Source organism: Curtobacterium sp. MCJR17_020 (assembly GCF_003234365.2).
Classification (GTDB): Bacteria; Actinomycetota; Actinomycetes; order Actinomycetales; family Microbacteriaceae; genus Curtobacterium.
In genome coordinates this window covers 2793592-2902121 of sequence record NZ_CP126260.1, presented here as the reverse complement: position 1 = coordinate 2902121, position 108530 = coordinate 2793592, and the positions used below count along the sequence as shown (strand labels likewise).

Annotated in this window: 120 protein-coding genes and 1 riboswitch (3 of these 121 cut by a window edge); of the genes, 66 read left to right on the top strand and 54 right to left on the bottom strand. The window is 72.0% G+C overall.

Annotated features, from left to right (window positions below):
* On the top strand, positions 1 to 938 hold the 3' portion of the coding sequence (locus DEJ14_RS13730; RefSeq protein ID WP_111084407.1) for an FGGY-family carbohydrate kinase. The gene continues 532 nt to the left of window position 1, outside the view; 938 of the gene's 1470 nt are visible here — the last part of the coding sequence; its start codon lies off the left edge, out of view; the stop codon is at positions 936 to 938.
* Positions 939 to 1028: 90 nt separating this feature from the next.
* On the opposite strand, the gene DEJ14_RS13725 is transcribed toward DEJ14_RS13730, so the two are convergent.
* The 4 genes from DEJ14_RS13725 to DEJ14_RS13710 are packed head-to-tail and all read right to left on the bottom strand — an operon-like array spanning position 1029 to position 5736.
* Complete coding sequence (locus tag DEJ14_RS13725; RefSeq protein ID WP_111084406.1) at positions 1029 to 1511, bottom strand: ribose-5-phosphate isomerase; 483 nt, start codon at positions 1509 to 1511, stop codon at positions 1029 to 1031.
* Complete coding sequence (locus DEJ14_RS13720; RefSeq protein WP_111084405.1) at positions 1508 to 3250, bottom strand: dihydroxyacetone kinase family protein; 1743 nt, start codon at positions 3248 to 3250, stop codon at positions 1508 to 1510. Before DEJ14_RS13720 ends, DEJ14_RS13725 begins: the two co-directional genes overlap by 4 nt.
* Before the next feature lie 11 nt (positions 3251 to 3261).
* Complete coding sequence (locus DEJ14_RS13715; RefSeq protein ID WP_207895492.1) at positions 3262 to 4578, bottom strand: MFS transporter; 1317 nt, start codon at positions 4576 to 4578, stop codon at positions 3262 to 3264.
* Positions 4579 to 4605: 27 nt separating this feature from the next.
* Positions 4606 to 5736 (bottom strand): zinc-binding dehydrogenase, encoded by a 1131-nt coding sequence (locus DEJ14_RS13710; protein WP_111084403.1) that lies wholly within the window; start codon positions 5734 to 5736, stop codon positions 4606 to 4608.
* 105 nt (positions 5737 to 5841) lie between these two features.
* On the opposite strand from DEJ14_RS13710, the gene DEJ14_RS13705 reads away from it, so the two are divergent.
* Together DEJ14_RS13705 and DEJ14_RS13700 are read left to right on the top strand one after the other, a co-directional pair.
* Positions 5842 to 6678, top strand: coding sequence for a GolD/DthD family dehydrogenase (locus tag DEJ14_RS13705; RefSeq protein WP_111084402.1), 837 nt, complete (start codon positions 5842 to 5844; stop codon positions 6676 to 6678).
* Between the two features lie 25 nt (positions 6679 to 6703).
* Positions 6704 to 7666 (top strand): sugar-binding transcriptional regulator, encoded by a 963-nt coding sequence (locus DEJ14_RS13700; protein ID WP_111084401.1) that lies wholly within the window; start codon positions 6704 to 6706, stop codon positions 7664 to 7666.
* Positions 7667 to 7745: 79 nt separating this feature from the next.
* Here DEJ14_RS13700 and DEJ14_RS13695 read toward each other — a convergent pair whose 3' ends face one another.
* Positions 7746 to 8270 (bottom strand): DinB family protein, encoded by a 525-nt coding sequence (locus tag DEJ14_RS13695; RefSeq protein WP_111084400.1) that lies wholly within the window; start codon positions 8268 to 8270, stop codon positions 7746 to 7748.
* A 210-nt stretch (positions 8271 to 8480) separates the two neighbouring features.
* Between DEJ14_RS13695 and DEJ14_RS13690 the strand changes: the two genes are divergently transcribed.
* Positions 8481 to 10013: an MFS transporter gene (locus tag DEJ14_RS13690; protein WP_111084399.1), complete on the top strand. Its 1533-nt coding sequence runs from the start codon at positions 8481 to 8483 to the stop codon at positions 10011 to 10013.
* 173 nt (positions 10014 to 10186) lie between these two features.
* Here the strand turns inward: DEJ14_RS13690 and DEJ14_RS13685 are convergent, their stop codons facing one another.
* On the bottom strand, positions 10187 to 11215 hold the full coding sequence (locus tag DEJ14_RS13685; RefSeq protein WP_111084398.1) for a CobW C-terminal domain-containing protein: 1029 nt from the start codon (positions 11213 to 11215) through the stop codon (positions 10187 to 10189).
* 57 nt (positions 11216 to 11272) lie between these two features.
* On the opposite strand from DEJ14_RS13685, the gene ykgO reads away from it, so the two are divergent.
* Both ykgO and DEJ14_RS13675 read left to right on the top strand, forming a co-directional pair.
* Entirely contained in the window at positions 11273 to 11395 is a 123-nt protein-coding gene (gene ykgO, locus DEJ14_RS13680; protein ID WP_022905672.1) for a type B 50S ribosomal protein L36, read from the top strand.
* A 28-nt stretch (positions 11396 to 11423) separates the two neighbouring features.
* Complete coding sequence (locus tag DEJ14_RS13675; RefSeq protein ID WP_111084397.1) at positions 11424 to 12080, top strand: histidine phosphatase family protein; 657 nt, start codon at positions 11424 to 11426, stop codon at positions 12078 to 12080.
* A gap of 169 nt (positions 12081 to 12249) precedes the next feature.
* Here the strand turns inward: DEJ14_RS13675 and DEJ14_RS13670 are convergent, their stop codons facing one another.
* Positions 12250 to 14010 (bottom strand): glycerol-3-phosphate dehydrogenase/oxidase, encoded by a 1761-nt coding sequence (locus DEJ14_RS13670; RefSeq protein ID WP_111084396.1) that lies wholly within the window; start codon positions 14008 to 14010, stop codon positions 12250 to 12252.
* A gap of 191 nt (positions 14011 to 14201) precedes the next feature.
* Here DEJ14_RS13670 and DEJ14_RS13665 point away from each other — a divergent pair, with 191 nt between their 5' ends.
* The 4 genes from DEJ14_RS13665 to ald all read left to right on the top strand — a co-directional run bounded on the left by DEJ14_RS13665 (position 14202) and on the right by ald (position 18845).
* Positions 14202 to 15164 (top strand): sugar-binding transcriptional regulator, encoded by a 963-nt coding sequence (locus tag DEJ14_RS13665; RefSeq protein WP_258373190.1) that lies wholly within the window; start codon positions 14202 to 14204, stop codon positions 15162 to 15164.
* 49 nt (positions 15165 to 15213) lie between these two features.
* The gene (locus DEJ14_RS13660; protein ID WP_111084394.1) at positions 15214 to 16173 is read left to right on the top strand and encodes a helix-turn-helix transcriptional regulator; all 960 of its coding nucleotides are present in this window, start codon (positions 15214 to 15216) and stop codon (positions 16171 to 16173) included.
* A 54-nt stretch (positions 16174 to 16227) separates the two neighbouring features.
* The gene (locus DEJ14_RS13655) at positions 16228 to 17616 is read left to right on the top strand and encodes an FAD-binding oxidoreductase (RefSeq protein ID WP_111084393.1); all 1389 of its coding nucleotides are present in this window, start codon (positions 16228 to 16230) and stop codon (positions 17614 to 17616) included.
* A 128-nt stretch (positions 17617 to 17744) separates the two neighbouring features.
* Entirely contained in the window at positions 17745 to 18845 is a 1101-nt protein-coding gene (ald, locus tag DEJ14_RS13650; RefSeq protein ID WP_111084392.1) for an alanine dehydrogenase, read from the top strand.
* 64 nt (positions 18846 to 18909) lie between these two features.
* Here ald and DEJ14_RS13645 read toward each other — a convergent pair whose 3' ends face one another.
* Complete coding sequence (locus DEJ14_RS13645; RefSeq protein WP_111084491.1) at positions 18910 to 19710, bottom strand: TspO-related membrane protein; 801 nt, start codon at positions 19708 to 19710, stop codon at positions 18910 to 18912.
* A 164-nt stretch (positions 19711 to 19874) separates the two neighbouring features.
* On the opposite strand from DEJ14_RS13645, the gene DEJ14_RS13640 reads away from it, so the two are divergent.
* The 7 genes from DEJ14_RS13640 to DEJ14_RS13610 all read left to right on the top strand — a co-directional run bounded on the left by DEJ14_RS13640 (position 19875) and on the right by DEJ14_RS13610 (position 27116).
* The gene (locus DEJ14_RS13640; protein ID WP_258373189.1) at positions 19875 to 20858 is read left to right on the top strand and encodes a magnesium and cobalt transport protein CorA; all 984 of its coding nucleotides are present in this window, start codon (positions 19875 to 19877) and stop codon (positions 20856 to 20858) included.
* 14 nt (positions 20859 to 20872) lie between these two features.
* Complete coding sequence (locus tag DEJ14_RS13635) at positions 20873 to 22987, top strand: alpha-galactosidase (RefSeq protein WP_111084391.1); 2115 nt, start codon at positions 20873 to 20875, stop codon at positions 22985 to 22987.
* Between the two features lie 60 nt (positions 22988 to 23047).
* Entirely contained in the window at positions 23048 to 24331 is a 1284-nt protein-coding gene (locus DEJ14_RS13630) for a chloride channel protein (RefSeq protein WP_111084390.1), read from the top strand.
* A gap of 54 nt (positions 24332 to 24385) precedes the next feature.
* Positions 24386 to 24640: an antitoxin gene (locus tag DEJ14_RS13625; RefSeq protein ID WP_502868763.1), complete on the top strand. Its 255-nt coding sequence runs from the start codon at positions 24386 to 24388 to the stop codon at positions 24638 to 24640.
* A gap of 134 nt (positions 24641 to 24774) precedes the next feature.
* Positions 24775 to 26067: an aminotransferase class V-fold PLP-dependent enzyme gene (locus DEJ14_RS13620; protein ID WP_111084388.1), complete on the top strand. Its 1293-nt coding sequence runs from the start codon at positions 24775 to 24777 to the stop codon at positions 26065 to 26067.
* Entirely contained in the window at positions 26064 to 26513 is a 450-nt protein-coding gene (sufU, locus tag DEJ14_RS13615) for a Fe-S cluster assembly sulfur transfer protein SufU (RefSeq protein WP_111084387.1), read from the top strand. The genes DEJ14_RS13620 and sufU overlap by 4 nt, the downstream gene beginning before the upstream one ends.
* Before the next feature lie 135 nt (positions 26514 to 26648).
* Positions 26649 to 27116, top strand: coding sequence for a GNAT family N-acetyltransferase (locus DEJ14_RS13610; protein WP_111084386.1), 468 nt, complete (start codon positions 26649 to 26651; stop codon positions 27114 to 27116).
* Between the two features lie 29 nt (positions 27117 to 27145).
* Here DEJ14_RS13610 and DEJ14_RS13605 read toward each other — a convergent pair whose 3' ends face one another.
* A complete protein-coding gene (locus tag DEJ14_RS13605; protein WP_181437430.1) occupies positions 27146 to 27577 on the bottom strand; it encodes a GNAT family N-acetyltransferase in 432 nt (143 codons plus the stop codon).
* Positions 27578 to 27640: 63 nt separating this feature from the next.
* On the opposite strand from DEJ14_RS13605, the gene DEJ14_RS13600 reads away from it, so the two are divergent.
* Positions 27641 to 28210 carry a uridine kinase family protein gene (locus tag DEJ14_RS13600; protein WP_111084488.1) on the top strand — a complete coding sequence of 190 codons (570 nt, stop codon included), beginning with the start codon at positions 27641 to 27643 and terminating at the stop codon, positions 28208 to 28210.
* Between the two features lie 24 nt (positions 28211 to 28234).
* On the opposite strand, the gene DEJ14_RS13595 is transcribed toward DEJ14_RS13600, so the two are convergent.
* From DEJ14_RS13595 to DEJ14_RS13585, 3 genes are read right to left on the bottom strand one after another with little or no spacing between them, the layout of a single operon-like run.
* Positions 28235 to 28810 (bottom strand): HdeD family acid-resistance protein, encoded by a 576-nt coding sequence (locus DEJ14_RS13595; protein ID WP_181437429.1) that lies wholly within the window; start codon positions 28808 to 28810, stop codon positions 28235 to 28237.
* Positions 28811 to 28862: 52 nt separating this feature from the next.
* Positions 28863 to 29105 carry a hypothetical protein gene (locus DEJ14_RS13590; protein ID WP_111084384.1) on the bottom strand — a complete coding sequence of 81 codons (243 nt, stop codon included), beginning with the start codon at positions 29103 to 29105 and terminating at the stop codon, positions 28863 to 28865.
* A 52-nt stretch (positions 29106 to 29157) separates the two neighbouring features.
* Entirely contained in the window at positions 29158 to 29622 is a 465-nt protein-coding gene (locus DEJ14_RS13585; RefSeq protein ID WP_111084383.1) for a MarR family winged helix-turn-helix transcriptional regulator, read from the bottom strand.
* 62 nt (positions 29623 to 29684) lie between these two features.
* Here DEJ14_RS13585 and DEJ14_RS13580 point away from each other — a divergent pair, with 62 nt between their 5' ends.
* The 3 genes from DEJ14_RS13580 (at position 29685) to DEJ14_RS13570 (ending at position 32031) form a co-directional block, all read left to right on the top strand.
* Positions 29685 to 30053, top strand: coding sequence for a VOC family protein (locus DEJ14_RS13580; protein WP_111084382.1), 369 nt, complete (start codon positions 29685 to 29687; stop codon positions 30051 to 30053).
* A 66-nt stretch (positions 30054 to 30119) separates the two neighbouring features.
* Entirely contained in the window at positions 30120 to 31523 is a 1404-nt protein-coding gene (locus DEJ14_RS13575) for an LLM class flavin-dependent oxidoreductase (protein WP_220036386.1), read from the top strand.
* Between the two features lie 4 nt (positions 31524 to 31527).
* Positions 31528 to 32031: a GNAT family N-acetyltransferase gene (locus DEJ14_RS13570; protein WP_111084381.1), complete on the top strand. Its 504-nt coding sequence runs from the start codon at positions 31528 to 31530 to the stop codon at positions 32029 to 32031.
* A 4-nt stretch (positions 32032 to 32035) separates the two neighbouring features.
* Here DEJ14_RS13570 and DEJ14_RS13565 read toward each other — a convergent pair whose 3' ends face one another.
* Together DEJ14_RS13565 and DEJ14_RS13560 are read right to left on the bottom strand one after the other, a co-directional pair.
* Positions 32036 to 32623: a VOC family protein gene (locus DEJ14_RS13565; protein ID WP_111084486.1), complete on the bottom strand. Its 588-nt coding sequence runs from the start codon at positions 32621 to 32623 to the stop codon at positions 32036 to 32038.
* A gap of 117 nt (positions 32624 to 32740) precedes the next feature.
* Positions 32741 to 33496: an SGNH/GDSL hydrolase family protein gene (locus DEJ14_RS13560; RefSeq protein ID WP_111084380.1), complete on the bottom strand. Its 756-nt coding sequence runs from the start codon at positions 33494 to 33496 to the stop codon at positions 32741 to 32743.
* Positions 33497 to 33671: 175 nt separating this feature from the next.
* Between DEJ14_RS13560 and DEJ14_RS13555 the strand changes: the two genes are divergently transcribed.
* The 6 genes from DEJ14_RS13555 (at position 33672) to DEJ14_RS13530 (ending at position 40844) form a co-directional block, all read left to right on the top strand.
* Positions 33672 to 35231: an NCS1 family nucleobase:cation symporter-1 gene (locus DEJ14_RS13555; protein ID WP_111084379.1), complete on the top strand. Its 1560-nt coding sequence runs from the start codon at positions 33672 to 33674 to the stop codon at positions 35229 to 35231.
* Between the two features lie 65 nt (positions 35232 to 35296).
* A complete protein-coding gene (locus tag DEJ14_RS13550; RefSeq protein ID WP_111084378.1) occupies positions 35297 to 36061 on the top strand; it encodes an aspartate/glutamate racemase family protein in 765 nt (254 codons plus the stop codon).
* On the top strand, positions 36058 to 37482 hold the full coding sequence (allB, locus tag DEJ14_RS13545; RefSeq protein WP_111084377.1) for an allantoinase AllB: 1425 nt from the start codon (positions 36058 to 36060) through the stop codon (positions 37480 to 37482). The genes DEJ14_RS13550 and allB overlap by 4 nt, the downstream gene beginning before the upstream one ends.
* 43 nt (positions 37483 to 37525) lie before the next feature.
* Positions 37526 to 38758 carry a pyridoxal-phosphate-dependent aminotransferase family protein gene (locus DEJ14_RS13540; RefSeq protein ID WP_111084376.1) on the top strand — a complete coding sequence of 411 codons (1233 nt, stop codon included), beginning with the start codon at positions 37526 to 37528 and terminating at the stop codon, positions 38756 to 38758.
* The gene (locus tag DEJ14_RS13535; RefSeq protein WP_111084375.1) at positions 38755 to 40014 is read left to right on the top strand and encodes an allantoate amidohydrolase; all 1260 of its coding nucleotides are present in this window, start codon (positions 38755 to 38757) and stop codon (positions 40012 to 40014) included. Before DEJ14_RS13540 ends, DEJ14_RS13535 begins: the two co-directional genes overlap by 4 nt.
* A complete protein-coding gene (locus DEJ14_RS13530) occupies positions 40011 to 40844 on the top strand; it encodes a MurR/RpiR family transcriptional regulator (RefSeq protein WP_111084374.1) in 834 nt (277 codons plus the stop codon). Before DEJ14_RS13535 ends, DEJ14_RS13530 begins: the two co-directional genes overlap by 4 nt.
* Here DEJ14_RS13530 and DEJ14_RS13525 read toward each other — a convergent pair.
* Both DEJ14_RS13525 and DEJ14_RS13520 read right to left on the bottom strand, forming a co-directional pair.
* Positions 40811 to 41317 (bottom strand): SRPBCC family protein, encoded by a 507-nt coding sequence (locus DEJ14_RS13525; RefSeq protein ID WP_111084373.1) that lies wholly within the window; start codon positions 41315 to 41317, stop codon positions 40811 to 40813. The genes DEJ14_RS13530 and DEJ14_RS13525 overlap by 34 nt on opposite strands.
* A complete protein-coding gene (locus DEJ14_RS13520; RefSeq protein ID WP_111084372.1) occupies positions 41314 to 41889 on the bottom strand; it encodes a GNAT family N-acetyltransferase in 576 nt (191 codons plus the stop codon). The genes DEJ14_RS13525 and DEJ14_RS13520 overlap by 4 nt, the downstream gene beginning before the upstream one ends.
* Positions 41890 to 41933: 44 nt before the next feature.
* Here DEJ14_RS13520 and DEJ14_RS13515 point away from each other — a divergent pair, with 44 nt between their 5' ends.
* Positions 41934 to 42971 (top strand): dipeptidase, encoded by a 1038-nt coding sequence (locus DEJ14_RS13515; protein WP_111084371.1) that lies wholly within the window; start codon positions 41934 to 41936, stop codon positions 42969 to 42971.
* Between the two features lie 53 nt (positions 42972 to 43024).
* Here the strand turns inward: DEJ14_RS13515 and DEJ14_RS13510 are convergent, their stop codons facing one another.
* Positions 43025 to 43696 (bottom strand): DUF899 family protein, encoded by a 672-nt coding sequence (locus DEJ14_RS13510; protein WP_111084485.1) that lies wholly within the window; start codon positions 43694 to 43696, stop codon positions 43025 to 43027.
* Between the two features lie 166 nt (positions 43697 to 43862).
* Between DEJ14_RS13510 and cysK the strand changes: the two genes are divergently transcribed.
* Together cysK and epsC are read left to right on the top strand one after the other, a co-directional pair.
* The gene (cysK, locus tag DEJ14_RS13505; protein WP_111084370.1) at positions 43863 to 44801 is read left to right on the top strand and encodes a cysteine synthase A; all 939 of its coding nucleotides are present in this window, start codon (positions 43863 to 43865) and stop codon (positions 44799 to 44801) included.
* Positions 44798 to 45382: a serine O-acetyltransferase EpsC gene (gene epsC / locus DEJ14_RS13500; protein ID WP_235035942.1), complete on the top strand. Its 585-nt coding sequence runs from the start codon at positions 44798 to 44800 to the stop codon at positions 45380 to 45382. Before cysK ends, epsC begins: the two co-directional genes overlap by 4 nt.
* A 56-nt stretch (positions 45383 to 45438) precedes the next feature.
* On the opposite strand, the gene DEJ14_RS13495 is transcribed toward epsC, so the two are convergent.
* Complete coding sequence (locus DEJ14_RS13495) at positions 45439 to 45738, bottom strand: excalibur calcium-binding domain-containing protein (RefSeq protein ID WP_258373188.1); 300 nt, start codon at positions 45736 to 45738, stop codon at positions 45439 to 45441.
* Positions 45739 to 45893: 155 nt separating this feature from the next.
* Here DEJ14_RS13495 and DEJ14_RS13490 point away from each other — a divergent pair, with 155 nt between their 5' ends.
* A complete protein-coding gene (locus DEJ14_RS13490) occupies positions 45894 to 46268 on the top strand; it encodes an MmcQ/YjbR family DNA-binding protein (protein WP_111084367.1) in 375 nt (124 codons plus the stop codon).
* A gap of 16 nt (positions 46269 to 46284) precedes the next feature.
* On the opposite strand, the gene DEJ14_RS13485 is transcribed toward DEJ14_RS13490, so the two are convergent.
* On the bottom strand, positions 46285 to 46914 hold the full coding sequence (locus DEJ14_RS13485; protein WP_111084366.1) for an MOSC domain-containing protein: 630 nt from the start codon (positions 46912 to 46914) through the stop codon (positions 46285 to 46287).
* Positions 46915 to 47017: 103 nt separating this feature from the next.
* On the opposite strand from DEJ14_RS13485, the gene DEJ14_RS13480 reads away from it, so the two are divergent.
* From DEJ14_RS13480 to DEJ14_RS13465, 4 genes are read left to right on the top strand one after another with little or no spacing between them, the layout of a single operon-like run.
* On the top strand, positions 47018 to 47188 hold the full coding sequence (locus DEJ14_RS13480; protein ID WP_181437428.1) for a hypothetical protein: 171 nt from the start codon (positions 47018 to 47020) through the stop codon (positions 47186 to 47188).
* A 9-nt stretch (positions 47189 to 47197) separates the two neighbouring features.
* Positions 47198 to 47752: an RNA polymerase sigma factor gene (locus DEJ14_RS13475; protein WP_111084365.1), complete on the top strand. Its 555-nt coding sequence runs from the start codon at positions 47198 to 47200 to the stop codon at positions 47750 to 47752.
* Complete coding sequence (locus DEJ14_RS13470; RefSeq protein ID WP_146249691.1) at positions 47749 to 48381, top strand: hypothetical protein; 633 nt, start codon at positions 47749 to 47751, stop codon at positions 48379 to 48381. Before DEJ14_RS13475 ends, DEJ14_RS13470 begins: the two co-directional genes overlap by 4 nt.
* Positions 48378 to 48686 carry a hypothetical protein gene (locus tag DEJ14_RS13465; protein ID WP_111084363.1) on the top strand — a complete coding sequence of 103 codons (309 nt, stop codon included), beginning with the start codon at positions 48378 to 48380 and terminating at the stop codon, positions 48684 to 48686. The genes DEJ14_RS13470 and DEJ14_RS13465 overlap by 4 nt, the downstream gene beginning before the upstream one ends.
* 54 nt (positions 48687 to 48740) lie before the next feature.
* On the opposite strand, the gene DEJ14_RS13460 is transcribed toward DEJ14_RS13465, so the two are convergent.
* The 8 genes from DEJ14_RS13460 to DEJ14_RS13425 form a co-directional block, all read right to left on the bottom strand.
* Positions 48741 to 49907, bottom strand: coding sequence for a low temperature requirement protein A (locus DEJ14_RS13460; RefSeq protein WP_258373187.1), 1167 nt, complete (start codon positions 49905 to 49907; stop codon positions 48741 to 48743).
* Between the two features lie 92 nt (positions 49908 to 49999).
* The gene (locus tag DEJ14_RS13455; protein WP_146249690.1) at positions 50000 to 50890 is read right to left on the bottom strand and encodes an aggregation-promoting factor C-terminal-like domain-containing protein; all 891 of its coding nucleotides are present in this window, start codon (positions 50888 to 50890) and stop codon (positions 50000 to 50002) included.
* 290 nt (positions 50891 to 51180) lie between these two features.
* Positions 51181 to 51636: a MarR family winged helix-turn-helix transcriptional regulator gene (locus DEJ14_RS13450; protein ID WP_111084361.1), complete on the bottom strand. Its 456-nt coding sequence runs from the start codon at positions 51634 to 51636 to the stop codon at positions 51181 to 51183.
* A gap of 186 nt (positions 51637 to 51822) precedes the next feature.
* Positions 51823 to 52473: a GntR family transcriptional regulator gene (locus DEJ14_RS13445; protein WP_111084360.1), complete on the bottom strand. Its 651-nt coding sequence runs from the start codon at positions 52471 to 52473 to the stop codon at positions 51823 to 51825.
* A gap of 80 nt (positions 52474 to 52553) precedes the next feature.
* Positions 52554 to 53027, bottom strand: a complete 474-nt coding sequence (locus DEJ14_RS13440) for a DUF1810 domain-containing protein (protein WP_111084359.1) — start codon at positions 53025 to 53027, stop codon at positions 52554 to 52556.
* Positions 53024 to 53815: a DUF2071 domain-containing protein gene (locus tag DEJ14_RS13435; protein WP_181437427.1), complete on the bottom strand. Its 792-nt coding sequence runs from the start codon at positions 53813 to 53815 to the stop codon at positions 53024 to 53026. The genes DEJ14_RS13440 and DEJ14_RS13435 overlap by 4 nt, the downstream gene beginning before the upstream one ends.
* Positions 53812 to 54210, bottom strand: coding sequence for a DoxX family protein (locus tag DEJ14_RS13430; protein WP_111084357.1), 399 nt, complete (start codon positions 54208 to 54210; stop codon positions 53812 to 53814). The genes DEJ14_RS13435 and DEJ14_RS13430 overlap by 4 nt, the downstream gene beginning before the upstream one ends.
* 30 nt (positions 54211 to 54240) lie before the next feature.
* Positions 54241 to 55515 carry a bifunctional phosphopantothenoylcysteine decarboxylase/phosphopantothenate synthase gene (locus tag DEJ14_RS13425; RefSeq protein WP_111084483.1) on the bottom strand — a complete coding sequence of 425 codons (1275 nt, stop codon included), beginning with the start codon at positions 55513 to 55515 and terminating at the stop codon, positions 54241 to 54243.
* Between the two features lie 64 nt (positions 55516 to 55579).
* Here DEJ14_RS13425 and DEJ14_RS13420 point away from each other — a divergent pair, with 64 nt between their 5' ends.
* Positions 55580 to 56371, top strand: coding sequence for an NRDE family protein (locus DEJ14_RS13420; protein WP_173169278.1), 792 nt, complete (start codon positions 55580 to 55582; stop codon positions 56369 to 56371).
* A gap of 162 nt (positions 56372 to 56533) precedes the next feature.
* Here DEJ14_RS13420 and DEJ14_RS13415 read toward each other — a convergent pair whose 3' ends face one another.
* Positions 56534 to 57442 carry an SDR family oxidoreductase gene (locus DEJ14_RS13415; protein ID WP_111084355.1) on the bottom strand — a complete coding sequence of 303 codons (909 nt, stop codon included), beginning with the start codon at positions 57440 to 57442 and terminating at the stop codon, positions 56534 to 56536.
* Positions 57443 to 57530: 88 nt separating this feature from the next.
* On the opposite strand from DEJ14_RS13415, the gene DEJ14_RS13410 reads away from it, so the two are divergent.
* The 3 genes from DEJ14_RS13410 to DEJ14_RS13400 all read left to right on the top strand — a co-directional run bounded on the left by DEJ14_RS13410 (position 57531) and on the right by DEJ14_RS13400 (position 60086).
* Positions 57531 to 58640: an LLM class flavin-dependent oxidoreductase gene (locus DEJ14_RS13410; RefSeq protein WP_250900335.1), complete on the top strand. Its 1110-nt coding sequence runs from the start codon at positions 57531 to 57533 to the stop codon at positions 58638 to 58640.
* 91 nt (positions 58641 to 58731) lie between these two features.
* Positions 58732 to 59361, top strand: coding sequence for a hypothetical protein (locus tag DEJ14_RS13405; protein ID WP_111084354.1), 630 nt, complete (start codon positions 58732 to 58734; stop codon positions 59359 to 59361).
* A gap of 233 nt (positions 59362 to 59594) precedes the next feature.
* Positions 59595 to 60086 (top strand): pyridoxamine 5'-phosphate oxidase family protein, encoded by a 492-nt coding sequence (locus tag DEJ14_RS13400; protein ID WP_111084353.1) that lies wholly within the window; start codon positions 59595 to 59597, stop codon positions 60084 to 60086.
* A gap of 123 nt (positions 60087 to 60209) precedes the next feature.
* On the opposite strand, the gene DEJ14_RS13395 is transcribed toward DEJ14_RS13400, so the two are convergent.
* Positions 60210 to 61451 carry a putative hexosyltransferase gene (locus DEJ14_RS13395; RefSeq protein WP_111084352.1) on the bottom strand — a complete coding sequence of 414 codons (1242 nt, stop codon included), beginning with the start codon at positions 61449 to 61451 and terminating at the stop codon, positions 60210 to 60212.
* A gap of 207 nt (positions 61452 to 61658) precedes the next feature.
* Here DEJ14_RS13395 and DEJ14_RS13390 point away from each other — a divergent pair, with 207 nt between their 5' ends.
* A complete protein-coding gene (locus DEJ14_RS13390; protein WP_111084351.1) occupies positions 61659 to 62060 on the top strand; it encodes a RidA family protein in 402 nt (133 codons plus the stop codon).
* 50 nt (positions 62061 to 62110) lie between these two features.
* Here DEJ14_RS13390 and DEJ14_RS13385 read toward each other — a convergent pair whose 3' ends face one another.
* Genes DEJ14_RS13385 through DEJ14_RS13365 form a run of 5 tightly spaced genes read right to left on the bottom strand, consistent with a single transcriptional unit; the run spans position 62111 to position 67517 of the window.
* Positions 62111 to 63757 carry an N-acyl-D-amino-acid deacylase family protein gene (locus tag DEJ14_RS13385; RefSeq protein WP_111084350.1) on the bottom strand — a complete coding sequence of 549 codons (1647 nt, stop codon included), beginning with the start codon at positions 63755 to 63757 and terminating at the stop codon, positions 62111 to 62113.
* A complete protein-coding gene (locus tag DEJ14_RS13380) occupies positions 63754 to 64413 on the bottom strand; it encodes a bifunctional 4-hydroxy-2-oxoglutarate aldolase/2-dehydro-3-deoxy-phosphogluconate aldolase (RefSeq protein ID WP_111084349.1) in 660 nt (219 codons plus the stop codon). Before DEJ14_RS13380 ends, DEJ14_RS13385 begins: the two co-directional genes overlap by 4 nt.
* 55 nt (positions 64414 to 64468) lie before the next feature.
* Positions 64469 to 65446, bottom strand: coding sequence for a sugar kinase (locus tag DEJ14_RS13375; protein ID WP_111084348.1), 978 nt, complete (start codon positions 65444 to 65446; stop codon positions 64469 to 64471).
* Positions 65443 to 66297 carry an IclR family transcriptional regulator gene (locus tag DEJ14_RS13370; protein WP_111084347.1) on the bottom strand — a complete coding sequence of 285 codons (855 nt, stop codon included), beginning with the start codon at positions 66295 to 66297 and terminating at the stop codon, positions 65443 to 65445. Before DEJ14_RS13370 ends, DEJ14_RS13375 begins: the two co-directional genes overlap by 4 nt.
* Positions 66297 to 67517, bottom strand: coding sequence for an alanine racemase (locus DEJ14_RS13365; protein WP_181437426.1), 1221 nt, complete (start codon positions 67515 to 67517; stop codon positions 66297 to 66299). Before DEJ14_RS13365 ends, DEJ14_RS13370 begins: the two co-directional genes overlap by 1 nt.
* A 159-nt stretch (positions 67518 to 67676) precedes the next feature.
* On the opposite strand from DEJ14_RS13365, the gene DEJ14_RS13360 reads away from it, so the two are divergent.
* Both DEJ14_RS13360 and DEJ14_RS13355 read left to right on the top strand, forming a co-directional pair.
* Entirely contained in the window at positions 67677 to 69086 is a 1410-nt protein-coding gene (locus DEJ14_RS13360) for an MFS transporter (RefSeq protein ID WP_220036384.1), read from the top strand.
* Between the two features lie 164 nt (positions 69087 to 69250).
* Positions 69251 to 70027, top strand: coding sequence for an endonuclease/exonuclease/phosphatase family protein (locus DEJ14_RS13355; protein ID WP_111084345.1), 777 nt, complete (start codon positions 69251 to 69253; stop codon positions 70025 to 70027).
* A gap of 310 nt (positions 70028 to 70337) precedes the next feature.
* Here the strand turns inward: DEJ14_RS13355 and DEJ14_RS13350 are convergent, their stop codons facing one another.
* From DEJ14_RS13350 to DEJ14_RS13340, 3 genes are read right to left on the bottom strand one after another with little or no spacing between them, the layout of a single operon-like run.
* Complete coding sequence (locus DEJ14_RS13350) at positions 70338 to 70955, bottom strand: methionine ABC transporter permease (RefSeq protein WP_111084480.1); 618 nt, start codon at positions 70953 to 70955, stop codon at positions 70338 to 70340.
* 50 nt (positions 70956 to 71005) lie between these two features.
* Complete coding sequence (locus tag DEJ14_RS13345; protein ID WP_111084344.1) at positions 71006 to 72046, bottom strand: methionine ABC transporter ATP-binding protein; 1041 nt, start codon at positions 72044 to 72046, stop codon at positions 71006 to 71008.
* The gene (locus DEJ14_RS13340; RefSeq protein ID WP_111084343.1) at positions 72046 to 72999 is read right to left on the bottom strand and encodes a MetQ/NlpA family ABC transporter substrate-binding protein; all 954 of its coding nucleotides are present in this window, start codon (positions 72997 to 72999) and stop codon (positions 72046 to 72048) included. The genes DEJ14_RS13345 and DEJ14_RS13340 overlap by 1 nt, the downstream gene beginning before the upstream one ends.
* A 146-nt stretch (positions 73000 to 73145) precedes the next feature.
* Here DEJ14_RS13340 and DEJ14_RS13335 point away from each other — a divergent pair, with 146 nt between their 5' ends.
* Positions 73146 to 73640: a 2'-5' RNA ligase family protein gene (locus DEJ14_RS13335; protein WP_181437425.1), complete on the top strand. Its 495-nt coding sequence runs from the start codon at positions 73146 to 73148 to the stop codon at positions 73638 to 73640.
* Between the two features lie 69 nt (positions 73641 to 73709).
* Here DEJ14_RS13335 and DEJ14_RS13330 read toward each other — a convergent pair whose 3' ends face one another.
* The 3 genes from DEJ14_RS13330 to DEJ14_RS13320 form a co-directional block, all read right to left on the bottom strand.
* Complete coding sequence (locus DEJ14_RS13330; protein WP_111084341.1) at positions 73710 to 74957, bottom strand: FAD-binding protein; 1248 nt, start codon at positions 74955 to 74957, stop codon at positions 73710 to 73712.
* A 41-nt stretch (positions 74958 to 74998) separates the two neighbouring features.
* Positions 74999 to 76480, bottom strand: coding sequence for an MDR family MFS transporter (locus DEJ14_RS13325; protein ID WP_111084340.1), 1482 nt, complete (start codon positions 76478 to 76480; stop codon positions 74999 to 75001).
* A 132-nt stretch (positions 76481 to 76612) separates the two neighbouring features.
* Positions 76613 to 76894: an acylphosphatase gene (locus DEJ14_RS13320; protein WP_228511574.1), complete on the bottom strand. Its 282-nt coding sequence runs from the start codon at positions 76892 to 76894 to the stop codon at positions 76613 to 76615.
* Positions 76895 to 77060: 166 nt separating this feature from the next.
* Here DEJ14_RS13320 and DEJ14_RS13315 point away from each other — a divergent pair, with 166 nt between their 5' ends.
* From DEJ14_RS13315 to DEJ14_RS13285, 7 genes are all read left to right on the top strand, one after another.
* Entirely contained in the window at positions 77061 to 77759 is a 699-nt protein-coding gene (locus DEJ14_RS13315; protein ID WP_111084339.1) for an NUDIX hydrolase, read from the top strand.
* 8 nt (positions 77760 to 77767) lie between these two features.
* Entirely contained in the window at positions 77768 to 79039 is a 1272-nt protein-coding gene (gene nadA / locus DEJ14_RS13310; protein ID WP_111084338.1) for a quinolinate synthase NadA, read from the top strand.
* Positions 79040 to 79071: 32 nt separating this feature from the next.
* Positions 79072 to 80703, top strand: coding sequence for an L-aspartate oxidase (gene nadB / locus DEJ14_RS13305; RefSeq protein ID WP_111084337.1), 1632 nt, complete (start codon positions 79072 to 79074; stop codon positions 80701 to 80703).
* Positions 80700 to 81578 (top strand): carboxylating nicotinate-nucleotide diphosphorylase, encoded by an 879-nt coding sequence (nadC, locus tag DEJ14_RS13300; protein WP_111084336.1) that lies wholly within the window; start codon positions 80700 to 80702, stop codon positions 81576 to 81578. Before nadB ends, nadC begins: the two co-directional genes overlap by 4 nt.
* Positions 81579 to 81580: 2 nt before the next feature.
* On the top strand, positions 81581 to 82738 hold the full coding sequence (locus DEJ14_RS13295) for a cysteine desulfurase family protein (RefSeq protein ID WP_111084335.1): 1158 nt from the start codon (positions 81581 to 81583) through the stop codon (positions 82736 to 82738).
* Positions 82739 to 82831: 93 nt separating this feature from the next.
* Complete coding sequence (locus DEJ14_RS13290; RefSeq protein ID WP_146249689.1) at positions 82832 to 83098, top strand: hypothetical protein; 267 nt, start codon at positions 82832 to 82834, stop codon at positions 83096 to 83098.
* Between the two features lie 222 nt (positions 83099 to 83320).
* A complete protein-coding gene (locus tag DEJ14_RS13285; protein ID WP_111084333.1) occupies positions 83321 to 83611 on the top strand; it encodes a hypothetical protein in 291 nt (96 codons plus the stop codon).
* Here DEJ14_RS13285 and DEJ14_RS13280 read toward each other — a convergent pair.
* Positions 83571 to 84101, bottom strand: coding sequence for an MSMEG_6728 family protein (locus DEJ14_RS13280; protein ID WP_111084332.1), 531 nt, complete (start codon positions 84099 to 84101; stop codon positions 83571 to 83573). The genes DEJ14_RS13285 and DEJ14_RS13280 overlap by 41 nt on opposite strands.
* 89 nt (positions 84102 to 84190) lie before the next feature.
* Here DEJ14_RS13280 and DEJ14_RS13275 point away from each other — a divergent pair, with 89 nt between their 5' ends.
* Positions 84191 to 84787 (top strand): NAD(P)H-dependent oxidoreductase, encoded by a 597-nt coding sequence (locus DEJ14_RS13275; RefSeq protein WP_181437424.1) that lies wholly within the window; start codon positions 84191 to 84193, stop codon positions 84785 to 84787.
* A gap of 115 nt (positions 84788 to 84902) precedes the next feature.
* Here the strand turns inward: DEJ14_RS13275 and DEJ14_RS13270 are convergent, their stop codons facing one another.
* Together DEJ14_RS13270 and aroQ are read right to left on the bottom strand one after the other, a co-directional pair.
* Complete coding sequence (locus DEJ14_RS13270; protein ID WP_111084330.1) at positions 84903 to 85955, bottom strand: Gfo/Idh/MocA family protein; 1053 nt, start codon at positions 85953 to 85955, stop codon at positions 84903 to 84905.
* Positions 85956 to 86240: 285 nt separating this feature from the next.
* Positions 86241 to 86684 carry a type II 3-dehydroquinate dehydratase gene (gene aroQ, locus DEJ14_RS13265; RefSeq protein ID WP_111084329.1) on the bottom strand — a complete coding sequence of 148 codons (444 nt, stop codon included), beginning with the start codon at positions 86682 to 86684 and terminating at the stop codon, positions 86241 to 86243.
* A 142-nt stretch (positions 86685 to 86826) separates the two neighbouring features.
* Between aroQ and DEJ14_RS13260 the strand changes: the two genes are divergently transcribed.
* Positions 86827 to 88497, top strand: coding sequence for a sodium:solute symporter family protein (locus tag DEJ14_RS13260; RefSeq protein ID WP_111084328.1), 1671 nt, complete (start codon positions 86827 to 86829; stop codon positions 88495 to 88497).
* A gap of 22 nt (positions 88498 to 88519) precedes the next feature.
* The gene (locus DEJ14_RS13255) at positions 88520 to 88855 is read left to right on the top strand and encodes a hypothetical protein (RefSeq protein ID WP_111084327.1); all 336 of its coding nucleotides are present in this window, start codon (positions 88520 to 88522) and stop codon (positions 88853 to 88855) included.
* 215 nt (positions 88856 to 89070) lie between these two features.
* Here the strand turns inward: DEJ14_RS13255 and DEJ14_RS13250 are convergent, their stop codons facing one another.
* A complete protein-coding gene (locus DEJ14_RS13250; RefSeq protein ID WP_146249688.1) occupies positions 89071 to 89598 on the bottom strand; it encodes a hypothetical protein in 528 nt (175 codons plus the stop codon).
* Positions 89599 to 89694: 96 nt separating this feature from the next.
* On the opposite strand from DEJ14_RS13250, the gene DEJ14_RS13245 reads away from it, so the two are divergent.
* From DEJ14_RS13245 to DEJ14_RS13235, 3 genes are read left to right on the top strand one after another with little or no spacing between them, the layout of a single operon-like run.
* Positions 89695 to 90111, top strand: a complete 417-nt coding sequence (locus DEJ14_RS13245; RefSeq protein WP_111084325.1) for a VOC family protein — start codon at positions 89695 to 89697, stop codon at positions 90109 to 90111.
* Positions 90112 to 90160: 49 nt separating this feature from the next.
* Positions 90161 to 90778 carry a DNA-3-methyladenine glycosylase I gene (locus DEJ14_RS13240; protein ID WP_111084324.1) on the top strand — a complete coding sequence of 206 codons (618 nt, stop codon included), beginning with the start codon at positions 90161 to 90163 and terminating at the stop codon, positions 90776 to 90778.
* 50 nt (positions 90779 to 90828) lie between these two features.
* Positions 90829 to 91647, top strand: a complete 819-nt coding sequence (locus tag DEJ14_RS13235; protein WP_111084323.1) for a DJ-1/PfpI family protein — start codon at positions 90829 to 90831, stop codon at positions 91645 to 91647.
* A gap of 65 nt (positions 91648 to 91712) precedes the next feature.
* On the opposite strand, the gene DEJ14_RS13230 is transcribed toward DEJ14_RS13235, so the two are convergent.
* On the bottom strand, positions 91713 to 92183 hold the full coding sequence (locus DEJ14_RS13230; protein WP_111084322.1) for a GNAT family N-acetyltransferase: 471 nt from the start codon (positions 92181 to 92183) through the stop codon (positions 91713 to 91715).
* Positions 92180 to 92989 (bottom strand): LysR family transcriptional regulator substrate-binding protein, encoded by an 810-nt coding sequence (locus DEJ14_RS13225; protein WP_181437423.1) that lies wholly within the window; start codon positions 92987 to 92989, stop codon positions 92180 to 92182. Before DEJ14_RS13225 ends, DEJ14_RS13230 begins: the two co-directional genes overlap by 4 nt.
* Positions 92990 to 93022: 33 nt before the next feature.
* Here DEJ14_RS13225 and DEJ14_RS13220 point away from each other — a divergent pair, with 33 nt between their 5' ends.
* Together DEJ14_RS13220 and DEJ14_RS13215 are read left to right on the top strand one after the other, a co-directional pair.
* Positions 93023 to 93412 carry a DUF5997 family protein gene (locus DEJ14_RS13220; protein WP_111084320.1) on the top strand — a complete coding sequence of 130 codons (390 nt, stop codon included), beginning with the start codon at positions 93023 to 93025 and terminating at the stop codon, positions 93410 to 93412.
* Between the two features lie 38 nt (positions 93413 to 93450).
* Positions 93451 to 93957, top strand: a complete 507-nt coding sequence (locus DEJ14_RS13215; protein ID WP_111084319.1) for a hypothetical protein — start codon at positions 93451 to 93453, stop codon at positions 93955 to 93957.
* 20 nt (positions 93958 to 93977) lie between these two features.
* On the opposite strand, the gene DEJ14_RS13210 is transcribed toward DEJ14_RS13215, so the two are convergent.
* Entirely contained in the window at positions 93978 to 94418 is a 441-nt protein-coding gene (locus DEJ14_RS13210; protein ID WP_111084318.1) for a phage holin family protein, read from the bottom strand.
* Between the two features lie 197 nt (positions 94419 to 94615).
* Positions 94616 to 96091: an MFS transporter gene (locus DEJ14_RS13205; RefSeq protein WP_111084317.1), complete on the bottom strand. Its 1476-nt coding sequence runs from the start codon at positions 96089 to 96091 to the stop codon at positions 94616 to 94618.
* A 112-nt stretch (positions 96092 to 96203) separates the two neighbouring features.
* On the opposite strand from DEJ14_RS13205, the gene DEJ14_RS13200 reads away from it, so the two are divergent.
* On the top strand, positions 96204 to 96770 hold the full coding sequence (locus DEJ14_RS13200; RefSeq protein ID WP_111084316.1) for a TetR/AcrR family transcriptional regulator: 567 nt from the start codon (positions 96204 to 96206) through the stop codon (positions 96768 to 96770).
* A gap of 9 nt (positions 96771 to 96779) precedes the next feature.
* The gene (locus DEJ14_RS13195) at positions 96780 to 97307 is read left to right on the top strand and encodes an Lrp/AsnC family transcriptional regulator (RefSeq protein ID WP_111084315.1); all 528 of its coding nucleotides are present in this window, start codon (positions 96780 to 96782) and stop codon (positions 97305 to 97307) included.
* Positions 97308 to 97320: 13 nt separating this feature from the next.
* Here the strand turns inward: DEJ14_RS13195 and DEJ14_RS13190 are convergent, their stop codons facing one another.
* On the bottom strand, positions 97321 to 97752 hold the full coding sequence (locus tag DEJ14_RS13190; RefSeq protein WP_111084314.1) for a GNAT family N-acetyltransferase: 432 nt from the start codon (positions 97750 to 97752) through the stop codon (positions 97321 to 97323).
* Between the two features lie 111 nt (positions 97753 to 97863).
* On the opposite strand from DEJ14_RS13190, the gene DEJ14_RS13185 reads away from it, so the two are divergent.
* The 6 genes from DEJ14_RS13185 to ribH all read left to right on the top strand — a co-directional run bounded on the left by DEJ14_RS13185 (position 97864) and on the right by ribH (position 105605).
* On the top strand, positions 97864 to 99171 hold the full coding sequence (locus DEJ14_RS13185; RefSeq protein ID WP_111084313.1) for a hypothetical protein: 1308 nt from the start codon (positions 97864 to 97866) through the stop codon (positions 99169 to 99171).
* Positions 99172 to 99259: 88 nt separating this feature from the next.
* Complete coding sequence (locus DEJ14_RS13180) at positions 99260 to 100978, top strand: hypothetical protein (RefSeq protein WP_111084312.1); 1719 nt, start codon at positions 99260 to 99262, stop codon at positions 100976 to 100978.
* A gap of 91 nt (positions 100979 to 101069) precedes the next feature.
* Positions 101070 to 103463, top strand: a complete 2394-nt coding sequence (locus DEJ14_RS13175) for a bifunctional lysylphosphatidylglycerol flippase/synthetase MprF (RefSeq protein WP_146249687.1) — start codon at positions 101070 to 101072, stop codon at positions 103461 to 103463.
* 68 nt (positions 103464 to 103531) lie between these two features.
* A riboswitch (FMN riboswitch) is annotated at positions 103532 to 103666 on the top strand.
* Positions 103667 to 103756: 90 nt separating this feature from the next.
* Positions 103757 to 104449 (top strand): riboflavin synthase, encoded by a 693-nt coding sequence (locus tag DEJ14_RS13170; protein ID WP_111084310.1) that lies wholly within the window; start codon positions 103757 to 103759, stop codon positions 104447 to 104449.
* Positions 104449 to 105129 (top strand): 3,4-dihydroxy-2-butanone-4-phosphate synthase, encoded by a 681-nt coding sequence (gene ribB / locus DEJ14_RS13165; RefSeq protein WP_111084309.1) that lies wholly within the window; start codon positions 104449 to 104451, stop codon positions 105127 to 105129. Before DEJ14_RS13170 ends, ribB begins: the two co-directional genes overlap by 1 nt.
* Positions 105126 to 105605 (top strand): 6,7-dimethyl-8-ribityllumazine synthase, encoded by a 480-nt coding sequence (gene ribH / locus DEJ14_RS13160; protein ID WP_111084308.1) that lies wholly within the window; start codon positions 105126 to 105128, stop codon positions 105603 to 105605. The genes ribB and ribH overlap by 4 nt, the downstream gene beginning before the upstream one ends.
* Before the next feature lie 99 nt (positions 105606 to 105704).
* On the opposite strand, the gene DEJ14_RS13155 is transcribed toward ribH, so the two are convergent.
* On the bottom strand, positions 105705 to 105875 hold the full coding sequence (locus tag DEJ14_RS13155; RefSeq protein ID WP_159574085.1) for a hypothetical protein: 171 nt from the start codon (positions 105873 to 105875) through the stop codon (positions 105705 to 105707).
* Positions 105876 to 105941: 66 nt separating this feature from the next.
* Complete coding sequence (locus DEJ14_RS13150; protein ID WP_111084307.1) at positions 105942 to 106490, bottom strand: TetR/AcrR family transcriptional regulator; 549 nt, start codon at positions 106488 to 106490, stop codon at positions 105942 to 105944.
* Positions 106491 to 106585: 95 nt separating this feature from the next.
* Positions 106586 to 107500, bottom strand: coding sequence for a carbohydrate ABC transporter permease (locus DEJ14_RS13145; protein ID WP_111084306.1), 915 nt, complete (start codon positions 107498 to 107500; stop codon positions 106586 to 106588).
* A protein-coding gene (locus DEJ14_RS13140) for a carbohydrate ABC transporter permease (protein WP_111084305.1) crosses the window boundary here: on the bottom strand, positions 107497 to 108530 show its 3' portion. The gene runs 1 nt beyond the window's last position; only the last 1034 of its 1035 coding nucleotides appear in the window; the start codon is cut by the window's right edge — 2 of its three bases fall inside, at positions 108529 to 108530; it ends in the stop codon at positions 107497 to 107499. The genes DEJ14_RS13145 and DEJ14_RS13140 overlap by 4 nt, the downstream gene beginning before the upstream one ends.
* Positions 108528 to 108530 carry the 3' end of an ABC transporter substrate-binding protein gene (locus DEJ14_RS13135; RefSeq protein ID WP_258373186.1) on the bottom strand. It continues 1308 nt past the right edge of the window, so 3 of the gene's 1311 nt are visible here — the last part of the coding sequence; its start codon lies beyond the right edge, outside the window; the stop codon is at positions 108528 to 108530. Before DEJ14_RS13135 ends, DEJ14_RS13140 begins: the two co-directional genes overlap by 4 nt.

The following is a 108530-nucleotide window of genomic DNA, read 5'->3' as shown; positions in this document are numbered from 1 at the left end:
GCCAGACCACCCCGCTCTACGACGTGCACGAGAACGCGTGGATCCCGGACTGGTGCGAGCAGATCGCGCCCGGCCTGCCCCTGCCGCGGCTGCTGTGGTCGGGTGACCAGGCGGGCGTGGTGACGCGCGAGGCGGCCGCGGCCACGGGCCTCCCGGTCGGCATCCCCGTGACGGCCGGCACCATCGACGCGTGGGCGGAGGGCGTGAGCGTCGGGGAGTCCGTGCCGGGCCGGATGTTCCTGCAGTACGGCACCACGATGTTCATGATCGCGCCGACCGCCGAGCCGACGCCGGTGCCGGGCATGTGGACGACGGTGGGGACGCACCCGGGACAGCCGAGCGTGGCGGGTGGGATGGCGACCTCCGGGGCGATCACCGACTGGCTGCGACGGCTGGTCGACGGCGAGTGGCCGACGATGCTCGAAGAAGCACGGTGCGCCGGGATCGGCGCGAACGGGCTGCTGATGCTGCCGTACTTCGCGGGGGAGCGGACGCCCATCGCCGATCCGGACGCGCGCGGGGTGATCGCCGGGCTGACGGTGCGGCACACGCGTGGGGACATCTACCGGGCGACGCTCGAGGCGACGGCCTACGCGGTCCGGCACAACATCGAGGTGCTGCGTGCGGCCGGGGTCGAGGTCCGCGAGCTCGTCGGGGCCGGCGGCGGGTTGCTCGGACGGCTCTGGCCGACGATCGTGTCGGACGTCACCGGGCTGCGGCAGACGGTGCCGTCGGTGACCGTGGGGGCGTCGTACGGGTCGGCGTTCTTGGCGGCAGCGCTGGTGGCCGACGTCGACATCCGGCAGTGGAACCCGCCGGCCACCGTCATCGAGCCCGACCCCGTCGCGACGGCGGCCTACGAGCCCGGGTACCGCGACTACCGCGAGCTCTACGAGGCGACGAAGGCCGTCGTGCACCGGCTGGCCGCGCGCAGCTGAGGTGGGGGTGTGCGCAGAACACCGGTGTTCGTCGCTTGAACACACGCAAGCGCGTGTTCGGTGGGCGAACACCGGTGTTCTGCGGACCGGCTACGACTGGGCGTCGACGCCGGCGGGCGCGCTGCCGTCGTACTCGCAGATCGCTGCGACCTTCGACGCGCTGGCACTGGTGCGGTCGAACTCGTAGCCCAACCACTCGCGAGCCATCCGGCGGGCGACCTCGACGCCGACGACGCGCTGGCCCATGCAGAGGACCTGGGCGTCGTTCGACAGGACCGAACGCTCGACGCTGAACGAGTCGTGCGCGGTGACGGCACGGATGCCGGGGACCTTGTTCGCCGCGATCGCGACACCGAGTCCGGTGCCGCAGATCAGGATCGCGCGGTCGGCCTCGCCGTTCGCCACGAGTCGTGCTGCGTCGACGGCCACGTGCGGGTACGCGGTGTGCCCGTCCGCGTCGACGCCGACGTCGGTGACGTCCGACACCCGATCGTCGGCCAGCAGGTCGGCCTTGATGATCTCCTTGTAGTCGAACCCGGCATCGTCGGACCCGATCACGAGACGGTACGTCATGCGTGTGTTCCTTCCAGTTCGTTCGCACGGGCAGCGAGGACCTCGCCGACCCGCGTGAGGATCATCCCCATCGAGGTGGCACCCGCGTCGGGTGTCCCCAGGCTCTTCTCCGCCAGCGGCCGGGCACGCCCGACCTTCGGCGTGAGGTCGGCTGTCTTGTCGGCCTCGTCACGAGCGACTTCCGCTGCAGCCTGCCACGCGTCGGTGAGCGAGGAACCAGCCGACACCGAGGTCCGCAGCGCATCCACGAACGGCAGTAGTGCGTCGAGCAGTGTCTTGTCCCCGCGGGACGCCCCGCCCAGGTGGACGATCGAGTCGGCGAAGGCCTGCGCGGCCTCCACGACGTCGGACCCCCTGTACGAGTCGCGGTCGTCGCGCAGCGACCGTCCGAAGGCCTCGAGTGCCGCACCCCACAGGACTCCCGAGGTGCCGCCGGCGAACTCGGCCCACGCGTCACCGGCGCGTCCGAGGACGAAGGCGACCCCTGCCTCCTGGCCGACCCGGTCGACCTCCTTCCGGGCCGCGCCGATCCCCTTGACCATGCCGCGTCCGTGGTCGCCGTCGCCGGCGACCGCGTCGATACGGCCGAGTTCCTCCTCGTGCTCCCGCAGGAGCGCGTCGATCGCCTCGATCGCGTCGCGTGCCGTCTGCGCGGCCTGCCGGGAGGCATCACTCGCGTCCGGCACGACCGTCGCCTCGTCCTCGGCGTCGTCCACGGCGTCGGCCGGCAGCAACGCTGCGATCGGCGCCGCCGCCTTGCGGTACGCGGGCGTGTAGGTGTCGGCGCGCCACAGGGCGTCGAGCTCGTCGTCGAGCCACTGCAGGGTCAGCGAGCAGCCGCCCATGTCGAGGCTCGTGACGAGCTCGCCGACCTCCGGCTCGACGACCTCGAGGCCGGCGTCCTGCAGCAGCGGGAGCACACGTCCCCAGAGCAGGAACAGTTCCTCGTACTTGGTGTCGCCGAGGCCGTTCAGGATCGGGGCGACCCGGGTGCCCGCGTTCGCCGGTCGGTCGGCGAGCAGCCGTTCGACGAGCAGCGCCGCGAGGTCGGTCGCGCGGAGCAGTGGGACGTCCTCGATGCCGGGCTCGCCGTGGATGCCGAGCCCGAGTCCGAGGTGGCCGTCGGGCACCGTGAAGAGCGGCTCGGTCGCGCCGGGCATCGTGCACCCGGAGAACGCGACACCGATCGTGCGGGTCGCCGCGTTGCTCCGGTTGCCCAGCCGCTCGACCTCGTCGAGGGACGCACCTGCGGCGGCGGCCGCACCCATCGCCTTGAAGACCGAGAAGTCCCCGGCGATGCCACGGCGCTTCGACTCCTCGTCGGCGCTCGCGATGTCGTCCGTGACCACGACGATCCGGGTGCCGATGCCCTCGGCACGCAGCCGCTCGGCGGCGAGCCCGAAGTTCATCGTGTCACCGGCGTAGTTGCCGAACGACAGCACGACGCCCTTCCCCTGGTCGGCCGCCTTGGCGACCGAGTACACCTGCGCGGTCGACGGCGAGGTGAAGACGTTCCCGACGACGGCGCCGGTGGCGAACCCCGGGCCGACGATCCCGCAGAACGCGGGGTAGTGGCCGGAACCGCCGCCGACGACCACCGCGACCTGGGGGTCGGCGCCCTCGGTGGGCAGGGAGACGACGCCGCCGTGGACGCCGCGGACACGGTCGGCGTAGAGCGCGAGCCAGCCGGCGAGCTGGTCCTCGGCGAACTCGTCGGGGGCGTCGTGGATCGTGGTCATGCTGGAGTCCTTCAGTGGGAGGTGCGGGTGCCCTGCGGCACCTTGAGGAAGTGGATCATCACGAACGCGCAGGCGTACAGACCGACGAACGTCCAGGTCGCGGCCTGACCGCCACCGCCGAGCGCGAAGACCGCGGCGACCACACCGGTGCCGAGGAACGCCGCGCCACCGGCCGCCGTCGTGTACATCGCCATCGCGGCGCCCTTGTGCTCGGGGGCGAGCGCCGGCATGATCGCGCCCATCGGCACGAAGCCGGCGAGCAGGCAACCGAACACGCAACCGGCGACGACGGAGAGCACGTAGCCCCAGTCCGACCCGGCGGGGACGAGCTGCGGGACGTACCACCAGGCGATGAGGCCGAGGGCGGACCCGACGATGCCGAACCACTTGACGGTGCGCTGCCAGCCGATCTTGTCGCCGACCCAGCCGAACAGGGCGTTCACCAGGATGTTCGTCGCGTAGACGCACACGGTCATGAGCAGCCAGCGGCTCTGGCCCCACCCGCGCTCGTTCGCGATCACGGCGGGCAGGACGACGAACATGCCGAATTCGGGCGCGGTGTTGATCAGGCGGACCAGGAAGCCCATCAGGATCTTCGGCCGCGTGACGGTCAGGCGGATGCCGCTCGTCAGCACCTGCCAGGCGCTCTCGCCGGCCGGGGCGATGCGGGAGAACCCGTTCGGCAGCCGCACGCCGAACAGCATGATCAGGAAGCCGATCACGACCAGGCCGATCGAGGCGACCATCGCGCCGGTCTCGCCGATCGTGCCGCCGCCGAACACCGGGATGGCACCGATCGCGAAGAGGGAACCGAGCGTCGGCAGGCCACCCGTGAAGGCGACGTAGAACCAGCCGACCGCCGAACCGTTCCGCTCGACCGGGGTGGTGATGTTCACCCAGACCAGGAACGCGAACGCGAAGAGCGGGTAGCCGAAGCCGCGGACGGCGTAGGCGACGGCCGCGAACGGCACGCTGCCGATGTTCAGCGCGAGCAGGAACAGCACCTCGAAGACGACCCAGACGGCGAACCCGAGGATCATCACCCGGCGCGGCCCGATCAGGTCGGAGAGGGCGCCGGAGACGTAGCTGCCGATCAGGGCGGCGAGACTGTAGAAGGTGACGATCGTCGCGACGGTGGCCTCGGGGCTGCCGAGGACCGCGACCATGTGCGGGGTGATGAAGTTCGACTCGACGCCGTTCCCGGTCATGAAGACCAGGACGGCGACGAACCCGAGGGCGAGCGGGCGGGGGATCCCCATCCGGTCGAGGCGGCCCTCGGCGCGAGGGGTCGTGGGCGCACCGGTGGCGCGCTGTGTCGTCGTTGACATGCTTGCTGACTCCAGGGGTGGGCGGGCTCAGGCCTGCAGGGACGGGAGGATCGAGACCTTGACGCTCGCGCCGGCGGAGTCGCCGACCAGGTCCAGGGCCTCTTGGAACCGCTCGAGCGGGAACTGGTGCGTGCAGATCTCCGACATCGGCAGGGTCTCGGCCTCGAGCAGCTTGATCGCCGCCGGCCAGGTGTGCGGGCCGAGGTGGGCGCCCCGGACGTCGAGCTCCTTGTCGTCCGAGATGATCGACCAGTCGACGGAGACGGCGTCCTTGAACACGGAGTACTCGACGAAGGTGCCGAGCTTGCGCAGCAGGTTGAGCCCCTGCGGGACCGCGGACGGGTGGCCGGTCGCCTCGATGTAGACGTCGGCGCCGTAGCCGTCGGTGAGCTCCTTGACCCGGGCGACGGCGTCGTCCTCGGCGATGTTGATCGTCAGGTCCGCGCCGACCTTGCGGGCCAGCTCGAGCTTCGCCTCGACCACGTCGAGGGCGATGATCCGGAGCGGGTTCTTCTGTCGAGCACCGGCGATCGCGGAGAGGCCGATCGGTCCGGCGCCGGCGATCACGACGGTGTCGCCGAACTTGATGTCGCCCCGCTCGACGGCGTGGAACGCGCAGGACAGCGGCTCGGCGAACGCGGCGACCTGACCGGGCAGGGCGCTCGACACCGGGTGGGTCAGGGCCTTGGCGGGGACGAGCACGTACTCGGCCATCGCGCCGTCGTAGCCCTTGAACCCGAACATGTCGTGGACGTTGCACATCCAGTACGCGCCCTCGAGGCAGTAGCGGCATTCCCAGCACGGCACGATCTGCTCGCACGCGATGCGGTCCCCGAGCGAGACCTTCCGCTTCGCCAGGGTGTCGTCGTCGCCGGACACGATCGTGCCGACGAACTCGTGCCCCGGGATGCGGTCCGTCTCGGCCCAGGCGGCGCGGTTCTCGTCACCCCAGAACTTCGCGGCGCCGTGGTAGCACTTCAGGTCGCTCGCACAGATGCCGACGGCGTCGGTGCGGAGCAGGAGCTCGCCGGGGCCGGGCGTCGGCACGGGGCGTTCCTCGAGCCGGTAGTCGCCCGGGCCGTGGACGACGACGGCTCGCATCGTCGTGGGGATGGTCGTGTTGGCGGTCGTGGCCGCGTTCTCGGTCGTCGTCGACATGCGCTGCTCCTTCGTTGGATGGCTTCGGCGACGACTGTACACCTCGCAGAACGTTTGTCCAGAACACAATTTCTGCTAGGTTCGACCCGACGCAAAGGAGCGAACATGACGACCAGCACCACCACCGACTTCGCCGCAGCCCTGCGCCCGGGCCCGGACACCGTCGACCTGACGAACGACTTCAGCGGCCGCACCGCGGTGGTGACCGGCGGCGCCTCCGGCATCGGGAACGCCATCGCGCGGGCGCTCGCCGCACGGGGTGCGCGGGTCGCGATCGTCGACGTCCGTGCGGACGGCGCCACGACGGCGGCGGCCGACCTGCCGGCCGCGACCGACGCACCGGGCGCGGCCACGGGCCTCCATGCCGGGTTCGGCTGCGACGTGACGGACGAGACGTCCGTGGCGCGCACCGTCGCCGACGTCGTCGCGCACTTCGGTCGCGTCGACGTGCTCGTCAACTGCGCCGGGATCGCCGCACTCGCTCCGGCGGACGAACTGTCCGCCGAGACCTGGTCGAGGACGATCGACGTCAACCTGACCGGCACCTTCCGCGTCGCCCAGGCCGTCGGTCGGCACATGCTCGCCGCCGGGTACGGGCGCGTGGTGAACATCGCCTCGCAGGCCGCGCACGTGGGCATCGACGGGCACGCCGCCTACTGCGCCTCGAAGGCGGGCGTCATCGGACTCACCCGGGTCCTCGCGCTCGAGTGGGGCGGCCGCGGCGTCACCGTCAACACCGTGTCACCCACGGTGGTCCTCACCGACCTCGGCCGTGCCGCGTGGGCGAACGAGAACGGCATCCGGCACCAGGACGAGATCCCCACCGGCCGCTTCGCCACTCCCGACGAGATCGCCGCCGCGGTGCTGTTCCTGGCCGGGGAGTCGAGCGCGATGGTGAACGGCGCCGACCTCCGGGTGGACGGCGGGTTCACGATCCGCTGAGGTGTGCCGGGGATACGATCGGCGCATGTCCGCCGAGAACCCTGCCGCCGAGGGTGCCCGGACCCGGTTCCCGCTCGACACCGTGTACCAGGCGGCGCGGATGTACTACCTCGAGGACGCCACCCAGGTCGAGATCGCCTCGCGCCTCGGTGTCTCGCGTCCGACGGTGTCGCGGCTCGTGGCCGAGGCGCGCAAGGCCGGACTCGTCCGCATCGAGGTCGTCGACCCGTTCCAGGACGAGACCGTCGCGCTCGCCGAACGGCTGCAGGTCGTGCTCGGCATCCGAGCGGTGCACCTGGCCGCCGTCACGCACACCGCCACGCTCGGCGCCGACCTCGCCGCACCCCTCGCCGCAGCGGTCGAGGGCATGGGGCTCGTCCCGGGCGACGCCGTCCTGATGTCGTCGGGCCGCACGGTGTACGACGTCGCACACGCCGGCATGCCGAGCCTGCCCGGCGTGCAGCTCGTCCCGACGGTGGGCGGGCAGGCCGACCCGATGCCGTGGTTCCAGACGAACGAGATCACCCGGACCGCCGCGGAGCACTCCGGAGCGATCCCCGCCTTCCTGTTCGCGCAGGCGCTGCCGTCGCCCGCGATGCGGTCCTCGCTCGACGAGGACCCGGCCTTCCAGCACGTCGTCGGGCTCTGGGGCCGGGCGAAGGGCGCGATCCTCGGCATCGGGGCGCCGACCCCGACGCGCGACGCCCTGGCGCGGGGCGTCCCCGTCGAGGACGCCGCGTTCGACCACGCTGCAGGTGACGTCTGCCTCAACTTCTACGCCGCGGACGGCTCGCCCATCGAGTTCCCCGGCAGCGACCGGATGGTCCGGACCTCACGCGAGGTCCTGTCCGGTGTGCCGCACGCCGTCGGCGTCGCCGTCGGCAGTGCCAAGGTCGGCAGCATCGTCGGCGCGGTGCGCGGAGGGCTCGTCAACGAGCTGGTGTCGGACGCCGCGACGGCCCGCGCCCTGCTCGACGCGCTCGCCTGAGCGGTCTGCCGCGACCACCGAGCGGACGGGAGGCGCGGGGCGGGACCGCACCGTGCCTCCCGTCCGCCCGTCGCCGCGTCTAGTGCGTGCGCCGCACGTCCCACAGGTGGTGGACGGGGTCGTGCGCGTAGTACGTCGCGAGGCTTGCGACGGTGAATGCGCTGCCGTCCGACCGCAGCCCCGTGCGCTCGAGCTGGTCGTCACGGACCTCGTCGAACGCCCGCGCTGCCCGGTGTGCGGCCTCGCCGAGCTCCCGGACGACGACGGCCGGGTCCTGCTCGCCGTACTGGTCCTGGACCGCGGTGGCGTCCTGGTCCCAGTTCGGGAACGTCGGGGCGTCCTCGGCGAGCATCAGTGCGAGCCGCTCGCTCATCTTCCGGTGCACGTCGCGCACGTGGGCGCCGTACTCGAGTGCCGACCAGGTGTGGTCGTCGGGACGCTCGCGCACGTCGGCCCGGCCGAGTTCGGTCGGCCACGCGGTCGTGTTCGCGTCGATGATCCCCGGCACGTCGCGGATCGACACCGTGGTGCCGTCGTAGCCGCACTCGGGGCAGGTGCCCTCGATGACCCAGGTCCAGCTCTTCGTCTCGGGTTCGATCGCCATGCGCCGATGTTATGTCCTCGTTACTCAGCCTTGCGGATCCGCAGACGCATGCGGATCGGGCCCCACCCCCGTTCGGGTGACACGCCGCTGCCTGAGAATCACCGGCCAATGACATTTCGGTTGCTCGGTAACGTCGCTCGCTGTTCCTGAGCCGGTCTCCACCGGCCCGAGCCGGTCCCTGCTGGCTCGTCACGATCCTCGAGGAGAGACATGGGCTCCGATCCCAGCCATACCCCGACCCGGCCGCACCGACGTCTGCGCGAGAGCGACGTCACCGTGGTCGACAAGAGCATGATGCGCCGCGCGGTGAGCGGCATGGTCGTCGGCAACACGATGGAGTGGTATGACGTCGGTGTCTACGGCTACCTGGCGGTCACGATGGGGAAGGTCTTCCTGCCGACCGCCGAGCCCGCCGTGCAGATCCTGTTCAGCCTCGGTGTCTTCGCTGCGACGTACATCGCCCGTCCGCTCGGCGGCATCGTCTTCGGCCGTCTCGGCGACCGCATCGGGCGCCAGAAGGTGCTCGCGACGACGCTCATCATGATGGCGGCGTCGACGTTCCTCATCGGTGCGCTGCCCGCCTACGCGACGATCGGCGTGTTCGCATCGATCGTGCTGGTCGTGCTGAAGCTGGCGCAGGGGTTCTCGACCGGCGGTGAGTACGCCGGCGCGACGACCTTCGTGACCGAGTACGCCCCGGACCGCCGCCGCGGGTTCTTCGCGAGCATCCTGGACTTCGGCAGCTACCTGGGCTTCGCGCTCGGTGCGACCGTGGTCTCGGTGCTGCAGATCACCCTCGGCGAGGACGCGATGGTCGCCTACGGCTGGCGCTTCCCGTTCCTGGCGGCCGGTGTGATCGGCGTCGTCGCGATCTGGTTCCGTCTGCGCATCGAGGAGTCGCCGGTGTTCCAGGCGACCCAGGCCGCGCAGGAGGCCGCGTCCGAGACCCGCGCGTCCTTCGACGGGGAGCGTCCCGCGAACGTGCTCGTGATGGTGCGCGACCACTGGCGGCCGATCGTCATCGCGATCATGCTCGTCGCGGCGTCGAACACCGTCGGGTACGCCCTGACCTCGTACATGCCGACCTACCTGACCGACTCGCTCGGGTACTCCCCGCTCGACGGCACGCTGCTGACGATCCCGGTGCTGCTGCTGCTGGCGGTCATGCTCCCGCTCACCGGCAAGCTGTCCGACAAGCTCGGTCGACGCGTCGTGATGTGGATCGGTGCCGCGACGACCGTGGTGCTCGTCGTGCCGGCGTTCATGCTGATCGGGCACGGAGCGCAGTGGTCCACGCTGGCCGGACTCGGGCTGCTCGCACTGATGACCGCGCTGTGGGTGTCGAACCAGGCTGCGTCGCTGCCGGCGCTGTTCCCGACCTCGACGCGGTACGGCGGCATGGGCTTCGCCTACAACATCGCCATCGCGGTCTTCGGTGGGACCACGCCCCTGATCGTGCAGGCGCTGCTGACCGTGACCGGGGACGAGCTCGCTCCCGCGTACTTCCTGATGGCGATGAGCGTCGTCGGTGCGATCGGCGTCTTCTGCATGAAGGAGTCCTCGCGCCGTCCGCTGCCGGGTTCGATGCCGGCGGTGGAGACCGAGGCCGAGGCGAAGGAACTCGTGCTCACGCAGGACACGAACCCGCACCTGGACCTCGGCGACCTGCCGTTCGCCGCGCAGGACGCCGCAGCCCGGGCCGCGCGCGACGCCGCCGATGCTGAGGCCGTGCCGGCGCGCTGACGCCGGGGGCGCTCGCGGGTCGTTCGACTCGGAACGACGAGGTCGATGTCGTACGACATCGGCCTCGTCGTTCGTTGCACGCGCGGGCTGTTGCACGGGGGCGGGAACGACATCGTGGTCGTCGCACGACGTCGCGGACGTCGTTCGGAGTCGGAGCAGTCGCGATCCCGCCCTCACTCGTGCCGGTGCTCCGACGCCGGGTCCACCGCCGGCCACACGGGGAACGGGTCCGCCCACCCGCGCCACAGCTCCGGCCCGGCCAGCAGCTCCGGCGGCGTGAGCAGCGCCCCGTCGAGGGCTCGTTCGATCGCCCGCACGTCGAGCCGCTCGCCGACGAACCAAAGCGCCTGCCCGATCGGGGCGTCGGCGTCCCACGACGGGTTCGCGGTGGGGTCGAGCGCGAGCATCGCCCCGAAGCTCGACCACGATCCGACGTGGTCCGGGCGTGACGCCAGCCGGAAGAACCCCTTCGAGCGGAGCACCCGGCCCGAGCCACCGGCGGCCAGGTCTCGCTCGATCACGGTGGCCAGTCGCCCGGGGTGGAACGGCAGCGGCTCCCGGTATCGCATCGCGACCAGGTCGTCGCGGGCGTCCCGGCCGGTGTCGGCGCCGCTCGACAGGGCGCGCATCCACCCGGCGCCCGAAGCAAGGACCCGAGCGGCCCCGCCGTTCGACGCGGGCAGGTCGCGCGCGGTCCGGAGTGCGGGCAGTGCCACGATCACGGCCTGCGGCGCGAGCCGGTGCAGCAGTGCCACCAGTGCGCGACGGCGGCGCAGGGACAGCGGTGCGAGACGGTCGAGCGCGATGACGGTCGCGTACTCGACGAGTGATGCGACCCGGTCGGCGGCCACGAACGCGTCGTCGACGTCGGACCACAGCAGGTGGGCGACGTCGTCGGCCCGCAGCACCCCGATCACGTGTCGGAGCACTCGGTCGTCGCCGGTCTCGCTCCGGGCGGCGTTCGCGAGCATCATGCCCACGGCGCGGGCGTCGGAGCCGGGTCGCAGGGTGACGACGAGGCCGTGGTCGGCATCGGGGCCGCAGGCGCGATCGAGGTGGTCGGCCCGCTCGGCGACCGCGCGGGCCGCTGCGAACGCACTCCCGTCGACGTGCATCCGGTGCCCCGTGGCGATCCGGGCGGCGACGCGGTCGGCGTCGACCTCGTGGAGGGCGGTGACGAGGGTGATGGCGGCAGCACGCATGTCGAGTACCCTACCTGAAAACCGTTCTCAACAAGAGAGCGCCGACGGAGGAGAACCATGAAGGTCCGCAACTCGCTCAAGGCACTGAAGAAGATCCCCGGCTCGCAGGTCGTCCGTCGCCGCGGCCGGGTCTACGTCATCAACAAGCAGAACCCCCGCTGGAACACCCGCCAGGGCTGACGTCGGCGGTGGTCCGTAGGGTTGATCCATGCGACTGCTGCTCATCCGCCACGGCCAGACCCCCGCGAACGTGAACGGTGTCCTCGACGCCGAGGTGCCCGGACCCGGCCTGACCGAGCTCGGCCAGCAGCAGGCGGACGCCCTGCCGGCAGCCCTGGCCGACCGGGGGATCGAGCGGCTCTTCGCCTCCACCATGGTCCGGACGCAGATCACCGCGGCACCCCTGGCGGCGTCGCTCGGACTCGAGCCCGTCGTGCTCCCCGGGCTCCGTGAGATCGAGGCCGGCGACACCCAGGGCAAGAGCGACACGGTGTCCGTGCAGCTGTACATCACCACCGTGCACGGCTGGTCCGGCGGGGACCGCACGACCCGGATGCCCGGGGCGGAGAGCGGTCTCGAGTTCTTCGAGCGGTACGACGACGCCGTGCGGCAGATCGAGGCCACCGGCGTCGGCGTGGCGGCGGCGGTGAGTCACGGTGCGGCGATCCGTACCTGGGCGAGCGCGGCCGCCGACAACACCCCGGACCACTTCGGCACCAAGCGCCACCTGGAGAACACCGGCATCGTCGAGCTCGAGGGGTCATTCGCCGACGGCTGGCACCTGGTCGACTGGGAGGGCGAGCCGATCGGTGGTGACCAGCTCATCGACCGCACCGCGCTCGACCCGACCGGCGAGCGCTACTGACGCACGGGTCGCCGACGCGACCAGCGGCTCGCGAAGGCGACCCACGAACGGACGGGAGGTGGGCCCCACCCGCCGGTACCGGCGCACCGCGCCAGCGGGGTGACGGCCGAGACGGGAGGCCCGGTACCAGCTGGTACCGGGCCTCCCGTCCGTCTCGTGGTCGCGTCGACTACGCGAGCTGCGACGCCGACGCCTGTGCCGTTGCGGACGTCAGCGGCACGATCACGCGGTGCGCCTCGCGCAGCACGTCGAGCGTGCGCTGGACCTCGTCCGCGCGCTCCTCGGGCGTCCAGTCGAGCGCCCCGGCGAGGACATCGGCCAGCTCGTCGAGCAGGTCGATCGTGACACCGCCGACGAACGCGAGGTTCGTGCGGCGCAGCACCACGTCGACCAGGTGGACGGCCTGCTCGTGCTCGGCGAAGTACGCGACCTCGGCGCGGGTGAGCGACGGGTCGGACTCGAGCGCCTCGACGGGGCCGTCGGTCAGGACGTCCACGACCTCGGCCGCACGGGTGCCGTAGCGCTCCAGCAGGCCCTCGACGAGGGACTCGTCCAGACCGTCACGGTGCGACGTGATCCACAGGGCGCGCTGCGCGTCGGTGGTCGGGAACTCCTTGCCACCGCCGATCGGCATGCCGGTGGTGTCGACCTTGCGGGTCATGCCGAGCTTCGTGGTGGCCTCGGTCGACAGGTGTGCGGCGAGGGCGCGGAACGTCGTCCACTTGCCGCCGACGAGCGACAGCACGGTCGACTCCGGCAGCCCGGCGATCTGGGTGTCCACGATCCGGTAGTCACGCGACACGAAGCCGGGGGCGGTGTCCTCGTGGCGGGGGAGCGGGCGGATGCCGGAGTAGCTGTAGACGATGTGGTCGCGGGTGACGTCGATCTGCGGGAACACGTGCTTCACGAGCCCGAAGAAGTAGTCGATCTCCTCGTCGGTCGTCGTGACCGGCTTCGAGGGGTCGGCGTCGATGTCGGTCGTGCCGATGAGGACCCGGCCCTTGAGCGGGTAGATGAGGACGATGCGTCCGTCGTCGTTCTCGAAGAACAGCTCACGGCCCTTGGTGGCTTCGAGCAGCTCGTCGTTCTGGACGACGATGTGCGAGCCCTTGGTGCCGCCCATGAACTTCGTCTCGCCGCCGAACGCCTCGTTCGTCAGGTCGGTCCAGGGGCCGGACGCGTTGATGACGACCTCGGCGGTGAACACGAACTCCTCGCCGGTCTCGCGGTCGCGCAGCAGCACGCCGCCGTCGCGGGTTCCGGCTGCCTCGACGTAGTTCGTCGCGCGGGCGGTCGCGGCGGAGCCGGTCCCGGTGCCCGCGGCGATGCCGTCCTTGAGGACGTCGAGGGCCAGGCGCTCGGGCTCGTGCACGCTCGCGTCGTAGTAGGTGCCCGTGTACTTCAGGTCCTTGTTGAGGGCGGGCATGTCCTCGAGCGCGGCCTTCTTGGTGCGGAAGACGTGCTTCGGGACGGAGCCGCCGTCGCGCGAGAAGGAGTCGTAGATCGTCATGCCGATCTTGATGAGCATCGCGCCGCGCTCCTTGGTGGAGCGCTGCTTGTGCGTCAGCATGCGCAGCGGGGCGTTCATGATGCCGGAGAACGTCGAGAAGATCGGCATCGTCGTCTGCAGCGGCTTGACGTAGTGCGGGGCGATGCGGATGAGGCCGTTGCGCTCCTGGACGCTCTCGCGCACCAGGCGGAACTCGCCGTTCTCGAGGTAGCGGATGCCGCCGTGGATCATGTGGCTCGACGCAGCGGACGCACCCGACGCGTAGTCGCCGCGCTCGACCAGGGCGACGTCGACGCCCTGCAGTGCGAGGTCGCGGAACGTGGCGATGCCGTTGATGCCGCCGCCGACGACGAGGACCTGCGCGTTCGGGCGCTCGGTGAGGACGGTCACCGTGTTCCTGGGCTGTGTCTTCTTCGACATGGTTCGTCGCTTCCTTCGTCTGTTCTCGTGGTCAGGATCGATCGTGCGCCGGTTTGGGAGGTCGGGCAACTTGCGTGCACGAACGTGCAGCACACGTGTCGTGCGCTCCGATCCGGGGGCCGGGAGGCGCGACAGGGGTTGCAGAGGCCGTGCACGTCCGTGCATGGTTGCGTTCGACAGATCGGAGCACCATGAGCGATGCGGCTCAGCCCATGCGCACGCAGCAGGCGCTGCGCGCCGCCCACCTGTACTACCTGCAGGACCTGACGATGGACGCCATCGCGGACGAACTCGCGACCTCGCGCTCGTCGGTGTCGCGCCTGCTGAAGTACGCCAGGGACACCGGACTCGTCGACATCCAGATCCGCTCGCCCCTGGACCAGGCCGCCGCGCTGAGCCGCAGCATCCGCTCGCGGTTCGGGGTGCACGCGCACGTCGTCCCGGTGCCGGACCACACGAGCGACGTCGACCGGCTGGAACGGGTCGCCCTGTCCGCCGCCCGGATCCTGACGCAGTACGTCGAGTCGAACATGGTGATCGGGATCTCGTGGGGCTCGACGGTGAGCGCGGTCAGCCGGTACCTGGTGCCGAAGACCACGCACGGGTCGACCATCGTGCAGATCAACGGTGCCGCGAACACCCGGACCACGGGCATCGTCTACGCCTCGGAGATCCTGCGGCGGTTCGGCGAGGCCTACGGCGCGTTCGTGCAGCAGTTCCCGGTGCCGGCGTTCTTCGACGACCCGGCGACGAAGGAGGCGCTGTTCCGCGAGCGCTCGATCCGCCGCGTGCTCGACCTGCACGAGCGGATGGACCTGGTGGTGTTCGGTGTGGGCGCCCCGCAGGCCCCGGTGCCGTCGCACGTGTACTCGGGCGGCTACCTCGACCCTGCGGACCGCGACGAGCTCACGAAGGCCCAGGTCGTCGGGGACGTCTCGACGGTGTTCTACCGGGCCGACGGGTCGTGGCGGGACATCGGCGTGAACGCGCGCGCCGGCGGGCCGGACCTCGACATCATCAAGCGCGCGCCGCGGCGGGTCTGTGTCGTCGCGGGCCGGTCGAAGGCAGCATCGTTGCGGGGTGCGCTGGCGTCCGGGCTCGTCACGGACCTGATCCTGGACGAGAGCGTCGGGCAGGCGATCCTCCAGCCCTGAGTCAGGATGTGACCCGGTTCTGTCGGGGGTGCCGGGTACGTTCTCGGCCATGGTGATCTCGATGGACCGACCGGGCGGCCGGTACTCCCGTCGCGTAGTCGGCACTGACGTCGACCAGGCGCTCGCCTTCTTCGGGCGTGACTACGACTTCCGGGCACCCGCGGTCCGGCGCACCCGCCCCACCGCGCACTGGGACTTCGCCGGCGTCGGCGACGACCGGATGTCGCTGCGGTCGTCGCGGTTCATGGTCGACCTGCGCAGCGAGAGCCAGGTCGACGACGAGTTCCTGGTGGCCTGGATGCGGAGTGGCTCCAGCCGGATCACCTGCGGCGGCGAGACCTGGGCGCTCGAAGCCGGCGTGCCCGTCGTGCTGCCGTTCGCCGAGCCGTACTCCCTGCACCACCGCGACATCGCGCTGAACCTCGTGCACCTCGACCGCGACTTCGTCCGGACGCTGGTCGGCGAGGACGACTTCGCCTTCGAGCCGATGCAGCGTCCGACGGCTGCGGGCACGGCCGCGTGGCAGGACGTGGTCCGGAAGCACTCGTCGACGTGGCTCGACGTCGACCACGAGCTCAACCCGATCGCGCAGCGCGACATCGCCGAGGCGTTCGCGACCGCTGCGATCCGTGCGTTCCCGCAGCGCGACCGGTGGCGGTCGACCGTAGCCGGCGGCGGTCCGGAGCACGGCCGCGTCCGCCGGGCGCTCGACTTCGTGCACGAGCACGCCCGCGAACCCATCGGCACACCCGAGATCGCCGCGGCCGCGGGGCTCAGCCCGCGCGGGCTGCAGCAGTCCCTGCGGCGTCACCTCGACCAGACGCCCGGCGACCTGCTGCGCGGAGTGCGGCTCGACGGTGCGCGGGCGGACCTGCTCGGGGGCGCGCGCGACGAGACCTCGGTCGCCGACGTCGCCCGGTCGTGGGGCTTCGGCCACCTCGGGCGGTTCTCGGCGACGTACCGTGCCCGCTTCGGCGAGCTGCCGAGCGAGTCGCTCCGCACGCGCTGACCGCCGTGGGGCGCCGAGCCGGGGGAGTCCACCCGGCGGCGGTAGCGTGACGACATGGACACCGTCGTCACCGCGCTCCGCTCCGCCCTGCAGGACCCCGACGGCACCGTCGTCCGGACCGAACCGGGCGTGCTCGACACCGCGCGGACCGACAAGTCCGGCTGGATCGCACCCGGCGGTCCGGTCGCCGTCGTCGAGGCCCGCACCGTCGAGCACGTGCAGGCGACACTCCGGACCTGCTCGGCCCTGGGCGTCCCCGTCGTCCCGCGCGGCGCCGGCACCGGTCTGGCGGGTGGCGCGAACGGCACCGAGGGCACGGTGGTGCTCAGCGTCGCGCGGATGGACCGCATCGTCGAGGTGTCCGTCGAGGACGAACTCGCCGTCGTCGAACCCGGGGTGCTCAACGGTGCGCTGAACGCCGCCGTCGCCGAGCACGGGCTGCGCTTCGCACCGGACCCGGCGAGTGCGGCGATCGCGAGCGTCGGCGGGAACATCGCCACGAACGCCGGTGGTCTGCGGTGCGTGAAGTACGGCGTCACGCGCGAGGCCGTGCTCGGACTCGACGTCGTGCTGGCGGACGGCCGGCTCGTGTCGACCGGCCACCGCACCGTCAAGGGCGTGACCGGTCTCGACCTGACGGCGTTGCTCGTCGGGTCCGAGGGCACGCTCGGCGTCATCGTCGGCGCGACGGTCCGACTCGTACCGATCCCGGCGGGGGAGCCCGCGACCCTCGGGGCCGTCTACCCGACCGTGCAGCAGGCCGCCGCCGCTGCAGCGGCCGTGGTGGCGGGAGCGGACCGGCCGTCGACGGTCGAGCTGCTGGACGCCCTGGCCCTCGAGGGGATCGCGGCGTACCTGGGACCCGAGGTGATCGTCGAGACGGTGGGGAGCACCGCTGCGGGCGGGGTCTTCCTGCTCGTGGAGTTCGACGGCCCGGGTGCGACCGAGGCCGCGCTGGGGGCCGTGCCGCGCCTCCAGGCCGAGGGCGGAACCGTGCACCTGGCCGGGTCGGCGACGGAACGCGAGCGCCTGCTCACCATCCGCCGGTCCTTCCACGCCGCGATGGAGTCGCGCGGCCGGGTGCTCATCGAGGACGTCGCGGTGCCGCGCAGCCGGCTCGCCGAGATGTTCGCCCGCGTGGAGGAGATCGGCCGCGAACACGGGGTCTCGATCCCGACCGTGGCGCACGCCGGCGACGGCAACCTGCACCCGAACTTCGTGTTCGACGGCGACGAGGTGCCGCAGCACGTGTGGGACGCCGCCGACGCGGTGTTCCGTGCCGCGATCGAGTTGAGCGGGACCCTGACCGGCGAGCACGGCGTGGGGGTGTTGAAGCGCCGATGGATCGGTGACGAGCTCGGCGAGGACGTCCTCGAGCTGCAGCGGGGGATCCGCCGGGTGTTCGACCCGGCAGGCATCCTGAACCCGGGCAAGGTCTTCTGATCGGCTGACCGCCGAATCTCATCGCACGGATCCGCCGTGGCTCATCCGGATGTTCGGCTGTAACGTCACTGCAACGAACCCGGCGCTGAATGGTGGGGACGAGAGCACCACCCACGAAGGAGTCCGCGATGCGCATCGGCGTCCCCATCGAGATCAAGAACAACGAGTACCGCGTGGCGGCCACCCCGGCGGGTGTCGCCGAGCTGGCGCTGCACGGCCACCAGGTCCTGGTGCAGGCCGGTGCCGGCACCGGGTCGGCGTTCCCCGACGACGAGTACCGCACCGCCGGCGCCGAGATCGTCGACACCGCCGCCGAGGTCTGGGCGCGCGCCGAGCTGATCCTGAAGGTGAAGGAGCCGGTGGCGTCCGAGTACCCGCTCATCCGCCCCGGCCAGGTGCTCTTCACGTACCTGCACCTGGCGGCCGACCGTCCGCTGACCGATGCACTCATCGACTCCGGGGCCACCGCGATCGCCTACGAGACCGTGCAGCTGCCGGACCGCTCGCTGCCCCTGTTGTCGCCGATGTCCGAGGTCGCCGGACGGCTGTCCGCCCAGGTCGGCGCCTACAACCTGATGCGCACGAACGGCGGACGCGGACTGCTGCTCGGTGGGGTGCCCGGCACGCCGAAGGGCCGCGTCGTCGTGATCGGCGGTGGTGTCGCGGGCGAGCACGCCGCGACGATGGCGCTCGGCATGGGGGCCGACGTGACGGTCTTCGACATCAGCCTGCCGCGGCTGCGCGCGCTCGACGCCCGGTTCGACGGGCGGATCACCACGCTGCGGTCGTCGGCGCACGCCATCGCTTCGGAACTCAGGGAGGCGGACCTGGTGATCGGTTCCGTGCTCATCCCCGGGGCGTCCGCGCCGAAGCTCGTCACCGATGCCATGGTCGCGGACATGCGGCCGGGATCGGTGCTCGTCGACATCGCGATCGACCAGGGCGGCTGCTTCGAGGGCTCGCACCCGACCACCCACGACGACCCGACGTTCGCGGTGCACGACACCGTGTACTACTGCGTGGCGAACATGCCCGGAGCGGTGCCCCGCACCTCGACGATCTCGCTGACGAACGCGACGCTGCCGTACGCCGTCGCGATCGCCGACCGCGGGTGGGAGGCCGCTCTGGCCGCCGACCCGTCGCTCGCCCTCGGCCTCAACGTGCACGCCGGCCAGGTCACGAACGAGGCCGTGGCGGCCGCGCATGGCTTGGTGGCGTCCGCGCGGTAGAGCCCAGGCCCCGAGACTCGGGCTGGGCGACAGTTCTCGCAGCCGAGCGCCCGAGAAGTGTCGCTCAGGCCGAGACTCGGGCCAGCCCACGCGCGCCGGACCAGCCCGCACGCGCCCGCACGGCGACCGTCACCACCACGACCGCGGCGGCTGCGACGACCGCAGCGACGGCGGTCGGCGTCGACACCAGCGGACCGTCGAGCCGCGCGACCGCCACCCACGCCAGCCCCCACGCCAGGGAGAGCATCGGCGCCAGGCGCCCCCGACCCCACACCGCCAGCAGCAGCCCGACGAGCCCGGCCACCGCTGCGACGAGCACACCCCAGACGTCCTGCCCGAGGTCGAAGCCCCGGAAGCCCGCTGCCGTCAGCACCGCGGCCGTGTTCGCCGCCGTCGCGACGCACACCCACCCGAGGTAGAGGCCGAACGTGCCGTCGGTGACGATCGCCTCGACGACGCCGGAGGGGTTCGTCCGCCGCAGGATCGTGAACGTCCAGACCAGCACCGCGAGCAGGGCCACGATGATCGGCTCGCTCGCCCACAGGAACCCGAACTGCACCGACAGGATCCACGCCGCGTTGAGCAGCAGCGACAGGATCGCCGGCACCGCGAGCTCCGCGTGCCGGGCGTCGTCCGACGTGCGGAAGAGCTGGCGGATCGCGTAGGCGATGAGGCCGACGTAGACGACGCTCCAGATCGAGAACGCCGGACCGTCCGGTGCGATGGCGGTCGACGACGCGGACAGTGCTCCGCCGGCAGCGTCCTGGATCGGCGTCCCGCCGGCCGCGCCGGACCCGACGAACGCCCCGACCACCGCGACGACGGCACTCACGGCGACCGCGATGCGCTTCCAGATCCTCTTCATGACCGTTCCCTTCGTCAGCATGCTGATGACCTGCACCGTAGGCGGGCGGTCCTGTCGGGCGCGCAGCGTGCGTTCAGCCTGCGGGGGACGGCGGACGGGAGGCCCGTGGCGGGCCCGCCACGGGCCTCCCGTCCGAAAGCTGGTCACCTGCGTACGGTGGTCGCGTGAGCGTCGAGATGAACACCGTGTACGTCGACCGGATCGCCCCGATGGCGAGTCCGTCGCTGGACGACACCTTCCGGATGCTCGACGAGCAGGGCGCGAGCGCGTGCATCGTGCTGTACCAACCGGACGCGCAGGAGCTCGGCGACGTCGCGGTCGCCCTGGGCCTGCACGAGCTCGCGGTCGAGGACTCCGCCGAGGGGCACCAGCGACCGAAGCTCGAGCGGTACGGCTCGACGCTCTTCGTGGTCCTCAAGCCCGCGCTCTACAACGACGGGCAGGAAGAGGTGGCGTTCGGCGAGGTGCACGCCTTCGTCGGCGAGAACTTCTTCCTCGTCGTGGTGAAGGCCGACCCGCGCGGCAAGCCGACCGTCCCGCGAGCGCTGCAGCGGATGAGCGGCAAGCCCGGCCTGGTGACGGTCGGACCGCAGGCGCAGCTCTGGGCGCTCATGGACACGATCGTCGACGGCTACGTGCCGGTGATCGACGGGCTGGAAGAGGACATCAACCAGATCGAGGACCAGCTGTTCGCGGGCGAGGCCGGGGTCTCGCGGCGCGTCTACGAACTGTTCGGCGAGGTCGTCGACTTCCAGCGTGCGGCCCGCCCGCTGATCCACATCATCGAGAACCTGCACCGCGGCGCCGAGAAGTACCACCTGCCGATCGAGATGCAGCGCCGGTTCCGCGACGTCCTCGACCACGCCATCCGCACGGTGGAGCGGCTGGACACGTTCCGGCAGCTGCTGCAGAACGCGCTGACCGTCGACTCCACCCTGGCTGCGCAGAAGCAGAACGACGACACGAAGCGGATCTCCGGCTGGGCGGCGATCCTGTTCGCCCCGACGCTCATCGCCGCCATCTACGGGATGAACTTCACGCACATGCCCGAGCTGACGTGGACCTGGGGCTACCCGCTGTCGATCGTCGGGATGATCCTGTTCGCCGCGATCCTGTGGGTCGTGTTCAAGGTCAAGCGCTGGTTCTGAGGAAGACTGGGGCCGTGACCCCGCACGACCTCGTCCACCTGACCGCCGGGGGCGTCTCCCTCGTCCTCGACTGCCGTGACCACGCGCTGCCCGCGGTGGTGCACTGGGGTGCAGCCCTCGGGCCACTCGACGACGACGCGCTCGTCGCACTCGCCGACGCGGACGTCGCCCCCGTGGCCCAGAACGAGATGGACGACCCCGTCCGTGTCGCCGTGCTGCCCGAGCCGAACCGCGGGTGGAGCGGACGACCCGGCCTGGCCGGACACCGCGACGGCCACGACTGGTCGCCGGCGTTCACCGTGCGGTCGCTCGACGTGACCGACACGACCGTCACGGCCGAGGCTGCCGACGACACCGCGGGCCTCGCCGTCCGGCTGACGATCGAGGTGCTCGTCTCCGGACTCGTCCGTGCCCGGGCCGCGGTCACGAACACCGCCGAGGGCGTCTACACGGTGGACGACCTGACGGTGGCGATGCCGATCCCGTCCGGTGCGCGCGAGGTCCTGGACTTCGCCGGTCGATGGGGCAAGGAACGCACCCCGCAGCGCCGCGAGCTCGTCGTCGGCACCCACCAGCGCGAGAGCCGGAAGGGCCGGACCGGTGCCGACGCCGCGACCGTCCTGACGGTGGGGGAGCCCGGCTTCGGCTTCGCCCGCGGTCAGGTCTGGGGCGTGCACACCGGGTGGAGCGGGAACCACCGGCACCACGCCGAACGCCTGTCGACCGGGCGCCAGGTGATCGGCGGCGGCGAACTGCTGCTGCCGGGCGAGGTCCGGCTCGGCACGGGCGAGACGTACGAGGGGCCGTGGGTGTGGTTCGCCCACGGTGACGGGCTCGACGACCAGGCCCGACGGTTCCACCAGTGGCTCCGCAGCCGGCCGCAGCACCCGACGACGCCGCGGCCGATGACGATCAACGTCTGGGAGGCCGTGTACTTCGACCACGACCTCGCCCGGCTGACCGACCTGGCGGAGCGCGCCGCCGCCCTCGGGGTCGAGCGGTACGTGCTCGACGACGGGTGGTTCCGCGGCCGCCGGAACGACCACCTCGGGCTCGGCGACTGGTACGTCGACGAGGACGTCTGGCCCGACGGGCTCGGGCCGATCGTGGACCGTGTCCGGGCCCTCGGCATGGAGTTCGGCCTGTGGTTCGAACCCGAGATGGTGAACGAGGACAGCGACCTCGCCCGCGCCCACCCGGAGTGGATCATGCAGGCGGGCGGCCGACTGCCGATGCGGTCCCGCGACCAGCAGGTGCTCGACCTGGCGATCCCCGAGGCGTACGAGTACGTGCTCGAGCGGATGACGGCGATCATCGGCGAGTACGGCATCGAGTACGTCAAGTGGGACCACAACCGCGACCTGGTGGAGGCCGGGTTCCCCGGTGGCGGCGCGGCGGTGCACGAGCAGACCCTGGCGACGTACCACCTGATGGCGACCCTGAAGGAGCGCTTCCCGAGGCTCGAGATCGAGTCGTGCGCGTCGGGCGGCGCGCGGGTCGACCTCGGCGTGATCGAGCACACCGACCGCGTCTGGGTGTCCGACGACATCGACCCCCTCGAGCGGCAGCAGATGCACCGGTGGACGCAGCAGCTCCTGCCCCCGGAGCTCCTCGGCGCGCACATCGCGAGCGGCAGGAACCACTCGACGGGCCGCGTGCACGACCTGGCCTTCCGGGCCGGCACCGCGCTCGTCGGGCACCTGGGCATCGAGTGGGACCTCACCGAGGCGACGGCGGAGGAGTCGGCGTCGCTGGCGGAGTGGATCGCGCTGTACAAGGAGCTGCGCGGGCTGCTGCACGGCGGCGACCTGGTGCGGATGGACGAGGTCGACGACTCCCGACTCGTGTACGGCACGGTCACGCCGGACCGGCAGCAGGCGGTCTTCTTCCTGGCGAGCATCGGGCGGTCCGAGGTGTCCGGCACCGGTCGAGTCACCTTCCGCGACCTCGACCCGGACGTCTCGTACCGCGTCGACCCGATCGTGGTCGGCGACGGGCACGGGATCGTCCGGCCGGACTGGTGGAGCGGCGCACGGGTGTTCAGCGGTCGGGTGCTCGGCACGGTCGGCCTGCACCCGCCGCTCGTGCCCGCCGACTGCGTGGTCCCGTTCCGTCTGACGGCCGTCTGACGGCAGGTGCGACGACCGGGAGGCCCGGTGCCGGTGATCGGAGCCGCTAGGGTTTCCGACATGCCGCGCTCCGGACACGCGACCCCCGTCTGGGCGCTCAAGCTCGCCGTCGTCACCGCCCTGGTGGGCGTCTCCGGTGGGATCGCCGGCATCGCCGTGTGGCTCGCGCTGCAGCTCATCCAGTTCGTGGCGTTCGGCTACGGCTTCGGCGGGCACCTCGAGGCGGCGGACGCGCCGTCGGCGCTGAACCGGTTCCTCGCGCTCGTGGCCGCCGGTGTCCTGACGGGCTTCGCCTGGTGGGCGCTCCGGCGCTGGGGGCGCCCGATCGTGTCCGTCACCGCGGCGGTGGGCGGCAAGCGGATGCCCGCGCTCGCGACCCTGGCGAACGCCGGCGTGCAGATCCTGGCGGTCGGTCTCGGCGCCTCGATCGGCAAGGAGGTCGCCCCGCGCGAGGTCGGCGCCTGGCTCTCCCAACTCGTCACCCGTCGTGCCGGTCTCACCCCGCGCGAGACGAAGATCCTGGTCGCCTGCGGAGCGGCAGCGGGCCTCGCCGCGGTGTACGACGTCCCGCTCGGCGGTGCGCTGTTCGCCGTCGAGGTCCTGCTCGGAGAGATCAGCTTCGCCACGGCGCTGCCCGCGTTCGCCACGAGCGCCGTCGCCGCGTTCGTCGCCCGGCTCGTGATCCCGGACGAGGTGCTCTACCACGTGCCGGCGATGCACATGTCGCCGTCGCTGCTCGTCTGGGCGATCATCGTCGGGCCCGTCCTCGGCCTGGCCGGCGTCGGGTTCGTGAAGCTCACCAACCGGCTGCAGGGCATCGCTCCCAAGGGCTGGCACCTGCTCGTCGTGCTGCCGGTGGTGTTCGCGATGGTCGGGCTCATCGCGGTGCCGTTCCCCGAGATCCTCGGCAACGGGCGGGCGCTGGGCCTCGTCGCGATGAACGCCTCGCTCGACGACGGCACCGTCGCCGGCCTGGCGCCGATCGTGCTGCTGCTCCTGCTCGGCGTCGTCCGCACCATCACCACGTCGGCCACCATCGGTGCCGGCGCGGTCGGCGGCACCCTGACGCCCTCGATCGCGATCGGTTCGGCGATCGGCGGCGGCCTCGGTGGCGCGTGGCTCCTGCTCTGGCCGGCCGACGGCCCGGGCCTGGCGGCCTTCGCGTTCGTCGGCGCCGCGGCGTTCCTGGCGACCACGATGCGGGCCCCGTTCACGGCGCTCGTCCTGGTGGTCGAGTTCACGCAGGAGGGCACCGACATCCTCATCCCGTCGCTCCTCGCGGTGTCCGGGGCGGTCGCGGTCGGGTACGTCCTGGCACGTCGACGCAGCGCCCAGATGGTGTGAACACTTCGTCACGTTCCGGGACGGACGACGGCTCCGCGGCCTACCATCTGCGGCATGACGGAGCGACGGGCTCCGCACCGATCTGAGGAGCAGGCCATGGCGGGGTTCGACGACATCACGAAGAAGGCCCAGGACTTCCTGAAGGACAACAAGGTCCAGGACGCCCTGAAGAGCGAGAAGGCCGAGGACATCAGCGACAAGGTCCTCGGGGGCGTCGCCGACGCGGTCAAGAAGGCCACCGGCGGCAAGTACGACGACAAGATCGACGGTGCCCGCGACGCTGCGGACGAGAAGATCGGCAACGAGTAGCCCCACCGTGCGACGGCCCAGGACCCGGCGTGGTCCTGGGCCGTTCCCGTGCCGACTGGACGCCGTCGGGAACAACGGCCACCATTGACGGGTTGCTCCGGACAGCAACACCAGGAGGACGAGACGTGACAGTCGTGGCGCCGAACCAGCCGCTCACCGAGGCCGAGGTCGAGACGATCAAGTCGGACTTCCCGATCCTCGCGCAGGACGTGAACGGGCAACCGTTGGCGTACCTGGACTCCGGGGCGACGGCGGAACGCCCGACCCAGGTCCTCGACGCCGAGCGCCGGTTCCTCGAGCACGACAACGCCGCCGTGCACCGCGGCGCGCACACGCTCGCGGCCCTGAGCACTGATGCCTACGAGGACGCCCGTTCCACCGTCGCCGACTTCATCGGCGCTGCCGGTCCGAGCGAGGTCGTCTGGACCGCGAACGCCACCGACGCCCTCAACCTCGTCGCCTACGGCATCGCGAACGCCAGCCGTGGCCGCGGCGGGGTCGACGCCGCTCGCTTCCGCATCGGACCGGGCGACGAGATCCTGGTCACCGAGGCCGAGCACCACGCGAACCTGGTGCCGTGGCAGGAACTCGCCGCGCTGACGGGTGCGACCCTCCGCTGGGTCCCGGTCGCCGACGACGGCACCTGGACCGCAGAGGACGCCGCGGCCCTGATCACCGACCGCACCAAGGTGGTCGCGTTCGCGCACGTCTCGAACGTCACCGGCATGGTCGCCCCTGTCGAGCAGATCGTCGGTCTCGCCCACGCCCGTGGCGCACTGGTCGTCCTCGACGCCTGCCAGTCCGCGCCGCACCGGCCGCTCGACGTGCAGGAGCTCGGCGTCGACTTCGCCGCGTTCTCCGGGCACAAGATGCTCGGCCCGAACGGCATCGGCGTCCTCTGGGGCCGCAGCGAGCTGTTGAACGCGTTGCCCCCGTTCCGCACCGGCGGGTCCATGATCACCACCGTGACCATGCAGGCGTCGGAGTTCATGCCGGCGCCCGAGCGGTTCGAGGCCGGCACGCAGCCCGTGTCGCAGGCCGTCGCCCTTGCCGAGGCCGTCCGCTACCTGCAGGGCATCGGCATGGAGCGTGTCCGCGCGCACGAGGAGCACCTGGCCCGGCGCATGCTCGACGGCCTGGCTGCCGTTCCCGGCATCCGCGTGGTCGGTCCACCGGTCGGCGTCCCGCGATCGGGCCTGGTGTCGTTCGACGTCGACGGCGTGCACGCACACGACGTCTCGCAGTACCTCGACGCGCAGGGCATCGCCGTCCGCTCGGGGCACCACTGCGCCCAACCCCTGCACCGCCGACTCGGCCTGGTCGCCACCAGCCGCGCGAGCACCTACGTCTACACGACCGAGCACGACGTGGACCGGTTCATCGCGGCCGTCGGCGAGGTCCGCGGCTACTTCGGAGCGACCGCATGAACTCCCTCGACAGCCTGTACCAGCAGGTCATCCTCGACCACGCCAAGGCCCGGCACGGCGACGGCGACCTGCCCGACGCCGACGCCTCGCACTTCGAGCGCAACCCCACGTGCGGCGACGAGATCACCGTCCGCATCCGTCTCGACCCGGGCACCGACCGCATCGCCGGTCTCGCCTGGCAGGGCGACGGCTGCTCGATCTCGATGGCGTCGGCATCGGTCCTCACCGACATGGCCGTGGGCCGCACGGTCCCGGAGCTCCTCGCACTGACCGACGAGTTCCGCACGATGATGCGCTCCCGCGGCGTCGGCGAGCCCGACGAGGACGTCCTCGAGGACCTCATCGCCTTCCACGGCGTCTCGAAGTTCGTCATGCGGGTCAAGTGCGGCATGCTCGCCTGGGTCGCGGCGGAAGCCGCCGCGCGTGAGGCGACGGCGTCCCGCTGAGCCGGGTGCGGCTCGCGATCGCGACCACGTGACGGCCAGGAGGCCCGTGGCGGGCCCGCCACGCGCCTCCCGTCCGCAGCTGGTCGCCGACCGGGCCCAAAAAGGCTTGGATGGTATGCCTGTTCAAGGGGCGCGATGATCTTCGAGACGGAGCGACCCGGCGCAGGCCGGGCCGACGCGATCGTGCGGGCCTACCTGACCGAGGTCGCGTCGCGGTGGTACGGGCGGGTGGCGACGTCGGCCGAGGTCGACCGCGCGATGCTCGACGAGCCCTTCGACGACCTGCAAGGGGATTCCGGGCTGTTCGTCGTCGCCTCGGACGGAGGAGCGGTGGTCGCGTGTGCCGGCGTGCGTTTCGTGGGTGCCGTCGGTGAGCTGACGAAGGTCTTCACGCTGCCGGAGCGCCGCGGTCGGGGTGTCGGATCGGCGCTCCTGCGACACGTCGAGGAGGTCAGCCGGACGCGCGGGATCACGTCGCTGCGGCTCGACACCCGGGCTGAGCTCGCCGAGGCCTGTGCCCTCTACGAGCGGCTCGGGTTCGTGCAGGTCGCGCCGTTCAACGACGACCCGTACTCCGACCGTTGGTACGCCAAGGTGCTGTAGGCCCTGCTCAGGGGCGGTACTCGTCCCGCTCAGACGGGACGATGCGTCATGAAGACGTCGACGTCGTCCTCGGTGTCGACGACGAAACCGTGCCGTTCGTAGAGCCGGCGCGCGGCGCTGCCCTGCAGGACGTTGAGTCGCGCGGGTCCGGCGTGTGGTTCGTCGAGGACGCTCCGGAGCACCACCGAGCCCACGCCTCGGCCCTGGACGTCCGGCGCGAGGTAGAAGTGCTCGATCCACCGGGTGTCGGCGTCCGGACGCACGGTGATCGAGCCGCGATCACACCCGTCGACCACGACGACCCGGGTGTGCTCGGGCGCGAAGGCATCACGCATCCGCCCGCGGACCCGGACCGCGTCGAAGCGGCCGAGACGCTCCAGGTCGGCACGGAGGACCTGCGCACGCAGCTCGACGAGCCACTCGATGTCCTCGGGGATGCTGTTCCGCAGTGTGACGTCCACCCGTCGAGCCTAGGAGTCGTCGGCGCGGATCCCGTGCTGGTGATCGGCTCGTACGCTGGTCCGATGGATCAGCACGGTGTCATCGACCTCGTGGCGGCACGCCGCGCCTCGGCCGGGCACCCCATCGTCGTCGGCATCTCGGGGTACTGCGGCTCCGGGAAGTCCACGCTGGCGCGCAGTCTGGCCGGCAACGTGCCGGGCGCGGTGCGGATCCGTGGAGACGACTTCCTCGATCCGGAGCGGTCCCACCGGCGGTCGGCCGACTGGGACGGTGTCGATCGGGAGCGTCTGATGTCGTCCGTCCTCGAACCGCACCGGACGGGGCGAGCGAGCACGTTCCAGCGGTTCGACTGGTCGGTCCGGGCGCTCGGTCCCGCGGAGCCACTGCCGACGACGGACGTCGTGGTCGTCGACCTCATCGGCCTCTTCCACCCCGACGCGATGCCGCACATCGACGTGGCGGTCTGGTGCGACGTGGACCTCGACACCGCCGCTCGTCGCGGCATGGCCCGCGACCGCCGGCTCGGACGTGACCACGACGACCTGTGGCGGGACGTGTGGATCCCCAACGAACGCGACTTCGAAGTGCAGTTCGCCCCGATGGACGCTGCCGACGTCTTCTTCGATGGGTGACGGACCCCTGCGCAGGAGCTGCGGTCAGGCCGCTCGTCCGGCGGTCGTGGCGGATCGGTCAGCGCGTCCGACGGTGACCCCGAGGGCGATCTGCACGATGCCGAACAGGATCAGGAAGCCGGCGATGGCGACGACGGCCAGCGCTGCCCCGATGGACGGCAAGTTGATGACGAGCACGCCGATGACGATGCTGAGCACCGCGGCACCGATCGTCAGGGCACGGTTCGTCGGTGTCGGGGCGTAGAGCAGGGTGATGCCCTCGACCAGCCAGGCGAAGCCGATCACGAACGCGATCCACCGCACCCCGACTGGCGGGGCGACGAGCGCCACGATGCCCCCGGCGACGATCAGCGCCCCGAGGACGACCAAGCCGATGCGGCGGCCCGTGCCGATCCGGCGGGCGAACGCACGGACGACCATCGACAAGCCGGACACCAGCAGGTAGATGCCGAACACCCACGCGACCGCGAACAGCGTCGCGTGCGGGAGCACGAGCGCGGCGACACCGACGAGGACCGCCACGATGCCGACGATCAACAGCGCGGTCCGCAGTCGTCGGTCCCCGCCGACGTCGGCGACGGCGTCGTCCTTCAGCGCCATGGTGTCCGCCCTTCCCTGAGAGGATCTGGTCCTGCGCGCTTCTGCGTCAGGGCTACTCCTCGGAACCGCCCGTGTCCGGTGCCGATGCGGACGCATCGTTCCGCGCGGGGTCGGTCCGGCCGGGCGGGCGCGCCGGCCACGTGACGAGCAGCAGCACCGCGAGCGGGCCGAACAGCAGCGTCAGGAGGAACCAGGTCCACGCCGATCGGTTCCGGGTCCGCGCGAAACCACCGGCGAGCATCGCGACGCTGAGCCAGAGGCTCGACAGGTACAGGCTGGTGAAGTCCTCGTGCATGAACGGTTCCCCTCATGAAATACGTCAATGTCAGTGGCAGGGTACCGCGTGGTCAGACCGAGCCGACCTCGTCGTCGGCGGTTCCACGGAGGGAGCGCACCATGCTGCGCAGGGCGCCCCGCGCCGCCACCTGCTGCTCACCCGACAACCCCTCGAGCATCCGGACCTCGACACCACGGACCGCCGCACTCGCACGCTCGAGGCTCGCGCGGCCGCTCGCTGTCAACCGCGTCGGGAGCGCTTTGCCGACCGGTGCCTCGGTGGCCCGTGTCACGAAGCCGTCCCGTTCCAGGGCCTGCAGCAACACGTTCATCGACTGCCGCGTGACGAACGCGCCGCGTGCGAGCTCGGAGTTCGACAGACCGGGCCGCTGCGCCAGGAGTTCGAGGCACGAGTAGTGCGTCATCGTCATGCCGAGCGGGCGCAGCACTGCCTCCATCGCGGCGCGGAGGGCGCTCGCGGCTTCCTTGAGCAGGTACCCGAGGGACGTCTCGAGGTCGATTCCGTCTTGACTCATGTCAGGAGTCTGACATAGGTTGCTCTGTGTCAGAAGACTGACACGACACGAAGGAGCTCCACATGCCCGTCACCGGCCCCGACTTCATCTCCCTGCAGACCCGCGACCTGACCGCGTCCCAGGCGTTCTACGAGCGGTACCTCGGCCTCGTCCGCTCGCAGGCCGGCCCGCCGCACGCCGTCGTCTTCGAGACGACGCCGATCGCGTTCGCGCTGCGGGACGTCGTCCCCGGCACCGACCTCGACGCGGTGTCGCAGCCGGGTATCGGGGCGGCGATCTGGCTGCACGCGACCGACGTGCAGGCCATCCACGACGCTCTGGCCGCCGACGGCCACACGATCGTGTCGGCACCGATCGACGGCCCGTTCGGTCGGACGTTCACCTTCGCCGACCCGGACGGCTACCAGGTCACGCTCCACGACCGCGCCTGAGCTGCGGCCGTCACGCTTCGTCACGATGCACGACGAACGCAGTCGTCGCACGTAGCGTCGCCAATCGTGACCAGCAGCAGCGAGCCCCGGCAGATCCGCTTCAACGCGTTCGACATGAACTGCGTCGCGCACCAGTCCTCCGGGCTGTGGCGGCACCCGCGCGACCGATCGCGGGACTACCGCGACCTGACGTACTGGACGGACCTGGCGAAGACGCTCGAAGGTGGGGCGTTCGACGGCATCTTCATCGCCGACGTGCTGGGCACGTACGACGTGTACGGCGACTCGAACGAGGCCGCACTCCGCACCGGCTCGCAGGTGCCGGTGAACGACCCGATCCTGCTGGTGTCGGCGATGGCGTCGGTGACCGAGCACCTCGGCTTCGGGATCACGGCGGGGACCGCGTACGAGCACCCGTACCCGTTCGCCCGGCGGATCTCCACGCTCGACCACCTGACCAAGGGGCGCGTCGGTTGGAACGTCGTCACCGGCTACCTGCCGAGCGCTGCGCGGAACATGGGCCAGACCGACCAGCTGTCGCACGACGACCGCTACGACGTGGCCGACGAGTACCTCGAGGTCCTCTACAAGCTGTGGGAGGGCTCGTGGGAGGACGACGCGGTCGTCGCCGACCGCGAGTCCGGGGTCTTCACGGACCCGGCGAAGGTGCACCCGATCGAGCACCACGGCACGCACTTCGACGTGCCGGGCATCCACCTGTCCGAGCCGTCGGTGCAGCGCTCGCCCGTCATCTACCAGGCGGGCGCGTCGCCGCGCGGCATCCGCTTCGCAGCGGAGAACGCCGAAGCCGTCTTCGTGGGCGCACCGACCGTCGAGCAGCTCGCGTCGACCGTCGCGAAGGTCCGTGACGCCCTGGAGGCAGCTGGTCGCGACCGCTACGCCGCTCGCGTCTACACACTGCTCACCGTGATCACGGACGCCACCGACGAGCTGGCCCAGGCGAAGTACGAGGACTACCTGTCGTACGCGTCGGAGCTCGGTGCGCTGGTGCTCAACTCCGGCTGGATGGGCGTCGACCTGTCGCAGTGGGACCTCGACGAGCCGCTCGGCGACGTCGAGTCGAACGCGATCCAGTCGGCGGCCGCCAACATCGCGGCGGCGACCGGTGAGGACGGCAGCTCGTGGACGATCCGCGACCTCGCCCGGCACACCGCGATCGGCGGGCTCGGGCCGGTCGCCGTCGGCGGGGGCGCGACCATCGCCGACCGACTGCAGGAGATCCAGGAACTCACCGACGTCGACGGGTTCAACCTGGCGTACGCGGTGACCCCGGGCACGTGGGAGGACGTCATCGAGTTCGTGATCCCCGAACTCCGGGCCCGTGGGGCCTACCCGACCGGCTACGAGCCCGGTTCGCTGCGGCACAAGCTGCACGGCCGCGGTGACCGGTTGCCCGACGAGCACCGTGGGGCGTCGTTCAGGATCGGCAGCAGCGCGGTCGTAGGCTGACCGGGTGATCGAACCGTCCGTGTCCGTGCGTCCAGCGGCTCCGGACGAGGTGTCGGCCTGCGTCGACCTGTGGGTCGCAGCGGTCGCGGCACGGGACGGCGTTCCGGAGTCCGACGCGGTGCGAGCCCGCGCGGCGTCGAAGTTCGCCGTACCGCGCGTCGCACTGCTCGTCGCTGCCGGAGCGGCCGGTGCGATCGACGGCTTCGCGCTCGTGACGGCGCCGGGGTCCGGGCGTCCGACCGACCCGTCCGACGCCGCCTACCTGTCGCTGCTCGCCGTCCGCCCGGACGTGCAGGCGCGGGGTGTTGGCCGCACACTCCTGGCCGCGTCGGTCGACGCGGCGTCGGCGGCGGGACACCCCGCGGTGGTCCTGCACGCACTCGCCGGCAACGAGCGGGCGCTGCGGCTCTACGAAGCCGGCGGGTTCCGGGCGGACGGGGTCGAGTTCCCGCACGCCCTGACGGGCGGGCCGACGCGGACGTACATCGCGACGGCCCCGGCGCACTGAACGGTCAGACCCGCCACTTCGGTCGCGGGGCGTGGTCCTCGTACGACTGCCGACTCGGGTAGGTGATCAACTCGATCGTGGACCCCCACGGCGTTCCGACGTACACGAACCGGTTGCCGAACCCGCTCTCGTTGCCGCCCAGGTCCCGCGGGTCGGCGTACCGCTGGCCGCCCGCCGTCTCGATGTGCGACAGCGCGTGGTCGATGTCGTCGACGTAGAACGCCACGTGCTGCCAACCGATGTCGCTGGCCCGAGCTGCTGTCCGCTGGTCGGGACCGTGGTACTCGAACAGCTCGAGTCCCGGACCGTTCGGCAGCGCGAGCATCCGCAGCGCCCCCTGGGCCATGGTCTTCGGGATGCCGAGGCGGCGCTGGACGTCGGGTTCGCCGCGGAGCGGTTCGCTCCGGAGGAACCGGTCGTACAGGGGGACGGCGTCGAGTCCCAGGACGAAGAAGTCGGTGGCCTGGTCGATGTCGGGCACGGTGAGGCCGATGTGGTCGATGCCGTGTGCGGTGCTGGGGGTGCCCGTCGGGGTGGTGACGGTCGCAGGACGTGTCGCGGTGGTGCCGGATGGGCGTGGCGCAGTGTGCATGGTGCCGTCTCCCCTGAGTTCGGCTCGGACGTGGATCACCCGAGTAGAACGGCTGCGCGCGGGGGAGGACAAGCGGAGCGCGGGACGCGTGCGGAGAACCGCCGCGATCGTGCGTGATCAGTCGACGGGGGTCCACGCCGGGTAGGTTGCCGAGCGTCCGTCGCCCGAGGACCGTCGGGTCACACGACGCTGCACCCACGGCAGGACGTGCTCGCGGTAGTAACGGAGTTCCTCGGAGAGCCGCGTGCGACCGGTCTGTTCGGACGCCGGCTCGATCGGTGCCGGTCCGTCCTCGATCGCGTGCAGGGCGAGGTCGGCGACGCGTTGGTGGCCGGTCGCGTTCATGTGCAGTCGGTCGTCGGACCAGAACTCGGCACGGCGCAGGTGTGGATCACGGGACACGTCGACGAAGGGCAGGTCGTACCGGTCGGCGAGGTCGGCGAGGGCGTCCGCCCAGGCGTCGCCGCGCGCGTTGATGAGGCGTCCGAGGGGGAGCCGGGCGCTCGGGTCAGCGGGGCTCAGCAGCGCCAGCCGGACCCCGCGGCCCAGGACCGTGGCGACCGCCGCTTCGAGCGGGGCGATGAGGGCGTGGGCGTCGAACCGTGGCCGGAGCAGGTCGTTGCCGCCGGCGCAGAAGGTGATGAGCGTCGGGGTGGGGTCGAGTGCGAGAGCCGCGTCGAGCTGCTCTCCGAGGACCCCGGCGAGCAGGCGCCCACGCACGGCGAGGTTGGCGTACCGGACGTCCGCGTCGTGCGCGCGGGCCATGCCGCTCGCGAGTCGGCCGGTCCAGCCGGGGAACGGTACGGCACCGGCGTCGCCGATGCCCTCCGAGAAGCTGTCGCCGATCGCGACGTAACGGACGGTGTCAGGCATGGACGCATCTTCCTGCACACGCCTGTGCAGGTTCCGCGAGTGGGAACGAGCGTTTCAGGACGGCACCCACGACACACGACCGTTACACGAGGGAAACGGCGGGCGCGAAGAGGCTCCCTAGCTTCTGTGGTGGAGGCGATCACCGCCTCCCCACCCCACTCCCTCGGAGGACGCCATGGCTAGCGATCTCGTGACACCCGTCGCAGCGCCCCACGCCCCCACCACGACCGCCGCACCCGCTGGTGCCGGCGTCGTCAAGCCCGGGTACGACCCGGCGCTCACGAACGAGGACCTCGCCCCGCTGCGCAAGCAGAGCTGGACGAGCTACAACTTCTTCGCCTTCTGGATGTCCGACGTGCACTCGGTCGGCGGCTACGTCACCGCCGGGTCGCTCTTCGCACTGGGCATCGCGAGCTGGCAGGTGCTCATCGCCCTGGTGGTCGGCATCCTGATCGTGCAGGTCTTCGCCAACCTCGTCGCCAAGCCGTCGCAGCGCACCGGCGTGCCCTACCCGGTCATCAACCGTGCGGTGTTCGGGGTGCTCGGGGCGAACGTGCCCGCGATCATCCGCGGGCTGATCGCGATGGCCTGGTACGGCGTGCAGACGTTCCTCGCCGCGCAGTCGCTCAACATCATCTTCCTGAAGTTCATCCCCGCCTCGGCCGGCCTGCTCGACCACTCGTTCCTGGGGCTGTCGGCGCTCGGGTGGATCTCGTACGCGATCCTGTGGGTGGCGCAGGGGGCCCTGTTCTGGATGGGCATGGAGGCCATCAAGAAGTTCATCGACTGGGCGGGCCCGGCGGTGTACGTCGTGATGATCGCGCTGGCGATCTACCTCGTCAGCCAGGCCGGCATCGGCAACATCTCGTTCACGCTGTCGGTGGGGGAGCCGCTGTCCTTCGGCGCGTCGATCCCGGTCATGCTCTCCGCGGTCGCCCTGGTGGTCAGCTACTTCTCCGGCCCGATGCTCAACTTCGGTGACTTCTCGCGCTACGGCAAGTCCTTCGCGGCGGTCAAGCGGGGCAACTTCTGGGGTCTGCCGATCAACTTCCTGTTCTTCTCGGTGCTCACCGTGCTGTGCGCCAGCGCGACCGTGCCGGTGTTCGGCAAGCTCATCACCGACCCGATCGAGACCGTGCAGGCGATCGGCGCTCCGTTCGCGATCCTGCTCGGCGGCCTGACCTTCGTCACGGCGACGGTCGGCATCAACATCGTCGCGAACTTCATCAGCCCCGCGTTCGACTTCTCGAACGTCGCTCCGCGCAGGATCTCGTGGCGAGCCGGCGGCATGATCGCCGCGGTCGGCTCCGTGCTGCTGACCCCGTGGATCTGGTACGGCAACGACCAGGCCATCCTGTACACGCTCGGGGTGCTCGGCGCCCTCATCGGCCCGCTGTTCGGCATCCTGATCGCCGGGTACTACATCGTCGGGAAGCAGCGCATCGCCGTCGATGACATGTACACGAAGGACACCTCGGCCCGGTACTGGTACCGCGGCGGCTTCAACCCGAACGCCATCGGCACCCTCGTCGTCACCGGGGTGGTCTCGGTCGCCAGTGCGGTGCTGCCGCCCGCGCTCGGGATCCTGCCGGGGCTGAACAACTACAGCTGGTTCATCGGCTGCGGCCTGGGACTCGTGGTCTTCTGGGGCCTCGAGCGGGTCCGGCCGAGCATGCCGGAACTCGCCTCGGACGACCCGACGGTCGACGACGGCGCCGCCGTCGGACGAGCCTGAGACGCCCCCGCACCACCAGCGACACCCTTACCGCCCGCACCACCCGCGCCACCGGAAGGACCCCGATGCGCATCCGCGTCGTCAACCCGAACACCACCGCCTCGATGACCCGCTCGATCGGCGTCGCCGCCACCGCGGTCGCCGGCCCGGGCACCATCGTCGAGGCGGTGAACCCCACGATGGGCCCGGCGTCGATCGAGAGCCACTACGAAGAGGCGCTCGCGGTGCCGGGGCTCCTCGAGCAGATCGAGCTCGGGGAGCAGGACGGCGTGGACGCCTACGTCGTCGCCTGCTTCGGTGACCCGGGCCTCGACGCCGCGCGGGAGCTCGCCTCCGGGCCGGTCATCGGGATCGCCGAGGCGGGCTTCCACGCGGCGGCGATGCTCGGGCGCCGGTTCGGCGTCGTGACGACCCTGGCGCGGACGACCGGCAGGGCCCACGAGCTCGCCGAGCGCTACGGCTTCGCGTCGCTCGTCACCGAGATCCGGGCGTGCGAGGTCGCGGTGCTCGAGCTCGACGACCCCGCTTCGGGCGCACGCGCCCTGGTGATCGAGGAGTGCCGGGCCGTCATCGCCGGCGGAGCCGACGCGGTCGTGCTCGGCTGCGCGGGGATGGCGGACTTCTGCGCCGAGGTCTCGCGGGCGATCGGGGCACCGGTCGTCGACGGCGTCGCCGTGGCGACCGTGCTCGCCGAGTCGCTCGTGCGGCTCGGGCTCTCGACGGGGAAGCACGGCGAGTACGCCACCCCGCCGACGAAGGCGATGTCGGGTCTGCTGGCGGGCTTCGAACGCCAGCCAGCGGCGGCCGCGACGGTCGGGGCGGGCGCATGACGGGCCTCCCGGCCGACGGGGCCACCGAGTCCCGCACCGACGTCGACACCGACAGCGTCGCGGACCTCGTCCTGCGCGCGGACCGGGCCTGGATCGACGGAGCCTTCCGCCCCGCTGCGGTCGTCGTGCGCGACGGCCGCGTCGACACCGTCCTGCCGGTCGACGCCGTGGTCCGGGCGCTCGACGACCGCACCGTGCCGGACGACCAGGTCCTGCTGCCCGGCCTCGTCGACACCCACGTGCACGTCAACGAACCCGGACGCACCGAGTGGGAGGGGTTCGCGTCCGCGACCCGGGCCGCCGCACTCGGCGGGGTCACGACCATCATCGACATGCCGCTCAACTCGATCCCCGCGACGACGACGGTCGAGGCGCTCGCCGTGAAGCGCGCGAGTGCCGAGGGGCGGGTCGCCGTCGACGTCGGGTTCTGGGGCGGGGCGGTCCCCGACAACGCCGGCTCGCTCGGCGCACTGCACGACGCGGGCGTCTTCGGGTTCAAGTGCTTCACCGCGCCGTCCGGGGTCGACGAGTTCCCGCACCTCGACGCCGACCAACTGCGCGCCGCGATCGAGGAGGTCGCCCGGATCGACGCCCTGCTCATCGTGCACGCCGAGGACCCCGAGTTCCTGGTCGACCACGCCGCGCTCGGCGGGCACTACGAGGACTTCCTCGCCACCCGCCCGGTCGACGCCGAGCGGTCCGCCATCGCGCGGGTCATCGACGGCGCACGGGCCACCGGCGCGCGGGTCCACATCCTGCACCTGTCCGACGCCGGAGCGATCCCGATGATCCGCGCCGCGAAGGACGACGGCGTCCGGATCACGGTCGAGACCTGCCCGCACTACCTGTCGTTCGAAGCGGGGTCCATCCCGGACGGCGCGACCGAGTACAAGTGCTGCCCGCCGATCCGTGACGACGCGAACCGCGACGCCCTGTGGGCCGGCGTGCTCGACGGCACGATCGACATGATCGTGTCCGACCACTCGCCGTCGACCGCCGACCTCAAGGTCGACGACTGGGGACTCGCCTGGGGCGGGATCGCCGGCCTGCAGGTCGGCTTCCGGGCCGTCTGGACCGAGGCCCTCCGCCGCGGCGTCCCGCTCGAGGCACTGCTGCCGCTGTTCACGACCGGTCCGGCAGCACTCGTCGGCTGCACCGACCGCGGGGTCATCGCCCCCGGCGCGCTCGCCCACTTCGCCGTGTTCGACCCGTCCGCCACGGCGGTCATCGACGTGGCCGGCCTCGCACACCGCAACCCGGTCTCCGCGTTCGCCGGCCTGGAGGCCCGTGGCCGCGTCACTGAGACCTGGCTGCGCGGGCGCGTGGTGGCGTCCACCGCGTCCGGCGTCACCGCCGTCGAGGGGCAGCTCGTCGCTGCTCCCGTGACCGCGAACGCCCGGGTCACCGAAACACGTCTGTAACGATCGTTCCGGTACGCTCGTAACCGGAACGGAAGGACCAACAATGCACCCCGTGAACCCGCCAGCCCGCCTCCTCATGGGCCCCGGCCCGATCACCGCCGACCCGCGTGTGCTCCGCGCCCTGTCGACCCCGCTCGTCGGGCAGTACGACCCGTGGATGACCTCCGCCATGAACGACACCCAGGAGCTCTACCGCGGTGTGTTCGGCACCACGAACGACGCCACCGTGCTCGTCGACGGCACCTCGCGCGCCGGGATCGAGGCAGTGCTCGTGTCGCTCCTCGCACCGGGTGACCGCGTGCTCGTGCCGGTGTTCGGCCGGTTCGGACACCTGCTCGCCGAGATCGCCGCGCGTGCCGGGGCCGAGGTCCACACCATCGAGACCGCGTGGGGTCAGGTCTTCACACGGTCCGCGATCGAGGACGCCATCGTCCGCGTCCGGCCGAAGGTGCTGGCGATCGTGCAGGGCGACACCTCCACCACGATGAACCAGCCGCTCGACGAACTGGGCGCGATCTGCGAGCGGCACGGCGTGCTGTTCTACACCGACGCCACGGCGACCGTCGGCGGCAACCCGCTCGAGGTCGACGCCTGGGGCATCGACGCCGTCAGCGCCGGCCTGCAGAAGTGCCTCGGCGGGCCGTCCGGCAGTGCGCCGGTCACCGTCTCGCCGCGTGCGACCGCCGTGCTCGACGAGCGCCGCAGCGTCGAGGCCGGCATCCGCGAACCCGGTGACGACGTCGCCGACGAGCCGATCCGCTCGAACTACCTCGACCTCGCGATGATCCTGGACTACTGGGGGCCGCGACGGCTGAACCACCACACCGAGGCCGCGTCGATGCTCTACGCCGCCAACGAGTGCGCCCGCATCCTGCTCGACGAAGGGCGCGAGCAGGCGATCGCACGCCACGAACTCGCGGGCCGCGCGATGCTGCAGGGCGTCCAGGCGCTCGGGCTCGGAGTGTTCGGTGACGTCGCACACAAGATGCACAACGTCGTCGCGGTGGAGATCCCGTCCGACGTCGTCGGCGACCAGGTCCGTGGTTCGATGCTCGACGACCACGGCATCGAGATCGGCACCTCGTTCGGACCGCTGCACGGCAAGGTCTGGCGCATCGGCACCATGGGCTACAACGCCCGCAAGGACACCGTCGTGACGACCCTCGCCGCCCTCGAGCACGCGCTCCGCCGGGCGGGGCACGCCGTCCCGCACGGCGGCGGGGTCGACGCCGCTCTGGACGCCTTCGCCGGTGCGCCGGTCGGGGTGCTGGCGTGAGCGCGGCCCCGGTCGTGACCGCCACCGCCCTGGGCACCGCCGACGCCGAGCTCGTGGCGCGCTGGTGCGACGAGCTGGCCCTGGTCACCGAGGAGACCGGCCGGATCACCCGCGTGTACCTGTCGCCCGAGCACGCCCGCGTCAACGGGATCGTCGCCGGGTGGATGCAGGACGCCGGACTCACCACCTGGCAGGACGCCGCCGGCAACCTGCACGGACGGGTCGACGGCGTGGCACCCGACGCCCCCGTGCTGCTGCTCGGCTCGCACCTCGACACCGTGGTGGATGCCGGCCGCTACGACGGGATCGTCGGGGTCCTGATGGCCGTCCGCACCGCTGCGCGACTGACGACCGCGGGACCGCTGCCCGTCGCGCTCGAGGTCATCGCGTTCTCCGACGAAGAAGGGACCCGGTTCGGCAAGGCCCTGCTCGGGTCGTCCGCCGTCGCCGGGGTGTGGGACGAGTCCTGGTGGGACCTGGCGGACGGCGACGGCGTCACCCTGCGTGAGGCGTTCACCCGGTTCGGGCTCGACCCGGCCCGGGTGGGTGACGCGGCGGCAGACCCGACGACGCTCGCCGGGTACCTCGAGGCGCACATCGAACAGGGCCCGTACCTCGAGCAGGCCGGTCAGGCGCTCGGCGTCGTCACGAGCATCGCGAGCGCCCGACGCTTCTCGGTCGAGGCCGTGGGCGAGGCCCGGCACGCGGGCGGAACGCCGTACGAGCGCCGCCACGACGCGCTGCTCGCCGCGGCCGAGGCGGCCCTCGCCGTCGAGCGGATCTGCCGGGCATCGCACCACGTCGGCACCGTCGGCACGATGACCGTCGAACCGGGTGCGGTGAACGTGGTCCCCGGCCTCGCACGGTTCTCGGTGGACCTGCGCGGCGAGTTCGACGACGGCCGCGACGCGGTCTGGGACGAGCTCACGAAGGCGTTCACGGTGATCGGGGAACGACGCGGGGTCAGCGTCACGCCGACCGAGGTGCACCGCGCACCGGCGGTGTTCTGCGCGCCGCGGCTGATGGACGCCGTCCGCGCCGGCATCGAGTCGACGGGCGAGGCCGCGCCGATGGAGCTGTTCTCGCGGGCCGGACACGACGCCATGTCGCTCGGGCTCGTCACCGACGTCGCGATGCTGTTCCTGCGCAACCCGGACGGCATCAGCCACCACCCGGACGAGTTCGTCTCGACGCCCGACATCGCGCTCGGGCTCGACGCACTCGCCGTCGCGGTGGAGCGGGTGGCCCGGGCATGAGCACCGCCGGACCGGACGTCCGCGCCCGCATCGACTCCGTCTGGGAGCAGCTCTCGCCCGCCGAACGACGCGTCGCCGCGATGGTCCGGCACGACCCGGAACTCCTGCTCGTCGGCACCTCGGCCGAACTCGCCGCCGAGTCGGGCACGTCGAAGGCCACGGTGTCCCGGCTCGTCCGGTCGCTCGGGTTCCAGGACGCAGCCGAGGTCCGGCAGAACCTGATGTCCGCACGCGGCTCCGGCCTGCCGTGGGTGGCGGAGGACGCCGCCCACGTCGACCAGCGCGCGGTCGAGGCCCGCAACCTCGACGCGGCCTTCGCCTCGCTGGCCCGAGCCGATCGTCCGCGACTCGCGCGTCGCATCGTCCGGGCTCGTCGCGTGCTCGTGTTCGGGGAGCGTGGCGCCTACCCGGTGGCGCTGCAGCTCCGCGCCCAGCTCGCCCAGGTCCGCTCGGACGTCCGGGTCGGTCCGGCACCGGGGCAGCGGCTCGGAGAAGAGGTCGCCGACCTCGACCGCCGTGACCTCGTCGTCCTGGTGACCGTGCGTCGGCACACCGCCGGGGTCGACCGGATCGTGCGGCACTGTGTCTCGACCGGCGCCGACGTCGTCGTGCTGGGCGACCCGACCGCAGCCGTCATCGCGGCACCGGCGAACACCGCGATCCTGTGCCCGGTCGACTCACCGGCGGCGTTCGACTCGATGGCGGCCCTGTTCGCGGTCGTCGCAGCCATCGCGAACGACGTGTACGAAGCCTCGGGACCGGCCGGCCGCGCTCGGGTCGACGCGGTGGCGAGTGCCTACGACGCGCTGGGGGAGCTCGCAGCGCCCTGACCGTCGTGGCCGGCGCGGCCGTCGGCGTGCAGCTCGGTGGCGAGTGACGCGTTGCGCTCACGGATGAGCCGCGGCAGGTAGCGCTCGAGGGCGACGACCTCGGCCAGACGACCGAGCGGGCCGAACGGCGCGCGGAACGTGATGGTGTCGACCATGCGCGTGCCGCCGGCCGACGGCTCGAACCGGTGCTCGTGGTGGAACCGGGCGAACGGCCCACGCACCTGTTCGTCGACGAACCGGTGGGGGCCCTCCAGAGCAGTGATCCGGCTCGTCATCCGCCAGACGATCCCGAAGTGCCGCGCGCGCCACGTGACCGACTCGCCCAAGCCGATCGTGCCGGACGTCGTGCCGGCGACGGCGCGTTCGTCGGTCGCAGCCATCGACCGCTCGTGCGCGCCGATGTCGAGCGACAGCGCGAACGCGCGCTCGGGCGACGCCGCGAGCTCGGTGACCACGCGGAACGTCACCGTCACGACGCGGGCCAGACCGTCGGCGTCGAGCGGTCGTCGTCGCGCAGAGCAGCCGCGATGAGCTGGTCGTGGCGTCGTCCGCGGTGGGACACGCCGGACCGGAGTCGCCCCTCGTAGCGGAGCCCGAGCCGCTGCGCGATCGCCGCAGACGGGGCGTTCGTGGCGATCGCTCGCCACTGCACGCGGACGAGCCCGAGTCCGTCGGGAGACGGCGCGAACGCCCACGCCAGGACGGCGGCTGCGGCCTCGGTCACGAAGCCGTGGCCGCGACCGTCCGGGTGCACGGCGTAGCCGACCTCGGCCGCGCCGTCGACGAACCCGAACAGCCCGATCGTCCCGAGCAGTCGGAGGTCGTCGGCCCGCCGGATGCCGAACTCGTAGCGGGAGTCCGTGGACCAGCCCGCGCGCACGACGTCGGTGATCCAGTGGTGCGCCTCGGCGTGGCCGTACGGCACCGGCACCGGCGTGTAGGCGATGACGTCCGGGTCGTTCGCGTACGCGATGACGTCCTCCGCATCGGACGGTTCCGGCACGGAGAGCACCAGGCGATCGGTCCGGAGGGTGACGGGGTCCACGCACCGAGCCTAGCCACGGGGACGTGCGCGGTAGCGTCGGGGGCATGACGTTCGACGCGATCCCGTTCCCGGTCATCGACGGCCACAACGACCTGCCGTGGGAGCGCCGCGAGACCCACGACTCCGGGGTCGAGGGCATCGACACCGAGGTCGACTCGCTGCACACCGACCTGCCGAAGCTCCGCGCCGGTGGGGTCGTCGGCCAGTTCTGGTCGGTCTTCGTGCCCGTCGACGAACCGGACCCCGTGCGGACGACGCTGCAGCAGGTCGACCTGGCGCACCGGATCATCGAGCGGTACCCGGAGTCGCTCGCACTGGCCCGGACGGCGACCGAGGTCCGGGCGGCGGTCGAGTCCGGCCGGATCGCGTCGCTGCTCGGCGCCGAGGGCGGGCACTCCATCGGCGACGACCTGGCGGTGCTCCGCGACTTCGCCCGACTCGGCGTGCGCTACATGACGCTCACGCACAACGACGACACCCCCTGGGCCGACTCGGCGACGGGCTCCCACCCACACGGCGGCCTGACCGACCGTGGGCGCGAGGTCGTGGCCGAGATGGAGCGGATCGGGATGCTCGTCGACCTGTCGCACACGTCGCCGGACACCATGCGCGACACCCTCGACGTCGCCACCCAGCCCGTGGTGTTCAGCCACTCGTCGACGATCGCGGTGAACGACCACCCGCGGAACGTCCCGGACGACGTGCTCGGCCGCCTGCGCGACAACGGCGGTGTCGTGATGATCACCTTCGTGCCGAAGTTCGTGTCCCGGGCGTGGGCCGACTGGGAGGACGCCGGCTCGGTGGGGGAGCCGCCGCTCGTGACGGTGTCGGACGTGGCGGACCACGTCGAGCACGCCCGCGACCTCGCCGGCGCAGCGCACATCGGGCTCGGCGGGGACTACGACGGCACCCCGGTGCTGCCGCCGGACCTGCGCGACGTGTCCCGGTACCCGGTGCTCGCCGCCGAGCTGCAGCGGCGCGGGTGGGGAGCGGCTGACCTGCGGGCGCTCGCCGGGGGCAACGTGCTGCGGGTGCTCGACGCGACCGACGAGCGGTTCGCGCGGACGGCGTTCGTGCGCTGACGAATCGTCAATAGGTCAACAGCCTGTTGACCGATCGGCACGGAGCGCCGGCGTCAGCCGTAGGTGGGGTACTGCGGCCAGCCCTCGGGGCTGTCCTCCCAGTCCTGCTGGCGGCCGTACGCGGTGCGGTCCATGATGTGCGCGACCGGCAGGATGGCCTCGGTCCCACGCGATCCGGTGGCGTACGTCAGGTAGGGCACTCCGTCGCGCAGCAGGTAGTACGAGTAGCCCGGCACCGGACCGTCGTAGTCGTCGTGGTGCAGGGTCCACCCCCAGTCGTCGTGGTAGCTCGTGTCGCCCGACGACACCCACCGGTGCGGCCAGCCGCGCAGCTCCCGCCAGCGCTCGAGCTTCTCGATCGGGGCCTGCGAGACCATGGCGAACGCGATGCCCTCGTCGTCGAGCCGACCCGTGTTCGCCGGCAGGTTGTCCACGGCCCAGGTGCAGCTCGGGCAGCCGTCGTCCCAGTCGGGCGCGAACATCACGTTCTGCACGAGGAGCAGGTAGCGGCCGTCGAACAGCTCCGAGAGCCGGACCGGGCCGTCGGCGCCCTGGAACTCGTAGTCCTCCACCTGGACCATCGGGAGTCGTCGGCGGGCGGCGGACACACGGTCGCCGTGCCGGGTGAGTTCCTTCTCGTCGCGGACCTGGGTGGCGAGTGCCTCGTCGAACGCGGCACGGTCGACCACGGGCGGTGCGACCTCGGGTTGCTGCAGCTTGGACATGGCGACCTCCTCGTCGTTGCCCGGCACCGTACGCCCAGGTGGGCCACACGGCAACGGGAGCCCGACGCCGTGGACAGGACCACCTGGGGTCCGGTCGCTAGGATCGGGCGCACACCGCGCCTCCAGGAAGAGCGATGCGCGACCTGACCCGATGAGGACGGACCGGATGAGCGGCACGATCTACGACAACATCTCCCAGGCGTTCGGCAACACCCCGCTCGTCAAGCTGAACCGGCTGCCGAAGGCGGGCGGCGCCGAGGTGCTGGCCAAGCTCGAGTTCTACAACCCCGGCGCCAGCGTGAAGGACCGCCTCGGCGTCGCGATCATCGACGCGGCCGAGCAGTCCGGCGACCTGCAGCCGGGCGGCACCATCGTCGAGGGGTCGTCGGGCAACACCGGCATCGCCCTCGCGCTCGTCGGTGCGGCCCGCGGGTACAAGGTGATCATCACGATGCCGGAGACGATGAGCGTCGAGCGTCGTGCGGTGATGCGCGCCTACGGTGCCGAGATCGTGCTCACCCCTGGTCCCGAGGGCATGAAGGGCGCGGTCGAACGCGCCGCCGCGATCGTCGACGAGACGCCCGGCGCGATCCTCGCCCACCAGTTCGAGACCGCCGCGAACGCCGCGATCCACCGGAAGACCACCGCTGAGGAGATCCTGCGCGACACCGAGGAGCACGTCGACGTGTTCGTCGCCGGCGTCGGGACCGGTGGCACGATCACGGGTGTCGGCCAGGTGCTCAAGGAGCGCGTGCCCGGCGTGCAGATCGTCGCGGTCGAGCCGAAGGACTCCCCGCTGCTGACCGAGGGCAAGGCCGGACCGCACAAGATCGCGGGCATCGGCGCGAACTTCATCCCAGAGGTCCTCGACCAGTCCGTCATCGACGAGGTGTTCGACGTCGAGCTCGACGACGCCCTGCGTGTGGCGCGGGCGCTCGCGACCGACGAGGGCATCCTGGCCGGCATCTCGTCCGGCGCGATCATCCACGCCGCGCTCGAGATCGCCGCCCGACCAGAGAACGCCGGCAAGCGCATCGTCGCGATCGTCTGCGACACCGGGGAGCGCTACCTGTCGACGGTGCTCTTCGAGGGACTCACTGCGTGAGTCGTCCCGTCCGACGAGGCGTGCTGCGGACGGTCCGGGAGGACCTGGCCGCAGCACGTCGCGGCGACCCCGCCGCCCGTGGTGACCTCGAGAACGCGATCGTCTACTCGGGGCTGCACGCCATCTGGACCTACCGCGTGACGCACCGGCTGTGGCTGGCCAGAGGCCTGCCCGGATCGCGGTTCGTCGCACGGGTCATCGGCCAGGCAGCGCGGTCGGTGACGGGCATCGAGATCCACCCGGGCGCCCGCATCGGCCGACGGTTCTTCATCGACCACGGCATGGGCGTCGTGATCGGGGAGACCGCGGTGATCGGGGACGACGTCGTGCTGTTCCACGGGGTGACCCTCGGCGGGCGCGGCGGCGACCACGGCCCAGGAGCCCGACGGCACCCGGTGGTCGGCGACCGCGTGGTGCTCGGCGCGGGATCGTCGCTGATCGGGGCGATCAGCATCGGGCAGGACTCCGTCGTCGGTGCGAACACCGTCGTGACGAAGGACGTCCCCGCGGGGTCGGTCGTCACCGGGGTCGCCGGGACCGCCCGTCCGCGGTCCGGGCACGAGGGCGTCCCGACGCTCTGAACGCCCCGCCGGATCGACGGGGCGTCCGAGGGCAAGCGCTTCGGTGCGTCAGCGCGTCAGCTCTTCTCGCAGGCGATGCCGTCGGCGTCGCGGTCCATCTTCTTGTTCGCCTTGTACAGGGCGTCGTCCTTCTTCACCGTCCCCTTGAGGGCGCGGTAGGTCACCTTGCCCTGCGAAGTGACCTTGTTCTTCGTGACGGACTTCTTCGCGATGCCGCCCGAGTACACCTTGTGCACCGCGGTGCAGTTGGCGTAGGTCTTCGGGGCGGCCTGCGCGGTGGAGGCCCCTCCGACGACGACGGTGGTGGCGAGGACTGCGGTGGCGGCGGCGATGCCGAGGGTACGGATGATGCGCACGGGTTCCCCCTGGAACGAGTGGGTGATCGCCGGAGCGACCGCCGCGTCGGGTACGCGGCGAGCTGATCCTACGATGTGAACGACACTCATGACATGCCCCCGAACAGGTCCGGTCCGCGAGCCGCGGTGTCGGGTGTCCGGGGCATGCTGGGTGCATGGACGGCGCGCAGTTGCACGAGATCGCGAGTCGCACCGCGATGGGCCTGCCCGCGGTGTTCGAGACCGAGCCCTTCGGCGAGGGCGCCCTGGTCTACAAGGTCGTCGACAAGATGTTCGTGATGACGAGCGAGCTCCGGGGTGTGCCGATCGTCAACCTGAAGTGCGCGCCGCCGCACGGGGCAGCGCTCGTCCGCGACCACGCCGAGATCACACCGGGGTGGCACATGAACAAGCGGCACTGGATCACGCTCGCTCCCGGTGACGGCATCGACGAGACCCTGGTCGAGGACCTCGTCGCGAACGCCTACGACCTGGTCGTCGCCGGGTTGCCCCGAGCGAAGCGGCCGCTCGACCCGACACGCGGCGGGTGACCGAGCGGGCGGCCGATCAGGAGCGGGCGAGCACCTTCGACACGTCCCGGACGACCTTCGGTGCGAGTCGCTCCCCGGACTCGAGCACGGCACGGGCCCGCTCGGGGGTGAGCCCCGCGAAGACCTCGCCGATCGTCACCCCGTGCTCCGGCCGGTACGTCACGACGACCGGGTCACCTGCTGCCACCGGGCCGGACTTCACGACCCGCAGGTACGCGCCCGGACGGCCTTCCTCGGTGAACCGCCGGACCCACTTGTCGACGCCCATCCGGCGCGCGAACGTGCCGCACGGGATCCGCGGGATCGTCACCTCGAGCTCCAGCGTCTCGCCGACGCGCCACCGCTCGCCCGTCACGGCCCCGGTGACGTCGACACCCGTGGTCCGCAGGTTCTCGCCGAAGAGGCCCGGCGGGATCTCGCGCTCCAGCGACGCGGCGAAGTACGCGGCGTCCTCGTCGGCGTAGGCGTACACGGCCTGGTCCTCGCCACCGTGGTGCTTCCGGTCGGCCTGGACGTCGGCGTACAGCCCGAGCGGTCGGACCCGGACCTTCCCGTCGACCGGACGCTTGTCGATGGCGGTGACGCCGATCGTGCCGGAGTCGGGCAGCAGGCGGTCGACGCGGCAGACGGCGGTGACGAGCGACATGCCACAACTCTGGCGCAAGTCCGTCGACACGTGTGACGAACCACCGGTTCGGTGCGTCACACCGGTGAGGGACCACGTCCGGTGGTCCGACCGAGGAGTCTCCATGCTCGACGACGACATCGTTGCCGTCCGCCTGACGTCGCACGGCAGGCACGCACCGGCGCACGGGTTGGCGCAGGTCCGGATCCGTTCGCTCAGCTCCCGACCGGTCGGTCCGCTGCGCGTCGTCCCCGTCCGCAAGCGCGTCCAGCGGAACTCCAACCACCACCAGTAGAAGGAAAGCGTGCACCACCAGTCCCTCGCCGAGCTCGACGACGCGGTCCTCGCCGGCCGGTCGTCCGATGGCGACGTCCGGGCCTTCGAGGTCCTGATCCGCCGCTACACACCGCTCCTGCGCGCCTACGCCCGTCGGACCCTGGGATCGACCGACGAACTCGACGACGTCGTGCAGGAGACGTTCATCACCGCGTGGGACCGCCTGGACCGTCTCGAGGACCACGCCAAGGTGAAGTCCTGGCTGATGCGGATCCTCAGCCGGAAGTGCCTGGACCGCATCCGGGCCCGACGGTTCCACGACGACGTCACCGAACTCGAGGTCGCCGCACCCGCCGACGACGCTCCCGACCGGGTCGCCGAGGCCCGCTCGCGCGAGGAAGCGGCGGAGACAGCGCTCGCCGAACTGCCCGAAGCCCAACGACGCTGCTGGATCATGAAGGAGGTGCTCGAGTACAGCTACGACGACATCGCCGCCGAACTCGACCTGCCCCCCTCGACGGTCCGCGGACTCCTGTCCCGAGCGAGGAAGAACATGATCCGACTCATGGAGGGATGGCGATGAGCGACCTCGACGCACTCGAACTCGACGACCTCGACGGCCACTCCATCGACGAGCTCGCCGACTACCTGGACGCCGGCATGCAGCCGCCGGACCCCAGCATCGACGGCTCACCCGCGTGCCAGAACGCCCTCGCGGCGATCCTGCGGGTGCGGCACGCGTCGCTCGGGTCCCTCGAGGCCGCCGCCCGCGACGAAGCCCCGGCCGACGAGTCGTGGATCGGCGGCGTGCTCGCCAACATCTCGCTGGAGTCCCGCTCCGGACGTGACGTCCCGCTCCGAGCGCAGTCCGAGTCGGAGCGCCCGGTGATGACCGAGGGAGCGATCCGATCGCTCATCCGCCGGACCGGCGACGGTGTTCCCGGCGTCCTCGTCGCCCGGTGCCGGCTCGACGGCGACGTCACCGAACTCGCCGCACCGATCCGTGTGGTCGTCGAGGTCGCGATCATGTCGGGCCCGTCGATCGTCGCGACGGCGGACCTGGTCCGCACCGGGGTCGCCCAGGCGCTGGCCGAGCAGACCGACCTGGTCGTCGAGTCGATCGACGTGGTGGTCCGCGACCTGCTCGAGCCGCAGCCCGACACCGACGACACCGACACCGACACCGAGATCGACACCGAGGGGACCCGATGAGCACCACCGACGACACCCTCGCCGCGGTCGAACAGGCCGTGGTCGGCGTCCCCGGCGTCGCCGACCTCTACCGTGCCCGCCCGACCGTGGCCAGCACGGTCAGCGCCGTCCGCGGCATGGCGTCCAGCAGGACCCCCGCACGCGTCGTCGTCGACGACGGCGTCCTGCGGGTCGTCATCGGCACCGACGGACACCGCCCCGCGCCCGAGGTCGCCCGTGCCGTGCACGACGTCGCCCTGACGACGGCGTCGGCGCACGGCCTGGCGCTCACGCGGGTCGACGTGCGGGTCGCGCGGGTGGGGTGAACCCGGCTCACTGACGGACGGGAGGCCCATGGCGGCGTCGTCACGGGCCTCCCGTCAGCGCGTGGGTCGCGTCCAGGGCCGCCGCTCGGCGACCTCGAGCACCACGACGATCGCGGCGACGAGGAGCGCGGTCGCGACGAGGGAGACGTCGGGCACCGCGATCGTCGCGAGGATCGCGAGGGCGAGCACGACGACGATCGCGTTCCACCCGGCGGACAGCGTCGGCCGGAGCGCGAGCGCCCAGATCGCGAGCACGAACAGCGCGACCGGGACGGCCACGGTCGCAGCGACCGTGGCGTGCGACAGGTCGGCGTCGCCGGCGTCCGCGCTGACCGCGACCTCGATCCCGGCCGGCAGCGCACCCGCGGCGGCGAAGACGAAGTAGTGGCCGTAGCCGAACACGAGCGCGCTCGGCAGGTTCCGGATGTGGTCGTGCTGCTCGCGCGAGAAGTAGATCCACCAGAGTCCGGCGACGATGACGAGCCCGGCGGCGGCCAGCACGAGCAGCGACGCGAGGTGGTCGGCCTGGGCGATGCCGTCGATGACCGCGTTCGCCGAGGCGACGAGTCCTTCGCCCAGCACGATGAGGGTGAACAGCGCGTACCGCTCGGCGATGTGGTGCGTGTGCCACGGCGTCGTCTCGCCCGTGCCCTCGGCGATCGGCGGGACGAGGACCTCGAGCAAGACGAGGACGGGGAACGCCCACGCCGTCGATCCCTGCGGCAGCGCGAGCATGCCGACCCAGAGCACCTGCACGACGACGATGCCCACGGCGTACCGGAGTGCGGTGCGGCGGTACCGCGAGGACGACACGGCGACGCGGAGCCACTGCGCGACCATCGCCAGGCGCATCACGACGTAGCCGATCACCGGCACCGTGAAGTCGCCCTCGGTCATGGCGGCGTGCACCCCGGCGGCGAGCACGAGGACGCCGGCCATCTGCACGAACGTCGTGACGCGGTAGAGCCAGTCGTCGGTGTCGAACGAGGTCGCGAACCAGCTGAAGTTCAGCCACGCCCACCAGATGGCGAAGAACACCATGGCGTACGCCACCACCGCGGAGCTGACGCGCCCCTCGGTCTCGATCTCGTGCAGGTTGGTGGCGGCGAAGCCCACCGCGACGACGAACACCAGGTCGAACAGCAGTTCCAGGGGGCTCGCGGCACGGTGTCCCTCGGCGGGGTCGCGGGGCACCATCCGGCGCAGTCCGATCGTCGTCACCCGGCATGCCTACAGGACGAACGGCCCCGGGCGGTACCCGGGGCCGTTCGACGTGCAGCTGCGTGGGCCAGCAGACGGCCGGCCCGCGCCGCTCAGTAGAAGTTGCTCGCCTGCGAGTGCGCCCACGCCGAGCACGGGGTGCCGTACGCGGCGCTGATGTACTGCAGGCCCCACTTGATCTGGGTCGTGGCGTTCGTCTGCCAGTCCGAGCCGATGGTCGCCATCTTCGAGCCGGGCAGCGCCTGCGGGATGCCGGTCGCCCCGCCGTTCGCGTTGACGGCCTGGTAGTCCCAGCCCGACTCCTTGGTCCACAGGTTGTCGAGGCACTGGAACTGGTCGGAGCCCCAGCCGTACTCGGAGGACGCCAGCGAGGTCGCCGTCGCCTTGGCGCCCGCGACGGTGTTGCCCGCCGCCAGCTCCTGGGCGGCCTCGGCGGCTGCTGCTGCGGCGCGCTTCTCGGCGGCGGCCTTCGCGACGGCTGCTGCCTTCGCGTCGACGTCCCGCTTGTCCTGCGTGGCGCTGGCCTGCGCGACGTGCGCGGTCGACTCGACGGTCGACGAGATGCGCGTCGTGAGCGCGGCGCCGGACAGCTCCGGGTAGTCACTGAGTGCGTCGATGTGCTGCTCGAGCGAGGCCGTGTCGGTCTTGGCGTTCGCCGTCGTCATCACGGTCTTCGCGGTCGAGATGGTCGCCGCTGCCTGGGCACGGTCGAGGGCGATGCCGCGCAGGGCGGGCTGGGCCGTAGCGGATGCACTCGCGGTGCCGGTCGGCATGCCGAGCGCTTCGCCGATGGCGGGCTGGGTGCCGACCGTGAGGGCGCCGCCGGCGACGGCGAGGACCGCGGCGCCGCCGACGATCAACGTCGCACGGTGTCGGAGCGCACGGTGGCGGAGGGCGCGGCGCATGCGCCGGCTGGGGGAGTTCAGGGCCTCACGTCGGGTCGAGGCGGTGGTGGTGGGGAGGTCGGGGGTGTGTCCTGGCATCGGTTCCGGTGGTCGGGCGGTTCGTGGTGCGGGACTCCGCGCTGCTCGGCACGTCGGGGACGGTGAGCGATGCTGCGCGCGTCGAGACGCGCGCAACAGGGGGAGTCCGGCGAACCGGGGAGGACCGGACGGTGGTGTGGGGCCCGTCCGTCCGCCGCGACCGGCCCTGGGGAGGCCGCCGTCGGGCGAAGCCGACACGATGACTCGTCAGACTGGATGACGCGTCCAGGATCGCTGGCAGAACCGTCCGTCCACCCGTTGGTAACGGTTCGGTAACGGCCCGTCCGGACCTAGAACGTGTGAGGTTCCTGGGTGCGGTCGCCCTGGGCGACGCGTTCGAGGGCGTCGAGCGCTCCGGCGATCGCGGTGACGTCGGACTCACCGAGTTCGGCGATGAGCTCGGCGACGATCCCGGTGCGGTCCGAGCGTGCCCGTTCGACCGCCGCGATGCCCTCGTCGGTGGCCGAGACCATGAAGGCGCGGCCGTCCCGGGGATCGGCTTCGCGCTCGATGAAGCCGCGCTGTTCGAGCTCCGTCAGGATGCGGGTCATCGTGGGCTTCGTGACCACCTCGATCCGCGACAGGTCGCCCGGGCGCAGGGGTCCTTCGCGCTGGATGGTGGCGAGTGCGGACACGATCCCGTACCCGAGCGAGGCCGAGTCCGTCCGTGCTCGCCGGTTGATCCGTCCGACCGCCGCGGCCAGACGTGCGGCGACCTCGGTACGGTCCGTCGATCGAGGACTCATGTGCTGCTCCGGGTGGGCGATCGGGTGGTCGCCAGCGATGCTATCGGCTCGCCGGAGCCGCAGTCTGGGAGCGTCGTGCGCGTCGGTCGCGGGTCTGGACGGGGTGTCCGGGAGGCCCGTGGAACGCGGACCGCCCGCCTCGCGTGCGCGAGACGGGCGGGTTCCTGTACGGCGGTACAGCCGGACTCAGCGCTTCTCGCCCGGCAGCTGGTGGATCGCCTCGGCCGCGAGCTCGGCGGCGACGTTGTCGCCGGACTCGGTCGCGGTGCGCAGCCGACGGAAGTCCTCGGTCATCCGGTCCCAGTCGACGAGTTCGTCGAGGTTCGGCAGGCGCAGGCGGAACGCCAGGCCGTCCATGGTGTCGCGGCACACGCGCTGCAGGTTCTCGTTGCCGCACTCGGCGACGTAGAGCGCGAACACGTCGAGCGCGTCGTGGTTCACGGCGGGGACGTCGTGCGACTCGAGCTCGGCGATCGTCTTGTCGAGCTGCGCGAGGATCTTCTTCCGTGCGCCGGCACCGAGGCGGGGGACGGCGAGGCGGACGACGCCGCCGAACAGCACCCCGAGGGTCTGCATCGCCTCGATGACCTCGGCGGGGTCCGGCGTCGTGACGCGCGTGTACCGGTTCGGCGCCATCTCGATGAGTCCGGCACGGGAGAGCTGGCTCAGCGCTTCGCGGATCGGCGTGCGGGAGACGCCGAGCCAGGCGATGAGCTCGTCGTCGTTGAGCCGCTCACCGGGGACGAGCGTGCCGTCCATGATCGCGTCGTGGATCTTGTGCCGGACGGTGTCGCGGAGCAGCTGGTGCTCGGTCGGGGCGCTGCGGGGGACCGGCATGCGTTCTCCTTCGATCGGGGCGCGGTCGGTGCACGCGCACCGATCAACGTACCTGATATGAGACCGGCGTTCCGCTCGGCTCAGCGCGTGTCACCGGTCGCTCGCCCGCCCGCGTCCAGCAGCCGGACGGTGACCGGGTCCTCCGCCCCGCCGTACCACCGGTCGAGCACCGCTGCGAAGGGCTCCCGGTCGGTCGCCGCCCGGGCGAACAGTGTCATCGAGGACCGGAGCTTCAGGGCGTCCGTCCCACCGAGCAGCGCATCGGCCGACGGAGCCGGCGCAGCCGCGACGACGGTCGCGGCGGTCCGGAGCCGGTCCCCGAGCACCGGGTGCGCGAGGTACGCGCGGGCCTCGGTGAGCCCGCGCACGCCGTAGCGCTCGGCGGTGGCGCTCCGCCCGAGGCCGGCGAGCTGCGGGAAGACGAACCACATCCAGTGCGAGGTCTTCCGTCCGCGCCGCAACTCGGCGAGGGCGTCGTCGTGCACGCCGTCCTGCGCCCGCACGAATCGGTCGAGGTCGTCCCGGGCGGCATCGTCCGCGGCGTGGTCGCTCACCGCACGACCCCACCCCAGGCGTACCGCACCGTGGTGCCGTCGACGACGAGCAGCGAGTCGGGTGCCCGGTCGAACAGTCCCGGCATGCCGACGGCGTCCGGCAGGTCCCCCTCGAGCCGGTCGAGGTGCGCGGCCCGCACGGTCAGCGGCGGGTGCTGTCGCTGCCAGAACAGCGTCTGGGCCAGGTACCGGGCGTGGATGCCGGCGCGGGTGGTGAGCTCGGCGGCCAGTGGCGTGTCGACGACGTCACCGGCGGTGACCCGGATCGAGGCCGCGTGCCGGGGTCTGGCCGTGCCCGAGGGGCGTTCCTGCCGCAGCGACCGCGCCCAGCGCACCGGGTGCAGTGCACGCGCGGGGTGCCGGACCGACCGGTGCGCGACGACCTCGCCGCGGCGGCGCGACCGGGCGTGCGCGAAGGTGTAGGGCACGCCGAGCAGCGCGTGTGCGGCCACGATCGCCGGCACGTTCGCGGTGTCCACGGTGCGGTACGCGACGCCGCGCCGGCCCTGGTCGTCCACGGTCAGGACCTCGACGGTGACCTCGGTCATGCGTCCGAGGCGGCCGGCGGAGGGGAACGGCGGCACCCGCGTCTCGTGGAAGACGTAGGCCGTCAGTCCCACCCAGGCGCTGCCGTCGACCACGTCGGGGCGCGTTCCCCGCGGGACGAGTCGCGCCAGCGGACCCGGGTCGTGCCGCCAGTGCGCGAAGACGACGTCGTCCCATGCGTGCTGGGTCACCGGCCGGTGCAGCAGCGGTGCCGCCGCACGGGCCCAGGACGGCTGGGTCACCGCTTCGGTGCGTGCCGACCGACGCGCACGGCCCACAGGACGAGCGGGGCCTGCAGCGGGAGCCGGAGCACGGAGAGCAACCGCATCGCCCGGGTCGACCGCGGGCTGTCGAGCAGGTCGTTCGCCATCTTCACGTTCGCGGGGAAGACCGCGGCGAACAGGGCAGCTGCAGCCCACCCCGAGGCCCGGCGTGTGGCCGGGAACGCGAGCCCGGCGGCGATGCCGAGTTCGGCCACGCCGGACGCGACGGTCGTCAGGCGCGGTGGCAGTGTGTCCGGCACGATCCGGTCGTAGTGGCGCGGCTGCAGGAAGTGGGTGACGCCGGCACCGCCGAGCAGCACCGCGAGCAGGGTGGCAGTCCGGGTGGCTCGTTTGATCCGCTCACGTCGTCGCATGGCCTCCATCGTGCTCGCCCGTCCTCGGAATCAGGTCAGTGCGGTCGCGACGAGGTCGAGCACCGCCGCCGCCACCTCGGCCTTCGTGCCCGAGGTCTCGCGGACCACCTCGCCGCCCGGCACCAGGACCTCGATCGCGTTCTCCTCGCGCTCGAACCCGGCCGACCAGCCGACGTGGTTCACGACGAGCAGGTCGGCGGGCTTGCGGGCGATCTTCGCGCGTCCGAGTGCGACGCGGGCGTCGCGGTCGGGTTCGGTCTCGGCGGCGAACCCGACGATGACCTGCCCGGTGCGCCGGGCCGCCACCAGGTCGGCGAGCACGTCGGGGTTCCGCACCAGCTCGAGCGTCATCCGCTCGCCCTGGGCGTCCTTCTTGAGCTTCTCGGCGAGGACCTCGGCAGGCCGGTAGTCGGCCACGGCAGCGGTCATCACGACGACGTCGGCATCGACCGCCGCGGCGTGCACGGCCTCGGCGAGCTCGAGCGCTGACCCCACCGGCACGACGGTCGCGTCGATGCCTGCCGTCAGGCCGGCCTCGACGTTCGCGGCGACGACGGTGACGACGGCACCGCGCGCTGCGGCGTCGGCGGCGATCGCCAGGCCCTGCCGGCCACTCGACCGGTTGCCGACGAAGCGCACCGGGTCGAACGGTTCGCGGGTACCGCCCGCGCTGACGACCACGCGGACGCCGGACAGGTCGCCCTGTTCGCCACGGGCCCCGGCGCCGGACTGCGTGCCCCCGTCGGTGCCGGCGCGACGCCCCGCCCCCGCACCGGCAGGGCCGTCCAGCACGGCGAGCGCGGCGGTGACGATGTCCTCGGGTTCCGCCATCCGGCCGATGCCGGCGTCGTCGCCCGTCAGTGCGCCGACCACCGGTCCGACCAGGTGCACGCCCCGCTCGCGCAGGACGGCGACGTTGGCCCGGGTCGCGGGGTGTTCCCACATCTGCGGGTGCATCGCCGGCGCGACGACGACCGGGGCGTCGGTGGCGAGCAGCGTCGTGCCGAGCAGGTCGCTCGCCAGGCCGTTCGCCATCCGTGCCAGGGAGTCCGCGGTCGCCGGGGCCACCACGACCAGGTCCGCGCGGCGGCCGAGGGCGACGTGGCGGACCTCGGACACGTCGTCCCAGACGCTCGTGGTGACGGGGTTGCGGCTGAGCGCCTCGAGCGTCGGCAGCCCCACGAAGCGCAGCGCCCCCTCGGTCGGGACGACGTGCACCTCGTGCCCGCGCTTGACGAGGTCGCGGACCACGCCGACGGCCTTGTAGGCGGCGATGCCCCCGGTGATCCCCACGATGACGGTCAGGGTGCGCTCTGCTGCTGCGTTCACGCCGCTCACGCTACCGGGGGCACGTGCGAGGATCGACGGCATGTGCACCGTCGTCGTCCGCGTCGACCCCGGGTCCGCGTGGCCCGTCACCGTGCTCGCCCTGCGGGACGAGTCACCCGAGCGTCCGTGGGACCCGCCCGCTGCGTGGTGGCCCGATCGCGACCCCGGGGTCCGCGGTGTGCGCGACCGTGCTGCCGGCGGTGCGTGGCTCGCCGCCTCGGACCGCGCCGGACTGGCGGTCGTGCTCAACCGCGGCGAACCGGTGCCGAGTGTCGACGGCACGTGGACGACCCGCGGCGTGGTGCCGGTCGACGCCGTCGCCGACGACCTGTTGCCCGGACACGACGGCACGCTGCCGACCACCCGCGCGTTCAACCTGGTGCGGGCGACCGCCGACGGCGCCGCGGTCCTGACCTGGGACGGCACGCGGGTCCGCACGACCGAGCTCGGCCCCGGCGTGCACATGGTGACGCACGGCGAACCGGACGACCCGGCGGCGCCGCGCATCGGCCGGTGGCTCGAGGCCTTCCGTGCCGCGGACGCCCCGGTCGGGCCACCGGTGCTCGGGCCCTTCGACGAACTCCGGACGGTGGACGCGGGCGACGACGCCGGAGACGGGTGGAGCGGGTGGTTCGGTGTCCTGGCCGAGTCCGCTGCGCTGCCGAGCGACCACCCCGACGCGATCCTCCGCGACGCGCACGAGGCCGAGGGGCACATGACGACGCTGTCGATCGTCGCCGCGGCGATCGGTCCGGACCGCACGGTCCTGCAGCACGCTCGCTTGACCGAACCCGGACGGCTGGACGGGTCGGTGGAGCTGCACCGCGCCTGACGCGGGCGTCGCGCCGGACGCGCCACGGGCCTCCCGGCCGCGCCCCGCGCCCGCGCACCGTGCGAGGTTCCGTACTCAGTGCGAGCCGCGGTCTGTCGCACCGAGTACGGAACCTCGCACCAGACCGCAGCGCCCTCGCACCGTGCGAGCCGCGCCCCGCGCTCAGAGGGGCGGGCGCGTCCCGGTGAGGTCCTCGGCGACGGCCCAGAGCGAGCGGGCGAGGTCGGCGCTCCGTGCCGACCCGGGGATCGAGACGGCGGTCGTCGGTCCGGTCAGGCCGAAGGGGCCGGCCGGGCCGTAGTAGGCGCCGCCGACCGCGTTCGGGCCGACCGCGGCGTAGAGCAGCGGCTCGGTGCCCTGCTCGACCGCCTGCGTGAAGGGGAGCGCGCGGTTGCTGGGCCGCACCGGCTTCGCGCGTCCGAGCGAGCGCCCGGCCGACTGCAGGTTCGTGCGGGTGTAGCCGGGGTGCGCCGCGGTGCTGACGAGGGGGACGTCCGCCTCGACGGTCAGCCGGTGCAGGTGCAGTGCGAGGAGCAGGTCGGCGAGCTTGGACTGGCCGTAGGCGCGCCAGCCGTTGTACCCGCGTTCCCACTGCAGGTCGCCGAAGCGGATCCGGCCGGGGATCGCGGCGAGGCTCGACATGGTCGCGACCCGCGGTGCCTCGGCACGCAGCAGCGAGGGCAGCAGCAGGTTCGTCAGCGCGAACGGGCCGAGGAAGTTCGTGCCGAACTGCAACTCGAAGCCGTCGACCGTCTCGAAGCGCTGCGGCGGCGCCATGACGCCGGCGTTGTTCACCAGGACGTCGATCGGGCGGTCCTCGCCGACGATGCCCTCGGCGAAGCGGCGCACGCTCGCCAGGTCCGCCAGGTCGAGTTCGCGTACCTCGACATCGGCCCGTGGGTGGGCTGCGCGGATCTCGGCCGCGGCGGCATCGCCCTTCGCGGTCGTGCGCACGGCGAGCACGACGCTCGCGCCGGCGGCCGCGAGACGGGTCGCGGCTTCCTTCCCGGTGCCACTGTTGGAGCCGGTGACGATGATCCTGCGTCCGGTCTGGTCAGGGAGCTTCGGCATGCGGGCGACCGTACACGCGGGCGCTGGCCATCACAGCTCGGCCGTGCTATTTTGATGCATACGCATGGAAGTGCGACCAGGAGGAACCATGAGCAACGCATTCGGCACCGACCGCCCCTCGGACGTCCCGCCGCCCGCACCCGAGCGGATCGGCCCCGTGGAGCTCGGCATCGACACCTTCGGCGACGTCACCGAACTCGCCGACGGCAGCCTCAAGTCCGACGCGCAGAGCATCCGCGACGTCGTCGCCCAGGCCGTCCTCGCCGACCAGGTCGGCATCGACTTCATCGGCGTCGGTGAGCACCACCGCGCCGACTTCGTGGTGAGCGCACCCGAGGTCGTCCTCGCTGCGATCGCCGCGTCGACCTCCCGCATCCGGATGGGCTCCGCCGTCACGGTGCTGTCGTCCGACGACCCCGTGCGCGTCTACGAGCGCTTCGCGACCGTCGACGCGATCTCGGACGGCCGTGCCGAGGTCATCCTCGGTCGTGGCTCCTTCACCGAGTCGTTCCCGCTGTTCGGCCACGAGCTGTCCGACTACGAGGTCCTGTTCGAGGAGAAACTGCAGCTCTGGGCGGCCCTGCGCGGCGGCGACGCCGTCACCTGGTCCGGCACGAAGCGCGCGAGCCTGGTCGACCAGGACGTCTTCCCGAAGCTCGAGCACGGCGCCATCCCCACCTGGATCGGCGTCGGCGGTTCCCCGCAGTCGGTCATCCGTGCGGCGTCGTACGGCCTGCCGCTCTTCCTCGCCATCATCGGCGGGCAGCCGGCGCAGTTCGCCCCGTTCTCGCGGCTGTACCGTCAGGCGCTCGCCCAGCTCGACCTGCCGCAGCAGCCCATCGCGATGCACTCGCCGGGCTTCGTCGCGGCGACCGACGAGGAAGCCGCCGAGCGGTACTGGCCGTACCACAAGGCCGTCACCGACCAGCTCGGCCGGGAGCGCGGCTGGCCGCCCCTCGATGTCGCCGGCTACCACGCGGGCCTGTCCGCCGGCGGCTCGCTGTACGTCGGGTCGCCGGAGACCGTGGCGCGGAAGATCGCCCGGAACATGCGGATCCTCGGCGCCTCGCGGTTCGACATGCGGTACGCGACCGGTCGCCTGCCGCACGAGGACATGCTGCGGTCCATCGAGCTCTACGGCACCCGGGTCGCGCCGCGCGTGCGCGAGCTGCTCGCCGAGCCCGTCCCCGTCCCGTAGGCGATCTGTCGCTTCCGCGAACCCGTCGGTCGGGAGGCGCGGGTCGGCTCCGTCGGTCCGCCTCACGGGCGCGCCGGGTACGGTCCACGGCATGCCGTCACGTCCCAGTACCCCTCCCGTCGAGCGCCGGTTCCGCGGCCGGATCATGGGCGTCGGCACCACCTCGGGCGTCCGGATCGTCGTCGGGATGTGGGACCGCTCGCCCTTCGGGGCGTTCACCGACGTGTTCCTCGAGCTGCCCGACGGCACCAGCGTGCTGCTCGCACCGGACGAGATCGTCGCCGCCTACGTCTCCGGCACCTACCGGTTCGACACCGTGTCCGTGGTCGACGTGCGGGCTCGACGGACGGCCCGTGGCCTGGAGCTCGACGCCGGCGCCCTGCAGGTCTCGGTCGACGTCGGCACGATCTCACCGCTCGGACGCATCCTCCGCGTGGTCCCGAAGCCGATCGCCCGCGACCCGCGGTGGCTCGCCGCGATCGACCCGCTCGCCCGGCTCGTCGCTCCCGGATCCGGCACCGCCGGCTCGGCAGGGAACGGTCGGCGCGAGTACTACGGCGTGACCGGGGCCCACGACGTCACCGGCGTGCGCGGAACCTGGGCGGGGGAGCCCCTCGGCACCCTGGCGCCGCTCGACCCGCCCGTGGCGTTCGGCTTCGCCTCGATGCCGCGGGTGCCGCAGGTCGTCGACGTCGAGACCACCATCCGCGAGCCCGCCTGACCCGTTCCGTGCGGACGCATGGAGTGCGCCGGACCGGGTACGGGCACTGCGGTCCGGCCACCCGCGCGTCCGGACGTGTCCGGGGGAGTCGGCGCGGGCCTCCCGGTCGGGGTGGTGCTGCCGCGTGCCGGACGCGCCCAGCGTCGAGGGGCACACTGGCGGGAACGGTACGGCCCCGCCGGACCCGCGGTCGAACGTCGGGACGGGTGGGGCGCACGACGCAAAGGAGCATCATGACCGACACGCAGACGGAAGAGCGCGCCGCCATCTCGGACATCGTCCACGGCGCCCACACGGCCCTGTTGACGACGGTGAGCGAGGACGGCCAGCTGCACGCCCGGCCGCTCGCCGTGCAGGACAAGGCGTTCAACGGGACTCTCCGCTTCCTGGTGCAGGACGGCAGCGAGAAGGTCGACGACATCGCCAGGAACCCCCACGTCAACGTCTCCATCGAGTCGCAGGGCGGCTACCTGTCCATCGCCGGCACCGCCACGGTGACGCAGGACAGCGCCGTGATCGACGAGCTGTGGTCGCCGTTCGCCGAGGCCTGGTTCCCGGACGGCCGCGACGACCCCTCGATCCGACTCCTCACGGTGTCGGGCGACTCGGTCGAGTACTGGACGCAGGACACCGGTCCGGTCGGCAGCCTCGTGCAGACGCTCAAGGCAGCACTCGGCAAGCAGAGCCAGCCGGACACCGGGGACCACGGGACCGTCGATCTCTAGGAGCGGGCGGGCTCGGCTCGGCTCGATCCGACTCCGAACGACGGGATCGATGTCGTACGACGTCGGTGCCGTCGTTCCGCGTCGGAGCTGTCGTCGAGGCCGCTGCCGTCGTCGCCGTCGTCGCTACGGAGGCCCGAGCAGCCAGAGCACCGCGACGAGTACCGGCTGCCCGGCCAGCGCCGCGGTGACGAACGTCCACCGCATCCACGGCTTGGCGACGAGCTCCGGCGAGCCGAACAACGGCGCCAGGGGCATGAGCAGCCGCGGGGTCGAGGCCATCGGCAGCGACACCGCGAAGATGTAGAGCGCGTAGGCGGCCGAGTACAGCACGGTCGTCGACCCGAGCCGCTTCGTCGACCGGCGGAGCAGCCAGATCGGGAACCCGACGAGCAGGAACACCACGATCAGGATCCCACCGACGCCGAGCCAGCGCCCGGCGATGAGGAACCACGGCGACAAGGGCACGAAGTCCACGCGGCCGATGAAGTTCACCCACCACGACATCTCGGTCTCGAGGTAGGCGTTCGGCGTGCCGGTCACGTGCGACGCGATGACCGGCCACGCGAGACCCGCCACCACCATCACGGCACCGGCGGCCACGACCTGCACCTGCTCGCGGAGTGGGAAGGTGTCGAGCACCCGCCCGGTCTCACGGCGAGCCCGGACCCACCGCACCAGGGCGATGACCCCGAGCACGAGCGGGACGGCCAATGCGCCCGGACGGGTGAAGGCAGCAGCGACCCCGAGCACGGTGAGCAGCCCGTACCGGCGCCGCTCCAGGGCGAGCAGTGCGCCGAACGTGAGCGCGAGGAACATGCTCTCCGCGTAGCCGACCTGCAGCAGGAAGGACAGCGGCCCGCACGTGAAGAAGAACACGGCCCACATCGCCGCGGCGTTGCCCGCACGGTCGCGGACCAGGCGGTGCAGCAGGTAGGTCGCCAGCAGACCGGCCAGCACGGAGATGAGCGGGGCGCCGACGGTGAACGGCAGCCCGGTCGAGGCGGTGAGCATCCGGATCGTGAACGGGAACGCCGGCAGGAAGGCCCAGGCGTTCTGCGCCACGTTGCCGACGGCGTCGACCGGCAGCACGTCGGGGTACCCGTGCAGCGAGATCTGCTCGTAGTACTGGCCGTCCCAGGCGGTGAGGAACGCCGTGAAGCCGTGCCCGTTGCCCCAGATGGCGTTGTCCGGCATCGCCCGTCCGATGAGCGGGTACGCGAGTGCCAGCCACAGCGTCGACACGATCCGGCCGCCGGTCCAGACGAGCAGCACGGCCGCCCACGCCGGCAGCGAGGTGACGGTGTCGAGTGCGCGGCGCCGTCCGGTCGCGGCGGTCCCGGTGACCGCGCCGTCGAGCCGGCTCACGCGCGCGCTCCGCGGCGTTCGGGCAGGGAGGACGGCACCCGGCCAGGGTAGTCGCCCTCCACCTGGGTGGTCGGTGCGGCACCCCGGACGCCAGGCCCGCCCTGCGTTCTGCAATGCGGAATGCGCTGGTCGGGTGGTCGGCCCCACCGCGTGGCGTCCGCCTAGCCTGGAGTCTCCGCCGACGACCGACGAACCCCAGGAGGAACCGTGCCGAACTCCAACGCGCCGAAGACCGCCATCGTGACCGACAACGCCCCGAAGCCCGCCGGGCCCTACAGCCAGGGCATCGTCGCCAACGGCTTCATCTACACCGCCGGGTTCGGCCCGCAGGACCCCGCCACGGGTGCGATCGCCGACGACGTGGCCGGTCAGACCGCGCAGGTGCTGGCCAACGTCGCGGCGGTGCTGGCCGAGCACGGTGCAACGCTCGACGACGTCGTGAAGTCCACGGTGCACCTCGAGCACTCCGACCGCGACTTCCCGGCCTTCAACGAGGAGTACGCGAAGCACTTCTCGCAGCCGTACCCCGTCCGCACCACCGTGCAGTCCCACCTGGCGAACATCCTGGTCGAGATCGACGTCGTGGCGGTGCTGCCGAGCACTTCGTGACGTCGGTACAGGCTGTGTGAAGCCTCACCGAGGCACCTCGCTGCGCTGCGTCACCGTCCCCCGGTGCTCGCTGCTCCCTGCTCGTGGTCGATCCGGCCCGGGTGGCGACGCAGCCCGGCACCGGGGGTCGCGTGCGTCAGAGCGCCGTCGGCCAGTACGGGGACACCGGCGACGAGGACGTCGTCGATGCCCTCGGCCAGGCGCATCGGTTCGTCGTAGGACGACCGCGCCGCGACCCGATCGGGGTCCACGACCACGAGGTCGGCGACCGCCCCGACGGCCACTGCGCCCCGTCGACCGAGGCCGAGTCGCTCGACCGCGGTGGTGGACAGGTGCCGCGAGGCTTCGCGCCAGGTCAGGAGCCCCGGGCGGGCGAAGTCCTGCAGGTATCGCGCGAACGTGCCGTACGCCCGCGGGTGCGGGTGCGTGCCCACGAAGATGCCGTCCGAACCGGCCGTGTGCCCGGGCAGCCGGAAGAGCGGTGCCAGGTCGTCGGCGGTCCGGGGACGGGGCACGCGCATCACGGCGGTGACCTGCAGTGCCGAGTCGACCAGGACGTCGAGGGCCAGGTCCACCGGGTCCGTCCCGGTCGCCTCGGCGGCGTCGGCCAGGGTGCGGCCCTGCAGCGCGTGGAACTCGGCGGCGGGCACGTGGGACAGCGTGATCTGCTCCGCCCATCCGGTGCCGAGGTCGGCGCGGGACAGCACACGGTCGAGCACGGCCGCCCGGACCGCAGCGCGACCCTCGTCGTCGGCGACGGCGTGGGCGAGGTCCTCGGTGCCGGGGCGGGCGAGGGCCGCGGGCAGGAGCAGCATCGACAGGATCGTGCAGCCGCGCGAGTACGGGTAGGCGTCGAACGACATCGGGGCGCCCTCCGCCTCGAGCGCGGCCAGTACGGTCACCGCGAGGTCGACGGGCGCGTGCAGGTGCGAGACGTGCGCCCGGACGCCCGACGCGCGGACGATTTCGGCGATCTCGTCGAGCCCGGCGCGGGCGTTCCCCTCGTAACCGCCGCGCATGTGCGACACGTAGAGGCCGTCGACGGCAGCGACCTCGGTGCAGAGTGCCGCGAGTTCGGCGGTGCCGGCGAACAGACCGGGGACGTAGTCGAGCCCCGTCGCCAGACCGACCGCGCCGGCTGCGAGGCCGTCGCGCACGAGCCCCTGCATCGCGGCCAGCTGCGCGCTGTCCGCCGGCCCCGGGTCGTCGCCCATGACCTGGTGACGGACCGTGCCGGCGGGCACGAGCGTCGCGACGTTGACCGGGGTCGTGCCGTCGTAGGTCGTCAGCAGGCCGTCGACCCCGCCACCGCGGTACGTCGGGTGCGGACCGTCGATGGCGGCGAAGTACGTGTCGGCGTACGAACCGTCGCCCGGTGCCGGTCCGACGCCGTCCTGTCCGGTCACGATCGTGGTCACGCCCTGGCGCAGGAGCGCGAGCTGCACGCCCTCGTCGAACACGAGCGACCCGGCGTGCGAGTGCGCGTCCACGAAGCCCGGGAGCACCAGTCGTCCGTCGCAGTCGATCACGTGCGCGTCGGCAGGGGGGTCCAGGTCGGCACCGACGGCGCGGATGACGGCGTCGGTGACGAGGACGTCGGCGCGCACCTGGGCCCCGTCCGCACCGAAAACCGACCCGCCGCGCAGCAGGACGACGCTGCCGCTGGACTGCTCGCCGGTGGGCTGCTGCCCGGTCATCGGTCGAGCGCCGCGACGAGGCGGCCGGCCCGCTCCCGCAGGGCGTCGAGGTCGCCCGAGGTCAGCGCGTCGCCGACGAGCGGGGACCCGAGTCCGACGGCGACCGCACCGGCGGCCAGGTAGTCCGGGGCGTCGTCGACCCCGATGCCACCGGTCGGGATGACGTCGATGAAGTCGAGCGGTGCCAGGACCTGCTTCAGGAACGCGGGGCCGCCGAGCTGCGCCGCCGGGAACACCTTCACCGCACGGGCACCGAGCCGCCACGCGCGGACGATCTCGGTCGGGGTCGCGGCACCGGGGTACCAGCCGAGGCCACGCTCGTGCGCGCGCTCGCCGAGTTCGGCGTCGAGGTGGGGACTGACGGCGAACGAGGCACCGGCAGCGGCGGCCTCGTCGAGCTGGCGGACGTCGAGCACCGTGCCGACGCCGATGGAGGCCGCGGAACCGTACCGATCGACCGCCCACGCGATGCCCTCGCGCCAGCGCGGGGTGTTCGTGGTGATCTCGATCGCCGTCACGCCGGAGTCGACCAGGGTGGCGATGACGTCCTCGACGTGGTCGCCGGTGCCGCCGCGGAGGATCGCGATCGCCGGTCCGGCCTGGTGACGGTGCCGTGCGGCGGCGTGCTCTTCGGTGCTCGTGGTGTCGTTCGTCATGGTGCGCTTCCTCGAGTGGTGGTGTTCGGCGGACACGGTGTGGGGAGACACGGCGTCAGCGGTCGACGTGGTCGTGCACGGTGTGGTCGGTGTCCGACGGGTCCGGGGCGTGGTGCAACGCGGCTGGGTCCGGACGGCGCCAGTCGCTCTCGACGGTGCAGGCGAGTGCGCCGGCGTCGGCGGCCCGGTCGAGTGCCTCGGCGGCGCCCGCTCCACCCAGGCTCGCTGCGAGCCAGCCCGCGACGAACGCGTCACCGGCACCGACCGGGTCGACGACGCGCACCGGGGTCGCGGGCCGACGGACGAACACGCCGTCGATCGACGCCACGGCACCGCGGGAGCCGAGCTTCACGACCGCGCGGCCCCGTGCCAGCGCGGCGAGCTCGTGCGCGAGTGACTCCTCGTCGTCGTCCTGGTCGTCGCGGCCGAGCACGAGCCGGGCCTCGTCGTCGCCGGCGAACACCACGGCGGACCGTGCTGCGACGGCCCGGTACCGGTCTCGTGCAGCGTCGGCGCCGATGAGCTTCGGCCGGTGGTTGACGTCGAACGACACCGGCACGCCGGCGGCGGCCGCCCGGTCGAGCGCCGCGGTCACGGTGTCGTGTGCGGACTCGGAGAGCGCGAGGGTGATCCCGGTGACGTGCACGAGCGCAGCGGTCTCGACGACGCTTGCGGGAAGGTCCGTCGCGGCCAACGCCGAGCCGGCCGAACCACGGCGGTGGTAGGTCACCCGGGTGCGGCCGTCGAGCAGCCGCTCCTTCATCATGATGCCGGTGGAGCGCTCGGCGTCGGGGACCGCGAGCACGTCGACGCCCTCGCCACCGATGTCGGCGGCGACCCGGTCGCCGGCGGGGTCCGTGCCGACCCGACCGATCCACGTGGCCGGCACCCCGGCGCGGACCAGGCCGATCGCGACGTTGCTCTCGGCGCCGCCGGTGTCCACCCGCATGTGCTCCAGGTCCGGCACCGCGCCGACGTCGCGCCCGGTCAGGAGCAGCATCGTCTCGCCGAACGTCAGCACCGAGCCGGTCACCGGGCACCCCGTGCGAGGGCGAGCTGCGCCGACGAGGACCCGAGCGCGACGGAGATCTCGTGGGCGGTCCGCACGACGCCGTCGCCGAGTTCGCGGACCGCCGCTGCGGGGAACCGCGAGGCCAGCCCGGAGATGCTCATCGCGCCGACCACCTGGTTCGCGTGGTCGAACACCGGGGCGGCGACGCACCGGATGTCCGGCTCGTTCTCGCGGTCGTCGATGCCGTAGCCCCGTCCGTGCGTGCGGTCGACCTCGTGCCGCCAGCGGTCGTCGTCGGTGATGGTGTGCTCCGTCATGACCTGGGCCGGTTCGGCGAGCACCCGGTCGAGCAGCTCCGGTTCGCCGAACGCGACGATCGCCTTGCCGGACGCCGTGTTCCGCATCGGCAGGCGGTTCCCGATCCGGGAGCCCATGCGGACGGTGCCGCGGGTCTCGACCTTGTCGACGTAGACGATGTCGGTGCCGTCCGGCACGACGAGGTGGCACGTCAGCCCGGTCTGCTCCGCCGTGCGACGCAGGAACGGTGCGGCGGCGGAGCGCAGGTCGATCCCCTCGAGGTAGCTCTGCCCGAGCAGCAGGGCGCCGAGGCCGAGCGTGAACCCGGCGTCCGGGGTGCGGCGCAGCAGGTCGTTCTCGAGCATCGGGGCCGTCAGGCGGAGCACCGTCGACTTCGAGGTGCCGAGCTCGGCGGCCAGCACGGACAGGCTGACGGACACCGCGCCGCTGCGGGTCCGGTCGGCGATGCAGTCGAGCAGGCGGAGCCCGCGACGCAGGGACAGTGCGGCGTTCCGGGCAGGACCGTCGCCGTCCGTCGGCACCGGGGCCGCGGTGGTCGCGGTGGTCGCGCGCATCAGAACCACGTCGCGATCGTCCGGAGCGCGGTGTCGTCGTCGGCCAGGACGTGCACCTGCCGCCACTTGTCGAACACCGTGCAGGGGTGCGAGATGCCGAACACGACGACGTCGCCGGGCGTCAGCTCGGGGGCGCCGTCCGCCAGCGCGAGGTAGCAGTGCTGGTCGTCGAGGCGGGTGACGGTGACCGCCCCGGGCGGTGGGACGACCTGTGTGGCGCCCGACGGGCCTGCTGGCAGGGCCGGCCGCACCGACCGCACCACCGGCAGCCCTTCGTCGAAGGAGATGTCGCGCTTGCCCACGGCGACGAACGCGAGCCCGGGCTCCGGGCAGGACGTCACGCGTCCCCAGACCTCGATCGCGGCGACGAGCGAGCCCTCGGCCGGGTGTCGGCCGAAGGGCGTGCGCTCGGCGTAGAAGCCGTCGTCGTGGGTCAGGTACGCACCCGACCGCAGCAGCACGTCGAGGTCGTCGGTGCGTCGCGCCACGGCGTCCACGACGGCGTCGAACCAGGCGCTGCCGCCCATGCTGAGGAGCCCGCGACCGTCGACGAGCCCGCGGACGTCCTCGGCGACGTCGAGCACACCGGCGACGTACTCGCGGGCAGCGTCGACGCCGGGCAGCCCGCCCTCGTACCCGGAGACACCGCGGAGCACGAGCCCGGCGTCGTGGGCGAGCAGCGCGAGTGCACGCGCGTCGTCGGGGGAGCGGACCCCGGTGCGCCCGCCCGGGAACCCGAGTTCGACCAGGACGTGCAGCTCGCCGGCCACGGTGCCCTGCGCGGCGACGGCGGCGGTGACGCCCGCGGCGGAGTCGACGTAGCAGAGGACGTCGGCGTCCGGGTCGACCGTGCGCCGGGACGCGAGCCAGGCGAGGCCGGCGGGGTCGAGGACCTCGTTCGCGACCAGGATCCGGTGCACCCCGTGCTCCCACGCGACCATCGCCTGCTGCACGGACGCGACCGTCACGCCCCACGCTCCGGCGTCGATCTGCCGCGCGGCGAGGTCGGGCGCCATGTGCGTCTTCATGTGCGGCGCGAACAGCAGCCCGTGGCGGTCGACGTAGGCCTGCATGACGGCGGTGTTGTTCGCCAGGGCGGACTCGCGCAGGGTCATCACGGGCAGGTGGGCGTGGTCGAGGACGTGGTGCGGAGTGCCCGCTGCCGGGTCCCAGGCGCCCTTCGTGGTCACGGTCCCGGTCGTCGTGTCGGCGTCGGTCATCGGTGAGCCTCCTGTCGTCGCGCAGCCTCCACGCTCCCGCTCGGCGGACCCGCAGGGCAACGCGCTGGTGCGCATCATTCTGCAATGCAAAACACGATCGCGGAACCTCCCGACACGATCCCCCCGCGACCCGGCACCGGGCATAGCCTTTGACGCGACATGGCGACGACGATGACGACACCCAGACGGCGGACGGGCAGCACGGCGGTCGCCGTGCTCGTGGCGGGGACCTTCTTCATGGAGCTCCTCGACGGCACGATCCTGGCGACCGCGGCCCCCGCGATGGGGCGTGACCTCGGTGTCGACTCGGCCGCCGTCGGCGTCGCGATCACCGCGTACCTGGTCACCCTGGCGGTGTTCATCCCCGTCTCGGGCTGGCTCACCGACCGGATCGGGTCCCGCACCGTCTTCGCGGGCGCGATCGCGCTCTTCACGATCGCGTCGGCACTCTGCGCGATGTCGACCGGCCTCGTCGACCTGACGCTCTGGCGCATCCTGCAGGGGCTCGGCGGTGCGCTCATGGTGCCCGTCGGCCGGTTCGTGGTGCTCCGGAGCGCCGGCCGCGAGCAGCTCGTCACGGCCATCGCGATCCTCACCTGGCCAGCCCTGGCCGCGCCGATCATCGCCCCGTTCATCGGCGGCGTGCTCGTCGACACCCTGACGTGGCACTGGATCTTCCTGATCAACATCCCGCTCGGCGTCATCGCGTTCGTCGCCGCGCTCGTGCTCGTCCCGCAGGAGCGCGCCGCGCAGCGCGTGCCGTTCGACTGGTTCGGATCGCTGCTCGCGTGCTTCGGCCTCGGGTCGCTCGTCGTGATGGCGTCGCTGCTCGCGCTCGACGTCATCCCGGTCCTGGCCGTCGTGGTGTCCGGTGTCGTCGGTGCCGTCTGCTGCTGGTTCGCGATCCGGCACTTCCGCCGGGCGCCGCACCCGATCATGGGGCTCGAGGCGTTCCGCCTCGAGACGTTCCGGGTGTCGCACGCCGGCGGCAGCCTGTTCCGACTGGCGGTCTCCGCGGTGCCGTTCGTGCTCCCGCTGCTGTTCCAGGACGCCTGGGGCTGGAGCGCCGTGCTCGCCGGGTCCGCCGTGCTGTGGGTCTTCGTCGGCAACCTCGGCATCAAGCCGATGACGACGCCGTTCCTGCGCTGGTTCGGCTACCGCCCGGTGATCATCGTGTCGAGTGCGATCGCGGCGCTGACCGTCGTCGCGATGGCGTTCATGACCGAGGACACGCCGTTCTGGCTGCTCGCGGTCCTGCTCGTCGTCAGCGGCGCCGCCCGCTCCGTCGGCTTCACGGCGTACAACACCATCGCCTTCGCCGACGTCGAGCAGGCCGACATGACCCCGGCGAACACGCTCTCGTCGACGCTGCAGCAGACCGCCGCCGGGTTCGGTGTCGCCGTCGCCGCGGTCGTGATCCGCGCGGCCGGCGGGCTCGGTGGCGACGGCCCGTACTCCGTCGCGTTCTGGGTGATCGCGGCGCTGCTCGCCGTCGCGTGCGTGGAGGGCATCCTGATGAGCCGCACAGCGGGGGACACCGTCCGCCCCGCCCGCCGGGTCCGCGCCTGACCCGCGCGGTTCCACGCGGCCCTGAGCGCAGCCCACGACTGTCCGTTTCCGTCACGGTCACACGCGCGAAACCCGACAGGCGTTACAGTCTCAGCATCCGTTTGCGAACGCCGAGTACGGTTGCCGCGGCAGGGTGACCCGGACCACCCGGACAGGAAGGCAGCATGGCCGCGCCAGAACAGCAGAGCACGATCGCCACCGACGCAGGCGTGCCGCCCACTGCCCTCCGGGTCGTCAGCTACAACCTCCGCGAGCACACCGCGAACGGTGAACTCGCCGCCCTGGCCGAGGCTTCCGACGCCGACGTCCTCTGCGTGCAGGAGTGCGACAGCAACGACCTGGCCCCGTCGATCGGTGGGCTCTCGCTCGCCGCGTCGACCCGCACGAACCGCCTCGGACTCGCGATCTACAAGCGCGACGACCGCTTCGAGGTGCAGGACTTCAGCATCCACTCGCTGCAGAAGTCCCTGCACGACCGGGTCCTCGCACCCGCGCACGAACGGCTCATCGCGATGCACCTGCGCGACACCGAGGCCGACGCCGAGGTCGTCGTCGCCTCGTTCCACGCCTCACCGCTGACCGCGACGAACTCCCTGCGCCGCAAGCAGATCGAGGCGGCGCACCAGTTCCTCCGCGAGCTCGCGAAGGACGTCCCCGCGGTCATGGTCGGCGACTTCAACTACCCCTGGTTCCAGACGAACCTGCGTCGCAAGATCGAGCAGGGCGGGTTCGCACTGTCGCTGTCCGACCAGCCGACGTACCTGCGCTACCGCAAGTTCACGGGCCACTTCGACTTCGCGACGAGCGTCGGGCTGCACATCGCCGGCGTCGAGACCCTGCCGGCGGGCATCTCCGACCACCGTCCGATCCTGGTGCGCGCGCACTACGAGCACCCCGGAGCGACCGGCACGATCGAGACCGTGGAGTCCCCGGCCGCCTGACGCGCGCCCCGCCCGCTCCTGCCCGCCCGGCGCGTCCCCGAGGTTCCGAAGTCTCGGCATCTCGGCGCTCGCAGTGGGCGTTCGTGGAACCTCGGCGGAACGCGTGCGGCGAGTCGTGGAACCTCGGCGGACGTGAGCGGCGCGACGTGGAAGCCCGTGACCGCTCGGCGGACGACGCGGGGCGCGCCCGCAACGCGGCAACGCACTGGAGGCCCGGTGCCGGTTCCAGGAACCGGCACCGGGCCTCCAGGCAGTCACGTCCACGGCACGTGCGGAGATCGCAGCACACGCCGCGAGCGGCGTGTCCGCGTCAGCGACGCAGGGTCGCGCGCGCCAGCCGGTTGCCGACGAACTGGCCGAGCTGCACGATGACGACGATCGCCGCCACCGACACGTAGACGATCCACCAGTCGTACCGCTGCGATCCGTAGGTGATCGCGTACTCGCCGAGTCCACCGCCACCGATCAACGCACCCTGCGCCGTCATGTCGACGATGCCGATGTAGATGAACGTGTAGCCGAGGATGAGCGGCCCGAGGCCCTCGGGGATCAGGACGGTCAGCAGGATCGAGATCGGGTGAGCGCCCGACGCGCGAGCCGCCTCGACGACGCCGGGGTCGACCGCGAGCAGGTTCTGCTCGACGATGCGCGACACGGCGAAGGCCGCTGCCAGCGAGATCGCGAAGGTCACCGCGGGCACGCCGATCGTGGTCTGCACCACGACGCGCGACAGCGGCGCGATCGCGGCGAGGAAGATCACGAACGGGATCGGCCGGACCAGGTTCACGACGACGTTGATGATCGTGTACGCGGTGCGGTTGCCGAGCAGGTTGCCGGGCCGGGTCGCGTAGAGCAGCAGCCCGAGGGCGAGCCCGATGACGCCGGCGATGACGAGCGACACGAGCGACATCACGATGGTGTCGCGCATGGCGGCGAGGAAGACGTCGAACGTGTCGATCACGCTCTGGAACGAGTTGTTCACGCTGCTGCCTCCTCGTCGGTCGTGACGCCGTCGGCACGCAGTGCGGCGACGGCGCGGTCGATGGCGGCGGAGCCGTCGGCCGTCAGCTCGTACGTGAGCGAACCGATCCGGCGCTCGCGGATCTCGCCGACCCCGCCGTAGACGAGCTCGGCGGTGACCCCTGCGGACCGGAACGCGGCGTCGATCCGGTTCTGCAGCCCGGCCTCGTCGGTGATCTGCACGGTCACCAGGCGACCGGGGTGACGCTCGCGCAGGCGAGCGAGCGTGTCGACCGAGGGGCGGTCGTGCAGCGCGGTGCGGACGAACCGCTGCGCAGCACCCGTCTTCGGTGCGGAGAACACGTCGTAGACGTCCCCGACCTCGACGACGCGCCCCTGCTCCATCACGGCGACGCGGTCGGCGATCTGCCGGACGGCGTCCATCTCGTGCGTGATGACGATGATCGTGACGCCGAGTTCCTTGTTCACCCGGCGGAGCAGCCCGAGCACCTCGGACGTGGTCTCCGGGTCGAGGGCGCTGGTGGCCTCGTCGGCGAGCAGGAGGTCGGGCGACGCCGCGAGTGCCCGCGCGATGCCGACACGCTGCTTCTGACCGCCGGACAGCTGCTCCGGGTAGGCGTGGGCGCGCTCGAGGAGCCCGACGAAGTCGAGCAGCTCGGCCACGCGACGGTCCCGCTCGTCCTTCGGCACACCGGCGACCTTGAGCGGGTACGCGACGTTGCCGGCGATGGTGCGGGACCGGAACAGGTTGAACTGCTGGAAGATCATCCCGATGTTGCGACGCGCCAGACGGCGATCCCGCTCGGGGATCGCCGTCAGTTCCTTGCCCGCCACGGTGACCGTCCCGGAGCTGGGCAGCTCGAGGGCGTTCACCAGACGGACGAGGGTGGACTTGCCGGCACCGGAGTACCCGATGACGCCGAGGACCTCTCCCTGGTGCACGTCCAGGGAGACGTCCTCGACGGCCACCACGGTCTCGCCGGTGTCGGCGCGGCGGTAGTGCTTCGAGACGCCGCGGAGTTCGACGAGGACCGGCACTACTCCGCTGCCGCCTTCGCGTCGGACTCGACCGTGGTGAGCTCCTTCTGCAGCGAGGCGGCGCTCTCGTCGCTCGGGACGGCGTCCGGGTAGTCCTTCGCGAAGACCTTCTGCACGGCGTCGTCCTGGAACAGCTTCGCAAGGTCGAGGTACGTCTTGTTGGTCTTGTCGGCGTCGCGGACGGCGAAGACGTTCACGTACGGGGCGGCGGAGGCGCTCTTCGGGTCGTCCTGGAAGATCGCGTCCTTGGTGTCGAGCCCGGCCGAGGTGGCGTAGTTCACGTTGACGATCGCGCCCTCGACGGAGCCCTGCTGCAGGGCGTTCGCGGTCTGCGAGGCGTCGAGCGTCTGCACGTCGACCTTGTGCGAGGTGATGTCGGCCGTGGTCGAGAAGGCGTTGCCGCCGTCCTTGAGCTCGAGCAGGTCAGCGGCCTGCAGGACCAGGAGCGCACGGGCCTCGTTGATGGCGTCGTTCGGGATCGCGACCTTCGCGCCGTCCTCGAAGTCCGCGACGTCGGAGACCTTCGTCGAGTACAGCGGCAGCGGGTAGACGGCCGTCGCGCCGATCGGCTGCAGGTCGTCGTCCGAGGTGACGTTGTAGTTCGCCAGGTACTGGATGTGCTGGAACTGGTTGATGTCGATCTGCTTGTCCTTGAGCGCAGGGTTCGGCAGCGAGTAGTCCGAGAAGTTCTGGAGCTTCACGGTGACGTTGAGCTGCTCCTTGGCGGCCTTCACGTACGTGTTCCAGTAGGGCAGCGACTTGTCCGAGACACCGATGGTGACGGTCTTCGGCGCAGCGTCACCGGCGGCAGCGCCACCGTTGTCGCCCCCGGAGCGCACGACTCCGACGATGACGGCGACGACGATCGCCACGACGACGATGACGGCGGCGATGATCCAGCCGATCGGGCGCTTGCCCTTCGGCTTCTCGGGCAGTGCGGGGGCTGCGGACATGCTGGTGCTCCTCGTGGGCCGTGCTGTGCGGGGGAGCCGCGGTGGTCCGCGGCGTGGAGTCGAGTGTGACGGGCGCGAGTCCCCGGTGCGAGTTCCGTTCCGCCGTGTTACATCGCCGTCACGGGGTGCCTTGGTTCACTCGGTACGTGCGCAGCATCGAACTCGTCCTCGACGGCCCCTCGGACGCAGCGGTCCGGGCGCTCTGGCAGACCCTCGTCGCCGCGGAGCTGCCGAGCCTCGGCCACTCGGGCACGAACGACCCGCACGTCACCCTCGTGGCCGGCGAGGCCGTTCCCGTGCCGACGGACCTCGACGTCGCGGTGCCCGAGGCCCTGCGCGTCGCCGGTGTCCTGCTCTTCCCCGCCGGCCCCGGTCGGCACGTGCTCGGCCTCGGTGTGGTCGTCGACGAGCCACTGGCCCGCTTCCACCGCGCGGTCGACGCCGCCGCTCCGGGCTCGCTCGACTCGTCGCTGCCCGGTCGGTGGGCGCCGCACGTCACCCTCGCTCGGCGGATCCGCGACGTCGACCTGCCGGCGGCGCTCCGGGTCCTCGCTGCGGACGCGCCCCTGCCCGAGGTGCTCACCGTGGGCGGTCTCCGGCACTGGGACGGGGATGCGAAGGTGGTCACCCGCCTGCGCTGACGCGCGCTGCGGACCGGTTCCGGAGCGCAGGTGGGTCGGGGCGCGGGGGCGTCGGACTGGAGGCGCGGGTCAGGCCCGCAGCACCCGCTCGCCGAACGCGGATGCGAACGTCCGGTCCGGGTCGGCTCGTGCGATCAGCTCACGGACGTCCGCCACCCGCGGGTACAGCTGCGCGATCGCGTCGCCGTCGAGCGAGCTCATCTTGCCCCAGTGCGGTCGCCCGTCGAACGGGGCGAGCCGCGCCTCGAGGTCGGGCAGCAGCGCAGCGACCGCCTCCGGGTGCTTCTGCCAGGTGAACGCGATGCAGAGCACGTCCTCGCCCTGGGTCGGGCTCAGCCAGAGGTCGTCGGCCGCCATCGTCCGCAGCTCGCACACGTGCAGGTGCGGCTGGATGCGGTCGGCCAGCCCGCGCAGGGCGTCGAGCGCCGCCGCCGCGTGCCGGAGCGGGACGAAGTGCTCGCTCTGCACCTCGGACCCGTGGCTCGGCACGGACTCGATGGGGAAGTGCGGCAGCCGGTCCCACCACGGTCCCACCGAGCCGTCGCGCGCCGTGTGGTGGCCGTCGCCGGGCGAGCCGGGCAGCCGGGGAGCGCCGAACAGGTCGTCCGGCACGGCGACGTCGTCGGCGCCGTCGGGGACCCGGGACTTCACGAGCGCCTCGCTGATCTCGTCGCCGAACACCGTGTAGGCGCACACCGAGTACCCGGCGGCGTGGACTGCGGCGACGTGGTCGGTGAACGTGCTCCACGGGAACGGCCCGTACGAGTCCTGCCGCATCCGGTAGGTGGGTTCGAGGTCGAGCGTGACCCGGGTCACGATGCCGAACAGCCCGAGGTGCAGGGCGGTGCCGGGGAACGCCGGGTCGGTGCGGTCGACGGTCCGGAGCGAACCGTCGGGGCCGAGCAGTTCGAGGGACCGGACCGCGGTGGTCAGCGAGCCGAGGGTGGTGCCGGAGCCGTGGGTGCCGGTGGCGACCGCGCCGCCGACGGAGATGTGCGGGAGCGAGCCCATGTTGTGCAGCGCGAACCCGGCGCGGTCGAGGTCGGGCGCGACGACGCCGTAGCGGGTACCGGCTCCGAGGGTCGCCGTCCGCCGCTCGGGGTCGACGACCAGGTCGGTGGGGATCGCGGTCAGGTCGAGCAGGACCCCCGGGGCGTCGGCGGAGTCGTTGAACGAGTGCCGGGTGCCGAGCCCGTGCACCCGGGGGGAGCGTGCGACCACCTCGGCCGCTTCGTCGATCGAGCCCGGTCGGAGCACCTGTTCGGCCGTGTAGGTGACCGTGCCGGACCAGTTCAGTTCGCTCGCCGTCGACCGCATGCCGCCCACGATGCCACGTGGACCCGTGGGCGGCACCGCGGTCAGTGCGCGGGCGGGGGCGTCGGCGCGCCCTCGGGCACCGCCGGACGGGTGACGAAGACCGATGCCAGGATGCCGAACAGCGAGATCACCGCGCCGACCAGGAACGCGGTCTTCACGCCCGAGGCGGTCGCTGCGGCCACGGCGTCCGCGCCGGCGCCGGTCGCTGCCGTGGCCGCGCCGATCGTGAGCAGGGTGACGAACAGGGCGGTGCCGGCGGCTCCGGCGAGCTGCTGCGCCGTGCCGAGGACCGCGCTGCCGTGGGAGTAGAGCTTCGGGGGCAGGCCACCGAGTGCCGCCGTGAACAGCGGGGTGAAGGTGAGCGCCAGGCCGATGCTCAGCACGACGTGCGCCCCGAGGACGAACCACACGCTGGTGTCCACGCCGACCGTGGAGAGCGCCCAGAGCACCGCGCTGACGATGATCGAGCCGGGGATGAGCAGCACGCGCGGTCCGCGACGGTCGTAGATGCGCCCGACGATGGGGGAGAGGAGCCCCATGAGCAGCCCGCCCGGGAGCAGCAGCAGTCCGACGTTCAGGACCTCGAGCCCGAGGACGCGCTCCAGGTAGATCGGCAGCAGGATGAGCGTGCCGAACATCGCCATGAAGCTCAGCGCCATCGCGACGATCGGGACGGTGAAGCCGCGGGTCTGGAAGGTGCGCAGGTCGAGCAGGGCGCTGTCGGTGCGCTGCAGGCGGGTCTGTCGGAGGATGAACACCGCCAGGGCGACGGCACCGACGACGAGCGCGGTGACCGGGACGAACAGGCCGGTGGTGCCGGCCTCGCCGATGCTGGACAGGCCGTAGACGATCCCACCGAACGCGAACGCGGACAGGATCACCGAGAACACGTCGAGCGGTGCCCGGCGGGGCGTCGAGACGTTGCGGACCTTGACCATGCCGAGGATGAGCGCGGCGATCGCGATCGGCAGGACGAAGCCGAACAGCCAGCGCCACGAGAACGCGTTGAGGATGAGCCCGGAGATCGTCGGGCCGATGGCCGGCGCGACCGAGATGACGATCGAGATGTTGCCCATGATGCGGCCACGGTGGGCCGGGTCGACGAGGGTGAGCACCGTCGTCATCAGGAGCGGCATCATGATCGCGGTGCCGCTCGCCTGGACGATGCGGCCGACGAGCAGCAGCGTGAACCCGGGCGCGAGCAGGGCGATCAGGGTGCCGGCCGAGAACAGGCCCATCGCCCAGACGAAGACGGGGCGGGTGTTGAACCGCTGCAGCAGGAACCCGGTGATCGGGATGACGACCGCCATGGTGAGCAGGAATCCGGTGGTCAGCCACTGCCCGGTCGCCGCACTGATGTCGAGGTCGTCCATGAGCCGCGGCAGCGCTACACCCATGATCGTCTCGTTGAGGATGACGACGAACGCGGACACGAGCAGCAGCCCGATCACGAGTCGGGTCTCGGCAGCGGTCGGTTGCGAGACGCTTCCCGTGCGGGGGGCGGAATCGACGGCCTGGGTCATGCGGGAGCTCCTGGTGGATCACGACTGGTGGAACGAGGTGGCGCAGAACGCGCAGACAGGGCAACCGCCTGAGTGGATTCGATTATTCCGCTCCGCACCGACATCCGCACGTGCACGGTCGGTGCGACCGGGTCAGTGCAGGATCGCGAACCCGTCGGCGTCGCCGTGCGGCACGACCGGCCGGAGCTCGACATCGGTCACGGTGGCCGACGGCGGCCCGCTCCGCAGGCACTCCATCAACGTCTCGACCGCGACCGACGGCCCCTCGGCCTCGACCTCGACGGTGCCGTCCCAGAGGTTCCTGGCGTACCCGACGAGGTCGAGCCCGTCGGCCTTCCGTGCCGTCCAGTACCGGAAGCCGACCCCCTGGACGGTCCCCGACACCACGGCATGCATCCTCGTCACCGTCGTCATGGTCCTCACCGTATCCACGCGGGGCGTCGCGGAGTTTTCGGCCTCGTGACGATCTGTTTCCGGTTCGTGACGACCCGGAGTCGCCTGCGGGCGCAACACACCGCGCAGCGGTGATAGTGTCATTGCAACCCGAATACTTCGAGTCACACTGACACTAAGGTCCACCATGGACGAAGCAGGCATCCGCGTCGCGGTCTCGACCGTGATCGTCGCGCTGCGCCCACACCCCGACACCGGGGCCCCGGCGCTGTGGATGCCGCTGGTGCGCCGGGTGGCCGAACCGTTCGAGGGGTCGTGGGCCCTGCCCGGCGGCTGGGTCGGCGTCGACGAGGGGCTCGAGGACTCCGCCGCGGCGCGCCTGCGCGAGACGACGAACGTCCAGCCCCGCTACCTCGAACAGCTCTACGCGTTCGGCGACGTCGGCCGCTCACCGAGCCGGGTGGTGTCGATCGTGTACTGGGCACTCGTGCACCCGGACGAGGCGAACGTCGTGCCGGACGACTGGAACGTCCGCTGGTTCCTCGCCGATGAGCACCCGCCGCTCGCCTTCGACCACGACCGGATCGTGGAGTACGCACTCTGGCGGCTCCGCACCAAGATGTCGTACTCCCGCATCGCCCAGGCCTTCCTGGGGGACCGGTTCACCCTCGCCGAGCTGCGTGGGGTGTACGAGGCGGTGCTCGGGCGCGCGCTCGACCCCGCGAACTTCCGTCGGCAGGTCGAGAAGACCGACGCGATCCTGCCGACCGACGAGACCACGAGCGGGGGCCGGCACCGTCCGGCCCGGCTGTACCGCTCGAACCCCGACCTGGCCTACGCGGACAACGGCCCGCTGCAGCAGGGCACACGACCGCAGAACCGATAGGAACCACCGTGTCCATCGCGACGACCATCGACCTCATCTCGAACGGCAAGGCCGGCGGCAGCACCTGCACGCCCGACCTCGCCATGCCCACGTGGGACTTCGACTCCCGGCCCGGGTACGGCCCGGGCTCGTCGATGACCGACGTCATCCCGACGAGCGCACCGCGGCAGGGCGTGCTGCCGGACGAGTACAAGACCGCGCCGACCGACGAGCTGCACGAACGCATCGAGCGGGCGAAGGCGACGCTCGGCGACCGGGTCGTCGTCCTCGGGCACTTCTACCAGCGCGACGAGGTCGTCCGGCACGCGGACTTCCTCGGTGACTCGTTCCAGCTCGCCAACGCGGCGCTGACGAAGCCCGACGCCGAGGCCATCGTGTTCTGCGGTGTGCACTTCATGGCCGAGACCGCCGACATCCTGGCCCGCGACGACCAGCGCGTCATCCTGCCGAACCTCGCGGCCGGCTGCTCGATGGCGGACATGGCCGACATCGACAGCGTCGAGGCCGCCTGGGCCGAGCTGACCGCCGTCTACGGCACCGAGCCCGACGCCGACGGCCGGGTGCCCGTCATCCCCGTCACCTACATGAACTCCGCTGCCGACCTCAAGGCGTTCTGCGGGCGCAACGGCGGCATCGTCTGCACCAGCTCGAACGCCGCGACGGTGCTCGAGTGGGCGTTCGAGCGCGGGCAGCGCGTGCTGTTCTTCCCCGACCAGCACCTCGGTCGCAACACCGCCAAGGCCATGGGGATCAGCACCGACCTGATGCCGATGTGGAACCCCCGGAAGCCCCTGGGCGGCAACGACACGAGCGACCTCCAAGCGGCGAAGGTCATCCTCTGGCACGGCTTCTGCTCGGTGCACCGTCGCTTCACGGTCGACCAGATCGACCAGGCCCGACGCGAGCACCCCGGTGTCCAGGTCATCGTCCACCCGGAGTGCCCGATGGCCGTCGTCGACGCCGCCGACCACGCCGGCAGCACCGACCTGATCCGGAAGACCGTCGCCGCGGCCACCGAACCGACCACGTTCGCGATCGGCACCGAGATCAACATGGTGAACCGGCTCGCCGCCGAGTACCCGCAGCACACGATCTTCTGCCTCGACCCGGTCGTCTGCCCGTGCTCGACGATGTACCGGATCCACCCGGGCTACCTCGCCTGGGTGCTCGAGGCCCTGGTGCGCGGCGAGGTCCTCAACGAGATCGTCGTCCCCGCCGAGGTCCAGGCCGACGCCAAGGTCGCGCTCGAGCGCATGCTCGCGGCGAAGCCGCGCGGCTGAGCCCCGAGCCCGAACGACCGAGGGAGACCACCGTGCACGTCGTCATCGTCGGCTCCGGCATCGCCGGGCTGACCGCAGCGATCCGTGCCAGCGCCGTCCACGACGTCACGCTGGTGACGAAGGGCGCGCTCGCCGACAGTGCCACGGCGTACGCCCAGGGCGGGGTCGCGGTGGCGCTCGGTGCCGACGACTCGGCGGCACTGCACCAGGCCGACACCCACGTCGCGGCGGCCGGCAGCGCGGACGCGCGCGCCGTCGAGGTCCTCTGCAGCGACGGACCGGCCCGGGTCCGCGACCTGCTCGCCCTCGGTGTGCCGTTCGACCGCTCGACCGATCCGGCGAGCCTCGACCGGTACGGCGACGACCTGGCGCGTGGTCGCGAGGCCGCGCACGGCCGCTGGCGCGTGGTGCACGCCGACGGCGACGCGACCGGCGCGGCGATCGAGCGCACGCTCATCGGCGCGCTGCACCGTCAGCACGTCACGATCCTCGAGCGCACCTGCCTCACCGACCTGGTCGTCCGGGACGGCACCGTCGTCGGCATCGACGTCCTCGACCTGCTCGGCGAACCCCGACGGATCGACGCCGACGCCGTCGTGATCGCCTCCGGGGGAGCGGGACACCTGTACCGCGAGACCACCAACCCGCTCGTGGCGACGGGGGACGGCGTGGCCGCCGCGTGGCGCGCCGGAGCGGTCGTCGCCGACCTCGAGTTCGTCCAGTTCCACCCGACCCGCCTCGCAGTGCCGGACGGCGGGCTCGTCTCCGAGGCCGTCCGCGGCGAGGGGGCCGTCCTCCGCGACGCGCGCGGACGCCGCTTCATGACGGCGGTGCACCCGGACGCCGAGCTCGCTCCGCGCGACGTCGTCGCCCGCGGCATCGCCGCCGCCGTCCGCGACCAAGGCGGCGCACCCGTGCTCCTCGACGCCACCGGGCTCGGTGCGGACTTCCTGACCGGACGCTTCCCCGGACTCACCCGGGCCACCCGCGCGGCCGGTTTCGACTGGACCCGACAGGGCGTGCCGGTGTCCCCGGCGGCCCACTACTCGATGGGCGGCATCGCCACCGACGCCGAGGGGCGCACCAGCCTTCCGGGGCTGCTGGCCATCGGCGAGGCCGCCTGCACCGGGGTCCACGGCGCGAACCGTCTGGCCTCGAACTCCCTTCTCGAGGGACTCGTCTTCGCGGTCCGCGCAGCGGACGCGGTCGCCGGACCCCGGCCCGGCCTGCTCCGCCTGCGGGGGAACGCAGACCTGCGCGTGACCAGCGTTCCCCGAGCGGCGGACGTGATCCGGGCCTCCCGTCAGACCTGGCCAGGAGGCCCGGATCACCGTGACGGGTCCGCGGACGTCCGCCAGGCGGTCCAGTCCGTCATGACCGACCGCGTCGGGCTGCTGCGCGACGCCGCCGGACTGGCGAGCGCCCGGCGGGACCTCGACGCGCTCTCCGCGCCCGCCACCGGCGGCGTGCGCGAGCACGAGGACCGCGCACTGCTCGACCTGGCACGGCTGGTGGCGCTCGCCGCCGAGACCCGCACCGAGTCACGCGGCGCCCACGCCCGCACCGACCACCCCGACACCGATCCAGCAGCTCCGGCCTCGTACGCCTGGGTCGCCGAGACGGTCACTCGACACATCGCCGTTCCGCAGGAGGTTCCCGCATGACCATCGATCCCGGCACCATCCCGCCGCACGCCCTGCGCCGCGTCATCGAGACCGCGCTGGAGGAGGACGCGCCCTGGGGCGACGTCACCAGCGAGACGCTCATCCCGGCCGACGCGACCGCGACGGCGACGCTCGCAGCCCGTGAACCCGGGGTGCTGAGCGGCGGGACCGTCTTCGTGGCCGTCATGCACGCGGTCGACCCGTCGATCCGGGCGACCGTGCACGCCGACGAGGGAGCCGCGTTCACCGTCGGCGACACGCTCGCCACCGTGACGGGGTCGGCGCGTTCGGTGCTCCGCGCCGAGCGGGTGGCGCTGAACCTGGTGCAGCGCATGTCGGGCATCGCCACCGCCACCGCGGCCCACGTCGCGGCCGCAGCGGGCACCTCGGCGCGGATCGTCGACACCCGGAAGACCACGCCCGGCCTCCGTGCGCTCGAGCGGTACGCCGTGCGCTGCGGCGGCGGCCACAACCACCGCACGTCGCTGTCCGACGCCGTGCTGGCCAAGGACAACCACCTGGCCGTGCTGCTCGCCGGTGGCATCGGCATCGGTGACGCGATCACCGCTGCACGACAGCGGCTCGGACACACCGTGCACGTCGAGGTCGAGGTGGACCGCATCGACCAGATCGAGCCCGTCGTCGCGGCGGGCGTCGACACGATCATGCTCGACAACTTCACGCCGGCCGAGCTCGAGACGGGTGTCGGCATCGTCGCGGGCCGCGCGCTCGTCGAGGCGTCGGGCGGGGTGTCCCTCGACACCGTCGCGGCCATCGCCGCGACCGGGGTCGACGTCATCTCGGTGGGGGCGCTCACGCACTCGGCCCGGGCGCTCGACCTCGGGCTCGACATCGCGGTGACAGCCGGGGACTGACCGTGTTCTACCTGGACCGGGCGGCGACGACCCCCGTCCGACGCGAGGTCCTCGAGGCGATGTGGCCGTACCTGACCGGGGTGTTCGGCAACCCGTCGTCGACGCACGGTGTCGGGGACGAGGCCGCGCGCGGGCTCGCGGCCGCACGGGCCACGGTCGCCGGCGTGCTCGGCTGCCGCCCGGCCGAGGTCGTCTTCACCACGGGTGGGACCGAGGGTGCGAACACCGCGGTCAAGGGGATCGCGCTCGCCGCCCCACGCGGACGCCACGTCGTCACCAGTGCGATCGAGCACGAGGCCGTGCTCGAGAGCTGCGCGTACCTGGCACGCTTCCACGGCTTCGACGTCACGGTGCTGCCGGTCGCGTCGGACGGCCTGGTCGACCCGTCGGTGCTGCGCGCGGCGCTCCGGCCGGACACGACGCTCGTGTCGATCGCGCACGCCGACAACGAGATCGGCACCGTGCAGGACGTCCCGGCGCTCGCCGCCGAGGCCCACGCGGTCGGCGCGCGCTTCCACACCGACGCCGTGCAGTCCGCGCCGTGGCTGCCGGTCGGGCTCGACGTCCTGGGGGTCGACGCGCTGTCACTGTCCGGGCACAAGCTCGGTGCTCCGAAGGGGACCGGGGTGCTCCTGGTCCGCTCGGGGGTCCCCGTCGAACCCCTGCTGCACGGCGGCGGACAGGAGCGGGGCCGACGCTCCGGCACCGAGGACGTCGCCGGCGCGGTGGCGGTCGCGACGGCGCTCGGGCTGGTGGCCGCCGGCGGAGCTGCTGCCGCCGGTGGCGCTGCAGCCTCCGCCACCGCGACGACCGTCCGTGACGCCGTGCTCGACGGGGTGCTCGCCGCCGTCCCGGGGGCGTTCGTGACCGGCTCGCGCGAGCACCGGCTGCCCGGGCACGCGTCGTTCTGCTTCCCCGGGGTCAACGGCGAGACCGTGCTGCTCGAACTGGAGCAGCGCGACGTCGTGTCGTCATCCGGCAGCGCCTGCGCCGCCGGCAGCACCGAGGCGTCGCACGTGCTCACCGCGCTCGGGATCCCGGACGAGGTCGCCCGCACCGCGCTCCGACTCACCTTCGACGGTTCCCTCGGCGCCGAGGACGTACCGATCGTCGTCGGAGCGGTCGCGGACGCCGTGGCCACCGTCCGCGCACTCGGTTGAGACACCGCACGCAGGGTGTACTAGACGTTCTACTCCATGAGTGGGGTCGTGTCCCCCCTTATGCGGACACGGAATCTGCGCCAGAGTGTCCACATGGCAAACGTGATGATGACCCGGTCACGACAGGACGACCGCTTCCGAGCGGTGCAGCTCCTGCCCGCACCGGCGACCCTCGTCGCGCTCGCCCTGGCTGCGCAGCACGACCTCGGCACCGCCCCCCTCGGGCTGATCGCCGCCGTCGGAGCCCTGGCGACCGTCGGGAGCGCCCTGCTCCCCATGATCCGACCAGCCGCCGCTCGACGATCGATGCCCGCACCGATCGAGACGGACCGGTACCGAGAGGACACCGAACACCCTTGAGGTCCGACACCGCCCGGCGCATCTCGTGACCCGGACGGTGCCCCAGACCGGATGCCGATACCCCTGATCGACATCCGGAGCGGGGCGCGACGTTCCCCCTGTCGTCGCGTCCCGCCACACACCGCGACCCGCCGTGGGCCGACGTCGACCCCTGAACGACGTCCGTTCCCCTGCAGCCCACGGCGGGCTCCCGGTGTCTCGCGCTCCCGCTACCGTCGGGGTGTGCCCTCGTACCGTGTGACCCTGGCGATCGGCGCGCTCGCCGCCGGCACCGCGCCCGACGCCGTCCTGCCCGCTGCGGCCCGGCTGGTCGCCGAGCACGCCGTGGTCGAGGCGCAGGACGTCCGTCTGCTGCGCGGTGTGCCGTGCGCGGTCGTCCGGTTCGAGTCCGACGACGACGCCACGGCAGCGGTCGTGCGCGACCGGGCCGTGCACGGCCTCCGCGACGTGGTCGAGATCCGCTCCGACGTCGTCACGCGCCGCGACGGTGCGCGGTGGATCCCGGTGGCGTGACGGTTGCGGCCGTACTGCCCGGGGCGTGCGGCGTGCCCGGTGCGTCCGGCGTGCCCGGCCAGACGTAGTCCAGGTCGTCCGGTGCGTCCGGGAACAGCGCGCGGTAGTGCTCCGGTGCCTTCTGCACCAGCTTCGAGCGGTGTGACGCGTGCAGGGCCTCGTCGTCGTTCCACGGCGGGATCGGGACGTCGCCGCGCTCGTACGCCGCCAGGTCCTCCGGCACCCGCCCGAGGTCCAGCAGCGTCTTCTCCAGACAGGTGTCGACGTGCCCGCGCTCCAGCCAGACGCTGCAGGTCGCTTCCTGGTAGGCCATCAGCGCCGGACGGTAGCCGCGCCACATCGCGGTGACCGGGTGGTGCTGCCAGCCGTACCCCGGCAGCGTCAGCGCCCGCATCACCTGCAGGGTCTCCACGCGCTGCTTGCCGAGGCGCCTGTCGTCGAGGACATCGGCAGAGGCCCGGAAGTCGGCGTACGGCAAGAACGTCTGCATGCCGCGGGACGGTACCCGCGGGGCCTGGCACCCGACACATGTCGTCACACGCGGACCGCCCCGGTGGCAGGCATGTGAGCATCGACCGCATGAGTGGAGAACTGGTCGTCGGCGTCAGCGGTAGCCCTTCGGACCCCTCGAGGACGTCCACCCTGGTCGCCGCCACGGTGGCGCGCCTGGGGCAGGAGATCGAGGGTGCCCGCACCGAGACCATCGAGATCGGCCCGCTCCTGGCCGACCTCGGTGCTGCGTCCTCGCGCGAGGCGATGTCCGAGCGCACCCGGGCGGCACTCGAGACCGTCGAGGCTGCCGACGTGCTCGTCGTCGGCAGCCCGGCGTTCCGCGCCGCCTACTCGGGCGCGTTCAAGCTGTTCTTCGACTGGATCGGGCAGTACGACCTCGTCGACACCCCGGTCCTGCTGACCGCCACGGGCGGCAGCGATCGCCACGCCCTGCTCGTCGAGCACCAGATGCGCCCGCTGTTCGGCTTCTTCCAGTCGACGACGCTGCCGATCGGGGTGTTCGGCAACGAGCGCGACTTCACCAAGCGCGAGGGCGGCTACGACATCGGCAACGTCGACCTCGAACTCCGCATCGACCAGGCGGTGCGCCGGGCGATCCCGATCATCCGCGGGGGCTTCGCCACGGCCGGCCTGACCGACGTGCGGCGCCCGGCGGACTTCTGACCGCGGGGCCCCGGCCTTCCGCACGTTCCTGGTCGATTCGGGCGTACCTGGTCTGAAGTCCTCACCAGGTACGCGCGATTCGACCTTGCATCGCAGATGTCGTGGGAAAGAACGCCTACGGAGCGGGGACGGTGACCGTCTCGCCCGCCGCCGCCGACCGGCGCGCCGCGTCGAGCACCTCGACCACGTGCACAGCGTCGTCGACGGGCACCGGCACCGGGCCGAGCCCGCGGACTGCGCGCGCGAACCGCTCGTAGTAGTCCGTGTAGGAGCGCTGCGCCGACGGGACGTCGACCGTGCCGGACTCCGTCGTGAGGGTCCCCGACGAGGGCTCGACTCCCCAGGCCGACCGGTCGTCGGCGGGTGACGCCCCCGCCACCGCTGCCTGCGCCTGCACGTCGGTGCTCGTGGCCTCGTACGTCCCGTCGACACCGTCGAGGCGGAGCTGCCGTGCGCCCAGCCACCCGGCCTTGTTCGACGTCAGGACGGACTCGACGCCGGACACGTGCGTCGCCGCGATCGTGAAGCCGGCGTCGATCGGGCCGTCCTGGTCGCGGCCGAGCGAGCGGGCATCGCGGACGTCGAGCGTGCAGGACACCCGGGCGATCGGTCCGAACAACGACACGGCCTGGTCGACCAGGTGCGATCCGATGTCGGAGAGCACGCCGCCGCCGATCCCCGTCGCGATGCCGTGCCGCTCGACCATGTCGAAGCGGGACCAGAAGCGCAGTGGCGTCCCGACCCGTCCGGCGTCCAGCACGCTCCGGAGGGTGGTGAGGTCGGTGTCCCACCGGCGGTTGTGGAAGGGCGTGATCACGACGTCGGCATCGGCCGCGGCCTGCCGGATCGCGCGCGCGGTGGCCGGGTCCGGAGCGAACGGCTTGTCCGCGACGACGGCGACCCCCGCAGCGATCGCCTGCAGGACGAGTTCGCGCCGGGTGGACGGGGGAGTGGTCACGACGACGGCGTCGACGCCCGCGGCGATCAGGTCACCGAGGGAGTCGTGCACGGTGACGCCGGGCAGGTCGGTCGCGAGCTGCTCGCGCTTGGCGGCCGAACGGGCGACAACGCCGACGAGGTCGACGCCGGTCGCGTCCAGCAGGAACGGGCGGTGGAACGCCCGCCCTCCGATGCCGTAGCCGACGAGTCCGATGCGTACTTTGTCCATACATGCGAACCTAGCGCGTCCAGCCAGCGTTGGGAACGTTCCAACACGGCGGACGGGAGGCCCGTGGCGGCCCCGCCACGGGCCTCCCGTCCGCCTCGTGCGCCCGTGACGGGCGTCAGCCGACGGGCCGTCAGGGCATGAGGCACGCGACGTGCGCGACCGCCGGGTTCCACGACTTGCCGTCCGCGTGACGCCGAGGTTCCACTCCGGGACGGCGGCGGCGCCGAGGTTCCGAGATCTCGGAACCTCGGCGGGGCGAGAACCGCCCGTGCCGCGTGACGGGCGTCAGGCGATGAGGGACGCGACGTGTGCGACCGCCAGGCGGTAGCCGTCGGCGCCCGCGCCGGCGATGACCGCGGTCGCAGCGGTGGCGACGTGGTCGACGTGCCGGAAGGGCTCGCGCTTCCACGTGTTCGACAGGTGCACCTCGACGACGGGGACGGACAGCGCCTCGACAGCGTCGTGCAACGCGACCGAGGTGTGTGCGTAGGCCGCGGGGTTGATCACCACGGCGGCGAAGTCGTCGAGGGCCTCGTGCAGCCACTCGACCAGTTCGCCCTCGCGGTTCGTCTGGCGGAAGTCCGCGTCCAGCCCGTGCACGGCTGACTCGGTGTGCACGATCGCCTCGAGCTCGGCGAGCGTCACGGTGCCGTACTGCTCCGGGTCGCGCCGCCCGAGGATGTCGAGGTTCGGTCCGTTGAGGACGAGGATGCGCGCCTGGTCGGTCATGGGGCGAGCCTAGCGATCGCGGGCCACGGGCCGCCGTCGGCAGACACATGCCTCGGCTATGTGAACGGTCACAATTCGGTGTAACGTCTCCGTCCGGGTCGGCGGAGTTGTCGACTGCAACACACTGACGTGGAGATGTTGAATGGTTCTCGCTGCAGCGAACGAAGGGATCCGGCTCGACTTGGGCTGGGTCGACTACCTGATGATCATCGTGTACTTCGCGGTCGTCATCGGGATCGGGTTCACCGCCCGTAAACAGGTCCGGACGAGCATGGACTTCTTCCTGTCCGGGCGCTCGATGCCGGCGTGGATCACGGGCCTGGCCTTCGTGTCCGCGAACCTCGGTGCGACCGAGATCCTCGGCATGGCCGCCAACGGCGCCCAGATCGGCATGGCGACCCTGCACTACTACCTGGTCGGCGCGGTGCCGGCCATGGTGTTCCTCGGGCTCGTGATGATGCCCTTCTACTACGGCTCCAAGGTCCGGTCGGTGCCGGAGTTCATGCTCCGCCGCTTCGGCAAGGCCCCGCACCTCGTGAACTCGATCGCGTTCGCGGTGTCGAACGTGCTCATCGCGGGCATCAACCTCTACGCCATGGCCATCGTCATCGAGGCGATGCTCGGCTGGCCGGAGTGGCTGGCCATCGTCGTGTCCGCCGGCTTCGTGCTCGTCTACATCACCCTCGGCGGGCTCTCCAGCGCGATCTACAACGAGGTCATGCAGTTCTTCGTGATCATCGCCGGGCTCATCCCGCTGACGATCGTCGGTCTGCACCGCGTCGGCGGCTGGGACGGGCTCAGCAAGGCGATCACCGAGACCCAGGGCGTGCAGCACCTGCAGGCCTGGGCCGGCACCGGCTTCGGTGACGTGACCAACCCGATCGGCGCCAACTGGCTCGCGATCGTGCTCGGCCTGGGCTTCGTCCTCGGCTTCGGCTACTGGACCACCAACTTCACCGAGGTGCAGCGCGCGTTCTCGGCGAAGAACATGTCCGCTGCGCGCCGGACCCCGCTCATCGCCGCGATCCCGAAGCTGTTCATCCCGGCCATCGTCGTGATCCCCGGCCTCATCGCCGCGGCGGTCGTCGGCAACCAGTTCGCCGACGGCTCGCTCACCTACAACGACGCGATCCCGAAGCTCATCCAGATGTACCTGCCGACCGGTGTGCTCGGCGTCGCGGTGACCGGCCTGCTCGCGTCGTTCATGGCCGGCATGGCGGCCAACGTCTCGTCGTTCAACACCGTCTTCACGTACGACATCTGGCAGCGCTACATCAAGCCGAACATGCCGGACATCCACTACCTGAAGACCGGTCGCTGGGTGACCGTCGTCGGCGTCCTGGTCGGCATCGCGACCGCGTTCATCGCGGCCCAGGCGTCGAACATCATGACGTACATGCAGACGCTGTTCTCGTTCTTCAACGCGCCGCTGTTCGCCGTCTTCATCCTCGGCCTGCTCTGGAAGCGGATGACCACGCAGGGCGCGCTCTGGGGCTACGTGCTCGGCATCGTCACGCCGACGATCACCTGGATCGCGTACCTCGTGAACCCGGACCTGTTCGCCACCGCGACCGCCGAGACCCTGTACGGCGCGATCATCTCGTTCGTGACCGTCCTGATCGTCGGGTTCGTCGTCTCGATGTTCACCACGCCCAAGGACGAGAAGGAGCTCGGCGGTCTGGTCTACGGCATCGGCAAGATCGACCTGCACGGCGACTCCGTGGCGACCGACACCGCCTGGTACCGCTCGCCCGCACTGCTCGGCACCGTCGCACTGATCCTGTGCGTCGTCCTGTACCTGCCGTTCCTCTGATCCGCGAAGGAGATCACCGACCATGAGTGACACCACCACCCCCGGCGCGCTGACCGAGGAGCAGAAGGCCGCCCTCGTCCGCTCGACCCGTCGTCTCGACCTGCGCCGCATCCTCGGCGGCCTGTTCGTGCTCTACGGCGTCATCGTGACGATCGTCGGCATCGTCCACTGGGACACCGACCCCGAGAAGACCGGCGGCATCCACATCAACCTGTGGGTCGGACTGTCGATGCTCGTCGGCGGCCTGCTGTTCTTCCTCTGGGACCGCCTGAACCCGGTGCCGGCCGAGGACATCATCGGCCAGGCCGAGGCCGAGGCCGACCAGAAGGCCGCAGGCGAGGGCCGCGCGTCCGCCTGACCTCGGTCGCGCACCGCCGAGCCGACTCGGAACGACGAAGTCGCTGTCGCACGACGGCGGCTTCGTCGTTCCGAGTCGGTGTCCTGGGTTACTTGACGTGGCCCGCGCTGGACTTGTAAAATTGATATGTCGACCGCGTGCTGCTCGGTCGAAAGTGAGCCCCGGAGAATCCTGCAGCCAGCGCGGGACCGGGGTTTTGCGCTGTCCAGGGTCGTTCACCCCACGCGGACAAGAGTGCTGTCGAGCTCGTCGTCGAGGCCCGCCACGTGCGCACCGCAAGCAAGATCAGCCAGTGCGACCAGTGGTTCATCGACCCCGCGGACGTGCTCGTGTCGCACCGGAACGCCGACTCCCCGCCGTCGAAGGGCATCGAGCATCGACCGGTCGCCGTCATCTCGTGCCCTCCCTCGCGATTCGAGGACGAGGAGTGTGACGCCCCGCACCTCGAGCTCCCAGACGAGTCGCTCCAAGCACCGGCGTCGTCGCCGTTCGGCGCGCGCAGCGGCTCCCTCGTAGCGGACGACGACGATCTCGACGGCCCGTCGGAGGAGGTCGAGCCATGAGAGCCGCTGACCAAGGAGGGCTTCGTACCAGTGCAGCTTCCGCATCCGCCTCGGTGTCGCGGCCCGCACGTCCGCACGTGCCGCGTCGCAGGCGGACGCCGTGATGACCACGGCAGCCATGACGTAGGTCGTGTGATCGCGTCCGCCGCCCGGCTCCGATTCATCGACGTACGCCCGCATCCATCCAGCATATTGCGTATCAGTCCGTACCGCGACGGAACGGTTGCGCATCGCCGTGCCACGGGCCAGGTTGAGCGTGACGAAAGGAACCTCCCCATGGACACGATGGTCTTCATCAACCTGCCCGTCACCGACCTCGACCGTTCGAAGGCGTTCTACGAGGCCCTCGGCTACTCGATCAACCCGGTGTTCAGCGACGACACCGCTGCGTGCATCGTGATCAGCGACACGATCTACGTCATGGCGCTCACCCACGCGAAGTTCGCCGACTTCACCGACAAGACGATCGCCGACGCCGGCACCGTCGAGGTGATCAACTCGCTCACCGCCGGGTCGAAGGACGAGGTGCACCGCATCGTCGACGCCGCTGTCGCGGCCGGCGGGAGCGAGGACCGCGCGCCGATGGACCTCGGCTTCATGTTCCAGCGGAGCTTCACCGACCCGGACGGCCACCGGTGGGAGTACGTGTGGATGGACCCGCAGGCCGCCCAGGACGGCCCGCCGGCCGAGTGACCACACGGCCGGCAACGAGGGTGTCGGCGGCGCGCGCCAGGATGGGGGCATGAACACCGAGCCTGCCGCAGCGCCCCACTCCGACCTGGTGATCGGCGACGACGGACTCGCCCGGCCTGTGTGGGCATCGACGGACGAGCTGCTCCGCGACTACTACGACACCGAGTGGGGCATGCCCGTGCGGGACGAGCGCGGCGTGTTCGAGCGGCTGTCACTCGAGGCGTTCCAGTCCGGCCTGTCCTGGCGCACGATCCTGGCGAAGCGTCCGGCGTTCCGTGCGGCGTTCGCGGACTTCGACCCCGACACCGTCGCGGGCTTCGGCGAGGACGACGTCGCTCGGCTGATGGCCGACGCCGGCATCGTCCGGAACCGGGCGAAGATCCTCGCGACCATCACGAACGCGAACGCGACGGTCGCACTGCGGCAGGACGGCGGGCTGTCCGACTTCGTCTGGTCGTTCCGTCCGGCGACGACGCCTGAGCCGGAGTCGTACGCGCAGGTCCCGACGACCTCCGACGAGTCCGTCGCACTGTCGAAGGCACTGCGGAAGCGCGGCTTCGCGTTCGTCGGTCCGACCACGATGCACGCCCTGATGGAGGCGCTCGGCATCGTCGACACGCACCTGCTCGGCAGTCACCGGCGCGGGACCTCGGGCGTCTGGAACTGACCAGGACGCCGACCCCACCGCCCGCGACCGCACCGGGCTAGGGTCGCGGCATGAGCACCGACCAGCCGAACCCGCGCGTGCGTCCTGTCCACCCGGTCGACGCCGACGTCGTCGACGTGCCCGTCGACGTGCCCGCCCCCACGCCGGACTCGGACACGGCCGGGGACTCGGCGACGGAGCCGGACCACGACCCCACCGAGGTCCGGATCGCCTTCCTGCTCTTCCCGGACCTGACGCAGCTCGACTTCACCGGCCCGGCGCAGGTGCTCTCCCGTGTGCCCGGCGCACGCGTCGAGTACGTGGCGGCGACGCTCGACCCGGTGCCGACCGACTGCGGGTTCGCGCTGGTCCCGACGACGACCATCGCCGACGCGGGTCCCGCGGACGTCCTCGTGGTCCCCGGTGGTGACGGTGCCTTCGACGCGATGCTCGACCCCGAGCTCATCGGGTTCGTGCGGCGCGAGGCCGAGCGCGCCACCTGGGTGACCTCGGTCTGCACGGGTGCGTTCGTCCTCGGTGCCGCGGGGCTCCTCGCCGGCAAGCGTGCGACGACCCACTGGGCGTCGAAGCCGATGCTCGAGGCGTTCGGGGCGCAACCGGTCGACGAGCGGATCGTCGACGACGGCGCGGTCGTCACGGCAGCCGGCGTCAGTGCGGGCATCGACATGGCGCTGTGGCTGGCGGCCGAGCTCGCGGGGCGGGCATCGGCCGAGGCGATCCAGTTGCAGATCGAGTACGACCCGCAGCCGCCGTTCGACGCGGGCTCCGCGGAGCGCGCCGACGCCGTCGTGGTCGCCCGTGCACGGGCTGCGGCCGAGGCAGCGCGCGGGGACCGGGTCACCCGCGCAGCGGCTGCCGTCCTGCCGTGACGACACAGCTGCCCTGACGAAGCACCTGCCGCGACGAAGCGGCAGAACCCCCAGCGGCAGAACCCTCAGACCAGCGGCTTCTGCATCTGCGTCGCGGTGACCTCGTACCCGAGCGAGGCGTACAGGTCCTGCGCGCCGGTGTTGTAGCCGAACACGTTGAGCCCGATGCTCGTCGCGCCGTGCTCCGCTGCAGCCCGCTGGCCGAGCTCGAGTGCACGTCGGGCGTGCCCGCGACGACGGTGCGGTTCGTCGATCTCGACGTCGAACACCCACCAGTCGGTCCCGCCCGGAGCGAACGGGCCGATCCAGAGGTACCCGACCGGGGTGTCGTCCTGGTCGAGGACGTCCCACACCAGGTGCCCGTCGGCCGGGGACCCGTCCGGGAACCACTGGTCGAGCGACTTCTGCTTGTTCGCCTCGGCCTGTTCGCGGGTCTCACCCGCCTGCATCCGCGACGCCACGTACTCGGCCATGGTCCGGTCGAGCCAGGCCGGGAGGCGCGTGGCCGGCATCTCCTGCAGGCGCGTGTCCGTCATCGGTTGCCCTTCGAACCCCGGCTCGGCTTGCCGCGCATCTTCCCGCGGCCGGGGGTGGGTCCCTTGCCGGTGTTGGACTTCTTGCCACTGCCGGACTTGCCGCTGCCGGGCGACTTCGCCTTCGCCTTGCCGCCGGCGCCTGCGCCGGCTCCGCCCTTGCCGGACCCGCCCTTGCCCGCTGCGCCCTTGCCCGACCCGTCACCGGCCTTGGAACCGCCGCCTGCCGCACGCAGGGCCGCTTCGACGTCGCGATCGGTGCCGGTCGGCTGGGTCCGCGAACTGTTGGCGGTGCGTCCGCGCACCACGCCGATGAACTCCTCGGTCGTCTCGGTGGCGTCCTCGTCACGCCAGACCAGCGCGATCTGGGTGCCGGAGGCGCCGAAGAGCGGGCGCGCGACGAGGTCCTTGCGGCTCGCCGCGCGGAAGAGCGACTGGGGGAGCACGACGACGCCGACGTTCGCCTCGACCAGGTCGAGCGCGGCGGCGATGTCGGTCGGCACCGGGCCGGCGTCGACGACGTGCACCTCGGCGTCGGCGAGGTCCACCTCGGCCAGGTCGGCGAGGGGGGAGTCCTTCGGCATCGCGACCACGGCGGTCTCGGTCCAGAGGGGGATGGCGTTGTGCTGCTCGGAGACGGGCATGCGTGCGAAGACCATGTCGACCTCGCCGGCGAGCGTGTCGTCGACGTCGTCGGACCCGATCGGCCGCAGCCGCAGCTCGATCGAGGGGTGTCGATCCCGCCAGACACGGGCCCACTTGGCCGGGGAGACCCCGGGCACGAATGCGATGGTGAGTGCCGCGGTCATGCAGACGAGCATAGGGGCCGTACTCTAGGGGGCATGGCGCAGGAACAGACCATGAAGCCCGAAACGGCTGCGAAGAAGCTCGGCATCTTGCTGGCGGCCGCTCCGGAGTCCTTCCAGGGCGCTCCCGTCACACGGACCGCCTTCGACGAGCTCCGGACCGAACCCCCGACGTGGCTCGAGGACCTCCGACGCGACGGCCCGCACCCGCGACCCGTCGTGGCGCAGAAGCTCGGCGTCTCCATCTCGGGCCTGACCCGTGCGGGGATCGACGACGCGCTCACCACGGCGGAGATCAAGACGCTGCTCGAGCAGAAGCCCGAGTGGCTCGTCCGCGAGCGCGAGACGCAGGCCGCCGTGCACGCCGAGAACGCCCGTGTGAAGCAGGAGCGCGCCGCCAAGGCCGCTGCCCGCGCCGAGGACTGACCCGCCCGGCACCGCGCCGCCGCAGCTGAGGACCCGCCGTGCACGAGACCGTCGCCGACGCCATGCTCGTCGTGCCGCAGTTCGCGTCGGTGTGCTGCATCGTCGGTGACCGCTACCGACCGCGGCCCGGCGTGATCGTGCCGGCCGCGGTGATGCTCGTCGCGATGCTCATGCCCGTGGTGCACGCGGGCGCGGTGTGGACGCTGTTCGCCGCGACGCTCCTGCTGTTGCTCGCACCGCTGCCGGTGATGCGTCGTCGCCGTGCCGACGGCCGCCGCGCCGAGCCGATGGACGTGCACCGCGCGCTGTCGGCGGTCGTGATGGCCGGCATGCTCCTGATGGGCCACGCGGCCGGCGTCGCCGAGGGGCACGGCGGGCACGGCATCGCGTTGTCCGCGGTGCTCGGTGCCGGCGTGATCGGCTACTGCGCGTTCAGCGGGTGGCTGCTGCGGCACGAGTGGGCGCAGGAGGACCGTCGGGCAGTGCGCAGCGGCGAGGTCTTCGCGATGACGGTCGCCGTCGTCGGCATGACCCTCGCGATGTAGCGCTGGAGCGCCGTCGGTGCTCAGTCGGTCGTGGCCGACGAGTCGCCCGTGTGCGTGACACGGTCCTTCGCTGCGCGGATGGTGTCCTTCGGCACCGGCGGCACGCCTCGTCGGATGCCACGGAGTCCGACCACGAACAGGATCGCGGTGACGACGGCGAACACGACGAACGTGATCCCCGTCGCAGCCCAGATCGGCAGTGCCAGGGCCAGGAGCGCCACCACGAGGCCGGCCAGCAGCACGAGCGTGGTCAACGCGAAGGCCACCGCGGCGCCGGTGAGCACCAGCCCGGTCTTCGCGCCGTTCGCGCGCTCGCTGATCTCCCGCCGAGCCGAGGCCACCTCGTCACGGACGGCGCGCAGCACGGGTTCCAGCGCCTTCTGCACCAGGCCGGCGGTGACGGTGTCGCGGAAGGACGGCTTGCTGCTGGTCGTGGTGTCGTCGTGGTCCGTGGTGCTCATGGGTCTCCTGTCCGGGGCACGGTGATCGCGTCCACCTGCTGTGACGCATCCGGTCCGATGATCGTCACGCCGGCGGCGGCGTGCTCGGTCGCTTCCCAGCTTGCGGAGCCGCCGGTGGCGGTGGGCGCGACCGCCGGGAGGCCCGCCCCGCGTCGACGACGCAGGACGGGCCTCCCGGGGTGGTCGGGTCGAGGGCCCTACTCGGCGATCTCCTCGAGGTCGTCGATGCCACGGGCCGCCGCCGCTGCGCGGCGCGCGCGCATCGACGGGGCCGCGAGCGCGGCGAGGACGGCGAGGACCGCGACACCGGTGCACGCCCAGAACCCGATGGTGAAGGCGTCGTCGGTCGGCAGACCCTGCGGGGTGCTGTGCGAGGTGATGAGCGCCGCGATGACCGCGGTGCCGACGCTCGAGCCGATCGTGCGGACGACGGTGTTGGCGCTGATGGCCTCGCCGGTCTGGTTCGCGGGGACGCTCTCGATGATGGCGTTCGAGCACGCGGCGAGGGCCAGGCCGATGCCGATGCCGGTCAGGATGCCGGAGACGACGACCTGCCAGAGCTCGCCGTGCGCGATCGCGGGCAGCAGGAACGCGGCGACGATGGCGATCCCGCCGAGCAGCATGGGCGGCTTCGGACCGACCTTGCGGACGAGGATGCCGGCGATCGGCCCGGCGACGATCATCATCAGGACGGTCGGCAACAGGAAGAGACCGGCCTGGGTGACGTCCTTGCCGAAGCCGTAGCCGAGTGCGCTCGGCAGCTGCAGCAGGGTCGGCACGAGCACGAAGGTGCCGAACATCGCGAAGCCGAAGACGAGCGCGACGACGTGGGCCGTCCAGACGCCGCGGACGGCGAACAGGCGGACGTCGATGAGCGGTTCGGCGACGCGGAGCTCGACCAGGACGAACGCGACCAGTGCCACGGCGCCGAGGACCAGCAGGCCGATGGTCTTGCCGTCGCCCCAGCCCCAGGTCTCGCCCTCGCTGACCGCGAGCAGGATCGACACGAGCGAGACGGCGAGGACGAAGGTGCCGACCATGTCGAGGCGGCCGGGCTTGCGCACCGGCGACTCCGGCATGCCGAAGATCGCGCCGAGCAGGGCGATGACGACGAGCACGGCGGGCAGCCAGAACAGCCAGTGCCACGACAGGTGCTCGACGATCGGTCCGGCGGCGACGATGCCGACGCCGGCGCCGATGCCGAAGATCGCGGAGAGCAGACCGATCGTGACGCTGACCTTCTCCTTCGGTAGCTCGTCGCGGACGATGCCGATCGACAGTGGCATCACCGCGCCGGCGGCGCCCTGCAGGGCCCGACCGACGATGAGGACGCCGAGGTTCGGTGCCAGCGCGGCGAGCACGGCGCCGACGAGCAGGATCGACAGCACGACGATCAGGACCTTGCGCTTGCCGATCATGTCGCCGAGGCGGCCGAGGATCGGCGTGAGCACCGACGCGGAGAGCAGGTAGGCGGTGAGCACCCAGCTCGTCGCGCTCGTCGAGGCGCCGAGGTCCTGTCCGATGGTCGACAGCGCCGGGGCGACGAGCGACTGCAGGACCGCGAACGACAGACCGCCGAGGGACAGGTAGACGATGATCGCCGTGCTGTTCGGCCGGTGCCCGGCGGTGGTGGGGTGCGAGCCCGTGCGGGGACTCTGCATGGTGTCGGTCATCGTGCTCCGTGTCTCGGGTGATGTAAACATTTGCTGACTTGACGAGAGTACGCAGTTCTCACGCGATGTCAACACTTGCTTACATCCCGGGTCGGGCCGATACGCTTCGACCATGAGCAAGGACGCCGCCGCCACCCGACTGCTGCTCGTACGGGCGGCGCGGCACCGGTTCGCGTTCGACGGGTTCAAGGCGACGACGGTGCGGGACATCGCCGCCGACGCCGGGGTCAACGTCGCGCTGATCAACCGCTACTTCGGGTCGAAGGAGGGGCTGTTCCGAGCCTGTCTCGACCGGGTGGTGCAGGACCTCGGGGTCGAGCAGCCCGTCGAGCGCGGCCTCGAGCGCGCACTGGCCGGACTGGTCTCGCACGTGGTCCGTACGCCGACCGACGACGACTCCCTCCAGCTCATGCTGCTGCTCCGGTCCTCCGGCGACGACGGTGCCGACGCCATCCGTCGCGAGACCCTGCGCCGGTACGCGGAGCGTCTCGCCACGGCCGTCGGGGGCGAGGTCACCGACGAACTGCTCGTCCGGGCCGAGATCGCGCTGTCGGTGGTGCTCGGAATGACGATGCTCCGGCGGTCCACCGCGGTGGAGCCGCTCGCGTCGGCCGACGACGACGTGGTGGCGGGGGCGCTCGACGACGCGCTCCGCGCCCTGCTCGCACCGTCGCGGTAGCGTCGAGCCGTGTCCGACCGACCAGCTCGCCGTCCCGACCCCGTCCCGCGCCTCGACGAGGTCGACGAGCGCATCCTCTGGACCCTGGCCGGCGACGCCCGGATCCCGAACAACCGCCTCGCGGCCGCCGTGGGCATCGCGCCGTCGACGTGCCTGACCCGGGTCCGGGCCCTCGAGGACGCCGGGGTGATCCGCGGCTACCGGGCCGAGGTCGACATCGCGCGACTCGGCTTCTCGATCGAGGCGATGGTCTCCGTCCGGGTCCACGCCGCGGCCCGCCACGAACTCCGCGACTTCGCGAAGCGACTGCTCCGGGTGCCCGTCGTGCAGGACGTCTCGTTCCTGGCCGGCGACAAGGACTTCCTCGTGCACATCGCGTGCGAGTCGACCGAGCAGCTGCGGGACTTCGTCGCCGACGAGCTCAGCGGCGACCCGTCGGTGGCGACGACCCAGACGAACATCGTGTTCGAGCGGCTCGTCGCCGACCGGTCCACGCAGGGCCGCTCCTTCGACGAACTCCGCCGCTGGCGCGCCTGACGCGCCGGTTCGCTCAGCGCTGCCGGGTCATCGGGACGTGCGGGATCCGGTCCTCGAGGTACTCGTCGCCGGAGCGCACGAACCCGAAGCGGGCGTACCACTGCTCGAGGTGCGACTGGGCGCCGAGGGCGATGCTCGCGGAGCGGGACTCGGCGATCGCGGCCTCGATCAGCTGCCCCGACAGGCCCTGTCCGCGGGCGTGCGCCGCCGTGACGACCCGGCCGATGCGTTCGGTGCCATCGGGTTCGCGCAGGAGCCGGAGTGTGGCGTCCACCGAGCCCTGGCCCGCCCAGAACTGCACGGTGCCGGGCTCGAGGTCACGCCCGTCGATGTCGCCGTACGCGGCCCCCTGCTCGACGACGAAGACGTCCTGTCGCAGGCGGAGGATCTCGTGCAGCGTGACGATGTCCAGGTTGCGGGTCGGGGCGGAGAAGATCGAGACCACGGACGGCCTTTCCTGAGAATTTCTTCCAGAACGGGGTGCGTTCCGGAACGGACCGGCGTACATTGCCGGTCAACCACTCTACGTGCGCAGCCGAGTTCAGGAGGTGAGCGCATGGACACGACGTCGCGCGCACGACGGCTCGCGGTGCTCCGGATCGCCCTGCTGGGCGTCGGGACCCTCGCTGCCCTCGTGCTGCTGTCCCTGGCGTTCGGGGCCCGTCCGGCCTCGGCTGCCGAGGCAGCGTCCACTCCGCCCGCCCAGACGCAGCAGCGCGGGCTCGTCAGTGGTGTGGTCGACGGCCTCGGCGAGACCGTGCACGACGTGTCCGGCGGTGTCGGACAGGTCGTCGGCGGCGTCGTGGACCCGGTCCGTGCGGCGGTCGTACCCGCGCCGAAGCCCGCTCCGGCACCGGCAGCCCCGAAGTCGGCCCCGGCACCCCCATCGGCCCCGGCGCCCGCGCCGGCTCCCGTCGCCCCCGCCCCCGCAACTCCGGCTCCCACAGCTCCGACCCCTGCCGCTCTGGCGACCGCGCCCGCGGTGCCGGCCACGACCGCCCCTGCGGCCGAGCCGGCCACGCACCCGGTGCAGGGCGTCGTCGAGCACGTGGGCACCGCCTCCCGGCCCGTCACCGACACCGTCGCGACGGTGCTGCGTCCCGTCTCCGGGACCGTGCGGACGGTCACCGACGCGCGACCGGTGACCACGGTCGTCGACACGCTCGACCACGTGGTCAGCGGCGTCCCGGTGGTCGGCCCCGTCGTCGGCGGCGACACCCTCGGCACGGTCACCGCTCCGGTCACCGGCCTGGTCGACGACACCCTCGGCGGTGTCGGCACGATCGTCGGACAGGTCCCCGACGTCGTCGCAGGCGTGGTCCCGTCGTTCGGTGGCGTCCTGCCAGGAGGCACGGATCCCGTCATCGACGTCCCCGCCCCTCCGCTCGTCGTCGGCACCACCCCGTCCGGCGTGCCCGGCTCGGCTGTCCCGTCCGCGCGACCGCCGCAGGCTGCCGCCCCGGCGACGACCCCGTCCGCGACCACGGTCGCGTCGACGGGCGCGGGTACGGGCGTGACGCCCGCCCCCGACGCCGAGCGCCGGTCGAGTGTGACCGCGCCGTCCACCTTCGTGACCGGACCGCTCGTCGGCCCCGTCGCTGGTGCCGTGCAGGACGCGACCCTCGGCGGCACCGCCCTGCTCGTCCCCGAGCCGGGCGACGGCCACGGAGTGCCGTCCGACGGCCAAGGCGGCGCGGGCGTCCTCGGTGGCAGTGCCACCTCGACTCCCGGCGGCGTCGCAGCCGTCGGCATCGTCGGCTCGACCGACGACGTCGTCTCCCTCGCCGCGGGGTCTCGCGGCACGCCCGCCGACGATGCGGTCCCCGCATCGGTCGTCGGCGAGCACGACGTCGCCCCTGACTGAGATCGGTGCGCCTGTCCGGCACGGCAGGCACGCACGCACACCGACCGCGACCGCGGTCGGCCAACGATCTCGATCAGGGAGTACGACCATGAACAAGTACGTCTCGAGAGGGCTCTGGTTCGCCCTCTTCGTCGGCGGCCTCACGCTCGGAGGGGCTGCAGCGGCGAACGCTGCCACGACCTCCGGAGCGGACGGCGCCGTGTCCGGAACCCAGGTGGTTCCGTCGGTGGACGCTCCGGTGTCCCTCACCGGCAACGCCCTCGGGGTGCTCGGCGACGCGGTGTCGTCGGTGACCTCGCCCGCCGCGGCTCCTGCGGCCCCAGCGGCCGCTTCTGCACCGGCTCCGGCTCCTGCCCCGGCGCCGACGACCTCGGGTGCCGACGGCACGGCCTCCGGCACCCAGGTGGCGCCGGCCGTGACCGCCCCGGTCTCCGTCGGTGGCAACGCCGTCGCCGTCGGTGGTGACGCGGTGTCGACCCCGGCTGCTGCTCCGGCTCCGGCCCCCGCCGCTGCTCCGGCGGCCGCTCCGACCACGTCCGGTTCGGACGGCACCGGCTCGGGGACCCAGGTCGCCAGCGACGTGACCGTGCCCGTCACGATCGGTGGCAACGCGGTCGCCGTCGGTGGTGACGCGGCGTCGACCTCGACGCCGCCCATCCCGGCGGCATCCACTCCGGCGGCACCGGCCGAGCCCGCTGCTCCGGCACCGGTCACCTCGGGCGAGGACGGCACGGTTTCGGGGACCCAGGTCGCCCCGGTCGTGTCGGTCCCGGTGACGGTGTCCGGCAACGGCATCGGGGTCCTCGGGGACGGCACCGCTGCGGGGTCCGGCACGGCGGCGACGCCGACACCGGCCGCTCCGGCCACGACCACGCCGAGCACGTCCGGCGACGACGGGCTGCTCTCCGGCACGCAGGTCGGCGGACTGGTCGACGTCCCGGTCACGATCGGCGGCAACGGCATCGGGCTGCTCGGTGACGGCACCTCGGCGGGCACGACGCCCGCTGCGGGGACCGGCACCGCTGCCGGTCCGGCTCCGGCTGCCGGTGGCACGACGGACGGGGCGGACGGCACCGCCTCGGGCACCCAGGTGGCCCCGGTGGTCGCGGTCCCGATCACGATCAGCGGGAACGGCATCGGCGTCGTCGGCGACGGCACCAGCACCGGCGGGGCGACCCCGGCGGGCACCACCGTGGGCAGCACGACCCCGTCGGCCGGGGATGCGACCTCCGGTGACGGCGGCCTGCTCTCCGGCACCCAGGTGGTCCCGGTGATCAGCCTGCCGATCACCATCGGTGGGAACGGCATCGGCGTCGTCGGTGACGGGACCGCCACCACGCCGGGCACCGGCACGACGCCCGACCCCGGCACGGACCCGGGCACCGACCCCGGCACGGACCCGGGCACGACCCCGGGCGACGGCACTGACCCCGGTACGGACCCGGGCACCGATCCCGGTACGGACCCGGGCACGACGCCCGGTGACGGGACGGACGACGGCGACGTCACCGTGCCCGGAACCGTGACCACCCCGGTCGGTGCCACCGGCTCGGACGGGCCGACCCGGGCCTCCAGGACGGGTGTGGTGACCACCACGGCCGGCGCGACCAGCGGGATCCCGGCCGTCGCTCGGACGGTGGCCGACACGGTCGGCGCCGCCGGTGACGGCGCGACGGCGCTCGCCTACACGGGAGCGGCCTCGCCGGTCGTCCCCGTCGGGTTCGCGCTCCTGCTGCTGCTCGCCGGGGCGGGCACGCTCGTGCTCCGTCACCGGCACTCGGCGGTCGGCACCGACGGGCCGCGCTGACAGCAGGTGACCGAGGGGCGTCGCACCGCCGGCGCCCCTCGTCACCGTGCCCGGAGTTGTCCGAACGGCCGGCCGGCACCACCATGAGGGGGTGCGCTCCGCCCTCGTCCGGCATCCGGTGACGGCCGCCATCACGTTCCTCGTGGTCGCGACCGCGGTCTTCGGCATCGTCGTCCGGGTGCTGCACGGTGCCGACCCGGCCTCGTACGGGCCCTTCCGGATCTTCGCGGCGTCCACCGGCGCGGTCGCGTTGCTCACCACGATCGCCGGCGTCGTCGTCCTCGTCGGTGCCGCCGAGCGGCTGATGGGGTCGTGGCGGACCGCCCTGGCGTTCGTCGTCACCACGGTCGTCGGCACCGCGGCCGGCGCGCTCACCGCGTTCGTCGACACGGACGGCCGCGATGTCACCGGTCTGCTGCTCGGGCGCGCGACGGCCTTCGACCCCTGGACCGCGATCGTCGGGACGATCGTCACCGCGAGTGCGTTCGCCGGACCGCTCTGGCGACGGCGCATCCGGGTGAACGCGCTCGCCGTCGTGGCCGCGCTCCTGCTCTACGCCGGACACGCCTCCGACCTGTACGCGGTGCTCGCTGCCGGGACGGGATGGGTGCTCGGTGAGCTGCTCCGTCGCACCCCGGAGCGCGGCGGATGGGTGCGCAGCTCGCACCGCGAGACCCGGGTGCTGCTCGGGACGGTCGTGCTGGTGTCGGCGATCGGCCCCGTGGTGGCGCTCGTCTCCCGCGCACGGATCGGACTGCTCGCGCCGATCGCCGCGGTGCTCGGCACCGGTCCCGTCACCCCCGTGAGCGGCTGCGGCACCGACGGGGCCGCTGGGCAGTGCCTCCGCGCGCTGCTGGCGTACCGCGCGACCGACCCGTGGACGCTGCTGCTCGCGATCGCGCCGCTGCTCGTCCTCGTGGTGGGCGGCCTCGGGCTCTTCCGGGGCAGCCGGTTCGCCGTCTGGCTCGTGGTGGCGGTCGACGTGGTGACGGCGGTCGCGGCCGCCGTGACCTACGGGGTGCTGCCGGCGCGGGCCGGCGGGCTGCAGGGCACCGCCGACGAGTTCGTCACGGCGCTGTCGGTCGGTGCGTCGATCGTGGTGCCGCTCGCGACCGCGGCCGTCCTCGTGCTCCGGCGCCGGTCGTTCACGGTGCTGCCCTCACGGCGGCGTGTGGTCGCCTTCGCGGTGACCGTCGTCGCTGCGGTCGCCGTCGTGGTCGGCACCGTCGCGGTGTTCGCGGCGTCGGCCCCGGAGCACGTCGAGGACCCGCTCCGGCTCGCCGTCGCCGCCCTCGGCCCCCTCTCGCCCCTGACCTTCTGGGAGCAACTGCCCTCGCTCGGCACGGCGCTCCGCATCGTGATCGGACTCGCCGGACCCGTGCTCTGGTTCGTCGTCGCGCTCGCCGCGGTCCGGCCCACCGGCGCAGTGGAACCCGACACCGACGCGGACGGCTCCCGGTCCGACCGCGAACGGGCCCGGGCGCTGGTGCTCGCCGGCGGCGGCGACACCTTCGGGTGGATGACGACCTGGCGTGGCAACGCCTACTGGTTCGCGGCCGACGGGCGCGCCGGGGTGGCGTTCCGGCGCAACGGTGGCGTGGCCGTCACCGTGGGTGGCCCGTTCGGCTACCCGGACGCCCGCGCCGCCGCGATGACGGACTTCGCCCGGTACTGCGATGACAACGGGTGGACGACGGTCTTCTACGGCATCGACGCCGGGACGGCCGAGCTGCTCACGACGCAGGGGTGGTCGACGTTGCCGGTGGCCGAGGACGCCGACCTCGACCCGCGCACGTGGACGACGACGGGCAAGCGCAAGCAGGACGTCCGCACCGCCGTGAACCGGGCCCGCCGCGAGGGCATCACCGCCACCTGGTCGTCCTGGCAGGACCTGCCGCCGTCGACGGCACGGCAGATCGAGGCGATCTCGGAGGAGTGGGTCTCCGAGCGCGAGCTCCCCGAGATGGGCTTCACGCTCGGCGGGGTGGACGAGATGCGCGACCCCGCCGTCCGGACGCTCGTCGCGCAGGACGCCACCGGGCGGGTGCTCGCCGTGACGAGCTGGTTGCCGAGCCACCGCGAGGGGCGGGTCGTCGGCTGGACCCTCGACGTGATGCGCCGGACCGAGGCCGCGCCGAACGGCGTGATGGAGTTCCTCGTCGCGAGCGCGGCCGAACGGATGCGCGACGACGGCGTCGAACGACTCAGCCTGTCGGCGGCACCGCTCGCGCAGGCGGGCGAGAACGCGGCACCGAGCGACGGGGTGCAGAGCCTGCTCGAGCTCGTCGGGGGAGTCCTCGAACCGGTCTACGGCTTCCGGTCGCTGCTCCGGTTCAAGCAGAAGTTCGGCCCCGACCTGCACCCGCTCGTCCTCGCCTACCCCGACCCGGTCGCGCTGCCGTCGATCGGCCTCGCGGTCGTCCGGGCGTACCTGCCGGACCTGTCGCTGCGGCAGGCGGTCGCGCTCGCCCGCGGACGCGGCTGACCGCGCGTTACACGGTGCGTCCCGGCCCGACGCGTCGGTCACCGGTCTGGGGTATCGTTCCGACTACGCAAGCGCTCCGGGGTCGGTGCAATTCCGAACCGGTGGTGACAGTCCACGAACTGATGACGGGTGCGAACCCGGCAGAGGTTGACTCGGTGAAACTCCGGGACCGACGGTGAGAGTCCGGATGGGAGGCGCGCTGGCGGACGAGACGACCCATCCTGCGTGGGACGACCCGTCCGTCGATGCCGACGATCGTCGAACACCCCCGGAGTCCCGTTGAGAGGACACCAGTGTTCACCGGCATCATCGAGGAACTCGGCACCGTCACCGCCGTCGAGCAGCACGGCGACTCCGTCGCGCTCACCGTCCGTGGGCCGATCGTGGTCGCGGACGCCAGCCACGGCGACTCCATCGCCACCAGCGGCGTCTGCCTCACCGTGGTCGAGCAGACCCCCGACTCCTTCACCGCCTTCGTCATGAAGCAGACCCTCGACATGAGCGCGCACGGAGCGTTGCGGGTGGGCGACCGCCTGAACCTCGAGCGCGCGGCGTCGGTCGGCGACCGGCTCGGCGGCCACATCGTTCAGGGCCACATCGACGGCACCGCCACCCTGCTCGAGACGGCCGACGGCGACGGCTGGCGCCGGGTGCGCTTCTCGCTCGCGCCGGCACTCAGCCCGCTCGTCGTCGACAAGGGGTCGATCGCGCTCGACGGCGTCTCGCTCACCGTCAGCGCCGTCTCGCCCGAGGACACCGCGCCGGACGCCGCCTGGTTCGAGGTCAGCCTCATCCCGGAGACGCTCGAGGCGACGACCCTCGGCCTGCGCGTGCCGGGGGACCGGGTGAACGTCGAGACCGACGTGCTCGCGCGGCACGTGCGCCGGATGCTGCGGCTCGACGCCGCGGTCGGTTCGCTCGACGCCGCGGCCGGTTCGCTCGAGACCGTCGGACCGCTCGAGACCGTCGGAACGGAGGCCCGGTGATGGTCACCTCGGTCCCGCAGACGCTCGGCTCGTCGAGCATCGAACTCGCGATCGCGTCGGTCGCGGCCGGCCGCCCGGTGATCGTCGTCGACGACGAGGACCGCGAGAACGAGGGCGACGTCATCCTGTCCGCCGAGCTCGCGACGCCGGAGTGGATCGCCTGGACCGTGGCGCACTCGTCGGGGTTCATCTGCGCGCCCGTGAGCGTCGAGATCGCCGACGCACTCGACCTGCCGCCGATGGTCCAGCACAACGAGGACGTCCGCGGCACCGCGTACACCGTCACGGTCGACGCAGCCGTCGGGGTCACCACGGGCATCAGCGCCCACGACCGTGCACGCACGCTGCGGGTCCTCGCCGACCCGAGCTCCGTGCGCGACGACCTGCACCGCCCCGGCCACGTCGTCCCCCTGCGGGCACGACCGGGCGGGGTCCGCGAGCGTGCGGGACACACCGAAGCCGCGATCGAGCTCGTCACCGCAGCCGGGCTCCGGCCCGCCGCGGCGATCTGCGAGATCGTCGACGAGGACGGCAGCATGATGCGGCTGCCGGCGCTCGTCGCACTCGGGGCGCGCGAGGGCGTGCCCGTCATCACCATCGCCGCGCTCGTCGAGTGGCTGGACGCGGCAGACCGGACGGCGGCAGCAGCTGCCCTGTCCACGGAAGGAACAGCACGATGAGCGGAGCAGGCGCGGCGGACCGCGACCACGTCGACGGCACCGGGATCCGGGTGGCCATCGTCGCCGGACAGTGGCACGACACGATCGCGGCGGGCCTCCTCGCCGGGGCGCAGCGCGAGGTCGAACGGCTCGGCGCCACCGCGTCGGTGTTCCCGGTCCCGGGGAGCTTCGAGCTGCCCGTCGTCGCGAAGACCGCCCTCGAGGCAGGGTTCGACGCCGCGGTCGCGCTCGGTGTGATCATCCGGGGCGGCACCCCGCACTTCGAGTACGTGTCCGACGCCGCCACGAGTGGGCTCAGCCGCGTGGCGATCGACACCGGCAAGCCCGTCGGGTTCGGCGTGCTCACCCTGGACGACGAGCAGCAGGGCATCGACCGGGCCGGGCTGCCCGGCTCGAAGGAGGACAAGGGCGCCGAGGCCGTGCACGCCGCGGTGGCCACCGCGGTGACGCTGCGCTCGCTGCGCGTCCTCGCGTAACGAGCGCCCGCGCCCGCGGCGCTCGTTCCCGACACGGTGGCCGCACGCAGAACAGCCCCGCACCTCGAGAGGTGCGGGGCCGTTCTGCGTGCGGAGTGGTTACCGCTTGCCGAACACGTGGATCGGCAGGAAGAAGGAGAGGGTCATCAGGATCAGACCGCCCATGAAGATGAACGCCTGGCCCGAGTCGACCTGGAACGCGAACCCGAACAGGTACATCGACACCAGCAGCAGCAGGATCGAGAAAACAGCGGCGATGACGCGGCCCACGGGATACCTCCGGGTGTCGACGAGTGGAACGTCGCCAAGTCTATCCCCAGGAACGGGGATGGTCGTTCACGCGCCGGGCTTCGTCGCGATCAAACGGTCGACGACGGCGAGGAGCGCATCCATGTCGACGGTGCTGCGCTTCGGTCGACCGTCGCTCGCGGCACCGAGGGAGGCCTGGTGGTACAGGCCGTCACCGAGGAGCTTGACCGCCTGGGCGGTGGGTTCGTCGTGGAGCGCGTCGACGAGGGTCACGAGCCACGCGTTCTCGGTGTCGTCGAGGGTCCGGCCCGCTTCTTCGTAGCCGGCCTGCTGCAGGCGGCTCGCAGCGAGGAGCGCGAGGTCGAGCTCGCTGCCGACGAACAGGCAGTTGCGGACGAAGTAGCGGGCGGCGCCGTCCTCGGCCTCGGCCATGCGCTCGACGTCGATGGCGGACAGGTCGGAGAGCCGCTCGCACAGCCCCTCGACCAGGGCCGCCTTGGAGCCGAAGTGGTACAGCAGCCCGCCCTTGGAGACACCGGCGCGGGCGGCGACGGCGTCGAGCGTCGCGGGACGTTCGCCGTCTTCGCACACGATGGCGACGAAGCTGTCGAGGACGCGGTCGCGGGCACTGGCCATGGGCACGAGTCTAGGAGGAGTTGTGCGCGAGCAGGTGCAGGCGTCGCGGGCCGTCCCGCGACGCCTGCACCCTGCCGGTCGTGGCGCTCGGCCCGTCAGCCCTTCAGTGCTCCGGCGGCGATGTTGGCGATGAAGTGGCGCGAGCCGATGATGAAGACTCCGATGAGCGGGAACACACTGATCACGGCGCCGGCCATCACCGCCCCGAGGTCCGTCGCGTTCACCGAGCTCAGTCCGGCCAGGGCCACCTGCAGGGTCTGTCCCTTCGGGTCGATGAGGACGATGAGCGGCCAGACGTAGTCGTTCCAGGCCGTGATGAAGGTGAAGATGCCGAGGAACGCGAGCCCGCCGCGGAGCATCGGGACCGCCACCGACCACCAGGTGCGGAAGAACCCCGCTCCGTCCACCCGGGCCGAGTCGATGACCTCGTTCGGGATCGACGAGGTGGCGAACTGCCGGAGCAGGAAGATGCCGAACGCGTTCGCCGCCCCGGGGATGATGAGCGCCTGCAGGCCGCCGATCCACCCGAGGTTCGCCATGAGCACGAAGCTCGGCACCAGCGACAGGCTGCCCGGCACCAGGAACGTGGCGAGCATGACGGTGAAGAGCGTGCGCTTGAACGGGAACTCGTACTTCGCGAACGCGAACGCGGCGAGCGAGTCGAACAGCATGACCAGGACGGCGGTGCTGCCGGCCACGAGCACGGTGTTCAGGAGTGCCCGCAGCATGTCCACGTTGCTGAACACGGACGCAACGTTCGCGAGGGCGTTGTCGCCGAACCAGAGCGACGGCGGGTAGCCGAAGATCTCGGCGTTCGTCGACGTCGACATCACGAGCAGCCACCAGAACGGGAAGATCGACAGCAGCACCCCGACGATCAGGCAGAGGTGCGTGACGGCGGTCCCGAGCCAGCCGCGGCGGAACCCGCGGCCGCGGTCGTTCCCCGCGGCCCCCGGTCGCCCGAGTGCCGCGGCGGTGTTGGTCGTCGTCGTGGTCGGTGTCGCGGTCATGCGTCGACCCCCTTCGTGCTGGTGCGGACCGTGCGGGCCACGCGGAGTCGTCGTGGGGTCTTCAGACCGTCGCGTTCACTGAGCAGACGCCAGTTGATGATCGCGAACACCACGGAGAACAGGAACAGCACCCAGGCGATCGCCGATCCGTACCCGAAGTCGAACTGGTTGAACGCCTGCTCGTACTGGTAGAGCACGATCGTCATGCCGGCCTCGTCGGGGCCGCCCACCGCTTGTCCGTTGAACAGGATCTGCGGCTCCGTGAAGAGCCCGAGCCCGCCGATCGTCGACGTGATGAGGGTGAACAGGATCACCGGGCGCAGCAGCGGCACGGTGATGCGCGAGAAGATCTGCCACGCGTTCGCGCCGTCCACCTTGGCGGCGTCGTACAACTCGGTCGAGATGGACTGCAGTCCGGCCAGGTAGATGATGGCGTTGTAGCCCGTCCAGCGCCAGATCACCATCACCGAGATGGTGACCTTGATGCCCCAGTACGACGACAGCCACCCGACCGGGTCCGCCCCGAGTGCGCGCAGGGCCGCGTTCACCAGACCGAAGCCGTCGGAGAACACCGAGCCGAACACGATCGCCATCGCGACCATGCTCGTGACGTTCGGCACGAAGAACGCGACGCGGTAGAAGCCCTTCGCCCGGATGTTGCCGTGCAGCAGGAACGCGAGCACGAGCGCGAGGAACAGCATCGGGATCGTCGACATGACCCAGATGAGGAACGTGTTGCCGACGGCGTTCCAGAACCGCGGGTCGCCGAGCAGGTACTGGTACTGGGCCAGACCGACGAACGCGGGGGAGCCGACCCCGTCCCAGTCGGTGAACGACAGCACGATCGAGAACACGATCGGGAACAGCCCGAACACCAGGAAGAGCACGTAGAACGGCGCGATCGCGACGTACTGCGGCCAGAACCGGCGGAGCCCGTACCGCTTGCCGGTCGCTGCGGTGGTGATGGAGGACGTCGGGGTCCCGACGACCGCGGGGATGCTCGTGGTCGGTGGTGCCTGCTTGGTGCTCA

What these genes read in the sequence shown, in the direction of transcription:
- DEJ14_RS13685 (WP_111084398.1), bottom strand. Translation starts at nt 11,215, where the DNA reads ATGCGTGCTGCCGCCATCACCCTCGTCACCGCCCTCCACGAGGTCGAC.
- DEJ14_RS13365 (WP_181437426.1), bottom strand. Translation starts at nt 67,517, where the DNA reads ATGACCGACGCCGACACGACGACCGGGACCGTGACCACGAAGGGCGCC.
- DEJ14_RS13655 (WP_111084393.1), top strand. Translation starts at nt 16,228, where the DNA reads ATGGACACCGTCGTCACCGCGCTCCGCTCCGCCCTGCAGGACCCCGAC.
- DEJ14_RS13420 (WP_173169278.1), top strand. Translation starts at nt 55,580, where the DNA reads ATGTGCACCGTCGTCGTCCGCGTCGACCCCGGGTCCGCGTGGCCCGTC.
- DEJ14_RS13690 (WP_111084399.1), top strand. Translation starts at nt 8,481, where the DNA reads ATGGGCTCCGATCCCAGCCATACCCCGACCCGGCCGCACCGACGTCTG.
- DEJ14_RS13560 (WP_111084380.1), bottom strand. Translation starts at nt 33,496, where the DNA reads ATGCCTGACACCGTCCGTTACGTCGCGATCGGCGACAGCTTCTCGGAG.
- DEJ14_RS13705 (WP_111084402.1), top strand. Translation starts at nt 5,842, where the DNA reads ATGACGACCAGCACCACCACCGACTTCGCCGCAGCCCTGCGCCCGGGC.
- DEJ14_RS13350 (WP_111084480.1), bottom strand. Translation starts at nt 70,955, where the DNA reads ATGCGCGACACCATCGTGATGTCGCTCGTGTCGCTCGTCATCGCCGGC.
- DEJ14_RS13695 (WP_111084400.1), bottom strand. Translation starts at nt 8,270, where the DNA reads ATGGCGATCGAACCCGAGACGAAGAGCTGGACCTGGGTCATCGAGGGC.
- DEJ14_RS13210 (WP_111084318.1), bottom strand. Translation starts at nt 94,418, where the DNA reads ATGAGCACCACGGACCACGACGACACCACGACCAGCAGCAAGCCGTCC.
- DEJ14_RS13485 (WP_111084366.1), bottom strand. Translation starts at nt 46,914, where the DNA reads ATGTCGCTCGTCACCGCCGTCTGCCGCGTCGACCGCCTGCTGCCCGAC.
- DEJ14_RS13235 (WP_111084323.1), top strand. Translation starts at nt 90,829, where the DNA reads ATGAGCACCGACCAGCCGAACCCGCGCGTGCGTCCTGTCCACCCGGTC.
- DEJ14_RS13510 (WP_111084485.1), bottom strand. Translation starts at nt 43,696, where the DNA reads ATGTCCAAGCTGCAGCAACCCGAGGTCGCACCGCCCGTGGTCGACCGT.
- DEJ14_RS13240 (WP_111084324.1), top strand. Translation starts at nt 90,161, where the DNA reads ATGAACACCGAGCCTGCCGCAGCGCCCCACTCCGACCTGGTGATCGGC.
- DEJ14_RS13230 (WP_111084322.1), bottom strand. Translation starts at nt 92,183, where the DNA reads ATGACGGACACGCGCCTGCAGGAGATGCCGGCCACGCGCCTCCCGGCC.
- DEJ14_RS13145 (WP_111084306.1), bottom strand. Translation starts at nt 107,500, where the DNA reads ATGACCGCGACACCGACCACGACGACGACCAACACCGCCGCGGCACTC.
- DEJ14_RS13600 (WP_111084488.1), top strand. Translation starts at nt 27,641, where the DNA reads ATGGATCAGCACGGTGTCATCGACCTCGTGGCGGCACGCCGCGCCTCG.
- DEJ14_RS13465 (WP_111084363.1), top strand. Translation starts at nt 48,378, where the DNA reads ATGAGCACCACCGACGACACCCTCGCCGCGGTCGAACAGGCCGTGGTC.
- DEJ14_RS13445 (WP_111084360.1), bottom strand. Translation starts at nt 52,473, where the DNA reads ATGCCGGTCCCCCGCAGCGCCCCGACCGAGCACCAGCTGCTCCGCGAC.
- DEJ14_RS13340 (WP_111084343.1), bottom strand. Translation starts at nt 72,999, where the DNA reads ATGTCCGCAGCCCCCGCACTGCCCGAGAAGCCGAAGGGCAAGCGCCCG.
- DEJ14_RS13280 (WP_111084332.1), bottom strand. Translation starts at nt 84,101, where the DNA reads ATGCAGACGTTCTTGCCGTACGCCGACTTCCGGGCCTCTGCCGATGTC.
- sufU (WP_111084387.1), top strand. Translation starts at nt 26,064, where the DNA reads ATGAACTCCCTCGACAGCCTGTACCAGCAGGTCATCCTCGACCACGCC.
- DEJ14_RS13450 (WP_111084361.1), bottom strand. Translation starts at nt 51,636, where the DNA reads ATGAGTCCTCGATCGACGGACCGTACCGAGGTCGCCGCACGTCTGGCC.
- DEJ14_RS13275 (WP_181437424.1), top strand. Translation starts at nt 84,191, where the DNA reads ATGAGTGGAGAACTGGTCGTCGGCGTCAGCGGTAGCCCTTCGGACCCC.
- ald (WP_111084392.1), top strand. Translation starts at nt 17,745, where the DNA reads ATGCGCATCGGCGTCCCCATCGAGATCAAGAACAACGAGTACCGCGTG.
- DEJ14_RS13590 (WP_111084384.1), bottom strand. Translation starts at nt 29,105, where the DNA reads ATGCACGAGGACTTCACCAGCCTGTACCTGTCGAGCCTCTGGCTCAGC.
- DEJ14_RS13330 (WP_111084341.1), bottom strand. Translation starts at nt 74,957, where the DNA reads ATGCGGTCGACGGCGAGCGAACTGAACTGGTCCGGCACGGTCACCTAC.
- DEJ14_RS13320 (WP_228511574.1), bottom strand. Translation starts at nt 76,894, where the DNA reads ATGACGACGGTGACGAGGATGCATGCCGTGGTGTCGGGGACCGTCCAG.
- DEJ14_RS13455 (WP_146249690.1), bottom strand. Translation starts at nt 50,890, where the DNA reads ATGCCAGGACACACCCCCGACCTCCCCACCACCACCGCCTCGACCCGA.
- DEJ14_RS13580 (WP_111084382.1), top strand. Translation starts at nt 29,685, where the DNA reads ATGCCCGTCACCGGCCCCGACTTCATCTCCCTGCAGACCCGCGACCTG.
- DEJ14_RS13180 (WP_111084312.1), top strand. Translation starts at nt 99,260, where the DNA reads ATGAACAAGTACGTCTCGAGAGGGCTCTGGTTCGCCCTCTTCGTCGGC.
- DEJ14_RS13205 (WP_111084317.1), bottom strand. Translation starts at nt 96,091, where the DNA reads ATGACCGACACCATGCAGAGTCCCCGCACGGGCTCGCACCCCACCACC.
- DEJ14_RS13550 (WP_111084378.1), top strand. Translation starts at nt 35,297, where the DNA reads ATGCGCATCCGCGTCGTCAACCCGAACACCACCGCCTCGATGACCCGC.
- DEJ14_RS13250 (WP_146249688.1), bottom strand. Translation starts at nt 89,598, where the DNA reads ATGCGGGCGTACGTCGATGAATCGGAGCCGGGCGGCGGACGCGATCAC.
- DEJ14_RS13410 (WP_250900335.1), top strand. Translation starts at nt 57,531, where the DNA reads ATGAGCAACGCATTCGGCACCGACCGCCCCTCGGACGTCCCGCCGCCC.
- DEJ14_RS13555 (WP_111084379.1), top strand. Translation starts at nt 33,672, where the DNA reads ATGGCTAGCGATCTCGTGACACCCGTCGCAGCGCCCCACGCCCCCACC.
- ribH (WP_111084308.1), top strand. Translation starts at nt 105,126, where the DNA reads ATGAGCGGAGCAGGCGCGGCGGACCGCGACCACGTCGACGGCACCGGG.
- DEJ14_RS13665 (WP_258373190.1), top strand. Translation starts at nt 14,202, where the DNA reads ATGAGCGATGCGGCTCAGCCCATGCGCACGCAGCAGGCGCTGCGCGCC.
- DEJ14_RS13700 (WP_111084401.1), top strand. Translation starts at nt 6,704, where the DNA reads ATGTCCGCCGAGAACCCTGCCGCCGAGGGTGCCCGGACCCGGTTCCCG.
- ribB (WP_111084309.1), top strand. Translation starts at nt 104,449, where the DNA reads ATGGTCACCTCGGTCCCGCAGACGCTCGGCTCGTCGAGCATCGAACTC.
- DEJ14_RS13415 (WP_111084355.1), bottom strand. Translation starts at nt 57,442, where the DNA reads ATGCCGAAGCTCCCTGACCAGACCGGACGCAGGATCATCGTCACCGGC.
- DEJ14_RS13470 (WP_146249691.1), top strand. Translation starts at nt 47,749, where the DNA reads ATGAGCGACCTCGACGCACTCGAACTCGACGACCTCGACGGCCACTCC.
- allB (WP_111084377.1), top strand. Translation starts at nt 36,058, where the DNA reads ATGACGGGCCTCCCGGCCGACGGGGCCACCGAGTCCCGCACCGACGTC.
- DEJ14_RS13585 (WP_111084383.1), bottom strand. Translation starts at nt 29,622, where the DNA reads ATGAGTCAAGACGGAATCGACCTCGAGACGTCCCTCGGGTACCTGCTC.
- DEJ14_RS13715 (WP_207895492.1), bottom strand. Translation starts at nt 4,578, where the DNA reads ATGTCAACGACGACACAGCGCGCCACCGGTGCGCCCACGACCCCTCGC.
- DEJ14_RS13515 (WP_111084371.1), top strand. Translation starts at nt 41,934, where the DNA reads ATGACGTTCGACGCGATCCCGTTCCCGGTCATCGACGGCCACAACGAC.
- DEJ14_RS13385 (WP_111084350.1), bottom strand. Translation starts at nt 63,757, where the DNA reads ATGACCGGGCAGCAGCCCACCGGCGAGCAGTCCAGCGGCAGCGTCGTC.
- cysK (WP_111084370.1), top strand. Translation starts at nt 43,863, where the DNA reads ATGAGCGGCACGATCTACGACAACATCTCCCAGGCGTTCGGCAACACC.
- DEJ14_RS13540 (WP_111084376.1), top strand. Translation starts at nt 37,526, where the DNA reads ATGCACCCCGTGAACCCGCCAGCCCGCCTCCTCATGGGCCCCGGCCCG.
- DEJ14_RS13270 (WP_111084330.1), bottom strand. Translation starts at nt 85,955, where the DNA reads ATGGACAAAGTACGCATCGGACTCGTCGGCTACGGCATCGGAGGGCGG.
- DEJ14_RS13220 (WP_111084320.1), top strand. Translation starts at nt 93,023, where the DNA reads ATGGCGCAGGAACAGACCATGAAGCCCGAAACGGCTGCGAAGAAGCTC.
- DEJ14_RS13625 (WP_502868763.1), top strand. Translation starts at nt 24,386, where the DNA reads ATGACGGAGCGACGGGCTCCGCACCGATCTGAGGAGCAGGCCATGGCG.
- DEJ14_RS13200 (WP_111084316.1), top strand. Translation starts at nt 96,204, where the DNA reads ATGAGCAAGGACGCCGCCGCCACCCGACTGCTGCTCGTACGGGCGGCG.
- DEJ14_RS13225 (WP_181437423.1), bottom strand. Translation starts at nt 92,989, where the DNA reads ATGACCGCGGCACTCACCATCGCATTCGTGCCCGGGGTCTCCCCGGCC.
- DEJ14_RS13530 (WP_111084374.1), top strand. Translation starts at nt 40,011, where the DNA reads ATGAGCACCGCCGGACCGGACGTCCGCGCCCGCATCGACTCCGTCTGG.
- DEJ14_RS13290 (WP_146249689.1), top strand. Translation starts at nt 82,832, where the DNA reads ATGGCAAACGTGATGATGACCCGGTCACGACAGGACGACCGCTTCCGA.
- DEJ14_RS13405 (WP_111084354.1), top strand. Translation starts at nt 58,732, where the DNA reads ATGCCGTCACGTCCCAGTACCCCTCCCGTCGAGCGCCGGTTCCGCGGC.
- DEJ14_RS13480 (WP_181437428.1), top strand. Translation starts at nt 47,018, where the DNA reads ATGCTCGACGACGACATCGTTGCCGTCCGCCTGACGTCGCACGGCAGG.
- DEJ14_RS13595 (WP_181437429.1), bottom strand. Translation starts at nt 28,810, where the DNA reads ATGGCGCTGAAGGACGACGCCGTCGCCGACGTCGGCGGGGACCGACGA.
- DEJ14_RS13645 (WP_111084491.1), bottom strand. Translation starts at nt 19,710, where the DNA reads ATGAAGAGGATCTGGAAGCGCATCGCGGTCGCCGTGAGTGCCGTCGTC.
- DEJ14_RS13670 (WP_111084396.1), bottom strand. Translation starts at nt 14,010, where the DNA reads ATGTCGAAGAAGACACAGCCCAGGAACACGGTGACCGTCCTCACCGAG.
- DEJ14_RS13315 (WP_111084339.1), top strand. Translation starts at nt 77,061, where the DNA reads ATGGACGAAGCAGGCATCCGCGTCGCGGTCTCGACCGTGATCGTCGCG.
- DEJ14_RS13245 (WP_111084325.1), top strand. Translation starts at nt 89,695, where the DNA reads ATGGACACGATGGTCTTCATCAACCTGCCCGTCACCGACCTCGACCGT.
- DEJ14_RS13380 (WP_111084349.1), bottom strand. Translation starts at nt 64,413, where the DNA reads ATGACGAACGACACCACGAGCACCGAAGAGCACGCCGCCGCACGGCAC.
- DEJ14_RS13185 (WP_111084313.1), top strand. Translation starts at nt 97,864, where the DNA reads ATGGACACGACGTCGCGCGCACGACGGCTCGCGGTGCTCCGGATCGCC.
- DEJ14_RS13260 (WP_111084328.1), top strand. Translation starts at nt 86,827, where the DNA reads ATGGTTCTCGCTGCAGCGAACGAAGGGATCCGGCTCGACTTGGGCTGG.
- DEJ14_RS13370 (WP_111084347.1), bottom strand. Translation starts at nt 66,297, where the DNA reads ATGCGCGCGACCACCGCGACCACCGCGGCCCCGGTGCCGACGGACGGC.
- nadC (WP_111084336.1), top strand. Translation starts at nt 80,700, where the DNA reads ATGACCATCGATCCCGGCACCATCCCGCCGCACGCCCTGCGCCGCGTC.
- DEJ14_RS13565 (WP_111084486.1), bottom strand. Translation starts at nt 32,623, where the DNA reads ATGCACACTGCGCCACGCCCATCCGGCACCACCGCGACACGTCCTGCG.
- DEJ14_RS13610 (WP_111084386.1), top strand. Translation starts at nt 26,649, where the DNA reads ATGATCTTCGAGACGGAGCGACCCGGCGCAGGCCGGGCCGACGCGATC.
- DEJ14_RS13355 (WP_111084345.1), top strand. Translation starts at nt 69,251, where the DNA reads ATGGCCGCGCCAGAACAGCAGAGCACGATCGCCACCGACGCAGGCGTG.
- DEJ14_RS13725 (WP_111084406.1), bottom strand. Translation starts at nt 1,511, where the DNA reads ATGACGTACCGTCTCGTGATCGGGTCCGACGATGCCGGGTTCGACTAC.
- ykgO (WP_022905672.1), top strand. Translation starts at nt 11,273, where the DNA reads ATGAAGGTCCGCAACTCGCTCAAGGCACTGAAGAAGATCCCCGGCTCG.
- DEJ14_RS13400 (WP_111084353.1), top strand. Translation starts at nt 59,595, where the DNA reads ATGACCGACACGCAGACGGAAGAGCGCGCCGCCATCTCGGACATCGTC.
- DEJ14_RS13255 (WP_111084327.1), top strand. Translation starts at nt 88,520, where the DNA reads ATGAGTGACACCACCACCCCCGGCGCGCTGACCGAGGAGCAGAAGGCC.
- DEJ14_RS13660 (WP_111084394.1), top strand. Translation starts at nt 15,214, where the DNA reads ATGGTGATCTCGATGGACCGACCGGGCGGCCGGTACTCCCGTCGCGTA.
- aroQ (WP_111084329.1), bottom strand. Translation starts at nt 86,684, where the DNA reads ATGACCGACCAGGCGCGCATCCTCGTCCTCAACGGACCGAACCTCGAC.
- DEJ14_RS13490 (WP_111084367.1), top strand. Translation starts at nt 45,894, where the DNA reads ATGGACGGCGCGCAGTTGCACGAGATCGCGAGTCGCACCGCGATGGGC.
- DEJ14_RS13360 (WP_220036384.1), top strand. Translation starts at nt 67,677, where the DNA reads ATGGCGACGACGATGACGACACCCAGACGGCGGACGGGCAGCACGGCG.
- DEJ14_RS13630 (WP_111084390.1), top strand. Translation starts at nt 23,048, where the DNA reads ATGCCGCGCTCCGGACACGCGACCCCCGTCTGGGCGCTCAAGCTCGCC.
- DEJ14_RS13150 (WP_111084307.1), bottom strand. Translation starts at nt 106,490, where the DNA reads ATGGCCAGTGCCCGCGACCGCGTCCTCGACAGCTTCGTCGCCATCGTG.
- DEJ14_RS13325 (WP_111084340.1), bottom strand. Translation starts at nt 76,480, where the DNA reads ATGACCCAGGCCGTCGATTCCGCCCCCCGCACGGGAAGCGTCTCGCAA.
- DEJ14_RS13675 (WP_111084397.1), top strand. Translation starts at nt 11,424, where the DNA reads ATGCGACTGCTGCTCATCCGCCACGGCCAGACCCCCGCGAACGTGAAC.
- DEJ14_RS13430 (WP_111084357.1), bottom strand. Translation starts at nt 54,210, where the DNA reads ATGCGACGACGTGAGCGGATCAAACGAGCCACCCGGACTGCCACCCTG.
- DEJ14_RS13720 (WP_111084405.1), bottom strand. Translation starts at nt 3,250, where the DNA reads ATGACCACGATCCACGACGCCCCCGACGAGTTCGCCGAGGACCAGCTC.
- DEJ14_RS13710 (WP_111084403.1), bottom strand. Translation starts at nt 5,736, where the DNA reads ATGTCGACGACGACCGAGAACGCGGCCACGACCGCCAACACGACCATC.